This is a genomic window from Bacillaceae bacterium S4-13-56 (genome assembly GCA_040191315.1).
GTDB lineage: Bacteria > Bacillota > Bacilli > Bacillales > JAWJLM01 > JAWJLM01.
This window is the reverse complement of record JAWJLM010000010.1, coordinates 1-97,927: the sequence shown is the minus strand read 5'-3', so window position 1 is coordinate 97,927 and position 97,927 is coordinate 1. Positions and strand designations below refer to the sequence as shown.

Sequence of the window (97,927 nt, the reverse complement as noted above, 5' to 3'; positions counted from 1 at the left end):
TTATAAACTACTGGGGGACTTTTAAATGACTATCGTGCCCACTTTTAGATTACTATATACGGCAATGATGGATTGGTGTCAGTACCATCTGTGGACATTTGTGCATATGAGGTACCTGACACCAATTTAGAGAACAGAGCTCCTTTTTGCATGAACATTTTCTGGGCGAATGCATAGTATAACGGTGTGAGAGGTGGTGACAGCATGGATGAAGAGCATTTAAATGAATCTGCAATACAGGTGGAAAAAGAGGAATTTAAGAAAAGACAAAGAAACGATAAGGTCAAGCAACTGCTTACGATTTCATCTCCTATTTTGGTATTGATTCTTTGGGAGTTGTTATCAAGAACTGCGATTATTGATCCCAGATTTTTTCCGCCACCAACCAAAATATTAGCGACACTATACCACATGGGATTAAGTGGAGAATTATTTGCTCATATAGAGATCAGTTTAATTCGTATTTTTGCAGGCTTCTTACTTGGAGTAATCCCTGCCATATGTATTGGTTTACTTATGGGGATGTATTCTCCAATTAGGCATTTCTTTTCACCGCTTGTCATGGCTTTTATGCCGATACCGACACTAGCAATGCTACCGATTATTTTGATTATTTTCGGCATTGGAGAATTTTCAAAAATGGTAACTATTGCCATTAGTGTCTTTTTTCCAGTAGTCATTAATACTGCCGCCGGTGTTACCAATATTGACCGTATATATATAGATGTAGCCAAAAACTATGGGGCTAATGCAAAGGATTTCTTTTTCAAAATAGCCCTACCAGGAGCTCTTCCAGTAATGCTTGAAGGAATCCAAATGGGGCAGGCGATTGCGCTACTTACGATTGTAGCGGCTGAAATGATTGGAGCCAATTCGGGAATTGGTTACGTCATTTGGATGAATTACAAAGCTTTCCTACTTCCTGAAATGTATGTTGGCCTCGTGCTGATTTCATTTTTTGGTTATTTCTTTTCCCTTATTATTCGAGGATTACAAAGCAAGTTAATTCCTTGGAAGTAAGGAAACCCTAGGGGAAAGGAGTTGTTCTTTGTTTTGGATCAGACTACGAAAATCAAGATTGATCAATTAACAAAAATTTTTTATAAACGAAACGAGAGTGTGGAAGCACTGAAGAATATTTCTCTAGATATTAAAGACGGAGAATTTGTTTGCTTACTCGGTCCAAGTGGATGTGGAAAAACAACATTATTACGCATTCTTGCAGGTTTAGAAACACCGAGTACGGGTGAAATTGACATCCAACAATCCAATAAAAATAACCCATTACAATCCATGGTCTTCCAAGAACGGGGAGTTATCCCGTGGATGACCGTTGAAGATAACGTAGCCTTCGGATTAAAAATGCGACATCTTCCAAAAAAGGTCATTAAAGAACAAACACAGTATTATTTGAAGAAAGTTGGCTTAGAAAAGTTTGCGAAGTTATACCCAAAGGAGCTCTCAGGAGGAATGAAGCAACGCGTAAGTATTGCTAGAGCTTTTGCGAATGATCCTGAAATATTATTAATGGATGAACCTTTCGCTGCACTTGATGAGCAAAATAAATTTATTCTACAAGATGAATTATTAAGCATTTGGCAGGAAACGAAGAAAACCGTTCTTTTTATTACCCATAGTATTGATGAAGCAATGCTTTTAAGTGATCGTATTTTACTCATGAGCTCTCAGCCAGGTCAAATCGTTAAAGAAAAAGTAATCAATCTACCAAGACCTCGAAAAATAGAAGATGTTAGGTCCGATGAAAAAATGGCTCATGAATTCGTTGACATTTGGCAACATCTACAAAAAGAAGTACAGGGTTCACGAGCTAAATAGGCGTTAATCCTATTAAATATATTTTTTTAAAATGAAAGGGAGATTGAAACAATGAAAAATAATGTCATGAAGTGGGTTATGATTCCTTTTCTTATTCTGGTATTAGCACTTTCAGCTTGTAGTTCAGGAACAACTACGCAGGATGAAAATCCCGATCAAGATACAGGTTCCAACAATGGAAACTCCGGTTCAGATGAAGGCACATTAGCTCCTTTAAAGGAACCAGCTAAAGTTGTAATTGCTGAGGATGGTTCAGCTTCTGGTGCGGGTTTTTACATTGCTAAGGAAAAAGGATATTTTGATGATTACAACATAGAAGTAGAATTTGCAACTTTTGGAAACAGTGACGAAATGTTACCTGCAGTTGCCGCCGGAGAGGTTGATGTTGCAGGTGGAATTTCATCTGCGTCGTTCTTTAATTCTATTGCGCAGGGCATAGATGTACGCTTTATTGCAGATAAGGGTCACAACATCAAAGGAAACTCGTACTTCACGTTTGTTATTCGAAAGGATTTACAGGATGAGATAAAGAGCTATGAAGATTTTAAAGGCAAGAAAATTGCCGTATCCACTAAGAATGCAGTAGATGATTATATCTTCCAAAAGATGTTAGAACATGCAGGTTTAACTAGAGATGATGTTGAATTTGTTTTAATGTCGGACTTTGGGAATATGATGGCAGCACTTGGGAACAAGCAAGTTGATGCAGCCCTTCAAATTGAGCCATTAATTGCACAAGGAATTGCTAATGATATCCATGTTCGCTTTGGAGATGCAACTGACTATGCACCGAAAGCTCAGATCGCGATGGTTCTCGGTTCACCTAAATTCTTAGGTGAAAGAAGAGAGGTTGCTAAACGCTTTATGGCAGCATATCTAAAAGGAGTTCGAGACTATAACGATGCCTTTGTTAAGGAAACAGGAAACAAGGATGAAATTATAGACATTATGACAAAGCACACAGCAACAAAGGATCCGGAAGTATGGAAGAGTATTGGTGTTACCGGGCTAGATCCAAATGGGGCCATGTTTATCGAAGACATTAAGAACCAATACGAATTCTATAAAAAAAATGGAGCCATTTCCTCAGAGCTTAATTTCGATACAGTACTGGATACTTCTTTAGTTGATGAAGTAGTAGATATTATTGGGAAGTATGAAGAATAGAATCCAAGGGATCCCGCGGGGCATAGTGCCTCTGCGGGATTTTTTTTTTCAAGATAGGAGAAAGTATAAAATTTGTCTAGCTCCAGCGCCCTATCGACTAGAGACGGTTCCCTCCTCTCCATCGATAAGTCAACATCGATGAAGGAGGTTCGGTTAAAAACGCGACATCCAATTACTCGACCCACCGAAAACATTTGTCGCAACACCGAACTGACTTGCAGGATGCGAGCCCTCGTGAACCGTGTTTCCTATATCTCGGAGGATCGTAGGCTAAAACCGCCACATCGTGTGGCAACGCCTACGTGACCCACATCCTGTGGGCCTCACCGGCTTACGTCGATGATCAAGGGCGCTTGCGCTTTTCTTAATTGAGAAGGAATAAAAAGTGAATGCTAATTACAAAAAAGAACCATTTGTATCCAATATTTATATTTCATTTTAAACAGTTATAAAAAATTAACAGTTATAAAAATTAACAGTTATAAAAAGTAATAGTTTTTAAAGAAAATAGTTTTATTTTTAAACTAAAATATGATACTATAATTTACGGGAGGTATTTACTGTGTTTAATAAACCAATTGATTATGGAAAAATTGATTACCTTATTTCAGTTTTGATTAGAAGTCTTGGAAAGGAGACACAAGAAATTTTCGAGGAAAAAATAACCATTCCTCAATTTGCTGTACTTCAAACCATCTCAAAAGGAGGAAAATGTAACTTAAAGGATATAGTCAATGAATTGGGGACTACAACTGGGGCAGCTTCACTATTGATTGATAAGATGAATAAATTAGATTATGTCGTCAGAGAAAGAGATGAAGAAGACAGAAGGCTTATTTGGATTAGTTTCACAGAAAAAGGAAAAAAGTTATATGACCAAATCACACAAAAGAGAAATGAAATGTTGGAACATTATTTTAGTATGTGGACAGAAGAAGAAACACAGACGTTTATGAATTTACTTGACAAAGCAATATCTGAGAGAGGGGAATAATTCATGAGGTGGTTTTTTTCTGCGATTAGTAAATGGACAACGGAAAAATCACGACTATCTATAATCTTAATAATCTTAATGACAGTAATTATGGTTATTGGGGCAACTAAAATTGAGGTTAGAACAGGTCAAGATATGATGATTCCTTCAGATGACCCTGTTTTCCAAGATAATCTTCGTTTTCAGAAGGAATTTGGCGGTGAATCCATTTTTGTATTGTTGTCGGGAGACAAAGAAAAGATTATTTCATCACTTGATGAAATGAACGACATACAAAAAGAGTTAAATAATAATCCTTTAATTGGTTCTGTATTTAGCCCTGTTTCTGTGGTTGATTTGGCTGTTGATCAAGCGATCCAACAGAAAGAAGCATTTCAACAACAAATTAATCAGGCAGTTGAAGAAGCAATCAACCAAGCCGTTCAAGCAGCAAAAGAAAAAGGCGCTTCAGAAGATATGCAGGCAAAAGTGGCAGAAGAAACAAAATTACAGGTAATGCAACAGATAGAAGCCCAATACGGTTCTCAAATGAAGCAAATGGAAGAAATGGGAGAACCATCCCTAACAAACGAGGCTTTTGTCAAAACCGTTCTTTTTGATGAAAATGGTAATGTTCAAGAAATGGCGAATGATCTTTTACCACAAAATGGGGAACATGCGGTAATTGTTACAAAATTAGCTGGAAATTTATCGATTGATGATATGAACCAAGCTGTTAGTGATGTTGAAGATATATTTAAGGAAAAAGACATTAACGGATTGGAATCACTTGTATCAGGCACACCAAAACTAACGCAAGCCATACAAGATAGCATGACAAAAGATATGGCAGTTATGCTTGGTTTGTCAGTTGTCCTTATGATAATAATCTTATTAATTGTTTTTCCGGTTAAATGGCGCCTATTAACTTTACCGGTTGTACTTATTGGAATTGTATGGACATTTGGTTTAATGGGATATTTCGGGATTCCGCTAAGTATGGTAACAATGGCAATCCTTCCAATCTTAATAGGTCTTGGAGCGGACTTTGCAATTCAATTTCATAATAGATATGACGAAGAATTTACAAAAACAGGAAATGCTAAAGAATCTGTTATAACTTCAATTAAGCATATGGGACCAGCCGTAGGTATTGCTGTAGTTACGATGACAGCAGGGTTTATTACCTTATTAGTTTCCAAAGTTCCTATGATTCAAGATTTTGGTATTATGTTATCTATTGGTGTCTTTGTTATTTATACGCTTGAATTATTTTTAATGTTTTCTATCTTGAATATTCGTGACCGAAAACAAAAGCATTCTGTTAATAAGCAACATTCCAATAAGATTGAAAAAGCTCTTGGGTGGTTATCAAGAAAAGTTGTTGCTTATCCTTTAGTTGTTTTATTATTAGCAATAGGGTTATCGGTTGGTGGTTTTACGTTTGAAGATGATCTTAGAGTGGAAACAGACATTGAAAAACTGATGCCACAAGATTCACCAGCATTAATAGGTTTAAACGAAATTCGAGATACTATAGGTTCAACTATGGAAGTGAGTTTTATGGTTGAAGCTGAAGATGTAACAAAACAAGAAGTTCTTCAATGGATGGAAAACTTCGAAAAAAATAATCTTAATAAATACGATGCCTTTGAATCTTCAACAAGTATTGCATCAGCATTGAAGATGATGAATGATGGCCAATTACCTTCTAATAAAGATCAAATGAATCAGCTAATTGACTCTCTTCCAGAAGCAATGAAATCATCTATGATTACAAAAGATAAAAAAATGGCTTCCATTACCTTTAGTGTCAGAAATATGCCATTACAGCAACAAAAAGAATTAATAGAAGAGATTGAAAATGACATTCAGTCACCTGAGGGTGTAGAAGTAACTTCAACAGGTATGGTGGTTCTTGCAGTTAAAAGCATTAGCACTTTAACAGATAACCGCGACTTCACAACTTTCTTAGGAATTGGGGCAGTGTTTTTAAGTTTACTTGTCCTTTATCGTCGAATAAAATTAGCAGTGTATCCAATTGTACCTATCGTACTTGTCATTGGTTGGTCTTCAGCAATGATGTATTTCTTAGATGTCGCTATTAATCCTTTAACTGCCGTGCTGAGTGCATTGATTTTAGGTATAGGAACTGAATTTACGATACTTCTTATGGAAAGATATCAGGAAGAAAGGGGAAAAGGAATTGAATCTCAAGAAGCTATGATAACGGCTATGACTAAAATTGGGCGTGCCATTACAGCATCTGCTTTAACCGTTACTGGTGGATTTAGTACCCTTATCTTTTCTGACTTTGTCATGTTAAAAGCCTTTGGTATTACGACAGTGCTAGATACAATGTTTTGTTTACTTAGTACACTGTTAGTATTGCCTTCAATTATTATCCTTTTTGAAAAGAGATTGGGAACTAAAAGAACAAAAAATGCTCAAACCGAATGATTAAAAAAAGGGGCATCACAAAGTTATATTTTTAACTTTGTGATGCCCCTTTTTATGATAAAGTGTAATGAAAATTCCATATTCCATAGGTGAGGTAAGCTTAACTTATAGAAAATACAAAAATATTAGTGTTTGTGTAAAGAGTAATAAATATCCTTTCAAAATACAATTATCAGAAATAAATTTTTAAATAGTCGGATTAACCTCAAAATTCTTTTAAATTATTTTTCATTTTATTATAATAAGTATAGTCATAGACTCAATATTTAGCAGGGTAAGTAATCTACTAAAAAACCAACTTATCTTTTCTCAATTATAAAAATTTAATTGAAAATGATGGATGAAAGAACAAGCCCACTATTAGCACATTAACCAGGTTAATACATATTTCTGGATTATTCATAGAAACCTATCAATATTATCCCTCCATAACGGGGAGTAGAATGCCCACTGAGTAAAGTTTCACTTTACTCAAGTAATCAAGCAGACTTAAGTATGCACCAAATAAATGAAAACAACTGCGAAATAACAACTAGAAAGATTCTTATAATGACTATGCTACTGAATTAACCCTAAATCCCAATCGTTAGATTAAATTATCAAAGGATGGAAGTTCCCTTTCTTTTGACACCGATGAATTCATTTTTAAAGATTCGATAAAAAATTAGATTATAAGAAAATTTAGTTAAAACTTACAACAAAAAGACGAAATTCTTTCATTTCACTTCGTTTTCAATTATAATATAAACTAGATAATAATAATTATTATTTAGTTTATAATACAGGTGGAAATAGTATTAATATTTTCTACCTTATTTAATCATAGAAAGGGGAAAAAAAATGGACTCAAAAGAAACAACAAACGTCGAAGGATGTCCGGTACATCATGGAAGTGCAACAAGCACCAAATCAAGTGGAACGACTAATAAGGATTGGTGGCCGAATCTATTAAACTTAAGTATTCTACATCAACATGACAAAAAATCTAACCCTATGGGAGAAGCATTCGATTACCGAGAGGAATTCAAAAAATTAGATTACGATGCGCTTAAGCAGGATATTCGAAACCTAATGAAAGACAGTCAGGATTGGTGGCCAGCCGATTATGGACACTATGGACCGTTATTCATTCGTATGTCATGGCACGCAGCGGGTACATACCGTATAGGCGATGGCCGAGGAGGAGGAAATTCGGGTAATCAACGTTTTGCACCACTAAACAGCTGGCCAGACAATGTTAACCTTGATAAAGCTCGTCGGTTATTATGGCCAATTAAACAAAAGTACGGGAATGAAATTTCTTGGGCAGACCTACTAGTTTTAGCAGGAAATGTTGCAATAGAAGATATGGGAGGCCCGGTAATTGGTTTTGCAGCGGGACGCCCTGACATTTGGCACCCTGAAGAGGATGTTTATTGGGGACTTGAATCTGAATGGTTGGATGATAAACGATACTCAGGTGACCGTGATCTTGAAAATCCACTAGCAGCAGTGCAAATGGGCCTTATCTATGTAAATCCAGAAGGACCTAATGGTAAACCAGATCCTATTGCAAGTGCCCGCGACATTCGTGACACTTTTGGACGTATGGGAATGAACGATGAAGAAACAGTTGCATTAATTGCGGGTGGTCATACATTTGGCAAGGCACATGGAGCAGGTGATGCAGCTAAGCTTGGACCAGAACCAGAGGCTTCTCCAATTGAAGCGCAAGGATTAGGATGGGCTAGCTCGCATGGTACCGGCAAGGGTCGTGATACCATTACAAGTGGCATAGAAGGTGCTTGGACTCCTAAGCCTACAAATTGGGATATGGGATTTTTCGATATGTTGTTTGGAAATGAATGGTGGTTGACAAAGAGTCCTGCCGGAGCATGGCAGTGGGTAGCTGTTGATCCTGGCGAGGAGCAACTAGCACCTGATGCGGAAGATTCGTCTGTAAAAGTTCAAACTGTAATGTTCACCTCAGATCTAGCTTTACGCCATGACCCAGAATATGAAAAAATTGCTCGTCGTTTCCACAAGAATCCAGATGAATTTGCTGATGCATTTGCCCGCGCATGGTTTAAGCTATTGCATCGTGATATGGGTCCTAAATCTAGATATTTAGGTCCAGAAGTGCCAGAACAAGATTTCATTTGGCAAGATCCTATTCCGACAGTGGATTATGAATTATCTGAGGAAGAAATTGAAAAAATTAAGGTATTAATTCTAGACTCTGGTTTAACCATAAGCGAACTTGTTTATACTGCTTGGTCTTCTGCTAGTACTTTTCGCGGATCAGACTTCAGAGGTGGTGCTAATGGGGCACGTATCCGTCTAGCCCCACAAAAGGGTTGGGAAGTGAACCAACCTGAACAGCTTACTAAAGTCCTTAGTATCTTAGAAGGCATTCAAAGTCATCTAGATAAAAAAGTTAGTCTTGCAGATTTGATTGTTCTCGGCGGGAGTGCTGCAGTAGAGAAGGCTGCACGTGAAGCAGGATTCGATGTAACTGTTCCTTTCTCACCAGGACGTGGCGATGCAACAGAAGAGCAAACTGATCCAGAAAGCTTTGACGTGCTAGAACCATATGCTGATGGTTTCCGTAACTATCAAAAGCAGCAATACAGAGTTAGCCCTGCAGAATTACTAGTTGACAAGGCGCAACTTTTGGGCCTTACTGCTCCGGAAATGACGGTTCTGGTTGGAGGAATGCGGGTATTAGGTACGAACTATGGTGGTACGCAACATGGTGTATTTACTAACCGTGTAGGAACTCTAACTAATGACTTCTTTGTTAACCTACTTGATATGGGAATTGTGTGGGAACCAACCGAAGAAGGAGTACTTTACGGACGTGATCGAAAAACAGGAGAAGTAGTACGAACTGCAACTAGAGTGGATCTTGTATTCGGTTCAAACTCACAACTACGTGCCATTGCAGAAGTGTATGCACAAGATGATAACAAAGAGAAGTTTGTGCAAGACTTTATAAATGCCTGGGTTAAGGTAATGAATGCCGATCGTTTTGATTTAAAATAAACATATAGATAAAAAGTAAAAATAAGAAAAGGAGACCGTCATTTATGACGGTCTCCTTTTCAATTTCGCAATACCCATATTGGTAACAAAAGAAAAGATGTTGGAAATAAGTCGTCATATTATTTAGGATTTATACTCTATTTATACAGAGGATTTGGAAGAAAGATAAAATAAACAGAAAGAATTTAAAACACCCTGCCTAATCTTGGCAGGGTGTTCAATCATTAATATTATGCTAAGCGCATTTTAAAGTCCTGGTAACCAAATTCACGAACAACTTCACAGTTACCCTCTTTATCCTGAATTGCAATAGCTGGAAGAGGCATACCGTTAAACGTTGTGTTTTTCACCATCGTGTAGATAGCCATATCCCCAAAAACTAAACGATCACCATACTTCAGTGGCTGATCGAAGGAATAGTCCCCAATAAAATCACCAGCAAGGCAGGTTTGTCCACCAAGTCGATAAGTATATGCTTTCTCTCCTACTTCCCCAGAACCTAACAAAGGAGGTCTATAAGGCATTTCCAGTACGTCAGGCATATGACAAGAGGCAGAGGTGTCAAGAATAGCAATATCCATTCCATTTTTCATGGTGTCTAAAACAGTAGTTACAAGATAACCTGCATTAAGAGCAACAGCTTCTCCTGGCTCGAGATATACTTCTAGTCCATATTTATCTTGCATTCTTTTTATACAGGATTCAAGTAAAGGAATATCATAATCCTCTCTCGTGATATGATGTCCTCCGCCAAAGTTGATCCATTCCATTTGGGAAAGGTAAGGACCAAACTTTTCTTCTACTGCTTTTAAGGTAGTATCTAAATCATCAGCGTTTTGTTGGCAAAGAGTATGAAAATGAAGCCCTGAAATCCCCTCTAATTGTTCTGGAAGGAAATTTTCAATTGTCACACCAAATCTCGAACCTGGTGCACACGGATCATAAATGGCATGACCTATTTGAGTAGATCTTTCAGGGTTAATGCGCAATCCTATTTTCTTTCCAGCTTGAAGAGCTTTGTCCTTAAACTTTTCTATTTGTGAAAAGGAATTAAAAATAATATGATCACAAATCGAAATAATCTCATCAATTTCATCTTCACGGTAGGCTGGTGCAAAGACATGATTTTCTTTACCCATTTCCTCATATCCTAGACGAGCTTCATATAAACCACTGGCTGTTGTACCGCTCAAATATTTTCCAATCAATGGATACATTGTAAACATGGAAAATGCTTTTTGGGCCAATACAATCTTACATCCTGTTCGCTCCATGACGCTATTCAGGATTTTAAGATTTTTCTCTAATAGATTTTCGTCTACTACATAACAGGGGGTTGGAAGTTCTTTAAAATTCATGTTAAAAAACAGACTCCGTATTTGGTTTTTTTTCAGGGGTTTCAGACACCAACTCTGGATTAAAGTCTTCTTTCCAAGGTAGTCCCCACTTATTTAAAGCTTCCATAAATGGATCTGGATCGAATTCTTCAATATTATAAACTCCTGGCTTATTCCATTTTCCAGTCATCAGCATCATGGCGCCGATCATCGCTGGTATGCCTGTGGTATAGGCAACTGCCTGTGAACCAACTTCTCTATAACATTCTTGATGATCACATACATTGTAAACATAATAAGTTTTGTCTTTTCCATCTTTTTTTCCTTGAAAAATACATCCGATATTTGTTTTACCAACTGTTCTAGGGCCAAGAGATGATGGGTCTGGTAATAGAGCTTTCAAGAATTGAAGGGGAACGATTTGTTTTCCTTCAAATTCAACAGGCTCTATAGAAGTCATCCCAACATTTTCAAGACACTTCAGGTGTGTGAGATAGCTTTGTCCAAAGGTCATGAAAAAACGGATGCGTTTAAGACCTGGAATGTTTTGAGTAAGGGACTCAAGCTCTTCATGATAAAGTAGGTACATATCTCTTTCCCCAACCTCAGGGAAATCATATACTCGCTTGATTTCCATAGGTTCAGTTTCCACCCAATTTCCTTCTTCCCAGTATCTTCCGTTTGCAGAAACTTCACGGATATTGATTTCGGGATTAAAGTTTGTAGCGAAAGGATATCCATGATCCCCTGCGTTACAGTCCAATATATCAATATATTCAATTTCATCGAAATGATGTTTAAGAGCATGTGCAGAGAACACACCAGTTACTCCTGGATCGAAGCCACTTCCAAGTAGTGCTGTAATTCCAGCCTTTTCAAAGCGTTCACGATAGTCCCATTGCCATCTGTATTCAAACTTTGCCGTATCTTCTGGTTCATAATTTGCAGTATCTAAGTAATTTGTCTTTGTTGCTAAGCAAGCATCCATAATTGTTAGATCTTGATACGGTAAAGCAAGATTCATGACAACATCGGGTTTTACTTCTTCAATTAATGCAATTAGCTCGTCCACATGATTAGCATTAACTTGAGCGGTGGTAATTTTAGTCTTCCCACCATCTAACTTTGCTTTTAAATCATCACATTTCGACTTTGTACGACTTGCGATGCAAATCTCTTCAAAAACATCACTGTTCTGAACACATTTGTGGATGGCTACCTGAGCCACGCCTCCACAACCGATAATAAGTGCTTTTCCCATTCTTCTATCTCCTTCATTATGGATTTGGAATTCCGTTGACGTCGAACTCCGAGACGTCACTTTTGGTCAAAATCCTTCTAACACTGTATAACACAAAAAAGCAAGTGTAAAACGCTTATCTGCGTATCAACACTTGCTTCTGATATCATCATTAAAAAGCATAACAAGACCATGGTATGTAACAAAGTGTAAAACTTATACAACAAACATACTTACATGGAGGAGGCTTTTAGATATGATAAAATATCATGCTAGGATCAGAGTCTATATAGCAAATAATTTACTTTTACTACTCTTATTGACCGTTTCACAAGTTGATGTGCAGATTATGCACTGGTTGTAAAGTAACCAACTTATAAAATTTGAGCTTTTAACTCAATCAATAAGGCAACTAAGTTGCCAAAATCGGCATTTGACCCGGCTGTCCGTATGGCCTTAACTCTCTTTTGGGAGTGGTCAAAATTATCTGCTGGAAAGACCCATGTGATTAGCCTTCCATTTAATGCTCCTCAATATTATCAGTATATATTTCAAATTGCAATAATAAAATTATGATTATTATAGGAAATCGACAGACCATGTCGGTTTTTATCATATTTCCCTGGAAATAATTAAAAATGAATAAGAAAAGCGCAAGCGCCCCTCGAAACAAGAAAAGCACTTGTTTCTGCGAAGTAGCTCTCAGTAGCTTCATGCTGAATAAATTCTAATACTATAAAAAAGAACAGGGCAAACTTCCGTTCTTCTAGTTTCGATTTTGACTTTTAAAGTAATTTTGATAAAAAAGTTGTAGCAATTCCAAAGTATATTAATAAGGAAAGAATATCATTAATTGTTGTAATAAATGGGCCAGAAGCAACAGCTGGATCTACATTTAACTTGTATAGGATTAGCGGGATTATTGTACCTGCCAGTGTTCCAATGATAAGAGTTAAGAGCAGCGAACTTCCTACCACTAAGCCCAAGGTAAGACTGTTTTGCCATACTAATGCAATAATCGCAATCATAATGCTACAGGTTATACCAATGATGATACCCACCCAAAGTTCTCGAGAAATTAACTTCATAACTTGTTTGTAGTCTAGGTCCTCTGATACTAGTCCTCTTACTACAACAGCTAGTGATTGTGTACCTGTGTTTCCTGTCATACCCGCAATCATTGGCATGAAGAAAGTAAGTGCAATTACTTGATCCAAAGTATTTGAAAAACTATCTATTATACTTCCAGAAACAAGTCCAATAAAAAGCAGTAGTATAAGCCATGGGAGACGCCGGTATGCTGCAACTAGGGGCTTTGTGTTAAAATCAATTGCTTTACCAGATGCAGATAATTTTTCTATGTCTTCATTAGCTTCTTGAATGACAACATCGATAATATCATCGACTGTGATAACTCCAACTAGTGTTTGATCTTCTTCAATAACTGGTATAGATACAAAGTCATATCGACTAATCAGTTTGGCTACTTCTTCTTGGTCTGTATAGACATCAACTTTTACTATACGGCTATACATAATATCTTCGATTTTTTCATGTAGGTCACCTAGAAGTAAATCTTTGTAAGAGACTACTCCGACTAGTTTTTTCTCTTGATCTATCACATACAAATAATTCAAATACTCGGCAAGCTCTGCAAAATGCTTAAGCTTATCCACGGCCTCTCTAACGGTATATGATTGAGGAATCCAAACATAACGGTTCGTCATCATTCGTCCGGCAGATTCTGTTGGGTAGTTCATAAGATTTTGGACGACCTCAGATTCCTCTTTATTCATCTCGGATAGCAGTTCTTCGATCTTTTCGGGATCTAAATCCGTAAGTAGTGTAGCAAGGTCATCATTCTCCATTAAATCTAAAACTTTTGTGGACTTTTCAACGCCTAATTTATGTATAACCTCTAGTTGATCCTCTTTTTCTAATTCTTGTATAAACTCTGCTAATTCATCTGTAGTTAAATATAGAAGGAATTTATTTCGATGCTTATTTGGAATGGATAAATATTGCTGAGCGATATCATATGGCTGTAGCTCCTCTATAATTTCTTGAAAGGCTTTCTTTTTCCCGTCTTTCAATGATTGGATTAAGACTAATGAAATTTCATTTTCTGTCATTTCTAAAGTGTTCATAGACTTCCCTCATTTCTAAACAAAATAACTATGTAATAGTATTCCCCTTCTATTATAATTTGAAAAGAGTTTTTCTGATATTAGGTTTTGTGAAATAGTATCAATTTTTAGTGTACACTACTCTTGAAATCGGTATAATGAATTGATATGAAAATAACTAATAGAGAAGTAATGGAAACAATTAGTTATAAAGGAGAACTGGGGAAAATGGATCTTTCATTATGGAAAGCAATAATACTGGGACTTGTGGAAGGTCTAACAGAATTTGCTCCTGTATCTTCCACAGGTCATATGATTATTGTGGATGATATGTGGCTACAATCCGAGGACTTTTTAACAAAGTATGTTGCAAATACCTTTAAAGTTGTTATTCAGCTAGGATCTATTTTAGCGGTAGTAATTATATTTTGGGGTCGCTTTATGGATTTGTTAGGAATCGGAAAAAAGAAAGAGGAAAACGCTGAGCCTAGATTAAAACTCTCTCAAGTCATTGTCGGACTTCTGCCAGCTGGTATCCTAGGTGTTTTGTTTGAAGATGTGATAGATGAGTATCTTTTTTCTACAACAACCGTTTTAATAGGACTAGTAATTGGCGCTATTTTGATGTTAATAGCTGATAAAATCTCAAAAGGTCACCAAAAGATACAGACTGTTGATCAAATTAGTTATAAACAAGCATTTACGATTGGTTTGTTTCAATGTTTTGCTTTATGGCCAGGATTTTCAAGGTCGGGATCAACTATTTCTGGTGGTGTCATTTTAGGGATGAGCCATAGAGCAGCGGCGGATTTTACGTTTATTATGGCAGTGCCTATCATGTTTGGGGCAAGCGCCCTCTCTTTGTTTAAAAATTGGGAGTATTTTTCAATGGATGCCTTGCCGTTTTTTATAGCAGGTTTCATTAGTTCCTTTATATTTGCACTCCTTTCTATAAGGTTTTTCCTAAAGCTTATTAATAAAATCAAATTAGCTCCTTTTGCTATATACAGGATCCTTCTTGCATTAATCATCGGTTTTTTTAGCAAGTGTTCCTTGGTATGATTGGGTCCTGGTTATTCTATCTATTATTGTGACTGGCTATTGGCCAGTATACTATGATACCATTGTTCAACAAATTGGAGGAATCACTGAGGCACAATTGCTAATTGGGGGCATTGCTATACTTCTTGTTCTTGAAGCCGCAAGAAGAGCTGTAGGTCTGCCGATAACCATTATAGCGATTTTGTTCCTGCTCTATGCATACTATGGACCATATATGCCAGGAACGTTGGCACATAGGGGCTTAAGTTTAAACCAAATTGTGAATACGATGTTCTTTACAACAGAAGGTATTCTGGGAACACCTTTGCAAGTATCTTCTACTTACATTTTCTTATTCCTATTATTTGGTGCTTTTCTTGTCCAAACTGGAATTGGCGCTTACTTTAATGATTTGGCTATTGCTATAGCTGGAAAACGAGTAGGTGGACCTGCAAAAGTAGCTATCTTCTCCAGTGCACTAAATGGAACGATATCTGGTAGCTCTGTTGCAAATACAGTAACAACGGGCTCATATACTATTCCTATGATGAAAAAGCTAGGCTACAAGCGAAACTTTGCAGGAGCTGTTGAAGCTGCTTCTTCTACAGGAGGGCAAATAATGCCACCAATTATGGGTGCTGCTGCCTTCTTAATGATAGAATTTGCTGGGGTTGGATACTGGGAGATTGCTAAAGCAGCAACCATTCCTGCTTTACTTTATTTTGCAGGAATTTGGATTATGACACACCTTGAAGCTAAAAGATTAGGGCTTCATGGATTATCAGAAGAGGAAATCCCAGATAGGAAAGAAACTTTCAAAAAAATCTATTTATTGCTTCCTATATTCGTGATCATTTATTTCTTGTTTGAAGGATTTAGTATTGAAAGAACGGCAATTTACGGCATATTGATTACAATCCTGGTGAGCTTATTTAGAAAAGATACCAACATGTTTATCGTGGACAATAAATTCTCTCTAACTAAACTTCTTCATGGATTAACAGGAGGAGCAAGATCCGCATTAGGAGTTGCTGCTGCAACTGCATGTGCAGGTATTATCGTTGGAGTAGTTACCAAGACGGGGCTTGGTTTAAAATTAGGAAATAGCTTAGTTGACTTTGCACATGCTATTACAAATTCTCCAACGGGACTATTATTTTTAACCTTATTCTTTACCATGATTACTTCTATAATCCTTGGAATGGGGTCACCGACTACAGCGAACTACATCATTACATCAACCATTGCTTTACCGGCAATATTGGCGCTAAATACTGAATTCCAATTTGCAATCCCAATCTTAGCTGCACATATGTTTGTGTTCTATTTTGGAATCGTTGCGGATATCACTCCTCCTGTAGCACTTGCGGCTTTTGCTGCAACTGCTATTTCGGGTGGAGAACCGATTAGAACAGGATTGAATGCTTCAAAATTGGCTATTGCAGCCTATATTATTCCTTATATGTTTGTATTAAGTCCAGAACTATTGATGATTGATGTAACAGCAAGTGGAGTTATTTTCCTCTTATTTACGGCCATACTCGGTATGATAGCTATAGGAGCTGGAATGATTGGTTACTGGTACCGGAAATTAAATTGGGTAGAGAGAATCATTACAATCATTACGGGTTTAATGCTTATTTACCCTGAGGGGAATTCTGATTTAATTGGAATTGGAGCGTTTGCAATTCTATTTGTTCTACAGATTCTATCTCAAAAGAAAAAAGAATCAGGAGTGCAAAAAGAAGCAACTGAATAAAACGGATGTAAAACAGAAAAGATGTATACTAATAAGCTCGCCTATAGAAGGCGAGCTTATTAAAGTGCTTAAAAGAAGCAGGTTGGTTGATTAATCGTTGGTTTTAGTATACCCTAAGCAGGGTAATTTAAGATAATTAGTTGAAATTTTGAGGAGATAGAAAGAGGAGTAGAATGGATCAAACATGGATATATTTAAATACAGGTAAAGGTACACCAACTTTTAATATGGCATTGGATGAAATGTTGCTTACATGGCATAGTAGAGGAGAAATTCCACCTGCTATTCGCTTTTATCAATGGGATCCTGCAACTTTATCTATCGGATATTTTCAAAAAATTAAAGATAAGATTGACTTAGATGCAGTAAGAGAAAAGGGCCTAGGTTTTGTTAGAAGATTAACAGGGGGTCGTGCAGTTTTACATGATCAAGAGCTTACATATAGTGTAGTAGTTGCAGAACAGGGGCAAGATATGCCAAGATCAGTAATAGAGGCTTATCGTGTTCTTTCCCAAGGAATACTTGAGGGTTATAAGGAGATCGGAATTGAAGCTGAATTTTCAATTCCACAGGAGAAACTGAATCAAACCGGTTCAGCTGTCTGTTTCGAAGAACCTTCATGGTACGAATTGGTGATCGGAGGAAGAAAGGCTGCAGGAAGTGCACAAACTCGTCAAAAAGGAGTCATTCTACAGCATGGTTCCATTCCCATCGAGTTTGATGACGAAAAACTTTTTGATTTGTTTATTTATCCTAATGATAAAATCAAAGAACGGTCTCGAAGAGCATTCAAGGAGAAAGCCGTTGCTATCCAAGAGGTGGTTGATCACCCAATTTCTATAGAGGATGTAGAAAAGGCTTTTAAAAAGGGTTTTGAGAAAGGGTTACATATAAACTTAGAGCCTTATACACTATCCTCTAAGCAATTGGAGGAAGTAAGGGACCTTGAAGAAAAGAAATTTGGAAATGATGAATGGACCTATTATCGATAAGTGAGGGATGAGAATGGCAAAAAGAGAAGAACATGTACGCAAACCAGAATGGTTAAAAATTAAGATTAATGCAAACCAATCCTACCATAATTTAAAGAAGATTATGAGGGAACGGGGATTAAATACTGTCTGTGAGGAAGCAAAGTGTCCCAACTTACATGAATGTTGGAGTGAAAGAAAAACAGCTACTTTCATGATTCTAGGGGATACATGCACTAGAGGATGCCGTTTCTGTGCAGTAAAAACAGGTCTTCCGAATGAACTTGATCGTCAAGAGCCAGAGAAGGTTGCTGAATCAGTAGAATTAATGGGACTTAAACATGTGGTCGTGACTGCAGTAGCGAGGGATGATTTGAAAGATGGAGGAGCCTTCATTTTTGCTGAGACCATTCGTGCCATCCATAAAAGAATGCCAGGTACTACAGTGGAGGTACTCCCATCAGATATGGCGGGTGACTATGAGAGCTTACGTACTCTTTTAGGTGCAGGGCCTGATATTTTCAACCATAATATTGAGACAGTTCGACGTTTGACACCAACTGTTCGTTCTAAAGCCACATATGACCGCTCATTAGAATTGTTAAAGAGAGTAAAAGAGGTTGCTCCAAACCTTCCTACTAAATCTAGCCTAATGGTCGGCTTAGGCGAGACAAAAGAAGAGATTTTACAAGCCATGGATGATTTATTGGCTCATGATGTAGATATTATGACTATTGGGCAGTATCTACAGCCTACCAAGAAGCATTTAAAAGTAGAAAGATATTATCATCCTGATGAGTTCAAGGAGCTTCAAGAGATTGCTCTTGAAAAAGGCTTTAAGCACTGTGAATCTGGTCCTCTCGTGCGTTCCTCTTATCATGCAGACGAACAGGTCAATGAAACCTCTTTACAACGAAGAATCAAGTATATGAAAGGCTATGAGGAAACAACTCAACAAAAATTAAATCATTTATAGTTTGAAAAAGATCCCGATTTGTAGGGATCTTTTTTTAACAGATAGGAAAGTATAAAACTTTCCTATCTGCATAAGTGCAACTAAGGCATTCGCCACAAAGGCTTGGCGAATGCCAAGTTTTCTAATAAGATAAAGGATAAAAATTGTCTAGATCCAGCGAAAAAGCTTCATCGAATAAACTTCGAAGCTTTTGCCCCGAGTACGGAAAGCTACTTAGAGCTACTTCGCAGAAACAAGTGATTTTCTTGTTTCGAAGGACGCTTGCGCTTTTCTTATGGATTTGGAAGAGAAAACATATTGTGAGGAAGCTTCAAAATAGTAACCATAAGGCAGATGAAACACATTGCGAGATAGTGAAGACCCAAAGTAGTAATCACTAGTTGAACAATAGCCAAACACACTTTCAAAAAGGATAATAATTGAAGGCAATACTAACAGTGTACTAATTAAATAAAACATTGTATCTAACACTGTCTGACATAGTAAATTAACTATATATTTTTCCGTGGATAATGACAATTCTTCTATAAGGACCATTTTATGGGTGGATGCATACGATAGACCAAAAGAAAAAAGGAAGTGATAACGTGTATCCATATCAGAATTATTATCAAAGCTACCCTAGTAACCAAAGGTCCTATCCACGTCCAAATAGGAATCAACAGGATCAAACTATAAAAGTTATAGGAAAGGGTGCACTTTCAATACCGCCAGATCTTGTAATCATAACACTTGGAGTCGAAACAACAAATAGGAATGTGGAAGAGGCGCAACAACAGAATTCGATGAGAATGAATAGGATGTTGGAATCTTTAAAAAGCATGGGTATCACAGAAGAACATATTGAAACCATCCTATATAATATGGAACCTATCTATGAGTTTTTAGAGGGGAAAAGAGAGTTTAAGGGTTATAGATTCACCCATCTTGTTGAAATTAAGATAAAAGAAACAACCAGAGCAGGGGAAATAATTGATGCAGCAACGAAGAGTGGGGCAAATAGAGTCAATGATATTCGTTTCGAAGTTTCAGAGCCTTCTAAATATTATCGAGAAGCCTTACAACAAGCCACCATCGATGCTACAGATAAAGCCCAGGCTATAGCTTCCTCTTATAGAGTTACACTTCAAACTACCCCAATATGGATAGAAGAAAAAGAACCAGATCTTGTGAGGCCTTTTTATCAATCTATGGCTGTTAAAGAAACAACCCCTATTCAAGAGGGGAAGGTGACTATTTCGGCAGCTGTTCAAGCATTGTATTCCTATGATTATTAGGAAAGGAGAGGGCACAAATGATTCATACAGTAAAAGCGGGTGAAACGCTCTCTTCTATTGCAGAAGATTATCTTCAATCTATTATTCAGGCAAATCCTCAAATCAACCCAAATATTATTTATGTTGGACAAAGAATTACAGATTTTCCAAACGAGAAAGCCCACTCCTTGATAAGAGTGAGGTCAAATACGGAGTACCACATGTTAAACCGATGGTTTGTGGTGCTTTAAGTATATGAAGATTTCATTTTTTTATACATTTGTTTCATTTTGTTTGACGTTTTCAGGCAAGACTTGATCTATTGCATTATTTATTTGATAAATCCCCACATATGTATCCATATTGTTTCACCCAACTTCTTAGCTTTTTCACCATTATAAATGAATGTACGATGAAAACTTGTCAAAGCTTGTCCCAAAATATGACTAGTTTTGTTGAATCAGTAGTAGACTTGTCTTAAGAACCCTATTATCTAGAAAATTGACAATAGATTCCGATCATACTAAATTTAAATATAGTGAGAAAGAACGGGGGAAAATCATGGAAATTACTATGCTAACATCAGAAAAACAGCTAAAGGAATCTATACATCTTTCAGAATATGCCTTTCAATATAAAGTTCCTGAAAATGAAATGGAGAAAAGATTAACAAAGGCAAAGAGTCACGATATCTATGGAATCTATGACGAGGCCCAACTTGCAGCTAAGCTACATCTAATACCATTTGAGGTCTATTTCGAAGATACTATCCTTAAAATGGGTGGGATAGCTGGGGTGGCCACATACCCTGAGTATAGAAGGTCTGGCTATGTAAAGCATTTAATGACCAATGTATTGAAAGAGATGAGAGATAAAGGATATAGCATTTCTATGCTTCATCCCTTCCATATCGGGTTTTATCGAAAGTATGGGTGGGAGATTACGTCAAACCGAAAAATTTCTACTTTATCTAAAGGGGACTTATCTAGACTAGAACATGTTCCCGGAAAGGTAAAAAGATATTCAAAAGACAGTCACAATCTTGATGTGGAAGTTGTTTATAATGAGTTTTCGAAAAAATTTGTGGGCATGTTAGTAAGAACAAAAAATTGGTGGCAAGATGCTATTTATTATGATCTAACAGTGGCAGTTTATTATAATAAATCAAATCAACCTAAAGGTTATATGCTTTATAGTGTAAAGAAAAACAAAATGACCATTGATGAGTTTATGCCATTAGATCATGAAGCTCGAGTAGGGCTATGGAATTTTATCTGTCAGCATGATTCTATGGTTGATGAGGTCGAGATAACAACTGATGAACGGGAGCCACTATTCTATTTGCTGCAAGACCCAAGAATTAAATCAGAAGTAAAACCGTATTTTATGGGAAGGATTGTAGATGTGGCCCTGTTTTTTGATCAACTATCTCCTTACTATAGTAAAGTTAGGAGTCCAATTACACTCAAAATAATAGATGAATTTGCCCCTTGGAATAATCAATCTATCCAAATCACCTCAGGGGGATATTCCATAGGACACGACAAAGAGAACGCCTTGAAGCTTTCTATTAATACTTTAACCACGGCCTTTTTTGGATATATGTCTCCCATTCAATTAGCGGAAATAGGATTGATTAAAGGGGAAAAAGATGCCGTTCATCAGCTTGATTATTTAGTTGGGAAGAAAAAGCCTTACTTGGCCGATTTTTTTTAAGTATGAGGCCAGTCCTCTCAAATGTGTAAAGCATCATAAATCCGTGCAATTTTGTAATGAAAGGAATCTATGGGAACAAATCTAGCTTCTCTTAACACTTCTTTCCCTTCAACAAAAAGGAGAAGGGCAGGTACTGTAAATACTTGAAAATATTCAGCAATTTCAGGTACAACACTAGCATCAATAAGACCAATTTGGATGTCTGGATAATCTTTGAGAACCTCCTCAACCTGAGGAAGTAATGCATGGCAAACTCCTCAGCTATCAGTCTGTATATAGATAAAACTCAAAAAATTACTCTTCATATGCTCTTTAATTGCATCAATAGAATTCAAATCTCTCACTCGGATCACCTTCTATTAGAATTATTTTGTTTTCCTATAAATGTTTCCAACGATTTGCACCACTTATTTTGTGACTAATCATATATATAATTACATAAAAAGGGAAAGAATAAAAGGAATTCCACATCTTTTGATTATACAAGTCAATCCAAATAAAAACTGGCTCTCCAACAAATGAGACGATTGCAGCATAAACCATCCCTTTTTTAAGAGAAGACCATTTTGGAAAAGCTTGAATCCAAACCATTATTGTAACAGGGATTAATGTAATATCCCAAGGCATAAAGGCTGGGATTGTTGGGATAAGCATAGCTTTATACTCCCATAACCCTAGAACAATTCCTAAAAAATCAAGGTAAGCAGAAGTAACTAATGCAAATCCACCGGCTAAAAGAAGTCGTACTTCCCTTTTTTCCTTTTTATATTTATACCAGAATATCCAAGGCACAGTGGCTAAAAATAGTAATATCCAAAAATGAAGGCTCCATAATGTATGCTCCAACCAATAATGGTAATGTTCCGTCTGCAGTTGATGAAACTGTTTAAAAAGGTAGCTCATATATAACATTTGCTCCATCCCTTATGAAAATGATTTACTAACTATTGTTGACAAAATGATTATATGTAAGACACGAATTATGTCAAAATGTGTCGTTTGAATGTATTTACGAGAAGGAAATAAGGAGAAAAGTGGAAGTAACAGCGTATTCTGATCAATAGCCTCTTTTATTTGATGAAAATTAAAGAAATATTTGGAGATGAAATAGTGGGGGTTTTTCACATTGGAAGTACATCTCTGACAACTCCCACAGCGGGGTTCTAGGATACTAACAAGCTTCTCTGTAAAAGGTCTTAAAGCTAAGCCCATTATTGATATAATGCCTGTAGGGAAGGACAAACAAAAAGTGGAGGCAATAGGATACGAGCCTGAAGGAGAGTGCGGCGCTAATTTTTTGTTCAAGGAAAAAAGGAGCTAGTAAAAAAATAGAGAAAGAAGCCTTAGTAGGAGGGCTATTCAAAAATAAAAGGTACCAGTCGAAACTGGTACCCTTCCTTACATATTAATCTTCATTTGTAATGTTAAATATCTCAAGCAATTTAAAGAATAGACTTAGGAGAATAGCGATGATCGTTGCTAATCCCATTCCCTTTAATTCAACTGCACCGATGTTGATAGCTACTCCACTTATACCAATAACGAGTACGATACAAGTGAGAATTAGATTTTTCGAATTGCTGTAATCAACCTTTGACTCTACTAACATACGAATACCACTTGCCGCGATAATACCAAATAGTAGAATTGATATTCCGCCCATGACTGGCTCGGGAACAGAAGCAATAAGAGCAGATAATTTTCCGATAAACGATAGAATTATAGCAATGATTGCTGCTCCGCCGATAATCCAAGTAGAATAGACGCGAGTAATCGCAAGTACACCGATGTTTTCTCCATAAGTAGTGTTAGGAGTTGCTCCAACAAAACTAGAAATAATAGTAGATATACCGTTACTTGCTAAGGAGCGATCAAGACCAGGGTCTTTTGTTAGATCTTTTTTAACAATGTTCCCCGTTACAAAAAGATGTCCAATATGCTCAGGAATAAGAACTAATGCAGCTGGTAATATGGTTAGCATAGCTGATAGATCAAATTGCATTTTGTAATAAGTAGGAAGAGAAATCCATTTAGCTTCTTCTACTCCACTCAAGTCAACAATACCGAAGAATAAAGCAATTATATAACCTGCAACAATCCCGATTAGAATAGGGATGATTTTTAGGAAACCTCTAAGGGTTACCCAGCAAATAATAGTAATAAGTAAAGTTAATAGAGCAACTGTTGCTGATTTTGGATCCATCGTCCATTCTGCTCCTGGGTCTGATGAAATCCATCCAGCCATTTGTGCAGCAACTGGTACTAATTCAAGTCCAATTACAGCAACGATTGCTCCCATGGCAGCTGGCGGAAATATGATATCAATCCAACTTGTTCCTGCGAATCTAATAATTATAGAAACTAGGACTAGCACAACCCCTACTAGGAAGAATCCTCCAAGTGCATATCCATAACCATCCCCACCCGCGTGGTTTGCTAATACAACACCAACCGGTGATAGAAAAGCAAAACTAGATCCTAAATAAGCCGGGATTTTTCCTTTGGTAATAAAAATGTATAATAGCGTTCCAATTCCGTTCATTAATAGAATCGTTGCAGGATCCACACCAAAAATTAAAGGTACTAAAACCGTAGATCCGAACATTGCAAATAAGTGCTGAAAGCTAAGAGGCAAGCTTTGTAGTATTGGTAGTTTTTCATGTACTTGAATTTCTCTTTGAGCCATCTCAATCTCTCCCTTTATTAAAAAGTTTTGAGTCGAGTTACCATTAGTAGAATAAAAAAAAGCATCTTGCTTAGGGCAAGATGCTTAACATGACGAATACAGGAACTCTCCAGAATCCATCATGATATACAGAACCGTGTTCTGCTCCACCTTGCCAGCCTCTCTGGGCTGAATTAAAGGTAACCGTATCGACTTGTCTTTGTTATTATACAATGAATATAAAATGTGTCAACAAAAAATTAGAGATGTCGCTTTCTGTCGGATAGTTTTATCCCATATGAAAAGGCAGTAATACCCCCCCACCTCAACTCTTAAGGAAACCGATGAGAGTAAACCGCCTGTAAATGTCCGAGTGGTTCAAGGGCTTTAGGTATGCCCTTGGTGCTAACCATCAGTGGGGGACGGTCGTTGATTGAAGTTTCCCTTAACTTAAATTATTATACTTTCACATGGGCAACTTCCATGGTCCAATTAAATAAATCATCTTCCTTCCCTAGTTGAACACCTGTGATGGTATCATAGAGACGTTGGGAAAGAGGCCCTATTTTTTGTTCTCCGAGGGTAATGGTTTTCTCTTTCCAAGTTAACTCACCTACAGGTGAAATAACGACTGCTGTTCCTGCACCAAAAACCTCTTCTAGCTCACCACGTTTATGAGCAGCAAATACATCTTCCATCGAAATTTTCTCCTCTTTAACAGGAACTCCCCAATGGTTTAATAATTGAATGACGGAATCACGAGTGACTCCATTTAAAATACTACCACTCAATTTAGGAGTAATGACTTCCCCATTAATCTTGAAGAAGATATTCATACTTCCAACTTCTTCTACATATTTGTTTTCTTTAGCATCCAACCAAAGAATTTGGGAAAACCCTAATTGCTCTGCTTTTTCCTGTGCTTTTAAACTGGCCGCATAATTTCCGGAAGTCTTTACGTCACCTACTCCACCCGCGGCAGCACGTATATACTGTTCCTCCACATAGATGCGAACAGGGCTCAATTGATCACCATAATAAGCTCCTACAGGAGAAAGAATAACTAATAATTTATATTTTTTAGAAGGACGTACACCAAGAAAAGGTTCTGTTGCAAAAACATAAGGGCGGATATATAAGGATGTTCCTTCTCCATTGGGAATCCAATCCTTATCTATTAGAATTAATTGTTTAATAGCCTTTAATAAAAAATCCTCTTCTATTTGAGGAATACACATCCTTGCACATGATTTGTTAAATCGTTTCATGTTTTTTTCGGGACGGAATAGCTGAACCGTACCATCAGGAGTAGTATAGCCTTTTAACCCCTCAAAAATCGCCTGGCCGTAATGAAATACCATGGCTGCGGGGTCAAGAGTAAGTGGTTCATATGGAACTATTTTTGGATCATGCCACCCTTTCCCTTCCTCATAATCCATAACAAACATGTGATCACTGAAATGCTTACCAAACCCCAAATTATCTACACTTGGTTTTTCCTTTAATATCTCACTCTGAATAAACAATACTTCTTGATTCATCTTCACATCACTCCCTAAATATTACCCAATTAAAAATATAGATTATGCAATTATAGTAAATATTCTGAAAAAAAACAACAGATTAATAACAAAAAGTTTTTATAGGTACTGAATACCGGGATTGATTCTTAATCTTCTGGCTAGAGACTATATACTCCTCTTCTTTAACAAATATCTGAATTCCTTCCATAAACGCTCTAGGAACACTTGTTAGTTGCTAATGGACGATAATCATGAGCTTCATCATACGTTTTACAATTCTTTCCGAGTGGTAAGCGCATACAAAATATTTCCGTTTTATCGGAAAAATTCAGAAAATTCCTTCCGATATTCCGAACTATTCCGCTTTAGTGGAATGGCAACGCCCTGTTATTCCTCAATAACGAAATCAAATAGTGGAATTTCAAAAAATAATAAAAAGGATATTATTCTAATGAATGTTGATTCCCAATATTTGTGAAAAAATGAGCAAAGAGATAAAATGCATTTGTTTAAAAAGTTGGCATGATTTTTGCATTGTTAATTGTGTAGAGAAAAATAATTTAGGAGGTGCTCATCCATGAGTAAAATCATTTCAAAAGAAGAACTTCTACCCATGTTTAAAGATGGCATGACAATAATGTTTGGTGGATTTATGGGAATCGGTACTTCTAAAAAGCTAGTGGATGCAATCATGGAATCTAATGTTAAGGATTTAACGCTGATTGCAAATGATACCGCTTTCATAGAATCGGGTGTCGGTCCTTTAATAATGAATAAAAGGGTGAAAAAGGTTATTGCCTCACATATAGGAACGAATCCGGAAACAGGACGTCAAATGATCGCGGGAGAAATAGAAGTCGAGTTGGTTCCTCAAGGAACTCTTGCAGAAAGAATACGTGCTGGTGGTTCTGGGTTGGGAGGAATATTAACTCCCACTGGTGTAGGAACTCTAGTTGAAGAAGGAAAGCAAAAAATTAATGTAGGGGGACGAGATTATCTATTGGAGCTCCCTTTAAGAGCAGACGTAGCTATATTAAAAGCAAAAAAAGCAGATAAATCTGGAAATCTAGTATATCACAGCTCTGCTCGTAATTTAAACCCAGTGATGGCACTTGCGGCAGACACCGTGATTGCAGAAGTAGAAGAAATTTATGAAATCGGTGACATTTGCCCTAATGAAGTTGTAACAACGGGAATTTTAGTGGATAAAATCTTAGCATAAAGGGAGGTTTATGAAATGGTGGAAAAGACAGCAAAGGAAATTATTGCAGAACGAGTGGCTAAGGAAATGCGTGATGGTGATGTTGTCAATCTTGGAATTGGGCTACCGACCATGGTTCCTAATTATTTACAAAAAGGTGTAGAAGTGATTCTACAATCAGAAAATGGCTTTATTGGACTTGGACCAAAGTCTGATCCAGAAGATCCAGACTTAGTTAACGCAGGAGGGCAACCAACAGGAATTTTGCCTGGTGGTGCATTTTTCGATAGTGTGTTTTCCTTCCAATTAATCCGCGGAGGACATGTGGATGTTACGGTATTAGGTGGCTTAGAGGTTGATCAACATGGAAATTTAGCTAACTGGATGATTCCAGGGAAAATGGTGCCTGGTATGGGTGGGGCTATGGACTTAGTAACGGGTGCCAAAAAAGTAATAGTTGCTATGGAACATTGCTCTAAAAAGGGAACACCTAAGATTCTTAAAGAATGTAGCTTACCTTTAACCGGAGCTGGAGTGGTTGATTTAATTGTGACGGAGTTAGCCGTTTTTGAAGTAACAGAGAATGGTTTGCTATTAGTAGATTTACAGGATGGCGTTGATATTGAAACAGTCAAAGAGAAAACAGATGCACCATTTACGATTGATCCTAACTTAAAGGTAGAACAACATCATTAAAATAGAGAGGATGTTAAAAGAATGCATGAAGTAGTTATTGTTAGTGCGGTTAGAACAGCTGTTGGAAGCTTTATGGGCTCGTTAAGTAACGTTCCTGCCATCGAATTAGGAGCAATAGTAATTAAAGAAGCTCTTCAACGAGCAGGAGTCCCAGCTAATCAAGTCAATGAAGTAATTATGGGAAATGTCCTTCAAGCAGGTCTTGGTCAAGGACCGGCAAGACAGTCAGCTATAAGAGCGGGGTTGCCATTTGAAGTTCCAGCAACAACGATAAACAAGCTATGTGGTTCTGGTTTGAAAGCTGTTCACCTTGGTGCACAGTCCATTCAATTAGGAGAAGCGGATGTCGTTGTGGCGGGTGGAATGGAAAATATGAGTCTAGCACCTTATCTCCTACCAAAAGGTCGAACTGGTTATCGAATGGGTGACGGAAAGATCATAGATAGTATGATTCAGGATGGATTACAATGTGCAATCAATAATTGCCACATGGGGATTACAGCAGAGAACTTATCTGAAGACTATGGTTTTTCCAGGGAAGAACAAGATGAATTTGCTGCATGGAGTCAACAAAAAGCAGAAGCAGCACTAGAAGGTAATGTATTTGAAGAAGAGATTGTTCCTGTAGAAATTCCGCAAAGAAAAGGAGAACCAATAATCTTTGCAAAAGATGAATTTCCACGCGCAGGAGTTACAGCTGAAAAATTAGGAAAATTAAAGCCTGCCTTCAAAAAAGAAGGAACAGTTACTGCGGGTAATGCATCTGGGATTAATGATGGTGCAGCGGCCATTGTCCTAATGAGTAGAGAGAAGGCTGATGAACTAGGGATTAAGCCAATAGCCACTATAAGAGGAAATGGAACAGCAGGTGTAGATCCTCGCATTATGGGAATTGGTCCAGTTCCATCAACAAAACTAGCACTTAAAAGAGCAGGTCTATCTATGACTGATATCGATTTAATTGAAGCAAATGAAGCCTTCGCTGCCCAATCATTAGCGGTTGAAAGAGATCTGGAGATTCCTAGAGATAAATTAAATGTCAATGGCGGCGCTATTGCTTTGGGCCACCCTATCGGTGCTAGTGGTGCGCGTATTTTAGTCACACTTTTACACGAAATGAAAAGACGCGATTCGCGTTATGGATTGGCTACACTTTGCATTGGTGGCGGAATGGGTGCTGCTAGTGTAGTTGAATTAGAAAAATAAAAGTTCACTAAGGAGGAAAAGAAATGGAAAGTAGAGTGGTATTTGTTACTGGTGCAGCAAGTGGAATTGGCTATCAAGTTGGTTTGGAATTTTTGAAAAATGGAAACAAAGTTGTTTTTACAGATATTAATCAAGCCAAACTGGAAGAAGTTACGGAACAGCTTAAAAGGGAAGGCTATGATTGCTTAGGTTTAAAAGTAGATGTAACAAAAGAAGAAGATATCAAGCAGGCAATAGAAAAAACGGTAGAAACATATGGAAGGTTAGATGTTTTATTCAATAATGCAGGTTTACAACATGTATCTCCTATTGAAGAATTTCCAACTGAAAAATTTGAGTTCATGATTAAGGTTATGCAAGTTGCACCTTTCATTGCTATGAAATATGCTTTACCAATTATGAAGAAACAAGGATTTGGTCGTGTTCTTAACATGGCTTCTATTAATGGACTTATCGGTTTTGCTGGAAAATCAGCATATAACAGTGCAAAGCATGGGGTAATCGGGTTAACAAAAGTAGCAGCTCTTGAGACGGCAGAACATAATATTACAGTTAATGCAATTTGTCCTGGATATGTAGATACCCCTCTTGTACGTGGTCAATTTGAGGATCTTGCAAAGACACGCAATGTGCCACTAGAGAAGGTAAAAGAAGAAGTACTATACCCATTGGTGCCACAGAAACGCCTTTTAGATGTGCAAGAAATTGCAGATTATGCCCTATTTTTAGCTAGCGATAAAGCTAAAGGTATTACTGGTCAAGCAGTAGTTCTAGATGGTGGGTATACTGCTCAATAAATTTAAATAAAGTTTGTGAGATTGCTAACGGTCCAACAATTGAATGGGAAAATATTCAATCTCGGCATGCGCAACATGCTCGTGCCGAGATACTATAAATGGATGAAGGGGTGTTGTTATGTTTGGAATTATCTTAGGTCTTATCGTCCTAATGGTTCTTGCTTTCATGGGCTGGTCAATTATCTGGATAGCTCCCATTGCGGCAGGGGTTGTAGCTCTTACTGGTGGGTTAGATTTACTTGATGCTTACACAAACACGTACATGAGTGGTTTTGTAAGCTTTGCTAAGACATGGTTCCCAGTATTTATGCTTAGTGCAGTCTTCGGTAAATTAATGGAAGACACAGGGATGGCAAAGTCCGTAGCTTTAAAATTAGCTAAATTGATGGGAGAAAAACGGGCCATTTTAGGAGTATTATTATCCTGTGCTGTTTTAACCTACGGAGGTATTAGTTTATTCGTTGTAGTTTTTGCTGTATATCCATTAGCAATTACATTATTCCGCGAAGCAAACATTACACGTAAATTGCTACCAGCAACTGTAGCTTTAGGTGCATTTACGTTTACAATGACCGCTCTACCAGGTACACCGCAAATTCAAAACCTAATTCCAATGCCTTATTTTAAAACGGATGCGATGGCAGCGCCTATAATGGGTATTGTAGCGGCAGTTATTATGGGAGTATTAGGTTATTACTATTTGATCTGGCGTCAAAAGCAAATGACCGCTAAAGGTGAAGTGTTTACAGAACCAAAGGATCAACCAATGGCTGTGTCAGAAGAAAAGGTTCCCAATGTATTCTTATCTTTGTTACCATTGTTAACGGTTGTATTAACGCTAAACCTCTTAGACTGGCATATTATTATGGCTCTTATTGCAGGTATTCTCTTAATTCTAGTCCTAAACTACAAAATGCTTAAAAGCTTTGTGAAGACCATTAATGCCGGTGCTACTGGTTCTGTAACGGCAATTATTAATACTAGTGCAGCAGTTGGATTTGGTACAGTAGTTCAGGCAGTTCCTGGATTTGAAAAGCTTACAAAAATGTTAATGGGCGTCCCTGGAAACCCGTTAATTTCTGAATCTATCGCAGTAAACCTATTGGCAGGGGCAACAGGGTCTGCTTCAGGTGGAATGGGTATTGCTCTAGAAGCACTTGGTCAAAAATACTATGAACTATCTCAAACATCTGGCATTGCACCAGAAGCTTTTCACCGAATCGCATCATTATCATCTGGTGGACTAGATGTCCTTCCACATAATGGAGCAGTATTAACCTTGCTTACCATAACGGGAATGACACACAAAAATAGTTATCGTGATATTGCAGTAGTTGCGATCGTTATCCCAATCATTGCGACTATTGCGGCTATTATTCTAGCATCAATGGGCATCTATTAATTCAGAAAAAAGTACCATACAGAGGCTAGTTCTTCTTTGTTATAATGAAATAAAGGAGTATATAAGGGGGGATATTCATTGCTGAGCCGTGAGATGAAAGGGCTTCCACCAGAATGGCTAGAAGAGATTATTAATCTATCTATATTGAGATTGGTTGTTGTAGACACAGAAGGGATTATTGTCTACATTAACTCTACCTATTGTGACTTTTTAGGAACTACGATGGAACAAGCTATTGGTAAGCATGTTCAAGAAGTAATTGAAAATACAAGAATGCATATAGTGGTAAAAACAGGTCAGGCAGAGATAGAAGATCTTCAACCAATCAATGGAAGTGTCATGGTAGCCAATCGATATCCCCTCGTGATTGATGATGAAATTGTAGGTGCATTAGGAACGGTTATCTTTCCTGATCCAGAGAATGTACGAGATTACAACAATAAAATGCAAAGCCTAATAGAAGAATTAAACTTTTATAAGGATAAAATTGTAAAAGAGTTGACAAGTAAGTATGGATTTCATGATCTTGTAGGAGAAAGTCCGGTTTTTTTATCCACTAAGAAATTCGCTGAAAGAGTTGCTGCTAGTAATTCTTCCATCCTAATCACAGGTGAATCAGGAACAGGAAAGGAACTATTTGCCCATGCTATTCACCAAAATAGTAAGAGAAAAAAACAACCATTTGTAGCTATTAACTGCGCCTCGATTCCTGAAGATCTTTTTGAATCTGAACTATTTGGTTACGAAGATGGTGCCTTTACGGGAGCAAAAAAAGGTGGAAAGGAAGGTCTTTTAAAAGTAGCTAACAATGGTTCGATTTTTCTTGATGAAATAGGGGATATGCCTTTTTCAATGCAAAGCAAAATGCTTAGAGCTATCCAAGAAAAAGAAATTATTCCAATTGGAGGGAACAAAACAATTCCCATCAACCTTCGAATTTTAGCAGCAACAAATCAGAATTTGATGAAGAAGGTGGAGGAAGGAACGTTTCGAAGAGATCTTTACTATCGATTAAATGTTATTCAGATTGAAATCCCCCCTCTTCGTGAAAGAAAGGAAGATATCCTGCCAATCGCCAGTCAATTACTTCGTAAAATTGAAAAAAGGTTTTATAAAAAAGGAACGATGCTTTCACATGAAGTAGAGCAAAGACTACTACAGCATTCATGGCCAGGGAATGTACGAGAGTTAGAAAATGTTTTGGAAAGAGCAATCAATGTTTTAGACGGAAGGCAAATAGAACTTGCACATCTTCCTTTGTATTTAAGTGATCTTGAAGAATATACTCCAAAGGGGAGAGATTACTTTTCTAGCACTTCCTCTCAAACTATTAAGCCATTAAAAGAAACTGTTGAGGATGCTGAAATAAAGGCTATTAGACAGGCACTTGTGCTAACAAAAGGCAATAAACAAGAGGCAGCTAAATTACTTGGAATTGGAAAAACAAGTATGTATGATAAATGCAAAATGTATGACATTTCTTAGAATCCAAAAGGCATCGCGTCAATGCGATGCCTTATTTCTTTTTATTTTTTTTCGTATCACAGAAGAAGGAATATCGAGCTGCTCTCGATACTTAGTAACTGTCCTTCTCGAAATTTGGATATGTTGGCCTTTGAGTATATTAGCCAACTGTTGATCAGAAAGAGGTCGGTCATACGATTCCTCATCAATAAGATCCTTTATTTTTTTCCTAACTACGTAAGAAGACGTAATCTCACCATCGGAGAGTTGAACAGCGTTTGTGAAAAAGTGCTTAATCTCAAATAATCCATAGGGGGTTTGAACATATTTGTTTCTGGATGATCTGCTAACCGTTGACTCATGAACCCCACATTTTTCTGCAATCATTTTGAGGGATAATGGACGAAGCGTATCTGTGCCTTTCATAAAAAATTCTATTTGGACGTCTGTAATAGCCCTCATAATGTTAAGTAAAGTATTTCCACGATGGTTAATACTCTTGCTTAGCCACATAAAGCTTCTATACTTTTCCTCAATATAGCGATGGGTAGGGTCAGATACACTCGTGTTAGATTTTAAGATCTCATACGTAGATGATAAACTAATTTTTGGCAAGACAGAGTCATTTACGCGAAGAATGATGGATTCATCCTCCACCTCCAAGAAAAGATCAGGCACTATATAATTTGTGGGTGTTGACGTATTAATGGAGTTTCCTGGTCTAGGTTGTAAGGAAGAAATAAAATCAAATTCCTGTATTACTTTATCTTTACTGACCCCCAACTCCCTTGAAATTTCATCCCACATTTGCATAGACATCTCTTCTAAATATTCACTAACCATTCTTTTGGCAATATGATTATTTGGATCTTGTTCCTCGATTTGGATAAGAAGACATTCTTTTAGATTTCTTGCTCCTACTCCTATAGGCTCCATTCGTTGTATGGTATGGAGAGCATCTTTTATGTCGTCAACAGCAACATCTAATTCTTCAGCTATTTCATAAATGTCATCGTGAAAGTATCCACTATCATCCAGTAACATAATTAGATAGTGAACAATTTTTCGTTTCTTTTCTTTTAAGTTCATAAAATTGGCTTGTTCCATTAAGAAATCATAGATATCTTTAGTATCCCTAGATACATTTTCAACATAATTTGATTGGGAAGATGAAATATAGTGATTTCCTAAAACAGGAGGTTCTTCAATTTCAATGAGTGGATTATCAAGAGCTTCCCGTTTTATATAATCAGCAAGTTCCACTGTGGAATATTGTAAAATAGATATGGCTTGCTTCATTTCTGGAGTCATGGCCAGCTTTATATTCTGCTGTTGGGTGAGATTAAGATCAAGCATAACATGCCACCTCTTTGAAAGCGTTTTTATATTTCTATTATAAAGCAAAAATAGAAATGAACATATCATTAATTGCGAGGAAATAAAAAAGGTGTTAGACGGCTATTAAGAACCTTGGACTAACACCTTTTTGTTAAATTCCTTGTTGGGATGCTCTGTGGACGATCGCTTTTTTTGGGGTAGAAACAAACCTTCCCATTATAACGGCCACTAAACATAGAATTGCGAAAATAATAAAGGCTTGTGTAAATGGGATGAGCTTGATAATAAATGGACCGGCGAAAGCAGAAATTCCATAAGCTTGGTACATAAATCCATAATTCATTCCTATATTTTTTGTTCCATAGTAATCTGCAGTTGCGGAAGGATATAAAGCAAGGTATCCACCAAAGGCAAAACCAATGAGGGAAACAGCTATTAAGAATAGAGGATAATTCATTAAACCCGTACTCATAAAAAACAGAATAACAGCAGTAAGTGCATATACGCTAAGGAGAGTATTCTTCCTGCCAAAACGATCGGATAACTTTCCTAAACCGATTCGACCACCTGCATTAAATAAGGCAATGACCATAACGGCATTAGCAGCTTTTCCTGCATCAAGGTTGACCAGCTCCACTCCTATATCCACAGCAAAACTAATCACTAACAAACCAGACATACCACCAATCAAGAACATGATCCAAAGTATATAAAATTGAGGAGTACGGAGCATTTCTTTGTTGAAAAATTGATCGCATTCGGGATAACCGATGAATTAGGACTAGATGGTAGTTCAAATTCGGTAGGAGGGTTTTTTAATAACTGTGCTCCAGCCACGACTAAAATTAAATAAGTGATTCCTAAATATGAAAAGGTAGAGGTAACACCGAAATTCTCTATAAGCATTTCAATAATTGGCTTATAAATTAAGCCGCCAAGGCCAAATCCCGCCACAGCCACGCCGCTGATAAAACCTCTTTTGTCGGGGAACCATTTTACACATGCTGAAAGAGGGCATACATAAGTCATACCAATCCCTATTCCACCTATAACTCCATAATAGAAATAGAGTTGAGATAATGAAGTCGCTTGGCTAGATAAGAGTAAACCTATTCCCAGCAGAATACCTCCAATGGTTGCAACCCAACGAGGACCTATTACATCCTGAAGCTTCCCCGCAAAAATGGTTGTAAATGCAAAGACGGCAATAGTAATGGAGAATGTAAAAACGACATCCTCTCGTTCCCAGCCGAATTGATCTATCAGTGGTTGATTAAACATACTCCACGCATAAACAGCCCCTAGATTTATTTGACTAATACAGCTCCTACTACAACAAACCAACGATTCATAGAAAGCCTCCTCAGATGATATCAACTATAAAGGAATCCAACTGTGATGAGATATACATCATGCTTGGTTTCCTTGGAGGTATAAGGCATTATTTATAATTTGCCTTGTCCATTTTATAGAACTTTTATATAAAGCTTATATGTGAAATATTTAGCAATGGATTCTTTATGGGAAGAAGACCATACTGTAGAAAAAACTGGACACTCTAAGAATGGGTGATAAAAAATGAAGGCAACCGAACTTGAGAAAAAGCGGTTTGATAAAGCATTAGATGAATTTATTGAGTTGTTTAATAATATGGAGGATGATAAACCTGTCATCCATTTTAGTGATGAAGTATTGGACAATATAGAGCGGGCAAAGAAAAAATACGGAGAAGAAATGGTGAATGATAAGATCAATACTGTTGTCCGTGAAATGTTGTCTTGGCTGGATTTAGACGACGTTGAAGCGGAGAATGACAAAGTAATAGAAAATGATTCAGAAAGTGAAGAAGAGGAGGAATAATGAAGCGTTTCTGTAAATACAGAAACGCTTCAACCTTTTATATACATTAAAATAGGATGTGCTAAAATATTCTCCAACGAGAATAAGGAGCTGTGAAGCTATGAAGGTTGAAAGGGTAGGAACAAACCACAAAAATGCCTTTGTTATCTATTGTAAAAAGCATCGAATGGAAGTTGATGATTCGTTCTTATATGATGAGGATTTAGATGGTTTCATTGATAACGACGATAATCCAAGCTGTGTGTTGTTAGATGATAAGAGTCAGGTGAAGGGTGCGGCTTCCCTTATATTAGACGAATACCAAAGGCATGGTAAAAGGGGAAGATTCCGTATTTTTCATTCAGAATTATTGGATGTAGAATCCTATCAAAAGCTGATGGAGTCTGTATTGCAACATACAGAGGGGCTTGAAAAGGTATATGTCTTTGTTCCATTAGTTAACAAAAATCTCTCAATATACATTGAATCTCAATCTTTTGTTGTGGAGAGATATGCTTTTCTTCTTGTTCGAGACTTAGATCAAATTCCTTCCTTCCAGCTTTCAGATGGATATGAGCTAAAAGATTTTATCGAAGGTCAGGATGAAGAGACTTGGTGTAAGGTGAGAAATGCTAGTTTTGCAAAGTTGCAAGGTAGCGAGACACCTATATCCCCTGCAATGGTTACAAAAATGATAACAGAAACAGAGCATATTGAGGGTGGTATGAAAATTTTATATCATCATCAAATTCCTGTCGGGGTTGTTCGTGGTTCAGATGATGAATATGAAAATGCGCCAATCATGAATATTGGTCCAGTCGCCATAGTACCCGAATACCAGGGGAAAGGATTAGGGCGTGTTTTTCTTCGAGCAGCCCTACAGTTTGCAAAAGATAAAGGGTATTCTAAAGCTATCTTATCCGTGAATGGAGAGAATGAAAGAGCTAAAGCTCTCTATGAACAGGAAGGTTTCATACAGGTAGAAGCTGTTACATGCTACAAGTATCTAGTATAGGAAAAGTCATCTCACTTCTTTGATTCCCGCCTACATTTTTTTTGCATAGGATAAAGGTAAAAAGGAATGAGGAAGTGATCTCATGGGTCTTTTTATGAATTGGAGAAGCCAACCAAAGCTTTTTTCCAACGAAGATAAACTAAAGGACAATAATCAGTCCACCTTTAAATACGATTACCTTGCAGAATGGATCAAAAGTCAGAAAGAAATGAACGAATCCTTGGAAAAGTCGTATCAACAATTATCTACAGTACAGCAAAAACAGGAAAAAATGAATTCAGAGCGATGGAATGAGGTAGGAGAGAAGCTTGGTAAATTAACCGAGGCGGAAGAAAAAGAAAAACAAAAGATATTTGAGGAATTAAAGCAGATTCACGATACTACGTATGAAATGATGCAACAACTACAACAAATGGACCAAAGCCAAGAAAAGATGAATGAACAGGTTGGAGAAGTTTATAAGCTAAACCAGGAAATTTCCGATAAAGTCAGTAAACAGGAGCAGCATCAGAGTCAACTAGAGGAACGCTTGGAAAATCAAGAAGCTCTCATGGAGAAAATCTCTCGTCAGCTCCAACACTTCAGGTCCATTCTATTTGAACGTACGCATGATTTGGCTGAGAAGGTGGAGGATAGCTATAAACAGACATCCACTTATGTTTATAATCTTATGTCTAAATCCGAAAAAAAGTAAGGGTTGAAATTTGCTCAACCTCATAAGTCCTCCTCCGCTTGGGCAAAGTAATCTTGTTTACTATGCTTCGGAGGAGGACTTATTTTGAATAAGATTTTAGAAGGAATCAAAAAGCATTCAAAATCATTCGAGGCAGTACAGGATTTAGAGCCTATTATAGATGAAGTTGGAGATGCTAGAGTAGTCCTATTAGGTGAGTCAAGTCATGGGACATCTGAGTTTTATAAGATAAGAGCAGAATTATCGTAGCGGCTTATAGAAGAAAAAGGATTCAAGGCAATTTGTGTGGAAGGGGACTGGCCAGCAAGCTCTCAAGTGAATCGTTATATAAAAGGATATGATAAAAGAACCAGCTGATTGGAAGCGGCTTTTTTTTATGGTCCTCATCATAGGAGCAACCATGGGCTTAAAGGTGATTTCATAAATGTCTTCAATTAAATAAAGGAGGATGCTTACTTCTTTATTTAAAAACAGTATCATTAAGCACCATCTCTAAAATGATAACTATTAGTATTGTCAAAATCTTCACATGATTGTCATGGTTCTATCATAAAATTGCACTCCATAACCCATAATCTAGGCTATAATACACTTGTACTGAAGTGGGTATGCTTTGATTGCTGTAACAAAGAAGTCAAAATCTAAAATTTGGGTTTGGGGGGACAGTGAATGACTGAATTACTGTTGGCCAGGCTGCAATTTGGGGTAACGACAATTTTTCACTTTTTATTTGTGCCCATGTCGATTGGCTTAGTGTTTATGGTAGCGTTGATGGAGACACTCTATGTTGTGAAGAATCAGGTAGTCTATAAAAAGATGGCTAAATTTTGGGGGCACTTATTCCTGATTAACTTTGCAGTAGGAGTAGTAACCGGTATCATTCAAGAATTTCAGTTTGGAATGAACTGGTCCGAATATTCTCGATTTGTAGGAGATGTTTTTGGAGCTCCACTCGCAATAGAGGCGTTATTAGCCTTCTTCTTAGAATCGACTTTTATCGGAATCTGGATTTTTGGATGGGATCGTTTGCCTAAGAAAATCCATTTATTTTGTATTTGGCTAGTGACATTAGGTACCACGTTTTCTGCGCTATGGATCTTAGCGGCAAATTCGTTTATGCAGGAACCCGTTGGTTTTGTAATCAATAATGGAAGAGCAGAGATGAACGACTTCTTCGCATTACTACAAAATCCTCAGCTTCTCGTAGAATTTCCACATGTGATCTTTGCTGGATTAGTGACTGGTGCTTTTTTTATTGGAGGAGTCAGTGCTTATAAGCTTATTAAGAAACAAGAAATCGATTTATTTACAAGGTCGTTTAAAATGGCTATGAGTATTGCTTTTATTGGTAGTATGGGAATTGTTTTCAGTGGACACGCACAAGCTCAGCATTTAATGGAAGCACAGCCTATGAAAATGGCTGCCAGCGAGGCTTTGTGGAAGGATAGTGCAGATCCAGCACCATGGGTGATCTTTGCAGCAATTGATGAAGAAAACCAAAAAAACTCATTTGAACTATCCATTCCTTATGCTTTAAGCTTCTTAGCCTACAATGAATTCTCGGGTTCTGTTCCAGGAATGCTGACTCTCCAGGAAGAATATGAACAAAAATATGGAGAAGGAAATTATATCCCGCCAGTTAATACAACCTTTTGGAGCTTCCGAATTATGGTTGGTGCAGGAGGGTTAATGATTTTAACTTCCGCTCTTGGACTTTTGTTTGCTCTTCGAAAAACTATACTTAATAAAGCTTTCTACTTAAAAGGGATGGTTGCCATGATTGCCTTCCCGTTTATCGCGAATACTGCGGGCTGGGTAATGACAGAATTTGGACGACAGCCATGGACGGTATTTGGACTATTTACTACTGCGGAGTCTGTTTCACCTAATGTATCTTCACAGTCGCTATTATTTTCATTGGTTGGCTATAGTGTTGTATACCTTGGTCTTGCTATAGTACTTGTTTACTTATTCGTTCGAGAAATTAAAAAAGGAACGGAACATCATTATTCACAGGATGTTTCTCTATCAAATGATCCATTTGATAAGGGGGTTCTTCCATAATGGAATTGAATGAGCTTTGGTTTGTCATTGTGGCTGTCTTATTTATTGGATTCTTCTTTTTAGAAGGATTTGATTTTGGCGTAGGAATGGCGGGGCGGTTTGTTGGGAAAAACGAGTTAGAACGACGTATGTTAATAAATACAATTGGTCCTTTTTGGGACGCTAATGAAGTTTGGCTTTTAACGGGAGGAGGAGCCATTTTTGCTGGATTTCCTCATTGGTATGCCACCATGTTTAGTGGTTATTATATACCGTTCGTATTCGTACTTATTGCCTTGATTGGACGTGGGGTTGCCTTTGAGTTTAGAGGGAAAGTAGATAGTGAAAAATGGAGAAAAAATTGGGATTTAGCTATTTTTGTAGGAAGTATTTTACCTCCATTTTTATTTGGAATTCTGTTTTCAAGTATCATTCGGGGAATGCCAATAGATGAAACCATGACATTACGTGCCGGCTTCTTTGATTATGTGAATGTATTTACTGTGGTTGGAGGAGTGACGGTAACCCTATTATGTCTGATGCATGGTTTGGTATTTATTACACTAAGGACGGTAGGAGATTTACAAGAAAGAGCACACAAATTAGCGGAAAAGCTGATCTATGCGGTTTTCGTATCTTTGGTTACTTTTGTAGGACTCGCTTATTTTGAAACAGATCTTTTTACGTATCGTGAGGAAGCAACCATACCGATGATTGCTCTTATTGTACTTAGTTATGTAGGAGCGATCTTTTTCCTAAAACAGAAAAAGGATGGATGGGCTTTTACTGCAAGTGGATTAGGAATTGCACTAACAGTGGCCACTATTTTTGTGGGACTTTTCCCACGTGTCATGATTAGTTCGCTTGGAAGTACTTATGACCTGACTTTATATGCAGCATCCTCAGGTCCATATTCCCTTAAAGTAATGACAATAGTGGTTTTAATTTTCTTGCCTTTTGTCCTAGCTTATCAGATTTGGAGTTACTATGTATTCCGTAAAAGGGTCAATGGAAAGGGTATGATTTATTAATGGATAAAACATGGCTAACGTACTCGGGAATTCGCAAACTTTTTATTTTTCTTGTTAGCATAACTGTTATCCAAGGGATCGCTATTATTATGCAAGGAGTTTGGCTGGCAAAAGTAGTCGCTCATTTTTTTAACCAGAAAGAAATAGAAGATGCTAATTTAAGCATCTTCTATTTTGTCATGGCTTTCCTTATAAGAGCTATTCTTCAGCAAGTTAAAGAAAAGATAGTGTTTCGATTTTCGGAAAAAACAGGAAAGGATTTAAGAAAAAAGGTGATCGATCATCTTTTTCTAATTGGACCGAGAGTAATTAGAAAGTTAGGGACTGGAAATACGGTAACTTTACTAATAGAGGGAATTTCTCAAGTGAAGAACTATCTTTCTCTTTTCTCACAAAAATTCATTCAGGTCCTGGTCATTCCCATTATGATCATTTCCTTTGTCTGGTTTTTGGATCGTCTTTCGGGAATCGTTTTGGCAGTGGCTACTCCCATTTTAATTACTTTTATGATCTTACTTGGGATGGCTGCTCAAAAAAAAGCGGATATGCAATTTCAATCCCATAGAATCCTAGCTAACCATTTTGTAGATTCATTGCGGGGTTTACAAACCTTAAAATATTTAGGGATTAGCAAGTCTCATAGTAATAGAATTCAATCAGTGAGTGACCGTTATCGAAAGTCAACAATGAGTACACTTAAGGTTGCCTTTCTATCTTCTTTTGCGTTGGATTTTTTCACAATGCTTTCAGTGGCTACTATTGCTGTATTTCTTGGATTGCGTTTGATAGAAGGGGAATTAACATTAGGTCCAGCTTTGACTATCCTTATATTGGCTCCTGAGTATTTTTTACCTATACGGGAAATAGGTGCAGATTTTCACGCTACATTAAACGGGCAAAAGTCAGCCAAAAAACTTCATAGTATATTAGAAATGGCGCCTTATGAAAAAGAACAAGGAAGCATTCGAAAATGGACAAAAGATTCTATCTTTTCATTTGAAAATGCAAGTATTCAACATGATCAACAAGGACCAGCATCTTTAAAAAATGTAAGCTTTGCGGTTAAGGGATTTCAGAAAATAGGAATTGTCGGTTCAAGTGGAGCCGGGAAATCTACTATCTCTGAATTGATAAGTGGATTCCTCCAAGTGCAGAAAGGGGGTCTATCCATTAATGGGCAGACCTTCACTCATCTTCAGAGGAAAGATTGGCAAAGCCAGGTGGTATATATACCACAGCATCCTTACATTTTTCAAGACACGTTTAAAAGGAATATAGCATTCTATTACCCTAATGCTTCAGACCATGAAATTTGGCAAGCGGCTCAGAAGGCGGGCATTGCTAACTTGTATGAAGAGTATGCAGATGAGGTGCTAGGAGACGGAGGCCGGTCCCTAAGTGGAGGACAAATTCAACGTGTAGCAATAGCACGAGCCTTTTTGGTCGATCGGCCCATCCTCATTTTGGATGAGCCAACCGCTCATTTAGATGTAGAAACCGAAATGGATATTAAACTACGCCTTTTGAAATTGTTTGAGGATAAACTTGTATTTTTAGCTACACACAGACTTCATTGGATGGAGGATATGGATCAGGTTTTATTTCTTAGAAGAGGCGTTTTAGTAGAGCAAGGAACACATGAGGAATTAATTCATCAACAAGGAGACTATTATGAAATGGTTTCGGTGTTGAAAGGGAGGCTACAGCATGAAAGAGTGGGTACTTCCATATCTTAAGAAAAATAAGGGCTGGGTATTCATTGTAATAGTTTTTGGAATCGGGGCAGCTTTGGCATCTGCTCTTTTAATGTTCACCTCAGGATTTTTAATCTCCAAAGCCGCAACCAGACCAGAGAATATTTTACTTATATATGTTCCTATAGTTGCAGTTCGGACGTTTGGTATTAGTAAGGCTGTTTTTCGTTATTTAGAGAGATTAATGGGTCATCATATTGTTTTGACCATTCTTTCTCAAATGAGAAAAAGGGTCTATCAATCCATAGAACCCTTTATAGGAAAACAATCCTTCTCTTTAAAAATTGGAAATATGCTGGGTCTTCTTTCTGAAGACGTTGAGCGACTTCAGGATATTTATTTGAAGACTGTATTTCCGGCTGTTGTGGGATATGCTTTATATGGATCTGTTGTGGCGTTCCTTAGTTACTTTTCAATTACATTTGCATTCATAATGGGCCTATTACTAGGGATCCTTGTCTTTCTTTTCCCATGGTTATCTCTTTCTTTTTCTAAGTATACGATAGGAAAAATGAAAAGTGGAAGATATAGCTTGTACTCAAGACTAACTGATGCAGTAATGGGTGTAAGTGATTGGCAATTTAGTGGTCGATCCCATGATTTTATTGAAAGCTACGAGAAAGCAGAAGCGGAGTTAGCTATATTAGAAGAAAGGAATCAAGGTTATATACAAAGACGTAATATGACTGCACAACTACTTATTGCAACCATTGTGGTAGTGATTCTTTTTTGGACAGCCCAGCAAAGCTCCATGGGAGAGATGCAACCAACCTTAATCGCAGCTTTTGTTTTGGTTCTTTTCCCTTTAATGGAAATATTCATACCCATTTCCGATTCAGTAAGTGAGATCCCATCTTATCAATCTTCTTTCCAACGTCTTAGTGAGCTTCCACCTATTGATTTGCCGGATAAGAACCATTCACTCTCTTTTATTAATAATAGATGTGAACTAGAGATTCTGAGAGCTTCTTTTGGTTATGAGAAAGATAGGTTGATCATAGATAATCTTACCTTTTCTATGAAAGAGGGAGAAAAAGTAGCACTGTTAGGTCCAAGCGGAGGAGGGAAATCAACCCTAATCAAACTTATTATAGGAGATCTTTTACCACTGACAGGCTCTGTAACTATTAATGGGTTTCCTGCATATCATATGGTAGAAAATACCTCAAAAGTGGTTTCAGTGTTGAATCAGGACCCTTATCTCTTTAATACCACAGTGAAAAACAATATACGTTTAGGATGTTCCAAAGCTTCAGATCAAGATGTATATTGGGCAGCTAAACAGGTAAAACTTCATGAGTTTATCCTATCTCTTCCAGAAGGATATGATACCATCATGGATGAAGCAGGCACTCGCTTTTCTGGAGGAGAGCGTCATCGGATAGCTTTAGCTAGGATATTATTGCAGAAAGCCCCCTTGGTTATTTTAGATGAACCTACCATTGGATTAGACCCACAAACAGAAAAGGATTTATTAGATACTATCTTTGAAGCTTTAAAGGATAAATCAGTCCTTTGGATTAGCCATCACTTAGCTTTTATAGAAAAAGCGGACCGAGTGACATTTTTAGATCAAGGGAAATTGGTATTAGAAGGAAAACACGAAGACTTAATGAAAGAAAATACAAGATATCACTCCCTTTATCAGCTTTCTTAACCCCCCTTTAAATATAATGAAGGATCCTATTTGAGTGCACCGAACCAAATAGAACGGTATAATAAGACCCAAGAAGGTTAAGAAGGGGTAGATGTTTTGAAGCTTGTATCATGGAATGTCAATGGAATTCGGGCATGTCTTACCAAAGGTTTTTTAGATTTCTTTCATTATATAGATGCTGATGTTTTTTGTATTCAAGAATCAAAGTGTCAAGAAGGTCAAGTCAAACTAGAACTAGATGGTTATTATCAGTATTGGAACTACGCAGAAAGAAAAGGTTATTCAGGAACAGCTGTTTTTACAAAAAAAGAACCATTGCATGTTTCCTTTGGCCTTGGAGAAATTTTAGAGGATAAAGAAGGTAGAGTGATTACTTTAGAATTTGACTCCTATTTTGTTGTAACAGTTTATACGCCCAATTCCAAACGGGATCTCTCTAGGTTGGATTACCGATTAGAATGGGAGAATGCAATTCTAAAGTATATTAAACAATTGGACAAGCAGAAGCCGGTCATTTTATGCGGTGATTTGAATGTGGCCCACCAGGAAATTGATCTAAAAAATGCAAAGTCCAATGTGCAAAATTCAGGATTTACTATCGAGGAAAGAGGTAAGATGACCGAGTTTTTAGGTAGTGGCTTTGTTGATTCTTTTCGCTATCTGTATCCTGAAAGAACGGATGTATATTCCTGGTGGTCCTATATGAATAAGGTAAGAGAAAGAAATATTGGTTGGCGTATTGATTATTTTGTTGTATCCAACCGAATGGCTTCAAACATTGAAGATTCACATATATACTGTGATATTTATGGTAGTGATCATTGCCCTGTTGGGTTAGATATTAATTTAGCAAACATGAACGGGCAATAATACCCCCACCTCAGGTCTTAAGTGAAACGAAAAGAGTATAGGGGGATACTCCCATGGAAATAAAACATTAAATTTTTCATTCTTGATAGGGAAGCTTGCGTCATGGTTGGCTGCCCGTAAATTTCCGATTGGTTCAAGTTCCTTTAGGTCATACCCTTGGGTGCTAACAAACAGTGGGACGGTCACTGATTGAAGTTTCACTTTATCACAAATTTAAATAAAAGCTGATCCATATTTTTGAGGGATCGGCTTTTTTCTTTAACAATAAGGATCCTGGTCAAGTGCTTGGATGGGCTGTGTTTTGGTGGCACTAAATGAATATTGCGGCATGTAACCAAATGAAGTAGCACCAACCTTCAGAATTAGAAAAAAATCATTACATAAAATTTTTAAATCGTCACATTGCATTGTAGAGAATAGCTCTCAAATTATGTCGGTAGCATTTAAGGGAAGAGAGTAGCACGGAATTCATAAAATCATCACTACGATAAAAAACCCCGTCACTTAAACCCGGCTCTTTAGCACTTAGCATTCTGAATTCATCACTTAACGTATAAAATCAATGATATTTAGTAGCATCTAAATGTATTAAAAAGCACGCAAAGGGACCAAACAAAACAAAATGAACAAAACTCATAGAAATAGTAAGAAGTACTTTGTATCAGTTTTGTCCATCCCTTGTATCTACTAATTTCTCAAGTGGAAATGGGCATTGATTTGCCCTCTTAGCATTTCCTTTCGAGCATCCTTGTGTTTTCTTTGGTCGCTCATCATATCTTTTTTAATTTCAGTTGTTTGTACACCTTCCTCTCTTTTTTCTGCTATTTTTAATAAGGTCTCTACATCATCAAATGAATATTTTCTGGTACCTTTGTCTGTTCTGTCGGGAAATATTAGCCCTCTCTCTTCATAGTAACGAATCTTACGTTCAGATAATCCAGTCAACTCATGTACAGTTCCAATGGATATCACTTTTTTGTATTTATAAGCTGAAGACAATGATTCCCCTCCCTCACGTTTCTTTCATTATTGCCTGTTTTTTGATGATATTCAATTTGTTTGTAAGAAAATCTTACAATAAATAAAAAAGACCATACTTTTATCCCGCTTGAAGGAGCAGTAATACCCCCACCTCAATCCCTTAAGTGACGAAAAGAGTAGGTGGGGGATAAGCTGCCCGTAAATTTCCAATTGGTTCAAGTTCCTTTAGGTCATACCCTTGGGCGCTAACAATCAGCGGGGGAAAGGTCACTGATCGAAGTTTCACTTTATGGGTTTCGAGAAAATGGAGTTAAATTCAGCAATATTTGTTGTACAAATATTCTAGTTCAGAAAGTGTCAAGCTAAACGGGTCTTGGTTTGAATCATCAAAAAAACCCGAATCCATTAGCTTTTCTACGTAGTGTATTTTAACCTTTTCAACAGCCTCTCTTAAATGATTCCTCATGTGATCACCCCCTTAGGATTGGTTTTGAATTCTTCGAAGTAACTCAAAGGCGTTCCCACCTATAAGAAGCATTAATTCTTCTAACAGCAAATCCCTTTTTAAATCAAGTTGAACGATTTCTTTGGCTATCTCCATTTCTTTCTTTCGTTCCATGAGGTAACCCTCCCGCATCGATTTATATAGATATAATAAGGGTATTTTTCTTAGATGTCAGTTAAGATGTAAGGTATTCTAACATTGTTTTTAAAAATAAAAAGTAGGTGAGTTATGTCACTACTTATGCATGGGATGAACGATAATATTTTTCTAACGTAACTGTTAGGAGGAATATTTGATGAGCGAAATTATAAATAATAGAGAAGTTTCCATCCAAGATAAAGAAACAGAAGGTCAAAAGGAATTCATTAAACAAATGTTGAAAGAACTACACAGGGATGAGCCAGTTGATCAAATCAAAGAACGTTACAAAGGAATTTTAAAAAATATTAAAGTAAGTGAAATGTCACAAATGTATGGCCTACGTCGATGGCCACAAGAAATGCTTCTAAAGAGTTTACTGCGCAGAAACAAGTGATTTTCTTGTTTCGAAGGGCAGAAGTTTCTATACTATCTTTAATGGATACAAAAAAGCACGCTTATCAAAAAAACATGTCATCACAGGTGAGGAAGCCCTGGACTTTTATGAGGTTGCAAGGATGATGTCAGAGGAATTGAAGTTAAAAATCGGTATACAGAACCTTCCGCAAAAGAAATTAAGTAGTTTATGATCGCTCAAGGGGGAGATCAAGACTTTATAAATGTAGTAGTTGGAGTTCGTTTTCCGACAAAGCTAGGGCTAGCAAAGGAATTACATATGACTGTAAAAAGTTGACTAGAAAGAGTCCCCTTAGAATCCCACAGGATTATTCAGATTAATGGGTAAAAAAAGAGAACTAGAAGTTTCACTTTAAAACCAATGTTCAAATCCTGTATAATGTAAGGATATAAAAGGGTTGCTTCCTATCAATTAAAAGGTATTTCGAAACAATGAAGAGGATATGCTAGCATTTAGAGACCATTTTGATGGAGTGATATTATGTTGTTAACCTCAGTAGTAAAGGGCCTTTCTTATAAAATATTGCAAGGGGATGTCGAGAGAGAAGTTTCATCCATAGCTTGTGATTCCCGTGAATCCAAGCAGAACAGTATGTTTGTTGCTATTTCCGGCTTTACGGTGGACGGGCATAGCTTTATACAAAAAGCCATGGAGAACGGGGCAACGACTGTTGTTGTAGAAAAAGAGGTTTCCACAAAAAGAGACGTAACTATACTCCAGGTGGACAACACTAGGGAAGCTCTTGCTTTACTATCTGCTAATTTTTATGACCACCCAACCGAAGAACTAAATTTAATTGGGATTACTGGTACTAATGGAAAAACTTCTACGACATATTTTATTAAGTCGATTTTTGAGCAAGCTAAGAGGTCTATAGGTCTTATAGGAACGATTGGTACTGTGATAGGGGATAAAGTGAAAAAAAATAATAACACAACTCCCGAATCTCTAAATTTACAACAAACGTTTCAGGAGATGGTTCACAGGGATATCAAAGATTGCATAATGGAGGTTTCATCTCATGCGTTAAGCCTCAAACGTGTGGCGCAATCTGCGTTTAATACTGGTATTTTCACCAATTTGACTCCAGATCACTTAGAGCTTCATCATAATATGGACGAGTACTTTGAAGCTAAAGCAGAGTTATTTCAACTTACTAGTGATTTTAATATTATCAATGCAGATGATCCTCATGGAAAAAAGCTAATTAAAAGAGCAAAAACGTATACTCCAAAAGTAGTGACTTATGGAATAAAAGAAGAGGCCGACATTTATCCGTCCGATATTCAATATTACCCTGACCACACCTTATATAAGGTTCATACTCCTGAGGGGACTATTGATATTCAAGTGAATCTTCCTGGAGACATCTATGTATATAATAGCTTAGCAGCTATAGCTTGTGCTTATTGCAACGGGATCAGTCTTAAACATATTCAAGAAGGAATTAGAGCTGTTGAACATATAAGGGGAAGATTAGAAGTAGTTTATCAAGAAAGAGATTATAGAATTGTGATTGATTTTGCTCATACAGAGGATAGTTTAGAGAAGGTTCTATCAACTTTGCGTCCCTCTACCAAAGGAAGAATTATTCTTGTGTTCGGAGTTTATGCTGCCCCTGGAGAATTAGGAAGTGATAAAAGGAAAGCAATGGGGAGGGTAGCTGCAGAGTATGCGGACTTTTCCGTTATCACATCGGACAACCCTAAAGAACAGGATCCCCAGTTTATAGTGGAAGATGTAGCTAAAGCGGTAAAAGAAGCTGATGGTGCCTTCCGGGTTGTTGTAGATAGAGAAGAAGCCATTCGCTACGCTATTCAAGTGAGTGAAAAAGATGATACCATCTTAATTGCTGGGAAAGGTCATGAGACTTCTCAAATCATTGGTAAAGAAGAAATTCCTTTTAATGAATCAGAAATTGTATACGATGCTTTAAAAAAGATAAATGGAACAGCAAAGGTGAAATTAAGCTAATAATTAAAAGCTGGTGGAATTATGAAGGAAAAAGTATTAGGTGTGATAGGCGGGATGGGACCTAAGGCAACCGCTGTTTTTTTTGATCGAGTCATTGAAAAGACTGAGGCACACAAAGATCAAGAACATATAGATATGATTATTTTGAATCATGCTTCCATCCCTGACCGTACCCAATCTATTCTTGAACATACAGAGGATGAATTTCTAAGAGAGGTTGAGAAAGATATCCAATTGTTGGAGATGGCGAATGTCGGTCAAATTGCGATTCCATGTAATACTTCGCATTATTTTTATGATCGAATGCAGGAAATGACAACCGTTCCAATTATTAATATGGTGGAACAAACAGTGAGTCAAATATATGAACTGCATGGAGAAGGAATAAAAGTTGGTCTTCTTGCAACGAATGGGACGATCAGTAGTGGAGTTTATGAGAAAGAATGTAATAAAAAAGGATTAAACTTATATATTCCTGATGAACAGATGCAAAAAGATGTCATGAGTATCATTTATGATGATGTCAAAGGTAATCAAAATACAGATCCAACAAGACTAGAAGGAATTGTAAAGCAATTGATTGAAAAAGAGCAGTGTCAGTGTGTGATTCTGGCATGTACAGAATTGTCCTGCATCCCAATTGGTGAAGAAATAACTCCTTATTGTATAGATGCAATGGAAGTCTTAGTCGACCGGGTTATCGAGCGTTCTGGAAAGAAAAAAATAAATTTATAATCATATACAGCTAAATTTGGAATATGATTCTAATGTAATTAAATTTCTATGGAAAGGTAGGGATGGAATGGCCAAACGAGATTTTTTGGTATTTGATCAATTTCTAACCAAGTCATTTAGTGAGGGTGTATACGAAAGGGAGCTGCGTTTATCGCCTGAGGAGCTCACCTTTGCAAAAGGGAAATTCCCTACGGCTACTTTTCGTAAAACGGCTAATAGAAAATATAAAGACCAACGGGAATGGTATCATGTCTCACTGATACAGCCTTCCATAGGAACAAAAGATATCGAGACGAGAAGAATAAAGGAAGAAAACATAAGGCTAAAAAAGGAAATTGAAAGAATTAAAAAAAGACATAAGATTGAACAATAAAGAGCTCGCCAAAATAGGCGAGCTCTTTACTTATTTTGCTTGTTCGGATTCTTTCTTCAGCTTTTTTTTGAATAGAAACCTTAAAACAAAGATACTCCCTATGTTATCGTGAGGGATTGCGTGACCCACTCATTTTCAAGAATTTTCATTGCGCGATTATCCCAAATAACGCAATCATAATCATTTCATATCTGTAGAAAATAACCTACATGTGCGCTTCTAGCAAGCTGCATGCTGCGAACAGCATGCGCGAATAATTATTTATTTAGAAAGTTGATATAAGGCAGAAAATTTTTTAAGGACTCCATTCCAATTGATTGGTAGATTATTCTTAATTGCATATAGTAGCTCGTGGAAAACTGGTTGTAATCCATAGAAGGTTCTTACCCTTTTTAATAATGATTCCGAGCTTTCATTACCTTTATACCAATGAAATACGTCCTTTGTAAAATCAAGACCAAAATCCCAATATAACCCTGCAAAGTCGAATGCTGGATCTCCTATTTGGGCATCAGTGAAGTCAATAATCCCATAAACACTGCCCTTATCTTCATTGTAGATAATATTTGAGGTTGTCAAATCGCCATGTATTACCGTCTTTTTGTACGTTAGCTTTGGGAAACTGCTAATAAAATTATTAAATACTTCATCTATTTCTTTACGTTGCTGTTGTTTTAAAAACGGGAATACTTCCCTTTTTACATTTAAATATAAACTCTCCCAATATTTAAGTGTGTGGATAGTTGTTAAATTTGTATCACTTAATTTTGATATATCAATTTTATGTAATTTGGTTAGAAAATCACCAATCCCCTTTGCATTCAATGGATTTTCTTTTAGATTTTGTTTAGGAATTTCTATTAATGGGGTTCCTTCCAAAAAAGAGTAATATACACCTAATAGTGCACTATCCTTATGTAAGTATTCATAATGCGGTACTTGTAATATCGGTTCTTCCGACTTCAAAATCTCTAGTATCTTTCCTCCGTCTATTATTTTTTTACAAAGTTCATCAGACTTAGGAAACCTAAAAACTATTTCGTTATTTAAAATTAAAATGCTATTGTCCCAACCTTGGGTATTCACTTTTACTTTATCTATTTTTAAATTGGGAAAGTTATTTTTTACAAAATCTAACATTTCATCACCTGTCATTACTACTACCCCTTTAAGACATGTTTTTTATTCAACTAACGCCCCCCCCCGATAGTGCAATAAGAATTTTTATAAAAAACCCTTCATCCTAATTACTTTCCCATCAACTTCTGGACAGCTCTCAGTTATTTCAAGAAATATTTCATTTTACCCTCCAATTATATTTAACTCTTCTTGAACAATCGCGTTGTTAGTTGAATAACTCTTTTTAACTCATTTTACCATATTAATACCATAAGTCCTCCAAATTACATGATTAGTGATGCAATTTAACCCTACAATTTTGATTGCAATTACAAATAAAAAAGCAGTTCAATTAAGGGTACAAATTACTCCAAAACTGAACTACTTAATGTATGAAGGCCTCGTCCTTTGAGCTCATAATAGTCCTATCCAATTCCAGTAAGTCATGGAAAGAAACATAAGAAATAGATAACCAAAAAACGTCAAAGCAAGTCCGTTTTTTATAAAATCTAACTGACGAAATGCCCCCGTACCGTAAGAGAGAAGATTCTGGGGAGCATTAATGGGCAGAATGAATCCAAAACTCATGGCGAATTGGGTAATCAATACGACGCCCATTCCGTTTGGCAGTGTCATTTCCTCTACTAACGCAATAACTACGGGAATAAGAGTTGCTACTAAACTAGTAGCACTCGCGAAACCAAGATGTAGAACTATCATAAAGACAATTAAAATGGCAATTACGATTTCTTCAGACATTGTATCTAAATGTAAACTAGTAAACAAGGAATCCGCTAACCACGCGGCTGCAAAGGTTTTTAGTAAAACCGTACCCAACGATATTCCAGAAGCAAATAATAGGATCGGCCCCCAGGAAATATCCTTTTTAATATGATCCCAAGATAACACTCCAAATAAAGGAAAAAACAAAAGGGATAATCCAATAATAATGATCGTTGTACTGTCTAAAGTATGGAATGTTTTTTCTGTTGACCATAAAAATAAAAGGCCAATCATTATTATGAGCAGTCTTACTTGACTACCATTTAGTGGTCCTAATTCTTTTAACTCGTTTTCAATAACTTTTTTTCCTTTGGGTATTCTAACCAATTCGTTCTTCAATGAGAATAGTGCCATAAAATAAAGGACAATAGTCATAAAAATAGACCACGGGGCTGCTGCTATGAACCATTGGCCCCAAGTAATGCTGTAAGAAAAGGATTCTTCAATTAAGGTTAAACCTATTATATTTTGGGGTGCTCCTGTTTTAATCCCAACCCCCCATATGGAAGATATTTGAGCAGAGGTAATTAATAATATGGCTATAACTTTCGTATTTTTAGGTAAATTGAAAGCTGATGCCATTCCTAATATGATGGGTATCATTGCTCCAACTCTAGCTGTAGGGCTGGGAATTAAAAAGCTTAATACAACCCCTACGAAGATGATTCCTAGTAAAATACTGTGTATATTGGATCCGACTTTTGATAGAATCCAAAGAGCAATACGTCGATCTAATTTCGTAGTCTTCATAGCTGAAACCAAAAAGAGGGCTCCTACTACCATGGTAACCGCTGGATTACTGAATCCTGAAAGAGCCAGTTTAAGCGCTTCTTTTGTACCCATGAAGGACTCGGGATTATTTAGGCTTGGTCCAAAACTAAGCAAAATGGTAATGAAAAAGAGGATGAAAATCCCCCCTAATGGATAGGACATAGCCTCAGTTGTCCAAATAACAACAGCAAATGCTAAGATGCCGAGTGCCATTTGTCCTGAGATGGGGAGTCCTGGTTGGGGAGGGAGTAAAAGAATAATAGTCATCAATAAACAGGCGACAATAAGCGCCTTCCATTTTATTTTTCTTTTTTGGATATCGTCGTTGGAAGATTGGATAAGTATCCCTCCCTTTTTTAACGGACTTAGAAAATGATAGATTATTGTAGGTGTTTAACACTTCTTCTACTCTGGATAGGGAATATTCTATTAATCATTAGTATTTTAAGAATTGCTATTATATACATAATTCCCTTTTATAAAGTTTATTTTTCTATTCCAATTAATTCCATTAAAAAAGTGTAGAAGGAACCCCTTCTACACTTTTTGCAAATCACAAGACATAAAAATATACACTGGAAAAATGAGCAAGGCTTCCTAAAAGAATGAAGATATGAAAGATTTCATGAAAGCCTAGATGTTTAGTTTCCAGAAATTTTGGTTTTGCCCCGTAAATAATTCCACCTATTGTTTATAGAACTCCCCCTATGATAAGAAGGAGAAGGACGTTCGAGTCTAGAAGACTAGATAAGGGAGAGATAACTACTATAACCATCCATCCCATGGCAATGTAAAGACCAGTTGAAATCCATCGTGGGCTATGAAACCACACCAGTTTAAAAATAACCCCCAAGATTGCGACCACATTGATCACACTAAATAGAATCCAGCCAATGGTGCTATTTAAGGTAATTAAGCAAAATGGAGCATAAGTACCTGCAATTAACACAAAAATCATCGAATGATCAATTTTTCTTTAAAAAGCTAGAACATGGTCCTTTGCAATGACCATATGATAAGGTTGCTGAAGCAGCGTACAATAAAATGAGACTAGTTCCAAACAGTATGACAGACAATATTCCAATAGCGGGGATGAGTAATGCCTATAGAAAATTTGCAGAGCAGATGGTCGATCAACTCGACTACGAAACAGAAAGTAAAGTCTTGCTTCAGAGGATTCCAACTTTGTAACAGCAAACCCTCCATGTGAATGGGGGGAGATGGTAAGTTAAGCAAAGCGCAAGCGCCCTTCGAAACAAGAAAATCACTTGTTTCTGCGAAGTAGCTTTCCTTACTCGGGGCAAAAAATTCGAAGATTACTCGCTGAAGCTTTTTCGCTGGAGCTAGACAAATTTTATACTTATCTTGTAAAAAAAGCTAATGTCGTCAAGTGACATTAGCCTTTTGAATGGAGTTGGCCATTCGAGATGTGATAAAAAGGTTGTCTTAGAGTAAATAAAATAATACTTTTATCAAGCTCAAAATTCCAATCAACAAAGATATCATCCACCTTAGTTTTTAGGATTCTTTCAAAATAGGAGTTATGCAATTCATTCTTTTCCAACTGTCTCTTAGTTACTCTCAGTTCGCGGGATAGCCCTTGGCGAATTAGAGCTCGCTCTATAGAGATGAGAATATCATATCTAACAACTATTATATTTCTATTATTTAACATGAAGGCATCAATACAACCAGGAGACTTTTGCACAGCTGCACTTATTTCGTCTATCTCTTTTATTAGTTCTGCTTTCCCTGGAAAATCTTGAATGACTGGAGAAGAAGACGCAGTTTTATCTGTGCTTACCCCAATAAAAACAGCAGTTTTGTTTTGAAGAGACCAATCGAAATACATTTCCTTAATTTCCATGCCTGTAATTAAAGAAATACTTGTCCTAATATCAGGAAGAATCGTTTTAAGAAGAGCGTCTCTAGTCTCCTGGAATAAGTTTTGTTTATTTTTCTCAAGAAGAACCTTTTCAGTAGGAGATAGAAGATTACGAACATAAATGGTAATGTACTTCCCACCCATTGAGACAAAGACGTTATCAGGGCCTTTTCCAAAAGTATCTCTCAATAGTTTTCCCATGTACTTGCTGAGTTCTGCTGTTTGCTGCGAAATATCCATGATTTCAACTCCTTATTCCATACTTAGTATGGCTTGTTTTCCAATAAATATTGGAAGAAATTGATTCTTGGATTTATTTAGTGGAAATTTTATACTTAAACTAAACGAATGGAAAGAATGCCATACGTTAAAGGAGTAGTAAAATGAAGAATATAAGTGATGAATTATTGGTAGAAGCTTATTTGAAAGCTTGGTTATTGGAGATGGACTGTGAATTTATTCATCTTCTAGAGTTAGAAATAGAAAAACGGGGTATAGATTTAAAGGAACTAGTGGGAAAGGCTATAAGTAAGAGGGATTACTAGGAAAGTTTTCCAGATTCAATCAATCCTCTTTCCATCATTACTCTTTTAATTAGTTCTATAAATTCCTGATCTAATTGTAATTCAATAGCTTTGTAATATACCTCAAGTAACATGTCATCGGGCAAACTAGGATACATTCATCTCAATCCCTCTTTTAAGAATAAAATCTACCATATATATACAATTTTAACATAATTACAACTATATATCAACCTAATGATACTCATAGTATTTATAAAAATCAACTATTAATATCTATAGTATGTTTGGTTGTTGATCGTTTCCATGTATAGTATTTGAAGAGGTGAATCTTTTATGCCGGAAGAAGCAATTAAGCATATAATAGGTGCTAGAATTCGTTATTTAAGAAAGGAAAAAAAATTAACACAAGAAGAATTGGCGCATTTGTCCTCTTTACATCCTACCTACATCGGTCAGTTGGAGAGGGGAGAAAAAAACCCAACTATTGAAACTATAGATAGAATCGCCCGATCTTTAGAGATCTCTCTCTCAGAACTTTTTTCTTTTCAATCCCTAAATAAAGAACAACAGGACATTCAAATGCAAAAACTTGTTGATTATGCTCAGCAGCTGGATGATAAAGAACGGAGGATGGTGCTAAAAATAATCGAAGTATTTATCGAATGGGAAAAGAGGATGGATGCAATGGAGGATTAGCATCTATACGGAGAATGGGAATACACAAAAAGGAAAACCCCACCAAAAAGGTAAGGTTTTTTTGGCAGATAGGAAGTTTTACCTTTCCTATCTGCATAAGCGTAATAAAGGCTTGCACTCATTAAGGCTTCTAAGAAAGTAAAATAAGCTTTCAAGAATCCCTTTTAGGAATGCCGGGTTTTCTAATCATAAAAAAGAAGGATAATTAGATGCTTACCAAAATAAAAATGGCAAAACGGATAAACCAATAATAGTGCCTAGGGCAATTCCCCATGCAGCACCCCATCCATAACCCCCATAATAACCATAGCCATAACCACCAAGGTTTCTGGCTGGTAGAGGTTTTAAATATACGTGTGAAGGCGATACTCTGTGGATAATTCCACGATGAATATGGCCATCTCTTGTTCGTATTGCAACTGGACGACCTACATGTCTACAGCATGTGTGATAGTATTGGGACATTATAAATCTCCTTTCATACAAGATTCCCTATACTATATGAGTCTATGATTCAATTTGTATGGGGAGATGTAGGATGTCAGATGCACAATAATGGAGTATTACCCAAACATGGAGTGCTCTAAAATCTGTTGAGAGGGGGTTTGTAGAGCTTCTGTCTCAGAAACTTGGTTTTTAGAATAAAAACTAGAAATGATATGATACCCTATATTGTAGCCTAACCATTTTGGATATCGACCTTTCCCGTACATTAATAATTCATGATTTGGATCATGTTTTTTAAGATCAATATTTGATTTAACCCACCGATCCCATCCTGTTTTTGCTTTTTCTGCTGGATAGGCCTGTGTCCATGGTCCCATATATTCATCTCCCACATGTTTCTGCACCGCGTGTTCAGCTAATCCCTCCAATAGTAAAGCGTCTAAAAGTGTTAATTCTTTTTGTTCTTTTCTAAGATAATCTAAACGACAAACATGGTTGTATTCATGAGTGATAAGAGCACGTAAGCGGTCTTTTTCCGAGTGTTCTCCGACAAATAAAAATACCTTATCCTCATGAGAAACACCTGATTGCCCGTTTAACTCTTCTCTGAGCTGTTTGCTTTTTTGATTGGCAGGTAACAAAAAAACAGGTACATCAGGTCCATCCCATATTAAGCGTAACTTTTTGTACTGATGAAGGACGGTTTTCCACATGCCTTCTTCAAACATATGATCAATGACATCGATATCCTTATGATCAGGTAAAAACATTCCATATTGATGTAAATGATATTGGATTTCTTCGGGGGATGCATCTTTAAAATAGATTTCTAATGGGCTACAAATCAGTTTCCTCTGAAGTTCAATGTTCTCACTTATTGAGTTTTTCTTCTCCTTTCTATAACTCTTTAGCCACTCATACGTCTTGATTACTCCCATTCTAGATAGCCTCCTTTTTTAAACTGAGGAGAGGGTAAATACCATAATCATTCTATGCACTAGGTTCCAGAATGGGACATAAGAAAATTTGAAATAACCATTGTAAGATAGGAGGAGGAAAAATAAAGGGGTAATCAAATGAAGAAGAATCGCCATGATTTCACTGAGGGAGACGTATTAAAACAGTTGATTGTCTTTTCAAAATCCAATCCTGTTTGTAAAATTACTTTTGTTATTTAATCAACGTTTACCTCATATTCTTGATGATCGTGAATGACATCTGACTTTACATGGATTTGAATCATATAGGAGGCACTTTCAGAAAAAGTATAATCTAGTTCATACATCCCTTCAGAGACCTCCTCTGTATCTACGTAATTGTGTTTATCAGTACCAATCTTCCACATTTCGAAGGTAACATCTGCTAATGAAACAGGATTTCCATATGAGCAGAAAGAGTAGTCGGCTTGTTTGATTTTAAAAGATCGTCTTTATAAAAATGAATGGACACCTCATAGGAGTGGGATTCCTACTCTGCAGTTTTTGGCTCTTCTGATTCGGACTGACCCTTGTCACCTTCAACTACTAACTCCTTAGAAGGCATTGTGTGTAAGCCGCGGGCCGTTACGTGTGAAGTAACTGTGTAAGTACCAGGCTCCTCTATTTGAATAGTCGCTGAATACTTTCCATTCTCCACAAATTCACCCTCGAAGGACTGGCTTTTTTCTGTTTCAACGTTCTTTACCTCAAATTTTACTTCACTAGCATCATTAACAGCCTCATCCCCTTGTGTAACATGGGCTTCTACAAGAATGTCCTCGTTCATCCTCACAGATTCAGGGACTGTTAGTTCAACCTCCAATCTTTGAGGAACTCCCTCATGGTCCTCTCCATTTGAATTCCCTTGGTCGCTGCTATTTCCACATCCTGCTACTGTAATTGAGAAAAACAAAACGATTACACCTAACCATTGTTTCATTGGTTTCCCCCCAAATCATTTTTTATGTATACATTAATACAAAAGAGCCTGGGGAGCAAATTCCAGGCTCTTTTACTATTCTTCATTCAATTGTGTAACGGATACACTTTTTTCCATTTCAGGATCATTGAGAGGATAAATTCTGGCCATCTCTGTCTGCTCATCTACATGTTGTATATAAATGGGTACCCCATCATATGTAACTCTAATGGTAGCTGGGGATTCAATAATTTGCTGAGCTCTTTGCTTGTCCATGTTGAATTCCTCCTTTTTATCTATTTTTCAACTGGAATTTGATATTATACCTATCGTTAGAAAAATATTAAAGAAAATAAATTAATCTAGATTTCAGAGGAAATAATTCCAAACAAAAAAACACCATAATATTTGGTAGAATAGGGTTTTCGGAAGCAAAACTATCCAAAGAGAGGAGCAGCATCTGGTGAATAAATATAATACAATCAAACGAGTATTGGAAGTGTTTCTATTATACACGCAACTTCTTATGGAGGCATCATACCTCTTTTTGATTACCTTGAAAAGATAAAGATAAAGATAAAGAGTCTGTTAGAGACAAGCTTTTCGTTGAAAAAACAAATTGGAACATTCCCGTTAACAGATGTATCCTTAGTATCTATTTTAGAGTGCTTACTAGGTTTAGAGCGTATCTCCCGCTTTGAAGATATTGAAGAAGAAACAAGTTAAAAAGGGTTTTTAAGTGGAGCAAACATCCGGATTATATAACCTACTATTATGACCTGAAGCATTTTAAAGGGAAAGAGGATTTAGTTTGATTAGTAGACATGAATAAAGATTTAACCCCGCACCTTATAAGTGATCAAGATCGGGCTATTCTTGACTTCGATTCTACGGTAAATACTGTTTGCGGGAATCAGTTGTCTATGTTTGTTTGCTGAATTAAGAAACAGGAAAGCCTACACCTCAGATGGTATGATTGACATTGTTAGTGAAGAATTAAAACACATTCCATCTAATGTGTCAATTGTGGCCCGGTTTGATAAGGGATTTCCATATGACAAGTGCTGAATTTCTTTGAAAAATGCCGTGATCCTGAAACCGGAATGCCGAACAAATCTTAGCCAATCCCATCCCATAAGGACCCCAAATCACCAAGCGACCTCTCCAAAAGAAGAGCTTTCCATTCTAGTATTCATAGCGATTAACATTTTCTTTGAATTTATTCGTAGTACTTTTGCGAAATAAGGTTCCCCCTTTACGGTGAAACTTTACCAAGCTAGGGTTCAGGCACCGGTTCTTCTAGTACGCATAAATAAACACCAACCTTAATAAACAATCGCTAATTTGATGGCTGTCGCTTATCTACTTTCTGTACAGATATTTCTAACATTTTTTCTGAAGTTTTGAGCTCGTTATAAGGTAGCGGGTGGAGAAATACCTGTTCAGTAAATGAGTTCTATGAAAGATAAAAGATAAAATGAATGATTTTGGAAAAAACTGTACAAGTCGGATAGGGAGGTTTTAGTTTTTCTACTCAGAATAAACGTCAAACTGGTTTGACTATTATCTTTAAATACTGATGAAAACGTATATCTAAACACGCTGTAATCAGATTTTTTTATGTTAACAGTTTTTTATTTTACAAAATATATATATTGAATTAATACTATATTAATAAAACCGGTTTACTATATTAACTATGGAGGTTGGAGTCTATGGCGAAAATAGATGATGTTGCAAAAGTTGCTGGAGTATCAAAAAGTACAGTGTCCAATGTGTTTAGTGAGAAACGGCCAATCAGTAAGGAGGTGAAAGAACGAGTATTAAGGATTGCAAAGGATTTAAACTATAAACCTAATTATTGGGCAAGAAGTTTAGTAGTAAAAGAGACAAGAATCATTGGGTTAAATATGGAGGCGGAAAAGGTGAAGTTTAGCCAGTTTCACTTATCATTGCTAAATGGTGTGTTAAGTGAATGTTATAACCAAGGATATCGATTACTTGTCAATACGTTATCAGATGATTATAAAAACCAGGTTGAGTTTCAAACATCAGATCCAATTGATGGGGAAATCTTATTAGATCCACAAGTCAATGACCGTAGAGTTGAAGAAAGATTAAATTCAAAAACTCCTTTTGTTGTTATTGGAAAGCCTCCAAAAAGATATGAAGATAAATTATCATATGTTGATAACAACAATGTAAGTGCGGCAGAGTTATTGACTAAACATTTGATTTCAAAAGGGCATGAGAATATTTTGTTTTTAAATGCACCGAAATTTCGGACGGTAAGCAAGGATAGGGAGCTAGGATATATCAATGCTTTGGAAGATTCGGGAATTAAAGTGAATCCGAATTTTATAATCAATAAGGACAAGCAGTCAACATCGATTGAATTTGGTTATAAAAAAGTGAAGCAAGTATTGAGTGAACATTTAACTGTTTCTGCAGTAATAACTGATAATGATAAGGTTGCTCTGGGTGCATATCGAGCAGCAGCAGAAGAAGGCCACTCAATTCCACAGGATCTATCAATTGTCTCTTTTAGTGATGAAACGATCTATCCGGCTGAATTTTCTCCGCCATTAACCAGTGTACGACTAAATGGTGAGCAGCTTGGTGTAGAAGCAGCAAAACTATTAATTGAACAGCTCCAAACGAAAGATTTTTATGTTAAACGTGTATTTGTACCAACAGACTTTGTCGAAAGAGGATCATGTGAACAATTTGCAATCAATACCTATATCAAGGAGGGTAACCATGCATTTTAAATTCAAAACGTTAATATGTTTAATTTCTATTTTATCCCTTTTTATTTTAGGAGCTTGCTCTAGTGCTGAATCTGGTACGTCAACAGAAAATGCGAATGATAATAAAACAGAAAAAACTAATGAATCTAACGAATCAAAAGGGACAAAAGAAAATGACAAGTTAAAAATTCTTAGTGCAATCGTTGGCGGAAAAGATGCAGATGAACAGAAGCTCTTTGTTGAAGTTCTAGAGGAAAAGTTGGGTATGGATATAGAAATGGAAAAGCCTCCTAGTGAATACAACCAGAAGTTAATGACTTCTATTTCATCTGGTGAAAAATACGACCTTGTGTATTTAACAAAAGATTTAATGGATGTATTAGTTGACCAAGGTGCTCTAACAAAGTTAAACGATCATATTAAATCATCTGATATTTTATCTAACAATGAAGTAATTCCGACTTCAGAGTGGGATCAAATTACATATGATGATGGTTCGATTTATGGTGTGTTTAATAAGTCAGAAGGAGGCACAATGCCAATTGTTCGTCAAGATTGGATGGAAAAGTTAAATTTGGAACAGCCAACAACATTAGATGAGTTTTATCAAGTGATGAAAGCATTCAAGGAACAAGACCCTGATGGTAATGGGAAAGATGATACGTATGGTTTATCAACTGCTGGATTATATGATATTCAAGGTTTTATGAGTGCTCAAGGAGTTAAATATAAGTATGTTATAGACGAGAATGGAAACCGCACAATTCCTTATGCTACAGAAGCGGCTATCCCGATGTATGAATGGTTTAATAAACTTTACGAAGAAGGTATTTTAGATCCAAACTTTGCAACAAATGATACAGGAAAAATGAGAGAAATGTTTTTAACTGATCGCGTTGGAATGGTAACGTATTGGGATGCTTGGGTAGGGTTATTTAACAATATCCGTTTAGAGGAAGATCCTAATACTGAATTTGAAGCGAAAGGTATTGCTGGTGCTGAAGGACCTAATGGTCAAATGCTTCGTCGAGGTGATCCTAGTATGTGGGCCATCCCGGTTAATGCTGAAAACCCAGAAGCAGCTCTTAAGTTCCTAGAATTCTGGAACTCAGAAGAAGGGAACGTCTTAAGCACACTTGGTATTGAAGGTCATGACTACACGGTTGATAACGGCAATTATCAACTAACTGAGATAGGTCAAGAACACGGGATGGACCATGGTGTTATTATCCCCTATAATACTAATTTTGAAAACCCTATTGGTTTATTACCTGGTGTAAAGGAAGCGCGTGAAGTGATTATGACACATAATGCTTCATTAGAGCTTTCAACCGCAGACTGGCCAGATGCTGAAAAAATAGTTACAAACTATGTTTTCAAAGCGATAATGGGGGATATATCTGCAAATGACGCAGTTTCAAAAATGAATGATGAATTGAAAGCTGCAAATCTTATAGATTAACATTGAAGAGGAGGGGGCTTCACCCTCCTCTCTGTTATATGAGAACACCACTAATGGTGGGAAAATTAAAATAGTTTCTGAAATTATGATTCCAGCTCTCTTTTATGGAGAACTGTCATACTTGAACACAAAGAGGTGTTTATTTTGCTCTATACATTAAAAAAACACTATACACTTTATCTTATGATTCTACCAATCTTAATCTACTTTTTTGTTTTTAATTACTATCCGATAGTTAAAGGGTTAATGATAAGCTTACAGGAGTATCGGTTAATTGGTGACCGCCCCTTTATAGGGTTACAAAATTATATAACTGTGCTAAATGATCCAGTTTTCTGGCGAGCATTACAAAATACCCTTGTCATAGGTGGGGGGCTATTGATATTGGGTTTTGTAGCTCCTCTTCTTGTCGCATTATCACTAAATGAAGTTTTTCAACCAGTTTTTAAAAAAATTACACAAATGGTTATTTACCTCCCCCATTTATTTTCATGGGTAGTTGTAGGCGGTATTTGGATATTTATGCTGTCACCTGATGTTGGATTAGTAAATGGAGTTCTTCGATGGCTAGGAGCTGATGCGATCCATTTCTTTGCAAAAGAAGACTATGCTAAACCAATTATGATTCTATCAGCGGTATGGAAAGATATGGGATATATCTGTATTATCTATCTAGCCTCTATTGTTGGCATAAGTCCGGTACTGTATGAGGCTGCATCGATAGATGGAGCAAATCGTTGGCAACAAATGATTTATATTACTATCCCACAGTTAGTTCCTACAATGAAAGTTGTTTTACTTCTTAATATGATGGGCATTCTTCGGATTTTTGATCAAGTTTTTGTTATGAGTAACCCAGCAATTGCTAGAGAGGTTAACGTGCTTATGATGTATACCTATGAAAAAGGAATATTGGAATTTGATATGGGTGTTGCCACAGCAGCAGCGTTTCTAGTGATTTTTGCAACACTGATACTCGTTAGCATTGTAAGAAAAGTAATTCGATACGATATGGAGTGAGACAGTTGAAAAAAATAAATGTAGATCAATCATGGAAATCAAAGGGATGGCAAAACGTAAACAAATTATTTTTAATCATGCTGGTTTTAACAATGATAATCCCAATCTGGAACACATTTGTAATTTCCATTTCCTCTAATATCTCATCGATGCAACCAGGTATAAAGTTATGGCCAACTGAATTTAGTCTAGAAGGATACCATACAATTTGGTCTAAAATGGAACTTTGGCGTCCCTTTGTAAATAATATGATTGTTACCATGCTAGGAACTATATTTCATGTATTTCTAGCTTCAATGGCTGGCTATGTTTTGATACAAGATAAATTACCAGGAAAAAAAATATTAGTAACATTAATTATTTTAACAATGGTTATCCCAGAAGAAGCAATCATGATTCCGTTGTATGTGGTTAACAAGCAATTAGGGTTATTAAATACTTTGACATCACTAGTTATAGCTGGATTAGTATCTGGATTTAGTATTTTGTTAATGCATAATTTTTTCCTTTCTATTTCAAAAGATTTGGCAAAGTCAGCAAGAATAGATGGAGCGGGCGATTTCTGGATTTTTACTAGAATCTACCTTCCGATTGCCAAACCAGGTCTTGCAACGGTATTATTGTTTGAGTTTGTTAGCCGTTGGAATCAATTTACACAACCGTTGCTCTATATAAGCGATAGTAACAAATATACGTTGCAGTTAGCATTGCAGTCTTTAGTTATTTCATCTGATGCAACATCTAGTAGTGATTTTTTTACGCCAAATGTTCGTATGGCAGGAATAATGATTGCGTTAATCCCATTAGTAATTATTTATCCTTTTGTACAAAAGTTTTTTGTGAAAGGTATTATGTTGGGTTCTACCAAAGAATAAAACAGAAAGGCGGAGAAATTAATGCAAACAGCGATATTGGAAAAAATAACATTAAACCGAAGTATTACACATGAAGAACAATTGCAATACATAGAAGTTCCTTTTCATGTATCGGAGGAAGTTCAGAAAATCAGTTTGGAACTTACAGTGAAAAATATAATCAATAAGGAGTGCGTTGTTGATTTAGGGCTAAAGGATCCTATGCATGTTAGAGGTTGGAGTGGCGGAGCGCGTGACAAGGTAACAATTGGAATACAAGAGGCTACCCCAGGTTATGTTGCAGGCAACCTTTATACAGGAGAGTGGTCAGTGATTCTTGGTGCGTATAAAATTCCCGAGTCTGGTTGTGATGTTCAAATAGATATAGCTCTTGAAAAAGCTTGTGAAACATTTTGGGTAAAGGGAGACCTGCATATGCACAGTGTCCATAGTGATGGGTCCTATACACTTGAGGAAGCATCAGAAATTGCGATAAACAAGGGTCTTAATTTTATTGCTCTAACTGACCATAACACAATAAGTCAAAATTTTGTCTATCCAACTTATAAAAATCTAATTCATATACCTGGAATGGAATTAACAACCTACCGTGGTCATTGTAATTTTTACGGGGTGAAAAATCCAATTATGGATTTTCGAGCAACAACGAATGAAGAAGTAACTAACAAGATGTTAGAAGCAATAAATCAAGGAGCAAAACTATCTATTAATCATCCGCACGATGATAATTGTCCGTGGGATTGGGATAATTCACTAACTTATGGTTGGATCGAAGTGTGGAATGGTCCGTGGAGAAGTTGTAATGAGCGAACACTAGCGTGGTGGCAAAAGGAATTAGTGGAAGGAAAGAAATTACATGTGGTTGGAGGAAGTGATACACATCGTCCGGATCAATATGTAAAACATGGCATGCCCACAACATGGGTGAAAACCGCTTCAAATTCTGTGGAAGGTATTTTGAATGGTATTGATAAAGGAAATGTCTTTTTATCTTATAGTCCAGAAGGTCCTGTAATTGAATTAATTTGTGGAGAATGGATGATGGGTGATACAGTCACAAACAGTTCCTATCCAATTGAATTAACTATTGTTGGTTTGTTGGAAGGTGACACGATAAAAATTATATCTGATAAAGGGATTGAACATACACACACGGCTTCCAATTTGCGTTTTGAAGATCATTTGGAAATCACTGACCAGGGTTTCTATCGAATTGAAGTATGGAGGTACTTTTCAGAGGTAAACAGAACATTAATGGCAGCTATGTGTAATCCTATTTATATTGATGTAAAAGGAATTTAACTATGCGAGAGTTACTTGCTAAAATAGATGCACTATTACATCCACCTGCCATTTCTTTATCACCTACAACAAAAATCTTTTTGCTAATCGTTTGTTTTAATGGCATAGCTAATAGTTTATCTAGCGTTTTTATAAATATTTATTTGTATAAACTATCTCAAAATTTTTATGATGTTGCACTTTTTAATTTTGTTTCTTATTTGATTTGGATGCCTTCTTTTATTTTTGCAGGATGGTTGAGTAAAAAAGTTGATCGCAAAAAAGGACTCGTCATTGGAGGTTGCTTACAGTTAATTTTTTATTTGGTACTTATATTGCTAGGAGATAACTCTAGTAACTGGATTATTGTTCTTGGCATTATTTACGGTATTGGTTCGGGATTTTACTGGCTCTCTGTTAATGTGTTATCGGTTGATTTAACGAATCAATTGAATCGCGACTGGTTTAATGGTGTAAATGGTATTTTTAACGCGCTGTCACAAATGATCGGACCGGTATCTGCTGGTTGGATTATTACGATGAATCCCGGTTTTACTGGTTACCGATTAATTTTTATTCTAACATTTTTGTTTTTTTTAGTGTCTGTAGTATTAACTTTTTTTCTACCTAAGCAAATTGAAAAAGGTTCGTTTAACTGGAGGGCTCTATGGAATGTCCATAAAAACAAGGAATGGAGAATCCTTAGTTATGTTTATAGCAGTCTTGCATTTCGCGATGGGGTTTTGTCTTTTGCAATATGGATATGGGTGTATATGATGTCGGGGAGTGAAGGGGTTGTTGGAAATTACGTATTCATGACTACAACTATTTCTGTATTTATTTTTTATTTTATAGGCAGATTCATAAGTCAGAAAAATAGATCATCCTATATCAAGATCGGTACAATTGGTATTAGCTTGGCTGTTCTGGGGCTTGTATTTGACGTTAATTATTGGACATTACTTATCTATGGAGTTACAGCCGGTGTATGTATTCCTTTATTTGAAGTACCCTTTAACACACTGTCATTGAATTCTATTTCTAAATTTGACTCGAATGGTAGGCAGCGCATTGAAATGGTGGTATCGAGGGAGTTGGCTCTCAGTGCGGGGAGAATCCCAAGTGTTGGAGGGTTAACGATTATTTACACAATCGATCAAAATCAAAGTATTTGGGTGGCTTTATTTATGGTTCTCGTAATTACTATTGGCTTAATGTCACTATATTTTTTGTGTCAACATCAATTAACGATGGATAATGACAAATCTTTACTATTTAGTGAATATCTTTAAAAAAACTCTAGTAATAACTAAAACGAATAATAGGGTGATAATAGATGGCAGAAATACTTTTTGAAAAAATTTATAAAAAATATAACAAAAATGTTTGGGCTGTTAATGATTTTAATCTAAGAGTAACTGATAGAGAATTTATTGTACTTGTTGGACCTTCTGGATGTGGAAAGTCAACAATGCTTCAGATGGTGGCTGGGTTAGAGGAAATTTCAGATGGCAGTCTATACATTGATAACAATCTAGTAAATAAAGTGGCACCCAAAGACCGGGATATAGCAATGGTCTTTCAAAACTATGCGTTATACCCACATATGACTGTATATGACAATATAGCTGTCGGATTAAAGTTGAGGAAGTATAAAAAGGATGACATTGATCATCGTGTCAAACAAGCATCCTCCATTTTGGGATTAGAACCTTATTTAAACCGTAAACCTAAAGCTTTATCAGGTGGTCAAAGGCAACGTGTTGCTTTGGGACGTGCAATTGTTAGAGATGCGAAAGTGTTTTTAATGGACGAACCATTATCTAATCTTGATGCAAAACTACGTGTTCAAATGCGGGCTGAAATTATTAAGCTACACAAAAAATTAAAAACAACAACTATTTATGTAACCCATGACCAAACCGAGGCGATGACAATGGCTTCAAGGATTGTACTGATGAAAGATGGTATCATACAACAAGTAGATAAACCGAAGCGAATTTATGACTTTCCTGATAATGTATTTGTTGGTGGCTTTATTGGTTCACCAGCAATGAATTTTATCCGCGGACTGATTGAGGGTAATCATATTCGGATAGGACATGTTTCTTATCTTTTATCTGAAGAGAAACTACAATTATTACAAAAAAGCAGCTATACAGATGATCAAATTATAGTGGGAATTCGACCAGAAAAATTGACACTTTCAACGGACAAGGATATAAGCATCCAAACAAAAGTTGAAATGGTCGAATTATTAGGAGCAGAAACCTACCTCTATACTTCAATCAAAGATCAATCAATTACTGTACGAGTGGATGCTATCTGTAATATAAAAAGTGGGGAAGTGGTTACTGTAGGATTTGATTTAGTGGATTGTCATTTTTTTGATATAAAAACAGAAAAGAGGATAAAATAGGAAATTCAATGTATATCCGTTATAATTCGATACATTTTGTCTATTAAAGATAGCCCTAAGCCACTTAGTGAATACAATTTGGGTGCCCCCATTACGGTGAAACTTTCTCATGCTGGAGGCACCGGTACTGAATAAATTCGTTGATATAACAGCGTTTATACAAAGCTTTTTTTGTTGTAATTCTTCCTCTAACTCCTTAATGGAAGGAAGTTTTCCTGTAAGCTATTTACTTATGAAGGAAATTTGAATAACACTGAATACTTCAAAATCTTGTTATCTTGGGAAGACGAATTTGATTTAAGTATGGCACCTTTTTATATTCTTTGTACAGATAGTAGTCTAGATCTCTTTACCATCCATTATAATGTATGACATAACTTCGAACTGGATATTGGTATTTCAAAGAATTACTAGGCTTTGACGAATATCAACTTCTTTCACGCAAAGGGATTGAACGTTTTAGGACGATTAATTTTATCACTTACAATTATTTAAAAAATCAGTGAGAAAAGTGGGAAAAGAGCATTACTTTGACTATTGGTGATGAGGTTTGAAGAATCCGCAAAGATCACATTGGTCAGCTTGTCGTATATACCTACGAGCAAGCGTTAAATTAGGTGAGTTTATGAACCACTCCAAAAGTTTTCAAACTTTCATCCTCCTAAAAATCAAGTATAATAAAAAGGAGTTTATTGATTCGGGGGAGAGAAATGAAAAGAATATGGAGTTATGCTTATACATATAAAACCGCCTTATGGGTCGGTATTTTTTTAACAATTATTGAATTAGTTGTGGAATTATTCCAACCAATTATTATGGCAAGAATGATAGATGAAGGAATCCAAAAAGGAGACTTTCGGCTGGTAGCTATATGGGGAACGATTTTGATAGGAATCTCAATCTTTACTTTTTTCGCTGGAATTGCTAATTCCTTTCTATCTTCTCGTGTTGGACAAGGGGCAGGCTATGATATGCGAAGAGACTTGTTTGAGAAAGTCCAACGATTTAAAATGAAAAATCTTCAATCATTTGATACTCCAACCTTAATTACGAGGTTAACTAATGACGTGACCCAAGTACAAGGCGTCATTTTTATGTTTATGCGAGTTGGATTGAGAGCACCATTATTTATTATATTTGCGCTCATTATGGCCTTTACCGTTCATGTAGAATTAGCTTTTATTTTACTTGGTTCAGTTCCGTTTATTTTTCTATTTCTTTATTGGATTTTAAGAAAAGGAGTAACCTATTTTCAGAGGGTTCAAAAAAAGCTTGACGATGTGAACTCGATCATTCGGGAAAACTTAGGGGGAATTCGCTTAATCAAAGGATTTAATCGAGGATCACATGAAGAAGAACGTTTTAAACAAGTAAATTATTCTTTGTTAGATATGAATAAAAAGGCGTTGTGGCTGATGGAAGTAGCAATGCCGATTGTTATGCTCGGCATGAATGTGCTAATTCTTATTCTTTTATGGGTCGGAGCTGGGCAACTCTCCGTAGGGGACGCAACGGCAGGTGAAGTAGTTGCCATTTTAAATTATGCCACACGGATTATGTTTACTTTTTCTGTATTTACCTTCCTTATCATGAATGCATCAAGAGGAAAGGCTTCCATTGATCGTATAGGACTTGTCCTAGATGAAGAGATAGAGACCCATTCATCTGGGGATAGGAAACCTATATTGGAAGGTGCAATCACATTTAAAAATGTGAGTTTTGAATATCCGAAATCTAAGGAACCTGCTGTGAATCAGATTAGCTTCATGATTGATCATGGAAAAACTCTTGGGATTCTAGGAGAAACAGGTTCAGGGAAATCATCCTTAGTACATCTCATTCCTAGGCTTTATGAAAAATCAAAAGGAGAAATCTATATAGATGGACATCGGATAGATGAGATAGATTTGAATTATCTACGTCATCAGATTAGTTTGGTTCCTCAGGACGTACATCTGTTTTCGGGAACAGTGATGGAAAATATTTGTTGGGGAAAAGAAGAGGCGACTATAGAAGAGGTTATCCAAGCGGCCAAAGATGCACAAATTCATTCCTTTATCGAAAGCTTACCTGATGGATATGATACGGTTATTGGGCAACGTGGGATTACATTTTCTGGGGGTCAAAAGCAACGGCTCTCCATTGCCCGTGCTCTCATACGACGCCCAAAAATCTTAATATTAGATGATAGTACGAGTGCACTGGATGCTCATACAGAAGTACGCCTTTTACAAACGTTACAAGATCAAAAGTGTACGGTCCTTATGATTGCTCAAAAGGTTAGTTCTGTCAGGGATGCTGATAAGATTCTTCTTTTAGATCACGGTAAGTTAATTGGGGAAGGAACTCATCAGGAGTTGTTAAGTCACAATACTTATTATCAACAAATATACGAATCTCAAAATGAAAAAGGGGTGATCTAGATGGCGGATAAGAAGGAAGAACAACCTGAAAGAACTATAGAGCATCCTCATCGTCGTCCCCAAGGGATTGGAACTAGACCACCCCGAGTTGATAATCTTAAGGAAACTCTATGGAAAATATGGTCTTATATGGCTCATGAGAAAAAACTTTTTTTCCTGGTCATTATAATGGTCATTATTAGCTCTGTCCTATCTTTGTTAGGACCCTTTCTATTAGGAGTATCAGTAGACCATGTCATTGAGACACAAGAAAGAAACACACTTTTATTTTTGCTTCTTTTTCTAGTGTTCATTTATTTTTTTCAATCAGCAGCTACTTGGCTCCAAAATTTTTGGATGATCCATATCGCGCAAAACACAGTATATTCTATGAGGAAAAAACTTTTTTCTCACTTACAGCATCTTCCTATTTCATTCTTTCAAACCTATAAGCATGGGGAGCTTATGAGCAGGCTAACGAATGATATAGAAAATGTCAGTCGTACGTTAAACACGGCAGTTATTCAATTTGCAACTAGTTTATTAACTATTCTTGGAACCATTGGAATGATGATTTGGTTAAGTCCTTTATTAACTCTGCTTACATTGACCGTAGTCCCCTTCATGTACTTTGGGATGAAATGGATTACGAATAGAACAGGGCCTTATTTTAGAGAACAACAGAAAGAGTTAGGAAAAATGAATGGATATGTGGAGGAAATGTTCTCGGGTCATACCATCATCACAATGTTTTCCCAAGAGGAACGAGTCATTCAAGAGTTTAAAGAGAAAAATGAGAGATTAAAAAAAGCTGGTTTTTGGGCACAGACTTACTCAGGTTTTATTCCCAAACTAATGAATATGTTAAATAACGTCAGTTTTGCCATTATTGTGGGCGGTGGAGGCTTGTTAGCCTTAAAGGGAGGGATAGTTACCATAGGAGTAATTGTAACCTTTACTACTTATTCTAGGCAGTTTACAAGACCACTGAATGACTTAGCGAACCAATTTAACATGATCTTATCTGCCGTGGCTGGGGCTGACCGCGTGTTTCAAATCATGGAAAAAGATATAGAACAGAAGGATGAGGAGCAAGCAACTGATGTGAATGCTATAGTGGGAGAAATTGAGTTTCGCTCTGTATATTTCTCTTATGAAGAAGAACAAATCACATTAGAGGATATTAATTTCCACGTAGAACCAGGAAGCACAGTTGCTTTAGTTGGCCCAACGGGGGCTGGGAAGACTACCATTGTCTCATTGCTTTCTCGATTCTATGATCCAGACAAGGGTCAGATATTGATTGATGGAAAAGACGCGAAACAGATAACAAGAAAAAGCTTAAGGGATCAAATGGGGGTTGTTTTGCAGGATTCCTTTTTATTTCACACAACTATCCGTGAAAATATTCGATATGGGAACTTAGCTGCAACTGATAAGGAAGTAGTGGAGGCAGCTAAATCTGCAAATGCCCATGAATTTATTACTCGATTACCTGATGGCTATGATACCGTACTTGATTCGGATGGAAATGGAATTAGTCATGGACAGAGGCAGCTCTTGTCTATCGCAAGAGCACTCCTTGCTAACCCAAGTCTTTTGATCCTAGATGAGGCTACTAGTAGCATTGATACGATCACGGAAATTAAAATTAATGACGGTTTAAAAACGTTGATGAAGGGTAGAACAAGTTTTGTTATTGCCCACCGTTTAAACACTATTCGAAATGCCGATTTGATTCTTGTGTTAAATGAAGGGAAAATCATTGAAAAAGGGAACCATCAGGAGCTCATGATGGTTGATGGATTTTATGCCGATTTGGTTCGGAGCCAACAGGGAAATGTATCATAGGAAAATAAAAAAAGATGATTCCATTTTATTGGAGGAATCATCTTTTTTTGCATTTAAGTAGGGGGTGTGGTGTCACATAAATGGACACTTCGGCACGAAACGAATGGAAGTAGCATCTAACATTTTAGTTCTGTAGAAAATCGTCACTTAAAACCAGTTCTCTAGCACTTAAAATTCTGAAACCGTCACTTAACGAATAAAATCGTCACCCAATGACTTTTGTAGCACATAAAAGGATTAATCGGCATTAAAATTTCACTGGAGAAAGGTTTTTTACTGTTTTGCATGATCAACGAGAGACACTACCTCTTAATTTTCAACTCGTTCTAACTGTTCGCTATTTAGCTTCCGATCATAGAAATGGGTGGCTACAAATGGAATAATAAACAGGATTAATAATCCATAGAAAAGGATTTCAATGGAATAAATATCCACAATAAATCCTCCAAGTACAGGGCCAACCATTCGACCGGCGGTACCCACACTATTAATTAATCCCTGGTAAAAGCCCGCTCTCCCTTTAGGCGCCAAATCATCTGCTAGAGATGGTACGCCAGGCCATACCAACATTTCGCCAATAGTTAAAATCGCCATTGCAATTGCAAAAGAAAGAAAGGAATTAGCAAATAATAGGTAGATAAAGGATAATAAGAAAATGAAATGTCCTATTTGTATTTGTGCCTTTGTGGAAGGAATCCAGTTCGTAACAACTTTAATAATCGGTTAACCTAACACGATAAGCAGACCATTTATAGTCCATAAAAGGCTATATCGATCAATGGAAATTCCGATGTCCTGCGTATAGGATGCAATGGTCGTTTGCCATTGAACATAAGCAACCCAGCATATAAAAAATCCAATGCTTAACATGATTAAGGCACGGAAATTTGCTTTCTTAACAATTTTTAAATTTTGATCTAGAACAGTTCCATAGGAATGAGGGTCATATTTGGAATCTATAGGTTTATAGGTTAGGACAGCTAAGAGAAAGAAAACGAAAAAGAATAGGGCGTTTGCAATGAAAATATATTCAAATGAGAACTTGGCAACAAATCCACCTAAGGAAGCCCCAATGGCTACTCCAAGATTTTGGGCAACGTAAAGAGCATTAAAAGCACGTCGTCCTCCTTCTGGCCAAACCGAGCTAGCCATCGCAAACATAGCAGGGCGTGCTACCCCAGAACCTAATCCAAGGACAATCATCAGAATGGTATAAGAAAGTATGCTATGATAAAATATCAAGGCAACTGAGGCTGCAATGGAAATGATGTTACCATAAGTGATAGTTATATAGCCGCCTAAACGGTCATATAAAACACCGCCTAAAAGATTGCCAAATATCCCAGCCCCTTGGTTTAACATGAGCACTACTCCTGCAAAGGCTAAGGTTTGTCCTAGTTCATTATGAATATAAATGGTGTTCAAGGGCCATATGAATGAAGAACCTGTGACATTAATGGCAATTCCAATAACAAGCAACCATATATGTTTAGGCATGGCAGTCATCTCTTTTCTGATTTTAAGAAAAACTCGACTTATCGCAAAGTTCTAATGGCGAAAGCTTAATTTTTTTCATGTAAGTTATAAATCCTGTAGTATAAAAAATACACACTTGAAAATTCTATTATGCTTGGACAGAAAGTGCAACAAAAATATTTGAGGAGTGATTACATGACTATACGTTTTGGAGTGGTAGGTACGAATTGGATAACCGATCGATTTTTGAGTGCAGCAAAGGAAGTAAAGGACTTTGAAATTACTGCCGTTTTTTCCCGTACAGAAGAAAGGGCTCAAGAATTTGCTAGCAAGCATGGAGTAGATCATACCTTTACTGATTTAGATAAGATGGCCGCAACAGATTTACTAGATGCTGTCTATATAGCTACTCCCAATTCTTTACACACGGAACAGTCCATTCTCTTCATGAAGAATGGAAAACATGTTTTATGTGAAAAACCAATGGCTTCTAACACTGCTGAGATAGAGAAGATGATTCAAGTTGCCACGAAAGAAAAGGTATTACTTATGGAGGCAATGAAAACTACCTTTCTACCCAATTTCATTTCGATTCAGGAAAATTTACATAAGATAGGAAAGGTAAGGCGTTTTGTTGCAAGTAAATGTCAATATTCTTCGCGTTATGATTCTTATAAAAAAGGGGAAGTACTAAATGCCTTTCGTCCTGAATTTTCAAATGGTTCATTGATGGATTTAGGGGTTTACTGTGTTTTTCCTATGGTAGCTTTATTTGGTGAACCAAAGCATATTAAGGCCAATGGAGTAATGCTTGGGTCGGGGGTAGATGCGGAAGGCAGTATTCTATTCGGATATGAGGAAATGGAAGCGATCACAACGCACTCGAAAATAACGAATTCTTACGCACCCTCTGAAATTCAAGGGGAGGAAGGAAGCATCATAATAGATGACATCTCTAATTTGAATTCAGTGGAAATCCGTTATCGAGATGGCACTAGTGAAAGCCTGAATCGAACACAAGATAAGGAATCTATGTTTTATGAAACAGAGGCTTTTGTTCAACTTGTTCAACAAGGGATGACAGAATCAAATATAAATTCTTTTGAAAGATCATGGGTAACAGCTTCTTTGATGGAGGAAGCTCGAAAGCAGATTGGATTAATTTTCCCGGCTGATCGCAATAATGATTTTTCTAATTAATCCATGTCTATGAGAAGAATGGGAGGGATGTAGATGTCCAGATATTTCGAATGGGGTTATGATGAAGATCCCTTTGTCCTATTTTCTTTAGAGCATTGGCTAACTATTACTGTGTTTGTGTTCATAGCTATTGGTATTGCTCTATACAGAAAACCCCTTAGAAAAGGGAGTCGCCCAGTTGTGTTTCGGTTTTGTCTAGCAGGCGTTCTTCTACTATCTGAAATTAGTTATCAATCTTGGCAGATCTACTATGGTCGATGGAATCCAAGCTATTCCCTCCCCCTTCATTTAAGTAGTGTTAGTCTAATTTTTGCTATCATCATGCTTTTAACTAAAAATGAAAGGGTCTTTGCTTTTACCTATTTCGTGGGTATAGGAAGTGCCATTCAAGCCATGTTAACTCCTGTTATTGATGGATATTCTTTCCCCCATTTTAGATATATTCATTTCTATGTTGCTCATGGAGGAGTCGTTATAGCCTGTTTGTATATGCTTTTTGTAGAAAGGTTTCGTCCTACGTTAAAGCTGTTATGGAGGTCCTTTCTCTATTTAAATGTGTATACGGCTTTTATGTACTTTATAAATTTATGGACAGGTGGGAACTACATGTTCATCATGAGAAAGCCTTCTACGGCATCCGTATTAGATTTTCTCGGCCCTTGGCCATGGTACATAATCCCTCTTGAGCTTATAGCATTAGCTTCTTTTTTAATACTATGGTTTCCTGTATGGGTAGTTGAAAGTGTAAGCAAGAAAAGCCTAGAACCTTGATCTGGTTCTAGGCTTTTAACTATTAAAGCTTAAAAGAGCTTTTTAATGAAACAATTTGATTAAAAACTGGTTTCTCTTTTTTATAAAGCTTTGGATCAACGTTGAAATATCCATGTCTAAAGAATTGGAATTTATCAAACGGTTGAACGTCTTCCATGTTCGGTTCAATAAAGCCGTTCAGAACCTCAAGGGAATTTGGATTGATAAGGTCAAGGAAAGTCTTTTTCTCTGCATTTTCAACCTCTTCTGCCTCTTGATCATCATCCAAAATAAGAGGCTCATACATACGAAATTCTGCTGGTAAAGCCTGAGTGGCTTCTACCCAATGAAGGGTACCTTTTACTTTTCGGCCAGTAAATCCTGTTCCGCTTTTTGTCTCAGGGTCATAGGTGCAATGGATCTCTACTACATTTCCATCCTCATCCTTAATGATATCCTCACATTTGATAAAGTAAGCATGCTTCAAGCGAACCTCGTTTCCAGGAAATAATCGGAAATACTTTTTCGGTGGATTTTCCATGAAATCCTCTTGTTCAATATAGATTTCACGGGAGAATGGGATTTTTCTTATGCCCATTTCAGGATTTTCAGGGTTAACTTCAGCATCAAGCCATTCTACTTGCCCTTCCGGATAGTTTGTAATGACAACCTTTAGTGGTTTTAAAATACCCATCGTACGAGGAGCTTTAAGTTTTAAATCCTCTCTAACAAACTGATCTAGCATTCGTGAATCAACGGTCCCATCTCCTTTGGAAACGCCTAATTCTCGAATGAAACCACGGATGGATTCAGGCGTATACCCTCGTCTTCTTAAACCGGAAATGGTTGGCATTCGAGGATCATCCCATCCGTCTGTAACACCTTCATCAACTAAAAGCCTGAGCTTCCTTTTACTCATTACTGTATGGGAAAGGTTTAATCGTCCAAATTCAATTTGTTGTGGTTGGCTTTCCATTTCACATTGCTCGACCACCCAGTTGTAAAGAGGACGTTGATCTTCAAATTCAATAGTACAAATAGAATGAGTCACATCCTCAATTGCGTCTTCAAGAGGATGTGCAAAACTATAGGTTGGGTAAATACACCACTTATCCCCGGTATTATGGTGAGTAGTATGAGAAATTCGATAAATCACAGGGTCCCGTAAATTAATGTTAGGGGAGCTCATATCAATTTTTGCACGAAGAGATTTCTCTCCATTTTTGTATTTACCCTGACGCATTTTTTCAAATAATTCTAAGTTCTCTTCAACTGTTCGATCACGGTATGGACTATTTTTGCCTGGCTCTGTCAAAGTACCGCGATACTCACGGATCTCATCTGGAGAAAGATCATCTACATAAGCTTTTCCTTTCTTTATAAGGAGCTTAGCTCTCTCATACATTTCTTCAAAATAATCTGACGCAAAAAATAGACCATCCCAATCATACCCTAGCCATTTCACATCTTCTTTAATGGATTCTACGAATTCAGTATCCTCTTTTAATGGATTCGTATCATCAAATCGTAGATTCGTCTTTCCGCCAAATTCATCAGCTAGATCAAAGTTAATAATAATGGATTTAGCGTGACCAATATGCAGATATCCATTAGGCTCTGGTGGAAAACGGGTATTTACGTATGTTCTTCTTCCTGATTCTAAGTCTTCTTTTACAATGTTTCTTATGAAATTTGATGTTTTATGTTCTGCCATATCAATTCCCTCTCTCTTTGAATCGACCATTTTTCTATTACTTGTATATATACCATACAAGTTCCTGTTTTTCCATTATTCATTATGACCGTATTTCATTATCCTAACACAAATGTCTCCTAATTATCCCGCATTAACGGGCAGCAATACCACTATCCCCACCTCAAGTCTTAAGTGAAACGAAAAAGGTAAGCGGGGGATAAACTGCCATGGAAAAAACATTAAATTTTTCATCCTTGTTGGTGAAGCTTTCCTTATGGTTGGCTACCCGTAAATGTCCGAGTGGTTCAAGGGCCTCATACTCATGCCCTTGGATGCTAACAATCAGTGGGGGGACGGCAGCTGATTGAAGTTTCACTTTATGAATGGTTATTCTTTTTGTTTACAAAAAATTTACTCCCTTTATGTTTTGCGCCCTTACGATAGATTCTTCCATTGCATAGTTTATACAAAAAGAAGGGTGAGTTCATGAAAAAAAAGGAAGTAGTTAAGCTTTTATTGGTTGGTTTTTTAACCATATTGTTTACCATTGGGTGCAGTCTGCCTGGATTCAATAATTCAGAGGACAATAATAGTCCAAACAATAATCCGCCAAATAATGGAGATAGTGATCAGGAAGTTACCATTGAATGGGGAATTGATACAGCAAGTTTAGTTACTGAGGATTTCTATGATTGTGTGGTCAATGAATTTGGGGAACCAGAGTTCATTGGAAGATATATGCTTCAAATTGAAGGAGTTTCTTTTAAAATGACACAGGAAGAGATTCAACTTATTCATGAAAACAACGCACGAATTCTTCCTATCTATAATGGTGTGTCAGAGGCAACAGGGTATGAACATGCAATAAATCATGCAGAAGAAGCTATTAATATCGCACAGGAACTAGGAATCCCTGAGGGTACACCCATAATTGTGGATATAGAACCAAGCTTTCCAGTAGACCAGGAGTTTATTCGAGGATGGGTAGAGAGCATATCTAATTCTTCATACGAGCCAGGAATATATGGTGTCTTTCAACCAGATACCGCTGTTTCTAATGCTTATGTATCGTATAAGGAGCAATATGGAGTCACTGATGAGGATGTAGTTATTTGGTCAGCAAACCCAACAGGTATCACTACTAAAGCAAATGCACCTGAGTTTAATCCAGGTGCACCACAAGGAATAGACGTAGAAATATGGCAGTATGGTCTCGACGCACAAGCATGTAACATTGATACAAACCTTATTTTATCTAGTACTCTAGATGATTTGTGGTAACTGCAAAACGAAATGAATTTTTTCGCCGAATTAGCTGAAAAAGTTTCAACTAAAAGATGATTCCTCGATAGAATGTGGAATCATCTTTTAGTTATTATTTCTCTATGAAGTCTGGTATCAAGCACTTTTTATAGAATGCTAGTTTTTAGTTTTAATTTTAATCGTTTGATGACCTTCTTCATATATATATAGTCCTTTTTGAAGGTGATTTGATTTTGATTCAACGACCCTCCGCCATCAATGGGTTTATGTAATTGGTAGGGTTCAACATAGGACTTGCGTTCGCTCATTCTCAACGGTCAACAGATAGGTAGAGCGTGCGTAAAAGAACCTCTCCCTTGTTTGGGGTAGGGATTTCTTGCTCAACAAACTGTAAATGCTCCATGTTGGGCATTGCTTCCGGTCGTTTAACTAAGTGAATTTCTCTGTTTTTATTCAAAAAATCATTCCTTTCCCTCTTTTTAATCCATTGTACGAAAGAATGAGACCTTTTTCTATAGAACATAAAATCGTGCTAATGGATCATTATAAAAGAAAGGAGGGAGTTTATGGTCAACACAGATTTTGATCGATTTAAGAAAGAACAAAGAAAACATCGTCCCACATATTTGCGTAGCGAAGAACCTCGAACGAAACCAGCCACTAACTCAGAAGATAATGACCGACATAATAATGGCCCATCAGTTGGTGCAGCTGAAAGAGAAGTATAAAAAGATAGTGCCTATCAGAGATGATAGGCACTATGCATTATTTCGTCTGAATTGTATAGTAGCAAAGAAAATGAGAACAGCCGTGAAAATCATAATAAATAAAACTTCTTCAAACATAGTAACTTGGTGATTCATAACGGTTAAATTCAAGCCCATGGCTTCTCTCACCAACTCGGGCATGCTTCCAACATCCAGCATAATCTTCTTCATTAGATCAACCCCATAAGTAACAGGGTTTATTTTAACCAAAAAGTCCATCCACGCTGGCATGTTATTGATGGGGAAGAGAGCACCCGATAAGAAAATCATTGGCATAATTAATATTTGGACGATAAATTGGAAACCTTCTGTTGATGTAAGTGTACTCGCTATAAGTAACCCTAAAGAAGACAAGGCACTTGAAATTAAAAACATTACAGGAATTAATAGAAAAATGGAGCTCCATTGGACCTCAACACCAATTAATGGAACTAGTAAAAACATAAGTAGGCCTTGTAGAAGAGCAACAGTGGCCCCTCCGAGAACTTTTCCTATCGCAATATTCACTCGTGAGATGGGAGAAACCAGAATCTCACGCATATATCCAAATTCCTTGTCCTGAATGACAGATAAACTGGAGAAAATAGATGTCGTCAATAAGGTCATTGCTACAATTCCTGGAAAAATAAACGATACATAATCAAAGTCAGGAGAACCTCCACCAGCGGATAACATAAATTTCATAGTTCCGCTCATACCACTCCCGAAAATTAATAAAAACATAACAGGCATAGCAAATGAGCCTAATAAGCGAGCTCGGTCCCGAGTGAATTTAATAACATCTCTCTGCCAAATCGCAAATATTCCTTCCATTATCATCCACCTCCTAGTGATGGTTACCTCTTCTGAACCTTCGTCTAAATTTATCGGTCTTAGATGCCTCTTCCTCGCGAATTTCTTTTCCAGTAAAAGTTAAAAAGACATCATTTAATGTAGGTTTACGAATATCTAAGCTGCGAATTGGGGTTTCCAATTTCTTAATAAAATCAGAGATGAACCCATCGCTATCTAATACCTTTATCTGAAGAAGATCATCCTTTTCATGAATGCTTTCAATATTCATTTGTCGGATCTCCTCCATTGCTTTTTTATTGTTTGCTGTTTTAATTTCAATAATATCTCCGCCTACTTGTTTTTTGAGAGCAGCCGGAGTATCAATGGCAATAATCTTTCCATGATCCATGATAGCAATTCGATCACTAATTTCAGCTTCATCTAAATAGTGGGTGGTTAAAAACATCGTAATTCCTTCTTGTTCCTTTAATTTTAAAATATATTCCCAAATATGTGCTCGCGTTTGAGGATCTAATCCAATAGTAGGTTCATCAAGAAATAAAACTTTTGGATAATGAAGAAGTCCACGTGCGATTTCCAACCTTCTTTTCATTCCCCCTGAAAAGGTCTCAACCAATTTTTCTTGTTTGTCGACTAGATCAACAATTTCTAGCACTTGCTGAATACGATCTTCCCTTTTTTTCTTTGGCACATGATAAAAGCGGCAATGAAGCAATAAGTTTTCTTTGGCAGTTAGTTTTTCATCTAATGTATTCTCTTGAAAAATAATTCCAATACTCTTTCTAACTTGATCTTTTTCTCGGGAAACCGAATATCCATTTATGTACACTTCACCCGAAGACGGTTTTAACATGGTGCAAAGCATGTTTATCGTCGTACTTTTTCCTGCGCCATTAGGTCCAAGAAAACCAAAAATTTCTCCTTCTTCAATAGTGAAGTTAATATCTTGTACAGCTTTTAATTCCTTGAACTCTTTCGATAAGTTACGAACCTCTATTACAGATGCCATAAAACTACCCCACAATCATAAAGTTATGAAAAAATAACTAATAAAGCAATTATAATACACACCCACTATACGTCAACTACTCTTTTGTTATAATACTATTAGTAACATGTAAAGGATGAAGGTAATGAGCGATCATAAGGTATCAGAAATTGCTGATCTTCTTTTAGATATTCTCCCTTTGCTGCGGAATAAACTAATTTCTCCCTCAGAGGCTGTGAAAGATACGAAATTAAACCCTACTCAATTTTTTATCTTACTTTCTTTAAATGATCATGGAAAAAGGCCTACAACTGAATTAGGAAAAAAACTGTCTATATTAAAATCAAATGTGAGCCCTCTTATCAATGGTCTTTTGGAGCAAGGGTATGTTGAACGATCTTATTCGGAAAAGGACCGAAGAGTGATATATATCGACATTACTCAAAAAGGGAGAGACTTTGTGAAGGATCGAAAGCAAAAAATGCAGGAGAAAGTTAGGAATGAATTAACCTTTTTAGAGGAAGATGATCGCAACAAGCTAGAAGAAGCTGTACATGTGGTACATACAATACTAAGTAAAATGGAATAATGTATAAAATCAATTTTTGCTTAGATTAGGGGTTTTTCATGTTTGCTATCTCCGCCTTTTTATGGATTCTTTCAGGTGGAGTTATATTTATCCCGCAGGAACGAGCAGTAATACCATGTCTTAAGGAAACGAAAAGAGGCTTGTTCATAAATTACCTTTGTCTAGAGAATACTAACATCATCTGCAATTACATGGAAGGAGTTATATGTCGTTATGGATAAACCAAGAATTACATCTGTTTTTTGGATTACACTAGCTTTGGCCCTACTAGCTGTTCTTTGGGGCTCTTTATCACCAGATAATTTGGAAGATATAACAGCACAACTACAGCAATATATAGCTGTTCATTTTGGGTGGTATTATTTATTAATTGTTAGTCTCTTTGTTATCTTTTGCCTTTATATGATTTTTAGTCCTTATGGAAAAATGAATTTAGGAAAACCAAATGAGAAACCTGATTTCAGTTATCCTACATGGTTTGCGATGCTGTTTAGTGCAGGCATGGGAATCGGACTTGTTTTTTGGGGAGCAGCCGAACCAATCTTTCATTTTAGTACAAATCCCCCTACCGCAGAACCGGGTTCTATACCTGCTCTAAAAGAAGCGATGCAATTTAGTTTTTTCCACTGGGGATTTCATGCATGGGCAATTTACGCCGTTGTTGCTCTTGTATTAGCCTATTTTAAGTTTCGAAGAGGGGCTCCTGGACTTATCAGTGCAACATTAGAACCTCTTTTAGGTGATCGTGTAAACGGACCACTTGGGAAACTGATTGATGTCATTGCAGTGTTTGCAACTGTTGTTGGTGTGGCTACCACTTTAGGGTTTGGTGCATCTCAAATAAATGGTGGTCTATCTTATCTTTTAGGGATCGAGCAAACATTTGGAATTCAATTAGCCATTATTGCAGTTGTAACAGTTCTGTTTATGTTGTCAGCCTATACTGGGTTAAGCAAAGGAATTAAATATTTAAGTAATGCCAATATGTTTTTAGCTATATTGTTATTTGTGCTCATGCTTCTTGTAGGACCGACCTTATACATCTTAAACATTTTCACCGATACGGTTGGCCACTACATTCAAAATTTACCTTCTATGAGTCTTAGACTTGCTCCAAATAATGAGGGAAGGCAAGCATGGATCAATAATTGGACCATTTTCTATTGGGCTTGGTGGATTTCTTGGTCACCGTTTGTAGGTATCTTTATAGCAAGAGTTTCGAAGGGTAGAACGATACGCGAGTTTATGTCTGGTGTACTAATTGTTCCGGCTCTAGTTAGCTTTCTATGGTTTTCTGCTTTTGGAATGTCAGCGATTAACTTGGAGCAAAAGGGGATTGCAGATATTGCAGGAATGGCAACGGAGCAAGCCTTATTTGGTGTATTTGACCATTATCCATTGAGTTTACTAATGTCGATAGTGGCTATGATCCTAATTAGCACCTTTTTTATTACATCCGCTGATTCCGCCACATTTGTTCTTGGAATGCAAACGATGGGTGGGTCTTTGTTTCCTACGACAAGAGTGAAATTTGCTTGGGGAATTACCCAATCTGCAATGGCGGCTGCCCTATTATATACAGGAGGTCTACAGGCGCTTCAAAATACACTCATTTCAGCAGCATTTCCATTTTCCATTATTATGGTGCTGATGGTTTTCTCCCTATTGAAAGCACTTCGAAAGGACCGTGAAGAATTAGAAAAACAAGGAATGAGACTAAATTAAAAAGCTCGCCATTTGGCGAGCTTTTACTCTGAAATTTTTTCATATTCTTCACGAATTTTTTCTTCTGTTTGATCCATCTCTTCTCCCCAATGATCATTGACTTCTTTAAAGACCAAAGCCCCATTCTTATCTAAAAGCCCATATCCTCTATAAGCAACATCACCGTTTCGCATATCCATATGATCAATTAAATCAAAATTAGGATCAGATAAAAATGTGATAGATAGGTCATCCTCACGTGGATACTGTTCTTCTATGGCTTCTTTTAAGTATAACAATTCATCTGGTTTGTCTTTACTAATGGCGTACAAGTCAACATCCAAATCTTCAAAACGATCTAAGTTATTTTGCAGCTCCACGAGCTGTTTTTGACAAATCCCTCAAGTATACGTGGTGAAGAAGAAAATAAGGGAAGGCCGATCACCCGGCAAATGCACTTCAGTGTTATTTTCATTGGAAAGTGTAACTTCTTTTTCATCATTTGAGCAAGCACTTAATAAAAATAAACCAAGAATACTTATTAAAAACAAAATCTTGATTCCTATTTTCATGTCTATTGCCTCCTATTCCAACCTTATTGTAGAGTAAGCTTTTGGCGATGTCCATATTATTGGATTGTTGGTTTTGCGAACAAAGAGTACAATCACAACTTAGAATGATGGAAGGGGATAATTTATGGTCCATTATGAGGAAGTTACCATTGAAAGTGAAGTTCTATTAAAAGGCGCGCTCCTCTTACCTGAAACGGAAAATAAAGTACCAGCCGTCCTAATTATAAATGGGAGTGGGGGAGCAGATCGAGACGGGAATTTATTTAAACCGAAACTGCCGTTTAATTTATACAAATCCTGTCACATTAAAAAACATCAAAACTTTGGTAAAAGGTGAATGTGAGATTCACTCCATTCCTAATGTGAATCATATGTTAAAAGAACAAAAAGAAAATGTAGATGCTTCGAATGTTTTAAAGACTTAGCAAATCAACCCATTGCCCCAAAAGTACTTGAAATCCTTCATCAATGGTTGAATGCACAGAGTAAAAGCAACCCTTCAATTTAAAAGGGTTGCTTTTACTCTCGTTGAAACCATTCATAAGACTTCCACTTCAAAAGTGAAGGGTAACAAAGATGTTTAAGAAAGAGTAAAGAACGGGTATCACCCAATTGGTTCAAGGGACTTTCGGTCATACCTTTGGGTATCCCCAATCAGATAGGGAGGGCAACCCCCCACTGATTAAAGTTTCACTTTATCTAAAATAATCTCTAATTTTAGAAAGTCCTTGGTTGTTTGAAAATGTTTCTAAAGGAACAGTTATGCGAAAGGAAAGATGGTCATTTTTAACGTCAAATTCTTTCACACTTACTTTGAAATTACTCCTTGGCTCAATATTAGTAACAGCCACATAGATTTTTTCCGTCTCAGGATCCACAACAACCCATTCAGGAAAAGGGTACATATCTTTTATATATTTGAGGACTTTGTTGTTGGGCAGGAAAAGACGCCCAATCGAGATTGATTCGAGATCTAAAACGATATCCCCATTTTCTTGTACAATGGGTTTAAGTCTCATATTCAAAGGAACTTTAGTATTAAAGGCTTCAAGTGTCCCGTGTATTTGGACATCTTCTTCAAGAGTAACATAATAAGCTAAATCCTCATTCCCGGGCAATGTAGATAAATAGCTATTAATCAGTTGATTTAGGTTATTCTTATTAGATGAGATGGTAAATTCAGCATCGGGAACAAAATACTTTCCCTTTGGGAGGTTTGTCTTTGTGACAGGCCAAAAGACGAGAAGAATTATGACTAAAATAACTAAAATATTAAATCCGGCTAAAAGGAGAAACCTCTTCTTCCAAGGATCATCTATAGATTTCCAAAAATCGAACATGTTAATCACCTAGATTTCTTATGTTTTCTATTAAAAAGGAGCCTTTCTTAGAGGCTCCAATTATCCGCATGAACGGGTAGTAATACCCCCACCTCAATTCTTAAGTGAAACGGAAAGATAGGTGAGGGATAAACTCCCATGAAAATAAAATTTTAAATTTTTCACCCTTGTTGGTGCGGTTTGCTGCCCGTAAATATCCAATTGGTTCAAGGACCTCATACTCAACCCCTTAATCAGCGGGGGACGGGCACTGATTGAAGTTTCACTTTATTCTTCCTTCCTGCTTATTACTGGTGCAATATATTCAAGTACTCGTTCACCGATAAGCTGATATCCTTTGTCATTGGGATGAAAATTATCATCAGATAATAGTTCGTTTGTATTTGGTTCAAACAAATCCTTGATCGGAATAAATGTCCCCATTTCATAGGAATTCATAACTTCTCTACCGATTTGATTCCAATCTACCATGATTTGGTTTAACTCTTGGACATCACTGAAATATTCGCGGAATGGATTATAGACACCAATTAAATAAAATCGTACTTGAGGATTAATAGTTTGTATTTTATCGAAAACAGCAATAAGGCTGGATTTATAACTTCCTGTTTGATTATAGAAAACTTCATAGTTTAGGTTAGTAAGATTATTTTTTACAATAGCCATTACATCATTTGCCCCAATGGTTACTAGCATAATGTCTGCATTTTCTATGCTGTCGCGAATTTCTTCATTATCTAATCGTTTTAGCAATTGATCCGTACGATTCCCTCTTTTTCCATAGTTGTCAATGGCTAAAGCATTTATAGTACGAGTCTTATTTAATGTATTTTCAATCATTCCTACATAGCCAATTTCGTCTGTTGATCCAACCCCTTGTGTAAGAGAATCACCAATGGCTACAATCTTTAAGTCTTCTTTAGTGAAAATTTCTAGTGCTCTCTCTATCACAAAATTTACTTTTTCACGGATGTTGTCCTTAATTGGTTGATCATTTTTCTCTTCTTCTTGATGCTCTTCTTCAGGGTGCTCTATAGATATATCTTCTTTTGCTACAAGAGGATTTTCACTTGGTTCCTCTTCCCAATAAAGCCACACAAAAAATAAAAAAATAACTAAACTCCCGAAGACGAGCCAATACTTTTTCCCCATCTTCTTCAAGATTGATCACTCCACAATTTTATCTCTAATACCATACTATTCCCTAGTTTACACAATTAAAACGGTCATTTTTTTGGGGGAATTACATATATATAGGGACTAAAAAAGGCGCCCCTGTACACAGGGCACCTTCAAAATTCATTTGAGTATTTTCATCTAATATGTTACTATAAATGTTCCTATGTTATTATAGAATTTTTATACGTATCTACAAAATTCCTATAATAACAATAGCATAAAGGTGTTGTGTTGTCAAGTGATACAATTAGGGGGCGGTCATATTGAACGAGTGGAATAAAGAACAGGATAGAATTTCAGATATTATAAAAGAAGTATCTGAGCAAAAAAAAATAATTAGGGATAATGCAAGTCAATCTAAAGAAGATGTCGCTTCTATACGAAAGAACTTTTTTGAAGATGTTACTGTTAATTTTGATGAGATCGATGATGCCGTAGAAACATATGTGAGTATAAAACAGCAAACTGAACTATTATCCGAACGCGAGCGGAGTCATGGTCAATATGCTAAAGAATTAAAAACTTTAGAAAGGCTGGAAAATTCACCTTACTTTGGAAGAATTGACTTTGTTGGAGATGGAGAAACAAACAAGGACCGCGTGTATATTGGAATTTCATCTTTTATGGACAAAGAAAAAGAAAACTTTTTAATATATGATTGGCGTGCTCCCATTGCAAGCCTTTACTATGACCACTCCCCGGGTAATGCCGAATATGAAACTCCTGAAGGTATGATTTCTGGCGAGATGACTTTGAAGAGACAATATCAGATTGAACGTGGAATTCTTAAGTCTATGTTTGATACAGGAATTACAATTGGTGACGAACTGTTGCAATCTGTTTTAGGAAAACAAGCTAATACAAAGATGAAGAGTATTGTAGCCACCATTCAGAAGGAACAAAATCAAATCATTCGACATGAAAAAACTCCATTTGTAGTCGTCCAAGGTGCAGCGGGGAGCGGGAAGACTTCTGCCGCTTTGCAACGGGTTGCCTTTTTGCTTTATCAATATCGAGGCTTGATTCAGGCGGATCAAATTCTGCTTTTTTCTCCTAATGCCATGTTTAGCAGTTATGTGGCATCTGTTCTTCCAGAATTAGGGGAGGAAACAATGGAACAGACAACCTTTCAGGATTATCTTCATTATCGATTGAAAAGTTCGTTTGAGGTAGAAACACCATTTGCCCAATTAGAGAAACGGTTAGCTAAAAAACAATCCAAGGGATATCAGGATATGATTCGTTGGAAAGGGACTTTAGTGTTCAAGAATGCTGTGGATAAACATGTTACTCATCTTGAAGAAGAAGGAATGCGCTTTCGTTCGATAGTCTTTAGAGGATCAACCATCATACCTGCCTCCAAGATAAAGGCCTATTATCAATCTTTAAACCGATCTATGTCCATTCCGAATCGCATGGAAAAAGTCAAAGAATGGCTTTTACAAGAGATAAAGGTCCAGGCAAAAAAAGAAACCCAAAAGAAATGGGTGGAAGAAGAAATTCAATGGGTAAGTAAAGAGGATATGCATAAGGTCTATCAAAAAATACAAAAAGAAAATACGAAAGAAGATACTTTTGATGATTTTGAACGAGAGCAAAAAGCGCTAGCACAAATAGTGGTTAAAAGAGCTTTTGCTCCCCTCATAAAAAAAATACAAAAATTAAAATTCATTCATCTTCCACAACTTTACATCCATTTTTTGCAGAATTTTCAACAATGGACTTCTGAAAAACTACCAGTGGGATGGGATGAGCAAGTAGAGATAACACTAAGTCGCTTGAAACAAAAAGAGATGCCATATGAGGATGCTATTCCTTACTTATATCTGCAGGATCGTATAGAAGGCCGCAAATCGAATACCAAAATAAGATATGTGTTGATTGATGAGGCACAGGATTATACAGATTTTCAGTTTGCCTTCATTAAGCAGCTATTTCCTTATGCAAGAATGACCATTCTCGGCGATTTAAATCAAGCAATCTTTTCAAATGAGGGGACCCGAGAATCTTTGCTTTCTTACGATATTGTGCCGAAAGACCGACAGCAAACGTATCGATTACTACAAAGTTATCGGTCAACAAGAGAAATTGTTGAATTTACGAAATCGTTCATTCCAGGCGGAGAGGAAATTCAGCCTTTCAATCGCGAAGGAAAACTTCCTGTTGTTTGGGAGGGGGGAGGTTCAAAGGAATCTTTTTCGCGATGGTTCAAAGGAAGGTTGAAGGACTTTAGACAAAGTCACGACACAGTGGCCGTGATTTGTAAGACAGCAGCAGAATGTAGGGAGGCTTATGAACAGCTTCAAGAACTGGATAATGTTCAATTGCTTGTCGATGAAAAGAAAGGCTATGAAAAAGGGATCACTATCTTGCCTGTATATTTAGCTAAAGGAATAGAGTTCGATGCCGTTCTTCTATATAACGGTTCTGCTGATGTTTATGGGAAAGAGGACGGTCGTCTCTTTTACACAGCATGCACGAGAGCCATGCATGAATTGGAAATTGTTATAAAGGATGAGAGGAATACATTTATAAATAAAGCCCCCAAGGAAACTTACGAGATTAGGAACTGCTAAGAAAGGCGCCCAAAATAGGGCGCCTTTTTATTAAATATCTTGAGCGAAGCGCTCATCAGGGATCTTATTTAGCATTACATATAGGCTCACAGATTGATCTCCTGTATTTTCAAAGGAAAGCTCCTCATCCCCTGTAATAAGGAGGACATCTTGTTCTTTTAGCAATTGCTGTTTACTGTCAACTGTAAATGTTCCTGAACCATTCAGGACAAGAATATAAACGTTTGTTCCGGGATGCTTGTGAGCAGGCAAGGTTTGTCCAGGTTCAAAATTCAGCACAAAAACCGTACTACCGCCTTCTTTAAACATCACTCTTTTCGTGAATTTTTCAGAACTATATTCTTTAAAATCATTAACGGACTTGATTTCCATGATTCATCAGCTCCTTATTTGGTATATCACTAGTATAAGATATCTCCAAAATTAATGAAGTGATGTAAATCAACGGGTGAATGGGAAAGTTGGTGAAATGTTTGTCAAACTTTCCAAAAAAGTTGTGGACTTATTTGCCATTATACGCAGCCCCCAGTACGTTGAAGCTTAAACATGCAGGGGGTCAGGCACCTTTTTCCGTTTTAGCGGAAAATTCATGGTTTTATCTTACGTGATTATGGAAAAATTCCATAATCACGGAAAGGTTAGCAAGCGAAAAACTACATGTTTTAATGGTCAAAAAATTTTTTAGTGACTAAATTTTAATTAGAATCTTAAATAGGTGTCAACTTGTTTGGTGGTGGTGCGCCGTTTAAAGATGTTAAAGATCGGGCTCGTATGCCTTTTTTAATCAAATAATAACTTTAATAAGGTTAAAATGAATTTGTATGGCACGATTTTTGCGTATTTATAAGTGAAGGATAAATATTTAATATGTGCAGAAGGGTTCATGTTGTAGCTATCCACCATTTTGAAAGCGCTTTAATTAATGGTGGTGATGTTTAGCAACACCGATATATTTATACGAGGGGGAAAAGCGATGGTTAGAAACATTACGGTACTAGGTGCGGGAACTATGGGGCATGGGATTGCGCAAAACTATGCATTAGCTGGATACAATGTTTCTTTGTATGATCTAAAAAAGGAGTATCTCGCCAATGCACTTATTTTGATTGAAAATAGTTTATCTATGTTGGTAAAAGAAAATAGAATAAGTAAAGATGAACAAGATAGGGCACTCACCCATATTTTTATGACAACTAATTTTGAAGAAGCAGTGAAAAATGCAGATTTTATTACAGAAGCTGTTAGTGAGAATCTTGACATTAAATATAAACTATTTGCTGATTTAGAAAAAGTTATTTCTGATGAAACAATAGTAGCTTCCAATACTTCAACATTCTCCATAAGCCAATTAACAGAAAAAATGACTATCAAAAATCGTTTAATCATTACACATTTCTTTAATCCTGCACAGCTTGTACCACTTGTGGAAATAGTAAAAAGTAATGAAACATCTAATGAAGTAATAAATCAAACTGTTGAATTAATGAAGACTATTGGTAAGACACCAGTAGTATTGAAAAAAGACGTTCCTGGATTAATAGCAAACCGTCTACAAGCAGCATTAGTACGAGAAGCTTTTTACTTACTAGATGAAGGGGTTGCAGATGCAAGAGATATTGATAGAGTAGTAACATCAGGTCCTGGATTCAGGTGGGCGTTCATCGGTCCCTTAGAGACTGCTGATTATGGTGGTTTAGACATATGGAAGAGTGTTGTAGAAAATCTAGCTCCAAATTTATCTAAGGCTGATAAGGTTCCGAATTTTATCAATGAAAAGTTCCTTGAAGGAAAACTGGGAACTAAGACGGGAGAAGGAATTTACTCTTATTCCAATGAAATAGTTAAAGAAGAAATTGAGCAACGTGATAAGAATTTTATTCGTTTGAATAAAATTAAAGAGAAGGAATCAACTTCCTTTTAATTTTTAGGAGTGGTGATTTTGAATAATAAATATGACAGTATTCTAGAAAAAATAAGCTTACCAAATGGAATAGTGCTCAAAAATAGATTAGGGACTGCTCCAATGTCAACTTATTCCTCCAATCCAGATGGATCCATTTCTGATCAAGAATTGAATTATTATAAAAGAAGAGCTAACTTAGGTGATTTATTTATAAGTGGTTGTATTGCTGTATCTAAAAGTGGGCTACTGAATTCAAAACAATTTATTGCATATGAGGAAAGTGTTAATGATAGATTAAAAAAAATGGCGATTAGTATGAAATCCTTTGGCAGCAAAGCTATTCTTCAAATAAATCATGCAGGAAGAAGAGCGATGGGGACACACGAAAAATTTGGTGAAGTACTTGCACCTAGTTCAGTAGAATATCCATCACTAGACGAGCTTCCAAAGGAATTAAGTGAAATGCAAATCAAGGAAATTATTAAGGACTTTGGAAATGCAACCAAAAAAGCAATACACCTCGGGTTTGACGGTGTTGAAATTCATGGTGCTAATCATTATTTAATTCAACAATTTTTTTCTACTTATTCAAATCAACGGAAGGACGAATGGGGAGGATCCTTACAAAAAAGAATGCGATTCCCATTGGCTGTTTTAGAAGAAGTGCAAAAAGTAGTAAAACAAGAGGGAAAAGACACATTTATTGTCGGCTACAGACTATCTCCAGAAGAAGTCCTTGATAAGACAATTGGTTATACTATTGATGAAACATTAGAAATGGTGGAAAAATTAATAGAAAATAGGATTCACTATATTCATTCTTCCTTATACGGTGGAGTAGACAAGGTTGCTTTAACAGGGAATAAAAGGAGCCCAGTCAATAGTATGATTTATAATAAGATTAATAAGAGGGTCCCATTTGTAGTCGGGAGTAATATATTTACTCCCGCTGATGCAATGAAAGCACTTGAATATGGAGATATAGTTGTACTGGGAAGAGAAGCAATTCTTGATCCTGAATGGTTATTAAAATTAACACAAGAAAGAGTTGAAGAAATAGCAACTCATGTCCCAGTTGATGCTCCGGGAAGTTTGGACATCCCACAAGGAATGTGGGCCCAATTAATAGATGATTCAAATACATTGCCACCATTACCTGTTAAGGAATAAAAATAAGTGACTTACTAAAGTTAAAAAAATACAGAGAAATATTGACTTGGATCGGTTATGTGATTGCGGGGGTATTTTTATCCCTTGCAACCATACGTCGTAACATTCCCAATTCAAAGCATTGGTGCCTGACCCCATTACGAAAATGCCGCTTGTGACCGACCTTGCTCAAATATATCATCTTGCCTATAAAGGTGAGATACAAGTTTTTTAGTAAAGAAACACTCAAAAGATGATTCCTCGTTTGTCTGAGGAGTCATCTTTTCTTAAAAGATAAGTATAAAATTTGTCTAGCTCCAGCGCCCTATCGACTAGAGACGGTTCCCTCCTCTCCATCGATAAGTCAACATCGATGAAGGAGGTTCGGTTAAAAACGCGACATCCGATTACTCGGCCCACCGAAAACATTTGTCGCAACACCGAACTGACTCGCAGGATGCGAGCCCTCGTGAACCGTGTTTCCTTTGGGCCTACAGGATGTAGGTCACCACACGATGTGACGGCTTTAGCCGACGATCCTTAATATCGATGAGGTCCACCGCCTTACGTCGATGATCGAGGGCGCTTGCGCTTTTCTTATAGAACACGGAAATTTAATAAAAATTTGTAACTCATTGCGCAAGTAGCACTTAAAGCACGTATCCAAGAAAAATAGCACCTAACTTCTTAATCTCAGGTAAAATTGTCACTTAAAACCTCAAGATTGGCTCATAGAAGTAGAGAGTATGGCTCTCAAACATAGATAGCAGCACTCAAGCGAAGGAAGTAGCACACAAGTCAATAGACTGTCACTGTGAATAAAAAAACCATCACTTAAAAAGGTTTCTTTAGCACATAGAATCTTGATATCGTCACTTAATCCAAAAAATTGGCACCCAATGACTTATAGTAGCTCTGAAATGAATTCATTAGCACGTAAAGTCGTCTCTGTTTCTTTTAAGATTGCAAAACATTCTCTAATATTAATTTTCACGGAAAATAAATCTCAATACGACTGTTGTTAAAAAATAGCTCATAATAGTTTGGGAATTGACTGTTCCTTTGAAAGCTAACATGACCTGATGTAGGAATTTGGTAGTCTATCCCATTAGGTATACAAAAAAGAATTTCTTTTTCGGTTAATTTAACCCTTGAGAACGTGAAACCCTTCCTTTCTACTAATTCACCATCGTCGTAGTAGTTAAGAACAACTTGTCGATCATGATAACTCTTAAGAATATCAGTGGAAAATTCCATAGAACATCCCTCCACTCTAAGAGTAACTCATTTAATAAACTCACGTAGTGATTGCTCCCCTTCCATTGCCCCCCCTATAGATGATATACTAGATAAGATGTGGTATTGACTATTTCCCTAGTGGGATGATATAGATGGAGGAATAAATAAATGATTACAGTTACGAATGTGGGGCTTCGTTACGGTGACCAGAAGCTTTTTGAGGATGTAAATATTAAATTTACTCCAGGAAACTGCTATGGACTAATCGGCGCAAATGGAGCAGGTAAATCTACTTTTCTTAAAATTTTATCAGGGGAGATTGAACCTCAAGCAGGTGATGTTTCTCTTAAACCAGGACAACGCTTAGCAGTATTAAAGCAGGATCATTTCCAATATGAAGAAGACACTGTTCTGGAAGTTGTTATAAAAGGTCATGCGCGTCTGTATGAGGTCATGCAAGAAAAAAATGAAATCTATATGAAGGCAGACTTTTCCGAAGAAGATGGAATGCGTGCAGCTGAACTTGAAGGAGAATTTGCTGAACTTAATGGGTGGGAAGCAGAATCAGATGCTGGCAAATTATTAACTGGTCTTGGCATTGAAGATTCTCTTCACCAGAAAAAAATGGGAGATCTTACAGGGGGAGAAAAAGTAAAAGTCCTTCTCGCACAAGCTCTTTTTGGTAACCCTGATGTTCTTCTTTTGGATGAGCCGACGAACCATTTAGATATTCAAGCGATTCAATGGTTAGAAGATTTCCTTATTAACTTTGAGAATACTGTAATCGTGGTTTCCCATGATCGTCACTTCTTAAACACAGTATGTACTCATATTGCTGACCTTGACTTTGGGAAAATTCAAATCTATGTTGGGAACTATGATTTCTGGTATGAATCTAGTCAACTTGCTCAAAGAATGGCTCAAGAGCAAAATAAGAAAAAGGAAGAAAAAATTAAAGAGCTCCAAAACTTTATTGCCCGATTTAGTGCGAATGCTTCTAAATCAAAACAAGCGACATCACGTAAGAAGCTATTAGATAAAATTACATTGGATGACATTCAACCATCCTCTCGTAAATATCCTTATGTTGGGTTTGCTCCTGAGCGCGAAATTGGAAATGATGTTCTTCGTGTGGAGGGTCTAACCAAAATGATTGATGGAGTAAAAGTGTTAGATAACGTAAGCTTTATCATGAATAAAGATGACAAAATTGCTCTGGTTGGTGATCAGGAAATTGCCAAAACAACTCTTTTCAAAATTTTGATGGGAGAAATGGAGCCCGACAGCGGAACTTATAAATGGGGAGTAACCACTTCTCAAAGTTATTTCCCGAAGGACAATGCTAAGTTTTTTGAGGGTAGCGATTTGAATCTTGTGGATTGGTTACGTCAATATTCACCAGAAGATCAGACAGAAACCTTCCTTCGTGGCTTCCTTGGTCGTATGTTATTCTCTGGAGAAGATGTTCACAAAAAAGCAAGTGTCCTATCTGGAGGAGAAAAGGTCCGTTGCATGCTTTCTAAAATGATGCTTAGCAAAGCAAACATTTTACTTTTAGATGAGCCAACCAACCATTTAGACCTTGAATCCATTACAGCACTAAATAACGGCTTGATTAAATTCAAAGGGTCTATGATTTTTGCTTCCCATGACCACCAATTTATTCAATCCATTGCTAACCGTATCATTGAGCTAACGCCAAACGGCATGATTGACAAGGTCATTAGCTACGATGAATACATTTAGGATCCAAGTATCAAAGAAAAAAGAAAAGAACTCTATGCATAATACGAGGCCGCTCTCCACTAAGGGAGCGGCTTTTTAGTTAAAATTAATTTATTGTCGCAGACTAGGTAAAGTATAATAAAGAGCAATACATAAGGTAAGGGGATGACCTGACGTGAAGGCAGTAGTTCGTTTTCCCAAAATAATCATGGCTATTTGGATCATAGTGACGATTGCATTGGGTTATTTTGCATTGGACCTTCCATCAAAACTTCAAGGAAATGGCTTTAATGTGGAAGGTGAAAATAATAAGGTTAATCGGACCCTTGAAGAAACATTCAATCACCCTAAAGGAACAATCATGGTCCTTTTTGAAAAAGAACCTTCAGAGAAAAATCAAGATTTTGAGAGTAAAATTAGCCGATTTCTTGAAAAGGTTAATCAAGAAGGTATAGCTTCTGAGATTCGTTCACCATTAAAAAATGAAGACTTAAATAAAGGTGATTTAGCTTATGCTGTTTTACAATTTGATCACGGTGGCTTAAAAGATGAAATCGATTGGTTACGGTCCTTGGCAGGTAGGGATGGTAATGTTTCTATTACAGGGGCACCTGTCATTAATGAAGACATCAATCATGCTAGTCAAGAGGATTTAAAGCGTGCTGAAATGATAGGTATTCCTGTAGCATTAGTCGTTTTATTAATGGCATTTGGGAGTATTGTTGCCTCCTTAGTTCCGTTAATCATTGGGGCGATCACGGTTATCGCTTCTTTGGGGATACTGACTTTGATGGGTGACCAACTTGATTTATCTGTTTTTATATTGAACATTGTCCCTATGATTGGACTTGCTTTGAGCATTGATTTTTCCTTGTTGTTTATTAACCGTTATCGAGAAGAGTTGGAGAAACAAAATAAAGTGGCTGCCATACTGACAACGATCCGGACAGCAGGTCGTTCGATTATGTTTTCTGCTTTTTGTGTATTTATTGGGCTTGCTGCTATGACTCTTGTCAGAATTGATATTTTTCAAAATATAGCAATAGGCGGAATGATTGTCGTTGCACTTTCAGTTATTTCCGCAAACACACTTCTTCCAGCTATTCTATTTCTATTAGATAAAAGAATAAACCAATGGATGATTATTAAGAAAAAAAATGATGAAGCAGATCGGTGGCATCGTTTTGCGGAAGGTGTCATGAGACGTCCGATACGGATAACACTTTTAGCCCTTGGAATACTTGCTATAGGGACAATCCCAATTACTGATATGAAATTGAAGATTCCGGAGGTTGATTCGTTACCAACATCTTATGAATCTAGACAAGCCATGGACCGGATAGAAGAGGAGTTTGGCATTCGTGATAAAAGTACAGTCTATGTGATTGCTGAACGCTCAGGAGATTGGCTAAGTGAAGAAGGGCTAGAGGAACAAAAGAGATTAGAAGAAGAGCTATCCAAAGATCCCATTGTGGAAAAGGTGGACTCGATCTTTCATTTGGCTAATATTGAAGATCAAGCAACTATGAGTTACTCTCTTCAGGATCCTCAAATCAAACGAAAGCTTGATCCAATGTTAGATAAGGTATTAAGAGGAGAAAAGCTACTTATCCCAGTTACTCTTTTTGAAAAAGAGGATTCAGAAAAAGCACAGGATTGGGTGAGAGAGTGGAGTCAAAAGGAATGGGACTATGACTTAAGCTTTGGGGGAAAGGTGAAATTCAATCAAGAAATATTTGATGAAATAAATAACAAGATTCTTTATGCCGTACTTTTGATTGTTGTATCTACGTATTTTATCTTGATGATTGCTTTTAGATCCGTGATTATTCCACTTAAAGCGATCCTTATGAATATAATTGGACTTGCAGCCACATTTGGAATCCTCGTTTGGCTCTTCCAAGGAGGGCATCTAGGACTGACACCAAGTGATATTGCTTTAATTATCCCTGTTATGGTTTTTAGTTTAGTTTTTGGACTTAGCATGGATTACGAAGTTTTTCTTATCTCAAGGATTCATGAACATTACTTAGAGTCAAAAGATAATCATCGAGCAACAGTAGAAGGTTTAGCTACAACCAGTAGAATCATTACATCTGCTGCTCTAATTATGATTGTCATTACAGGAGCATTTGCATTTACAGGTGTGATGCCTGTTAAACAAATAGGTGTAGGGATTGCCATTGCAATTACCATTGATGCCACGATTATTCGATTGCTCTTAGTTCCAAGTCTCATGAAGCTTTTAGGAGATTGGAACTGGTGGATGCCATTTATTAAAGGGGAAAAAGCCAAACAACAGGGTTAGGATCTTAAAAAAAGATGATTCCTCATTTGTCGAGGAATCATCTTATTTATTGAACTTTTATTCATCATCGATTTCACCGTCTCCGATTTCATCTTCTTCCTCTACATCTTCAATTTCTTCGCCTTCCTCAGGTGCCTCATCTCCGCAACCTGTTAAAGTAAAAGTAGAGCAGGCTAGCAAAAACATCAAAAGAAACCTTTTCATTATGACTAACCTCCTTCCAACAAAAATTAAAATGAAAACATTTGATTTTTAGTATGGATATATTTTAACTTCTTTATTAGTAAATAACTCAACTTTCGCACTTAGAAAAATGTAATTCG

Annotated in this window: 90 protein-coding genes and 3 pseudogenes; 57 read left to right on the top strand and 36 right to left on the bottom strand. The window is 36.8% G+C overall.

Features of this window, described 5'->3' with window-relative positions:
- Positions 1-204: 204 nt before the first annotated feature.
- The 6 genes from RZN25_04900 to katG all read left to right on the top strand — a co-directional run bounded on the left by RZN25_04900 (position 205) and on the right by katG (position 9,460).
- Positions 205-1,020 carry an ABC transporter permease gene (locus tag RZN25_04900; GenBank protein MEQ6376160.1) on the top strand — a complete coding sequence of 272 codons (816 nt, stop codon included), beginning with the start codon at positions 205-207 and terminating at the stop codon, positions 1,018-1,020.
- A gap of 33 nt (positions 1,021-1,053) precedes the next feature.
- Positions 1,054-1,836, top strand: a complete 783-nt coding sequence (locus RZN25_04895) for an ABC transporter ATP-binding protein (GenBank protein ID MEQ6376159.1) — start codon at positions 1,054-1,056, stop codon at positions 1,834-1,836.
- Positions 1,837-1,887: 51 nt separating this feature from the next.
- Positions 1,888-3,003, top strand: a complete 1,116-nt coding sequence (locus RZN25_04890; GenBank protein MEQ6376158.1) for an ABC transporter substrate-binding protein — start codon at positions 1,888-1,890, stop codon at positions 3,001-3,003.
- Positions 3,004-3,565: 562 nt separating this feature from the next.
- Positions 3,566-3,997 carry a MarR family transcriptional regulator gene (locus tag RZN25_04885; protein ID MEQ6376157.1) on the top strand — a complete coding sequence of 144 codons (432 nt, stop codon included), beginning with the start codon at positions 3,566-3,568 and terminating at the stop codon, positions 3,995-3,997.
- A 3-nt stretch (positions 3,998-4,000) separates the two neighbouring features.
- Complete coding sequence (locus RZN25_04880; GenBank protein ID MEQ6376156.1) at positions 4,001-6,436, top strand: hydrophobe/amphiphile efflux-3 (HAE3) family transporter; 2,436 nt, start codon at positions 4,001-4,003, stop codon at positions 6,434-6,436.
- An 840-nt stretch (positions 6,437-7,276) separates the two neighbouring features.
- Positions 7,277-9,460 carry a catalase/peroxidase HPI gene (gene katG / locus RZN25_04875; protein ID MEQ6376155.1) on the top strand — a complete coding sequence of 728 codons (2,184 nt, stop codon included), beginning with the start codon at positions 7,277-7,279 and terminating at the stop codon, positions 9,458-9,460.
- Between the two features lie 230 nt (positions 9,461-9,690).
- On the opposite strand, the gene nspC is transcribed toward katG, so the two are convergent.
- The 3 genes from nspC to mgtE form a co-directional block, all read right to left on the bottom strand.
- The gene (gene nspC, locus RZN25_04870) at positions 9,691-10,818 is read right to left on the bottom strand and encodes a carboxynorspermidine decarboxylase (protein ID MEQ6376154.1); all 1,128 of its coding nucleotides are present in this window, start codon (positions 10,816-10,818) and stop codon (positions 9,691-9,693) included.
- A gap of 1 nt (position 10,819) precedes the next feature.
- Positions 10,820-12,058, bottom strand: coding sequence for a saccharopine dehydrogenase family protein (locus tag RZN25_04865; GenBank protein MEQ6376153.1), 1,239 nt, complete (start codon positions 12,056-12,058; stop codon positions 10,820-10,822).
- 764 nt (positions 12,059-12,822) lie between these two features.
- Positions 12,823-14,184 carry a magnesium transporter gene (gene mgtE, locus RZN25_04860; protein MEQ6376152.1) on the bottom strand — a complete coding sequence of 454 codons (1,362 nt, stop codon included), beginning with the start codon at positions 14,182-14,184 and terminating at the stop codon, positions 12,823-12,825.
- A 207-nt stretch (positions 14,185-14,391) separates the two neighbouring features.
- On the opposite strand from mgtE, the gene RZN25_04855 reads away from it, so the two are divergent.
- From RZN25_04855 to RZN25_04825, 7 genes and pseudogenes are all read left to right on the top strand, one after another.
- On the top strand, positions 14,392-15,225 hold the full coding sequence (locus tag RZN25_04855; GenBank protein MEQ6376151.1) for an undecaprenyl-diphosphate phosphatase: 834 nt from the start codon (positions 14,392-14,394) through the stop codon (positions 15,223-15,225).
- Positions 15,226-15,253: 28 nt separating this feature from the next.
- Positions 15,254-16,963 (top strand): TRAP transporter permease, encoded by a 1,710-nt coding sequence (locus RZN25_04850; GenBank protein ID MEQ6376150.1) that lies wholly within the window; start codon positions 15,254-15,256, stop codon positions 16,961-16,963.
- 173 nt (positions 16,964-17,136) lie between these two features.
- Positions 17,137-17,955: a biotin/lipoate A/B protein ligase family protein gene (locus tag RZN25_04845; GenBank protein ID MEQ6376149.1), complete on the top strand. Its 819-nt coding sequence runs from the start codon at positions 17,137-17,139 to the stop codon at positions 17,953-17,955.
- 13 nt (positions 17,956-17,968) lie between these two features.
- Positions 17,969-18,910, top strand: a complete 942-nt coding sequence (lipA, locus tag RZN25_04840; GenBank protein ID MEQ6376148.1) for a lipoyl synthase — start codon at positions 17,969-17,971, stop codon at positions 18,908-18,910.
- Between the two features lie 587 nt (positions 18,911-19,497).
- On the top strand, positions 19,498-20,187 hold the full coding sequence (locus RZN25_04835; protein MEQ6376147.1) for an SIMPL domain-containing protein: 690 nt from the start codon (positions 19,498-19,500) through the stop codon (positions 20,185-20,187).
- A 17-nt stretch (positions 20,188-20,204) separates the two neighbouring features.
- Positions 20,205-20,324, top strand: a pseudogene (locus RZN25_04830) (LysM domain-containing protein).
- Positions 20,325-20,727: 403 nt separating this feature from the next.
- A complete protein-coding gene (locus tag RZN25_04825) occupies positions 20,728-21,882 on the top strand; it encodes a GNAT family N-acetyltransferase (GenBank protein ID MEQ6376146.1) in 1,155 nt (384 codons plus the stop codon).
- Between the two features lie 17 nt (positions 21,883-21,899).
- On the opposite strand, the pseudogene RZN25_04820 reads toward RZN25_04825, so the two are convergent.
- The 4 genes and pseudogenes from RZN25_04820 to RZN25_04805 form a co-directional block, all read right to left on the bottom strand.
- Positions 21,900-22,127 (bottom strand): annotated as a pseudogene (locus tag RZN25_04820) (thioredoxin family protein).
- Between the two features lie 133 nt (positions 22,128-22,260).
- A complete protein-coding gene (locus RZN25_04815; GenBank protein MEQ6376145.1) occupies positions 22,261-22,785 on the bottom strand; it encodes a CBO0543 family protein in 525 nt (174 codons plus the stop codon).
- A 502-nt stretch (positions 22,786-23,287) separates the two neighbouring features.
- On the bottom strand, positions 23,288-24,568 hold the full coding sequence (uraA, locus tag RZN25_04810; GenBank protein MEQ6376144.1) for a uracil permease: 1,281 nt from the start codon (positions 24,566-24,568) through the stop codon (positions 23,288-23,290).
- A gap of 437 nt (positions 24,569-25,005) precedes the next feature.
- Positions 25,006-26,088, bottom strand: coding sequence for a branched-chain amino acid aminotransferase (locus RZN25_04805; protein ID MEQ6376143.1), 1,083 nt, complete (start codon positions 26,086-26,088; stop codon positions 25,006-25,008).
- Between the two features lie 559 nt (positions 26,089-26,647).
- Between RZN25_04805 and atoD the strand changes: the two genes are divergently transcribed.
- The 6 genes from atoD (at position 26,648) to RZN25_04775 (ending at position 32,857) form a co-directional block, all read left to right on the top strand.
- A complete protein-coding gene (atoD, locus tag RZN25_04800; protein ID MEQ6376142.1) occupies positions 26,648-27,292 on the top strand; it encodes an acetate CoA-transferase subunit alpha in 645 nt (214 codons plus the stop codon).
- 15 nt (positions 27,293-27,307) lie between these two features.
- Complete coding sequence (locus tag RZN25_04795; GenBank protein ID MEQ6376141.1) at positions 27,308-27,967, top strand: 3-oxoacid CoA-transferase subunit B; 660 nt, start codon at positions 27,308-27,310, stop codon at positions 27,965-27,967.
- 21 nt (positions 27,968-27,988) lie between these two features.
- Entirely contained in the window at positions 27,989-29,173 is a 1,185-nt protein-coding gene (locus RZN25_04790) for an acetyl-CoA C-acetyltransferase (protein MEQ6376140.1), read from the top strand.
- A 23-nt stretch (positions 29,174-29,196) separates the two neighbouring features.
- Positions 29,197-29,970, top strand: coding sequence for a 3-hydroxybutyrate dehydrogenase (locus tag RZN25_04785; protein MEQ6376139.1), 774 nt, complete (start codon positions 29,197-29,199; stop codon positions 29,968-29,970).
- A 118-nt stretch (positions 29,971-30,088) separates the two neighbouring features.
- A complete protein-coding gene (locus tag RZN25_04780; GenBank protein ID MEQ6376138.1) occupies positions 30,089-31,372 on the top strand; it encodes a GntP family permease in 1,284 nt (427 codons plus the stop codon).
- Positions 31,373-31,450: 78 nt separating this feature from the next.
- Complete coding sequence (locus tag RZN25_04775; protein MEQ6376137.1) at positions 31,451-32,857, top strand: sigma 54-interacting transcriptional regulator; 1,407 nt, start codon at positions 31,451-31,453, stop codon at positions 32,855-32,857.
- Positions 32,858-32,875: 18 nt separating this feature from the next.
- Here RZN25_04775 and rpoN read toward each other — a convergent pair whose 3' ends face one another.
- From rpoN to RZN25_04760, 3 genes are all read right to left on the bottom strand, one after another.
- Positions 32,876-34,192 (bottom strand): RNA polymerase factor sigma-54, encoded by a 1,317-nt coding sequence (gene rpoN, locus RZN25_04770; GenBank protein ID MEQ6376136.1) that lies wholly within the window; start codon positions 34,190-34,192, stop codon positions 32,876-32,878.
- Between the two features lie 133 nt (positions 34,193-34,325).
- A complete protein-coding gene (locus RZN25_04765; GenBank protein ID MEQ6376135.1) occupies positions 34,326-34,865 on the bottom strand; it encodes an MFS transporter in 540 nt (179 codons plus the stop codon).
- Complete coding sequence (locus tag RZN25_04760) at positions 34,862-35,455, bottom strand: MFS transporter (protein ID MEQ6376134.1); 594 nt, start codon at positions 35,453-35,455, stop codon at positions 34,862-34,864. The genes RZN25_04765 and RZN25_04760 overlap by 4 nt, the downstream gene beginning before the upstream one ends.
- Before the next feature lie 297 nt (positions 35,456-35,752).
- On the opposite strand from RZN25_04760, the gene RZN25_04755 reads away from it, so the two are divergent.
- The 10 genes from RZN25_04755 (at position 35,753) to RZN25_04710 (ending at position 45,077) form a co-directional block, all read left to right on the top strand.
- Positions 35,753-36,034: an atypical membrane-integrating protein (Mistic protein) gene (locus RZN25_04755; protein ID MEQ6376133.1), complete on the top strand. Its 282-nt coding sequence runs from the start codon at positions 35,753-35,755 to the stop codon at positions 36,032-36,034.
- A 100-nt stretch (positions 36,035-36,134) separates the two neighbouring features.
- On the top strand, positions 36,135-37,028 hold the full coding sequence (locus RZN25_04750) for a GNAT family N-acetyltransferase (GenBank protein MEQ6376132.1): 894 nt from the start codon (positions 36,135-36,137) through the stop codon (positions 37,026-37,028).
- Positions 37,029-37,110: 82 nt separating this feature from the next.
- On the top strand, positions 37,111-37,722 hold the full coding sequence (locus RZN25_04745) for a hypothetical protein (protein MEQ6376131.1): 612 nt from the start codon (positions 37,111-37,113) through the stop codon (positions 37,720-37,722).
- Between the two features lie 84 nt (positions 37,723-37,806).
- Positions 37,807-37,971, top strand: coding sequence for a hypothetical protein (locus RZN25_04740; GenBank protein ID MEQ6376130.1), 165 nt, complete (start codon positions 37,807-37,809; stop codon positions 37,969-37,971).
- A 6-nt stretch (positions 37,972-37,977) separates the two neighbouring features.
- Positions 37,978-38,079 carry an erythromycin esterase family protein gene (locus RZN25_04735; protein ID MEQ6376129.1) on the top strand — a complete coding sequence of 34 codons (102 nt, stop codon included), beginning with the start codon at positions 37,978-37,980 and terminating at the stop codon, positions 38,077-38,079.
- A 312-nt stretch (positions 38,080-38,391) separates the two neighbouring features.
- On the top strand, positions 38,392-39,786 hold the full coding sequence (locus RZN25_04730; protein ID MEQ6376128.1) for a cytochrome ubiquinol oxidase subunit I: 1,395 nt from the start codon (positions 38,392-38,394) through the stop codon (positions 39,784-39,786).
- On the top strand, positions 39,786-40,796 hold the full coding sequence (gene cydB, locus RZN25_04725) for a cytochrome d ubiquinol oxidase subunit II (protein ID MEQ6376127.1): 1,011 nt from the start codon (positions 39,786-39,788) through the stop codon (positions 40,794-40,796). The genes RZN25_04730 and cydB overlap by 1 nt, the downstream gene beginning before the upstream one ends.
- Positions 40,796-42,532 (top strand): thiol reductant ABC exporter subunit CydD, encoded by a 1,737-nt coding sequence (gene cydD, locus RZN25_04720; protein MEQ6376126.1) that lies wholly within the window; start codon positions 40,796-40,798, stop codon positions 42,530-42,532. Before cydB ends, cydD begins: the two co-directional genes overlap by 1 nt.
- Entirely contained in the window at positions 42,504-44,207 is a 1,704-nt protein-coding gene (gene cydC, locus RZN25_04715) for a thiol reductant ABC exporter subunit CydC (GenBank protein ID MEQ6376125.1), read from the top strand. Before cydD ends, cydC begins: the two co-directional genes overlap by 29 nt.
- A 96-nt stretch (positions 44,208-44,303) precedes the next feature.
- Positions 44,304-45,077 carry an exodeoxyribonuclease III gene (locus RZN25_04710; protein ID MEQ6376124.1) on the top strand — a complete coding sequence of 258 codons (774 nt, stop codon included), beginning with the start codon at positions 44,304-44,306 and terminating at the stop codon, positions 45,075-45,077.
- 687 nt (positions 45,078-45,764) lie between these two features.
- Here RZN25_04710 and RZN25_04705 read toward each other — a convergent pair.
- The 3 genes from RZN25_04705 to RZN25_04695 form a co-directional block, all read right to left on the bottom strand.
- Positions 45,765-46,076: a MerR family transcriptional regulator gene (locus RZN25_04705; protein MEQ6376123.1), complete on the bottom strand. Its 312-nt coding sequence runs from the start codon at positions 46,074-46,076 to the stop codon at positions 45,765-45,767.
- A 298-nt stretch (positions 46,077-46,374) separates the two neighbouring features.
- A complete protein-coding gene (locus tag RZN25_04700) occupies positions 46,375-46,524 on the bottom strand; it encodes a Fur-regulated basic protein FbpA (GenBank protein ID MEQ6376122.1) in 150 nt (49 codons plus the stop codon).
- A gap of 12 nt (positions 46,525-46,536) precedes the next feature.
- Positions 46,537-46,677, bottom strand: a complete 141-nt coding sequence (locus RZN25_04695) for a hypothetical protein (protein ID MEQ6376121.1) — start codon at positions 46,675-46,677, stop codon at positions 46,537-46,539.
- Positions 46,678-46,858: 181 nt separating this feature from the next.
- Here RZN25_04695 and RZN25_04690 point away from each other — a divergent pair, with 181 nt between their 5' ends.
- The 4 genes from RZN25_04690 to RZN25_04675 all read left to right on the top strand — a co-directional run bounded on the left by RZN25_04690 (position 46,859) and on the right by RZN25_04675 (position 50,201).
- The gene (locus RZN25_04690; GenBank protein MEQ6376120.1) at positions 46,859-47,098 is read left to right on the top strand and encodes a DUF438 domain-containing protein; all 240 of its coding nucleotides are present in this window, start codon (positions 46,859-46,861) and stop codon (positions 47,096-47,098) included.
- Between the two features lie 501 nt (positions 47,099-47,599).
- Entirely contained in the window at positions 47,600-49,093 is a 1,494-nt protein-coding gene (locus RZN25_04685) for a UDP-N-acetylmuramoyl-L-alanyl-D-glutamate--2,6-diaminopimelate ligase (protein MEQ6376119.1), read from the top strand.
- A gap of 21 nt (positions 49,094-49,114) precedes the next feature.
- On the top strand, positions 49,115-49,828 hold the full coding sequence (locus tag RZN25_04680) for an amino acid racemase (protein ID MEQ6376118.1): 714 nt from the start codon (positions 49,115-49,117) through the stop codon (positions 49,826-49,828).
- Positions 49,829-49,895: 67 nt separating this feature from the next.
- A complete protein-coding gene (locus tag RZN25_04675) occupies positions 49,896-50,201 on the top strand; it encodes a hypothetical protein (GenBank protein ID MEQ6376117.1) in 306 nt (101 codons plus the stop codon).
- 261 nt (positions 50,202-50,462) lie between these two features.
- Here the strand turns inward: RZN25_04675 and RZN25_04670 are convergent, their stop codons facing one another.
- The 3 genes and pseudogenes from RZN25_04670 to RZN25_04660 all read right to left on the bottom strand — a co-directional run bounded on the left by RZN25_04670 (position 50,463) and on the right by RZN25_04660 (position 53,959).
- A complete protein-coding gene (locus RZN25_04670) occupies positions 50,463-51,356 on the bottom strand; it encodes an aminoglycoside phosphotransferase family protein (GenBank protein MEQ6376116.1) in 894 nt (297 codons plus the stop codon).
- Between the two features lie 378 nt (positions 51,357-51,734).
- Entirely contained in the window at positions 51,735-53,177 is a 1,443-nt protein-coding gene (locus RZN25_04665) for a DASS family sodium-coupled anion symporter (protein MEQ6376115.1), read from the bottom strand.
- 250 nt (positions 53,178-53,427) lie between these two features.
- Positions 53,428-53,959, bottom strand: a pseudogene (locus RZN25_04660) (hemolysin III family protein).
- Here RZN25_04660 and RZN25_04655 point away from each other — a divergent pair.
- The gene (locus RZN25_04655) at positions 53,919-54,065 is read left to right on the top strand and encodes a hypothetical protein (GenBank protein ID MEQ6376114.1); all 147 of its coding nucleotides are present in this window, start codon (positions 53,919-53,921) and stop codon (positions 54,063-54,065) included. The pseudogene RZN25_04660 and the gene RZN25_04655 overlap by 41 nt on opposite strands.
- Positions 54,066-54,270: 205 nt before the next feature.
- Here RZN25_04655 and RZN25_04650 read toward each other — a convergent pair whose 3' ends face one another.
- Entirely contained in the window at positions 54,271-54,999 is a 729-nt protein-coding gene (locus RZN25_04650) for a Na-translocating system protein MpsC family protein (GenBank protein ID MEQ6376113.1), read from the bottom strand.
- 143 nt (positions 55,000-55,142) lie between these two features.
- Here RZN25_04650 and sda point away from each other — a divergent pair, with 143 nt between their 5' ends.
- On the top strand, positions 55,143-55,304 hold the full coding sequence (sda, locus tag RZN25_04645) for a sporulation histidine kinase inhibitor Sda (protein MEQ6376112.1): 162 nt from the start codon (positions 55,143-55,145) through the stop codon (positions 55,302-55,304).
- Here the strand turns inward: sda and RZN25_04640 are convergent.
- A complete protein-coding gene (locus RZN25_04640) occupies positions 55,301-55,441 on the bottom strand; it encodes a sporulation histidine kinase inhibitor Sda (GenBank protein ID MEQ6376111.1) in 141 nt (46 codons plus the stop codon). The two genes, sda and RZN25_04640, sit on opposite strands and share 4 nt — an antisense overlap.
- 178 nt (positions 55,442-55,619) lie before the next feature.
- Between RZN25_04640 and RZN25_04635 the strand changes: the two genes are divergently transcribed.
- Entirely contained in the window at positions 55,620-55,982 is a 363-nt protein-coding gene (locus RZN25_04635) for a helix-turn-helix transcriptional regulator (GenBank protein MEQ6376110.1), read from the top strand.
- A 213-nt stretch (positions 55,983-56,195) separates the two neighbouring features.
- Here RZN25_04635 and RZN25_04630 read toward each other — a convergent pair whose 3' ends face one another.
- From RZN25_04630 to RZN25_04610, 5 genes are all read right to left on the bottom strand, one after another.
- Positions 56,196-56,450, bottom strand: coding sequence for a hypothetical protein (locus RZN25_04630; GenBank protein MEQ6376109.1), 255 nt, complete (start codon positions 56,448-56,450; stop codon positions 56,196-56,198).
- A 95-nt stretch (positions 56,451-56,545) separates the two neighbouring features.
- The gene (locus tag RZN25_04625) at positions 56,546-57,367 is read right to left on the bottom strand and encodes a DUF2268 domain-containing putative Zn-dependent protease (protein ID MEQ6376108.1); all 822 of its coding nucleotides are present in this window, start codon (positions 57,365-57,367) and stop codon (positions 56,546-56,548) included.
- 236 nt (positions 57,368-57,603) lie between these two features.
- Complete coding sequence (locus RZN25_04620; protein ID MEQ6376107.1) at positions 57,604-57,843, bottom strand: FixH family protein; 240 nt, start codon at positions 57,841-57,843, stop codon at positions 57,604-57,606.
- 53 nt (positions 57,844-57,896) lie between these two features.
- Positions 57,897-58,346, bottom strand: a complete 450-nt coding sequence (locus RZN25_04615) for a FixH family protein (GenBank protein ID MEQ6376106.1) — start codon at positions 58,344-58,346, stop codon at positions 57,897-57,899.
- 75 nt (positions 58,347-58,421) lie between these two features.
- Positions 58,422-58,601 (bottom strand): H-type small acid-soluble spore protein, encoded by a 180-nt coding sequence (locus tag RZN25_04610; GenBank protein MEQ6376105.1) that lies wholly within the window; start codon positions 58,599-58,601, stop codon positions 58,422-58,424.
- 1,439 nt (positions 58,602-60,040) lie between these two features.
- Between RZN25_04610 and RZN25_04605 the strand changes: the two genes are divergently transcribed.
- The 9 genes from RZN25_04605 to RZN25_04565 all read left to right on the top strand — a co-directional run bounded on the left by RZN25_04605 (position 60,041) and on the right by RZN25_04565 (position 72,385).
- Positions 60,041-61,096, top strand: coding sequence for a LacI family DNA-binding transcriptional regulator (locus RZN25_04605; protein MEQ6376104.1), 1,056 nt, complete (start codon positions 60,041-60,043; stop codon positions 61,094-61,096).
- Positions 61,086-62,537, top strand: coding sequence for an extracellular solute-binding protein (locus tag RZN25_04600; protein MEQ6376103.1), 1,452 nt, complete (start codon positions 61,086-61,088; stop codon positions 62,535-62,537). The genes RZN25_04605 and RZN25_04600 overlap by 11 nt, the downstream gene beginning before the upstream one ends.
- Positions 62,538-62,681: 144 nt before the next feature.
- Positions 62,682-63,557, top strand: a complete 876-nt coding sequence (locus RZN25_04595) for an ABC transporter permease subunit (GenBank protein MEQ6376102.1) — start codon at positions 62,682-62,684, stop codon at positions 63,555-63,557.
- A 5-nt stretch (positions 63,558-63,562) separates the two neighbouring features.
- Complete coding sequence (locus RZN25_04590; GenBank protein MEQ6376101.1) at positions 63,563-64,432, top strand: carbohydrate ABC transporter permease; 870 nt, start codon at positions 63,563-63,565, stop codon at positions 64,430-64,432.
- Between the two features lie 21 nt (positions 64,433-64,453).
- On the top strand, positions 64,454-65,734 hold the full coding sequence (locus RZN25_04585) for a CehA/McbA family metallohydrolase (GenBank protein MEQ6376100.1): 1,281 nt from the start codon (positions 64,454-64,456) through the stop codon (positions 65,732-65,734).
- Between the two features lie 2 nt (positions 65,735-65,736).
- Positions 65,737-67,005 (top strand): MFS transporter, encoded by a 1,269-nt coding sequence (locus RZN25_04580; protein MEQ6376099.1) that lies wholly within the window; start codon positions 65,737-65,739, stop codon positions 67,003-67,005.
- 44 nt (positions 67,006-67,049) lie between these two features.
- Positions 67,050-68,132 (top strand): sn-glycerol-3-phosphate ABC transporter ATP-binding protein UgpC, encoded by a 1,083-nt coding sequence (ugpC, locus tag RZN25_04575; protein MEQ6376098.1) that lies wholly within the window; start codon positions 67,050-67,052, stop codon positions 68,130-68,132.
- Between the two features lie 710 nt (positions 68,133-68,842).
- On the top strand, positions 68,843-70,555 hold the full coding sequence (locus tag RZN25_04570) for an ABC transporter ATP-binding protein (protein MEQ6376097.1): 1,713 nt from the start codon (positions 68,843-68,845) through the stop codon (positions 70,553-70,555).
- Entirely contained in the window at positions 70,556-72,385 is a 1,830-nt protein-coding gene (locus tag RZN25_04565; GenBank protein MEQ6376096.1) for an ABC transporter ATP-binding protein, read from the top strand.
- 309 nt (positions 72,386-72,694) lie between these two features.
- Here RZN25_04565 and RZN25_04560 read toward each other — a convergent pair whose 3' ends face one another.
- Together RZN25_04560 and RZN25_04555 are read right to left on the bottom strand one after the other, a co-directional pair.
- Positions 72,695-73,054, bottom strand: coding sequence for an MFS transporter (locus RZN25_04560; protein MEQ6376095.1), 360 nt, complete (start codon positions 73,052-73,054; stop codon positions 72,695-72,697).
- Positions 73,055-73,108: 54 nt separating this feature from the next.
- A complete protein-coding gene (locus RZN25_04555; GenBank protein MEQ6376094.1) occupies positions 73,109-73,882 on the bottom strand; it encodes an MFS transporter in 774 nt (257 codons plus the stop codon).
- Positions 73,883-74,056: 174 nt separating this feature from the next.
- Here RZN25_04555 and RZN25_04550 point away from each other — a divergent pair, with 174 nt between their 5' ends.
- Both RZN25_04550 and RZN25_04545 read left to right on the top strand, forming a co-directional pair.
- Positions 74,057-75,061 (top strand): Gfo/Idh/MocA family oxidoreductase, encoded by a 1,005-nt coding sequence (locus RZN25_04550; GenBank protein MEQ6376093.1) that lies wholly within the window; start codon positions 74,057-74,059, stop codon positions 75,059-75,061.
- Between the two features lie 33 nt (positions 75,062-75,094).
- On the top strand, positions 75,095-75,832 hold the full coding sequence (locus RZN25_04545) for a TIGR02206 family membrane protein (GenBank protein ID MEQ6376092.1): 738 nt from the start codon (positions 75,095-75,097) through the stop codon (positions 75,830-75,832).
- A 22-nt stretch (positions 75,833-75,854) separates the two neighbouring features.
- Here RZN25_04545 and RZN25_04540 read toward each other — a convergent pair whose 3' ends face one another.
- A complete protein-coding gene (locus RZN25_04540; protein ID MEQ6376091.1) occupies positions 75,855-77,525 on the bottom strand; it encodes a glutamine--tRNA ligase/YqeY domain fusion protein in 1,671 nt (556 codons plus the stop codon).
- 468 nt (positions 77,526-77,993) lie between these two features.
- Between RZN25_04540 and RZN25_04535 the strand changes: the two genes are divergently transcribed.
- Positions 77,994-78,788: a DUF1906 domain-containing protein gene (locus RZN25_04535; GenBank protein ID MEQ6376090.1), complete on the top strand. Its 795-nt coding sequence runs from the start codon at positions 77,994-77,996 to the stop codon at positions 78,786-78,788.
- 292 nt (positions 78,789-79,080) lie between these two features.
- Here the strand turns inward: RZN25_04535 and RZN25_04530 are convergent, their stop codons facing one another.
- On the bottom strand, positions 79,081-79,227 hold the full coding sequence (locus tag RZN25_04530; GenBank protein ID MEQ6376089.1) for a hypothetical protein: 147 nt from the start codon (positions 79,225-79,227) through the stop codon (positions 79,081-79,083).
- Between the two features lie 109 nt (positions 79,228-79,336).
- Here RZN25_04530 and RZN25_04525 point away from each other — a divergent pair, with 109 nt between their 5' ends.
- Complete coding sequence (locus RZN25_04525) at positions 79,337-79,498, top strand: hypothetical protein (GenBank protein ID MEQ6376088.1); 162 nt, start codon at positions 79,337-79,339, stop codon at positions 79,496-79,498.
- Positions 79,499-79,528: 30 nt separating this feature from the next.
- Here RZN25_04525 and RZN25_04520 read toward each other — a convergent pair whose 3' ends face one another.
- A complete protein-coding gene (locus RZN25_04520; GenBank protein MEQ6376087.1) occupies positions 79,529-80,350 on the bottom strand; it encodes an ABC transporter permease in 822 nt (273 codons plus the stop codon).
- Positions 80,351-80,363: 13 nt separating this feature from the next.
- A complete protein-coding gene (locus RZN25_04515; protein MEQ6376086.1) occupies positions 80,364-81,341 on the bottom strand; it encodes an ATP-binding cassette domain-containing protein in 978 nt (325 codons plus the stop codon).
- 124 nt (positions 81,342-81,465) lie between these two features.
- Here RZN25_04515 and RZN25_04510 point away from each other — a divergent pair, with 124 nt between their 5' ends.
- Positions 81,466-81,909: a MarR family transcriptional regulator gene (locus RZN25_04510; GenBank protein ID MEQ6376085.1), complete on the top strand. Its 444-nt coding sequence runs from the start codon at positions 81,466-81,468 to the stop codon at positions 81,907-81,909.
- A 213-nt stretch (positions 81,910-82,122) separates the two neighbouring features.
- Positions 82,123-83,634, top strand: coding sequence for a BCCT family transporter (locus RZN25_04505; GenBank protein MEQ6376084.1), 1,512 nt, complete (start codon positions 82,123-82,125; stop codon positions 83,632-83,634).
- Between the two features lie 23 nt (positions 83,635-83,657).
- On the opposite strand, the gene RZN25_04500 is transcribed toward RZN25_04505, so the two are convergent.
- Positions 83,658-84,011 carry a redoxin domain-containing protein gene (locus RZN25_04500; GenBank protein ID MEQ6376083.1) on the bottom strand — a complete coding sequence of 118 codons (354 nt, stop codon included), beginning with the start codon at positions 84,009-84,011 and terminating at the stop codon, positions 83,658-83,660.
- Positions 84,012-84,014: 3 nt separating this feature from the next.
- Positions 84,015-84,185 (bottom strand): hypothetical protein, encoded by a 171-nt coding sequence (locus RZN25_04495; protein ID MEQ6376082.1) that lies wholly within the window; start codon positions 84,183-84,185, stop codon positions 84,015-84,017.
- 124 nt (positions 84,186-84,309) lie between these two features.
- Here RZN25_04495 and RZN25_04490 point away from each other — a divergent pair, with 124 nt between their 5' ends.
- On the top strand, positions 84,310-84,522 hold the full coding sequence (locus RZN25_04490; GenBank protein MEQ6376081.1) for a hypothetical protein: 213 nt from the start codon (positions 84,310-84,312) through the stop codon (positions 84,520-84,522).
- Positions 84,523-84,880: 358 nt separating this feature from the next.
- Here RZN25_04490 and RZN25_04485 read toward each other — a convergent pair whose 3' ends face one another.
- A complete protein-coding gene (locus RZN25_04485; GenBank protein MEQ6376080.1) occupies positions 84,881-85,525 on the bottom strand; it encodes a YpmS family protein in 645 nt (214 codons plus the stop codon).
- A gap of 267 nt (positions 85,526-85,792) precedes the next feature.
- Positions 85,793-86,677: a GDSL-type esterase/lipase family protein gene (locus tag RZN25_04480; protein MEQ6376079.1), complete on the bottom strand. Its 885-nt coding sequence runs from the start codon at positions 86,675-86,677 to the stop codon at positions 85,793-85,795.
- 290 nt (positions 86,678-86,967) lie between these two features.
- Here RZN25_04480 and helD point away from each other — a divergent pair, with 290 nt between their 5' ends.
- Positions 86,968-89,280: an RNA polymerase recycling motor HelD gene (gene helD / locus RZN25_04475; protein ID MEQ6376078.1), complete on the top strand. Its 2,313-nt coding sequence runs from the start codon at positions 86,968-86,970 to the stop codon at positions 89,278-89,280.
- Between the two features lie 30 nt (positions 89,281-89,310).
- Here helD and RZN25_04470 read toward each other — a convergent pair whose 3' ends face one another.
- Complete coding sequence (locus RZN25_04470; protein MEQ6376077.1) at positions 89,311-89,652, bottom strand: cupin domain-containing protein; 342 nt, start codon at positions 89,650-89,652, stop codon at positions 89,311-89,313.
- Between the two features lie 601 nt (positions 89,653-90,253).
- Between RZN25_04470 and RZN25_04465 the strand changes: the two genes are divergently transcribed.
- Together RZN25_04465 and RZN25_04460 are read left to right on the top strand one after the other, a co-directional pair.
- On the top strand, positions 90,254-91,201 hold the full coding sequence (locus tag RZN25_04465; protein ID MEQ6376076.1) for a 3-hydroxyacyl-CoA dehydrogenase family protein: 948 nt from the start codon (positions 90,254-90,256) through the stop codon (positions 91,199-91,201).
- Between the two features lie 18 nt (positions 91,202-91,219).
- The gene (locus RZN25_04460; GenBank protein ID MEQ6376075.1) at positions 91,220-92,353 is read left to right on the top strand and encodes an NADH:flavin oxidoreductase; all 1,134 of its coding nucleotides are present in this window, start codon (positions 91,220-91,222) and stop codon (positions 92,351-92,353) included.
- Between the two features lie 969 nt (positions 92,354-93,322).
- Here RZN25_04460 and RZN25_04455 read toward each other — a convergent pair.
- Positions 93,323-93,589, bottom strand: a complete 267-nt coding sequence (locus RZN25_04455; protein MEQ6376074.1) for a hypothetical protein — start codon at positions 93,587-93,589, stop codon at positions 93,323-93,325.
- 150 nt (positions 93,590-93,739) lie between these two features.
- On the opposite strand from RZN25_04455, the gene RZN25_04450 reads away from it, so the two are divergent.
- Together RZN25_04450 and RZN25_04445 are read left to right on the top strand one after the other, a co-directional pair.
- Positions 93,740-95,317 (top strand): ATP-binding cassette domain-containing protein, encoded by a 1,578-nt coding sequence (locus RZN25_04450; GenBank protein MEQ6376073.1) that lies wholly within the window; start codon positions 93,740-93,742, stop codon positions 95,315-95,317.
- Positions 95,318-95,471: 154 nt separating this feature from the next.
- Positions 95,472-97,604, top strand: a complete 2,133-nt coding sequence (locus RZN25_04445) for an MMPL family transporter (GenBank protein ID MEQ6376072.1) — start codon at positions 95,472-95,474, stop codon at positions 97,602-97,604.
- Between the two features lie 57 nt (positions 97,605-97,661).
- Here the strand turns inward: RZN25_04445 and RZN25_04440 are convergent, their stop codons facing one another.
- Positions 97,662-97,808 carry a hypothetical protein gene (locus tag RZN25_04440; protein ID MEQ6376071.1) on the bottom strand — a complete coding sequence of 49 codons (147 nt, stop codon included), beginning with the start codon at positions 97,806-97,808 and terminating at the stop codon, positions 97,662-97,664.
- Between the last annotated feature and the right edge of the window lie 119 nt (positions 97,809-97,927).

Coding starts and splice junctions, on each gene's coding strand:
- RZN25_04900 (MEQ6376160.1), top strand. CDS start 205: ATGGATGAAGAGCATTTAAATGAATCTGCAATACAGGTGGAAAAAGAG.
- RZN25_04890 (MEQ6376158.1), top strand. CDS start 1,888: ATGAAAAATAATGTCATGAAGTGGGTTATGATTCCTTTTCTTATTCTG.
- RZN25_04880 (MEQ6376156.1), top strand. CDS start 4,001: ATGAGGTGGTTTTTTTCTGCGATTAGTAAATGGACAACGGAAAAATCA.
- katG (MEQ6376155.1), top strand. CDS start 7,277: ATGGACTCAAAAGAAACAACAAACGTCGAAGGATGTCCGGTACATCAT.
- nspC (MEQ6376154.1), bottom strand. CDS start 10,818: ATGAATTTTAAAGAACTTCCAACCCCCTGTTATGTAGTAGACGAAAAT.
- RZN25_04865 (MEQ6376153.1), bottom strand. CDS start 12,058: ATGGGAAAAGCACTTATTATCGGTTGTGGAGGCGTGGCTCAGGTAGCC.
- mgtE (MEQ6376152.1), bottom strand. CDS start 14,184: ATGAACACTTTAGAAATGACAGAAAATGAAATTTCATTAGTCTTAATC.
- RZN25_04855 (MEQ6376151.1), top strand. CDS start 14,392: ATGGATCTTTCATTATGGAAAGCAATAATACTGGGACTTGTGGAAGGT.
- RZN25_04845 (MEQ6376149.1), top strand. CDS start 17,137: ATGGATCAAACATGGATATATTTAAATACAGGTAAAGGTACACCAACT.
- lipA (MEQ6376148.1), top strand. CDS start 17,969: ATGGCAAAAAGAGAAGAACATGTACGCAAACCAGAATGGTTAAAAATT.
- RZN25_04825 (MEQ6376146.1), top strand. CDS start 20,728: ATGGAAATTACTATGCTAACATCAGAAAAACAGCTAAAGGAATCTATA.
- RZN25_04815 (MEQ6376145.1), bottom strand. CDS start 22,785: ATGAGCTACCTTTTTAAACAGTTTCATCAACTGCAGACGGAACATTAC.
- uraA (MEQ6376144.1), bottom strand. CDS start 24,568: ATGGCTCAAAGAGAAATTCAAGTACATGAAAAACTACCAATACTACAA.
- RZN25_04805 (MEQ6376143.1), bottom strand. CDS start 26,088: ATGAATCAAGAAGTATTGTTTATTCAGAGTGAGATATTAAAGGAAAAA.
- atoD (MEQ6376142.1), top strand. CDS start 26,648: ATGAGTAAAATCATTTCAAAAGAAGAACTTCTACCCATGTTTAAAGAT.
- RZN25_04795 (MEQ6376141.1), top strand. CDS start 27,308: ATGGTGGAAAAGACAGCAAAGGAAATTATTGCAGAACGAGTGGCTAAG.
- RZN25_04790 (MEQ6376140.1), top strand. CDS start 27,989: ATGCATGAAGTAGTTATTGTTAGTGCGGTTAGAACAGCTGTTGGAAGC.
- RZN25_04785 (MEQ6376139.1), top strand. CDS start 29,197: ATGGAAAGTAGAGTGGTATTTGTTACTGGTGCAGCAAGTGGAATTGGC.
- RZN25_04780 (MEQ6376138.1), top strand. CDS start 30,089: ATGTTTGGAATTATCTTAGGTCTTATCGTCCTAATGGTTCTTGCTTTC.
- rpoN (MEQ6376136.1), bottom strand. CDS start 34,192: ATGCTTGATCTTAATCTCACCCAACAGCAGAATATAAAGCTGGCCATG.
- RZN25_04760 (MEQ6376134.1), bottom strand. CDS start 35,455: ATGTTTAATCAACCACTGATAGATCAATTCGGCTGGGAACGAGAGGAT.
- RZN25_04755 (MEQ6376133.1), top strand. CDS start 35,753: ATGAAGGCAACCGAACTTGAGAAAAAGCGGTTTGATAAAGCATTAGAT.
- RZN25_04750 (MEQ6376132.1), top strand. CDS start 36,135: ATGAAGGTTGAAAGGGTAGGAACAAACCACAAAAATGCCTTTGTTATC.
- RZN25_04745 (MEQ6376131.1), top strand. CDS start 37,111: ATGGGTCTTTTTATGAATTGGAGAAGCCAACCAAAGCTTTTTTCCAAC.
- RZN25_04730 (MEQ6376128.1), top strand. CDS start 38,392: ATGACTGAATTACTGTTGGCCAGGCTGCAATTTGGGGTAACGACAATT.
- cydB (MEQ6376127.1), top strand. CDS start 39,786: ATGGAATTGAATGAGCTTTGGTTTGTCATTGTGGCTGTCTTATTTATT.
- cydD (MEQ6376126.1), top strand. CDS start 40,796: ATGGATAAAACATGGCTAACGTACTCGGGAATTCGCAAACTTTTTATT.
- cydC (MEQ6376125.1), top strand. CDS start 42,504: ATGAAAGAGTGGGTACTTCCATATCTTAAGAAAAATAAGGGCTGGGTA.
- RZN25_04700 (MEQ6376122.1), bottom strand. CDS start 46,524: ATGAGGAATCATTTAAGAGAGGCTGTTGAAAAGGTTAAAATACACTAC.
- RZN25_04695 (MEQ6376121.1), bottom strand. CDS start 46,677: ATGGAACGAAAGAAAGAAATGGAGATAGCCAAAGAAATCGTTCAACTT.
- RZN25_04690 (MEQ6376120.1), top strand. CDS start 46,859: ATGAGCGAAATTATAAATAATAGAGAAGTTTCCATCCAAGATAAAGAA.
- RZN25_04685 (MEQ6376119.1), top strand. CDS start 47,600: ATGTTGTTAACCTCAGTAGTAAAGGGCCTTTCTTATAAAATATTGCAA.
- RZN25_04680 (MEQ6376118.1), top strand. CDS start 49,115: ATGAAGGAAAAAGTATTAGGTGTGATAGGCGGGATGGGACCTAAGGCA.
- RZN25_04675 (MEQ6376117.1), top strand. CDS start 49,896: ATGGCCAAACGAGATTTTTTGGTATTTGATCAATTTCTAACCAAGTCA.
- RZN25_04670 (MEQ6376116.1), bottom strand. CDS start 51,356: ATGACAGGTGATGAAATGTTAGATTTTGTAAAAAATAACTTTCCCAAT.
- RZN25_04655 (MEQ6376114.1), top strand. CDS start 53,919: ATGAGACTAGTTCCAAACAGTATGACAGACAATATTCCAATAGCGGGG.
- RZN25_04650 (MEQ6376113.1), bottom strand. CDS start 54,999: ATGGATATTTCGCAGCAAACAGCAGAACTCAGCAAGTACATGGGAAAA.
- sda (MEQ6376112.1), top strand. CDS start 55,143: ATGAAGAATATAAGTGATGAATTATTGGTAGAAGCTTATTTGAAAGCT.
- RZN25_04640 (MEQ6376111.1), bottom strand. CDS start 55,441: ATGTATCCTAGTTTGCCCGATGACATGTTACTTGAGGTATATTACAAA.
- RZN25_04635 (MEQ6376110.1), top strand. CDS start 55,620: ATGCCGGAAGAAGCAATTAAGCATATAATAGGTGCTAGAATTCGTTAT.
- RZN25_04625 (MEQ6376108.1), bottom strand. CDS start 57,367: ATGGGAGTAATCAAGACGTATGAGTGGCTAAAGAGTTATAGAAAGGAG.
- RZN25_04615 (MEQ6376106.1), bottom strand. CDS start 58,346: ATGAAACAATGGTTAGGTGTAATCGTTTTGTTTTTCTCAATTACAGTA.
- RZN25_04610 (MEQ6376105.1), bottom strand. CDS start 58,601: ATGGACAAGCAAAGAGCTCAGCAAATTATTGAATCCCCAGCTACCATT.
- RZN25_04605 (MEQ6376104.1), top strand. CDS start 60,041: ATGGCGAAAATAGATGATGTTGCAAAAGTTGCTGGAGTATCAAAAAGT.
- RZN25_04600 (MEQ6376103.1), top strand. CDS start 61,086: ATGCATTTTAAATTCAAAACGTTAATATGTTTAATTTCTATTTTATCC.
- RZN25_04585 (MEQ6376100.1), top strand. CDS start 64,454: ATGCAAACAGCGATATTGGAAAAAATAACATTAAACCGAAGTATTACA.
- RZN25_04580 (MEQ6376099.1), top strand. CDS start 65,737: ATGCGAGAGTTACTTGCTAAAATAGATGCACTATTACATCCACCTGCC.
- ugpC (MEQ6376098.1), top strand. CDS start 67,050: ATGGCAGAAATACTTTTTGAAAAAATTTATAAAAAATATAACAAAAAT.
- RZN25_04570 (MEQ6376097.1), top strand. CDS start 68,843: ATGAAAAGAATATGGAGTTATGCTTATACATATAAAACCGCCTTATGG.
- RZN25_04565 (MEQ6376096.1), top strand. CDS start 70,556: ATGGCGGATAAGAAGGAAGAACAACCTGAAAGAACTATAGAGCATCCT.
- RZN25_04555 (MEQ6376094.1), bottom strand. CDS start 73,882: ATGCCTAAACATATATGGTTGCTTGTTATTGGAATTGCCATTAATGTC.
- RZN25_04550 (MEQ6376093.1), top strand. CDS start 74,057: ATGACTATACGTTTTGGAGTGGTAGGTACGAATTGGATAACCGATCGA.
- RZN25_04545 (MEQ6376092.1), top strand. CDS start 75,095: ATGTCCAGATATTTCGAATGGGGTTATGATGAAGATCCCTTTGTCCTA.
- RZN25_04540 (MEQ6376091.1), bottom strand. CDS start 77,525: ATGGCAGAACATAAAACATCAAATTTCATAAGAAACATTGTAAAAGAA.
- RZN25_04535 (MEQ6376090.1), top strand. CDS start 77,994: ATGAAAAAAAAGGAAGTAGTTAAGCTTTTATTGGTTGGTTTTTTAACC.
- RZN25_04525 (MEQ6376088.1), top strand. CDS start 79,337: ATGGTCAACACAGATTTTGATCGATTTAAGAAAGAACAAAGAAAACAT.
- RZN25_04520 (MEQ6376087.1), bottom strand. CDS start 80,350: ATGGAAGGAATATTTGCGATTTGGCAGAGAGATGTTATTAAATTCACT.
- RZN25_04515 (MEQ6376086.1), bottom strand. CDS start 81,341: ATGGCATCTGTAATAGAGGTTCGTAACTTATCGAAAGAGTTCAAGGAA.
- RZN25_04510 (MEQ6376085.1), top strand. CDS start 81,466: ATGAGCGATCATAAGGTATCAGAAATTGCTGATCTTCTTTTAGATATT.
- RZN25_04505 (MEQ6376084.1), top strand. CDS start 82,123: ATGGATAAACCAAGAATTACATCTGTTTTTTGGATTACACTAGCTTTG.
- RZN25_04495 (MEQ6376082.1), bottom strand. CDS start 84,185: ATGAAAATAGGAATCAAGATTTTGTTTTTAATAAGTATTCTTGGTTTA.
- RZN25_04490 (MEQ6376081.1), top strand. CDS start 84,310: ATGGTCCATTATGAGGAAGTTACCATTGAAAGTGAAGTTCTATTAAAA.
- RZN25_04485 (MEQ6376080.1), bottom strand. CDS start 85,525: ATGTTCGATTTTTGGAAATCTATAGATGATCCTTGGAAGAAGAGGTTT.
- RZN25_04480 (MEQ6376079.1), bottom strand. CDS start 86,677: ATGGGGAAAAAGTATTGGCTCGTCTTCGGGAGTTTAGTTATTTTTTTA.
- RZN25_04470 (MEQ6376077.1), bottom strand. CDS start 89,652: ATGGAAATCAAGTCCGTTAATGATTTTAAAGAATATAGTTCTGAAAAA.
- RZN25_04465 (MEQ6376076.1), top strand. CDS start 90,254: ATGGTTAGAAACATTACGGTACTAGGTGCGGGAACTATGGGGCATGGG.
- RZN25_04455 (MEQ6376074.1), bottom strand. CDS start 93,589: ATGGAATTTTCCACTGATATTCTTAAGAGTTATCATGATCGACAAGTT.
- RZN25_04450 (MEQ6376073.1), top strand. CDS start 93,740: ATGATTACAGTTACGAATGTGGGGCTTCGTTACGGTGACCAGAAGCTT.
- RZN25_04440 (MEQ6376071.1), bottom strand. CDS start 97,808: ATGAAAAGGTTTCTTTTGATGTTTTTGCTAGCCTGCTCTACTTTTACT.